Raw genomic sequence first — 115,343 nt, forward strand, 5'->3', positions numbered from 1 at the left:
ACTCCGCATTCGCGATCAGCGCACTCGATTCCTGCACTTGCTCCCCATGCGCGCGCAATTGCTGGGCAAGCTTCGCCACCATCCGGCGCAACTCGGCGCCGGTGAAATCGAGCGGCAGGATATGCGAGTAGTCGGTCGGGAAAACGCTGGTGTCGCGCTCACGCGGCGCCGCGCCCACCCAGATCACCGGCATGCCGCGATGCGCTTCCCAATCGCGCAATGCGAACGCGCCCGTGTCGATCACGCTCACGCTCACCACCGCGATTGCCTGGCGCTGGGCGTCCTGGACCGCGGCTATCGACATGCCGTCGGCGCGGATCACATCGACTTCGAAACCCGACATGCAGCGCACCACCTGCTCGACGATATCCGCCTTGCCTTCCCACACGTAAATATCGAGGTCATCGATTGTTGTCGCTGGTCTCATTCTCTCGATTCTCATGGCTTGCATCTTGTGGCTTCGCCGCCCGTTGCGGGTGTTCATCGCGTGGACGTTGGTTACTTTGTTAACGGCAACGCCGAGTTGCGGGTTCAATCATGCGTTCAATACTGAAGCTGCGACTGGCCGCACGTCAGCGACAGGTCATGCACGGTGCTCACGCCGATCTGTGCACCGAGGAGTTGCAGCACGGGCATAAGAACCGTGTCCAAGGCATTGAATACGGGCGTGAGCAGCGGCACGACAAAACCTGTCAGTATCTGGCCAACGGCTGAACCAAGCGGTAGCTTGATCCCGAGTACCGTCACGGTCAGTCCGTTCTGGGCGGACAACTGCGTGGCGAAACCCGTCGTCGCGTTGTACAGCACACCCCCCACCTGGTTCGAGTTCGTCGTCTGGTAATCGTCAGCATTGCCAACAATGCCATCGAATGTCATCGATGCAGCATTGGGTACGACAGCCGGAAGCGATGTGGCCATCTGAACGGTGATAAGACCGAGTACGTTGACAAGCGTGGCGGGCGCGCAACTGTAGGGCGCGGACGCGGAGAGGTTGGTGGGCGCATCACCTATGCACACGTTCGCAAGACCGGTCTGAACACCGACCACCGAGTTGCTTGATGCCTCGGTCGACAGGCACTGTGTGGAACTCAGCCACGCCGTCCCCGGCGATACGTACAGGTTGACCGGCAGCGTCACTATCGGGGCGCCAAGCCCCAACGGCAGTCCGGGCAACGCGCCAAGCGTCACCTTCAGAAACGCCCGCACCTGCGCCGTCGTGGCGATCGTGCGCCATGCGCCTGCCGGCGTCTTCCCGGCCTCGCCAACGGCCAGGACCGGCGGCTGGATCACTTGCACCTGCAATGTCGCCGTCGCCACCCCTAGGTTCAGAACCGTCGACACATTCACGGCGGACTTTCCAGCCTGTGCGATGTCGGCCGCGACAAACAATGCGTCCAGCGGGCTGATGGTTGCACTGAGCGCCGACTGCGTGTCGGCAAGGCCAACTTGCAGGAGACCCGTTCCTCCATTCACCGCACCGATAGCGAAGGTCTGCGAGCCAGGAATATTCGCGTTCGCGACGGCCTGCAACGCGCCAAGCGCGACCGATAAATTCGCGTTCGCAACCTGTGTGGTCTGCAACGCGGTAAGCATCAGATTGACGAATTGCCCGGCGGTAACGTTCGTCGCGAGCAACTGGTTCACGGTGCCCACCCCCGCTGCCGTGACGAGATCGCCTACCTGAATACGCGCTTGAGCAAGACCCGCGTAACCCGCCGCCGATATCTGCAACGCGTTGATATTCGTCCCGAGCATGGCGTTCAGCAGACCGGTAATGACGGTAGGATCGACGCTTGCCGTAGTCGTGCCGATAGTGAATGCCCCCACGTTGACCGCTTGTGCAAGCCCGGTCGCGCTGACTACGCGCCCTGCTCCCAGAAAGAAATAAGGCACTTGCTTGGACACCGTCACCTGCACCGCGTTACTCGGTGTAGCGTTCGCCGCGTAGTAGCTCGGCCCGGCATAGAGCGTCGGGTCCCAGCGCCCGCAGGTCGTGGTAATCGAGTTGCCTGACGCCGACGCGTTAAAGCCGTTCGCGCCCGCACTGCCGAGCGCGGTGGCCGGGGCGCGCGAGCAGGCGTTGTCGACGACCTGGGCGCCCGCATTCGCCGCCATGTCCGCCACGCTCTGCATGACACGTCGTTGATAAAATACGTTACCCACATCGATAGCAGCCAGCGCCGCGACCGCTACCAGTAGCCAGAACGCCGCCAACACGCTCGCCACGCCACGCTGGCGCTTGCGGCCACGCGGCGTGCGTCTGCCCGGCGATGTCGGCAGGTGATCCATGTCAGTTCGACGCTCCACCGCCTACCGCGCCCACCGATGAATCCAGATGTTCCGGGATCGGGTGATCGAAGGACTTCAGATAACGCGCGTACGCGGCACTCGCTTCCACACCCAGCATTGGCTGCGCCGGCGCCGCCAACTGGCCGCTTCGCTGCAACGCGAGCATGGAGTGGGCGGCGTCACCGATCTGCGTGACAGGCGCGTCCGTGTGCGACTGCGCTACCTGAACCGCCGGCGCTTCCGATGCTTGCTCCCGGGGCTGCTCTGTCAAACGCGTTTGCGTCTGCGCCATCGAGTGGGTGGCTATCGACATCAAGCCCAACGCGACCATCAATCCCGCAGCCTGACTCGCCGCTCTGGCCCGCCCTCGCCCCGTCCGATACTCATTCATGGTTCGTTCCTTCACCGTACGACCAGTTGCGGTTGATTGGCCGACATCGCGGCGGGTTGATCGTATGTCTGGGTCAGCGGCAATTGCGCGTTGAGCAGCGAATCGACCGTCCGCGGCGCGCGGACCATAGGAACACGCGCTTGCTCGGTTGTCGCCACCACAACCTCGGCCGCCCGTGCGTGCGTGGCCTGTGTCGAGGCCGCCGCAATGCGCTGCGCATCCGTGCGGATCGCATGCTGCACTTCCGGCGAAAATTTCTGCTGCGCGATCAGCCCTTGCGCCGCGGCGGGTTGCCCCTCGGCTAGCAGGAACAGTGCGACATTGCTCAGGATCTTCGGGTTGTCCTGCGCCAGCTCCGCGGCTTTCATCAGCGGTACGCGAGCGCCCGCCACATCGCCGAGACGCAAGCGCGCGTAACCCAGGTCCGATAGTGTGAGCGCGTCGGTTGGTTGCAGGCGCGTGGCGGCGTCAAACTCTTCGGATGCCTTACCAAATTCTCCTGCCGCGCCCGCCAGCAAACCGAGCCCGCGATACCCCCGCGCCGCCAGCGGCGTGTTCAGCAACTTCGTGTATGCGTCGGCGCTGCCCTGGGCCTGACCAGTCTGGCGCAGGGCGTCGGCACGCAGCAGAGTCGTGTCGGGCGTCGAGCCATACTGCTTCTCGTACGCGTCAATGTGCGCAAGCGACGCATAGAACAAACCCTGCGACTGCATCCGGTCGATCAGCGCGAGATACATGCCGGGTGTATCGGGCGCATCCTGTTTCTGTTGCGACTGCTGAAGCGCGGCCTCGCGCTCCGCCTGTATGCCGACCCCATAACCGCTGTCCATCTTCGACGCGCAGCCGCCCAGCCCCGCGAAAACGGTACAGGCAAGCATCAGGACAACCGCGAGCAGGCGGTTCTTGGTTGCGTCAATGGCGATCGATTTCATGGTGTCACTCTCTTCAACGTCTCTTCAACGTTTATTTATGTATCGTGGAAAGCGAATGGAACACGGCGATAAATCCCGGACCGGCTGTCATGATCAACAGGGCGGGCAGCAAGGTCACCACCATCACGCCGGTCATCTTCACGGTCAATGCGCCGATCCGTTCACGCAGCGTCGCGCGGCGCGACTCGCGCAACCGGTCGCCGAACTGGCGCAGCGGTTCCTGTACCGCGCCACCGTGCTTGTCGACCTGGACCACCAGCCGCATCACGGCATTCAGGTCGTCGTTCTCATAGCTCGTCGCGAGCCGGCTTAGCGACTGCTCACGCGTACGTCCAGTGGTGAACTGCCGGTGGGCCAGCGCGAGTTCCTGCGAGAGCACCGGCAGGACTGTTGCGAAGTCATTGATCATTACCTGCAGGCTCTGATCGAGCGACAAGCCGACGCCTTGGAGCAAACGCAGCAAGTCGACGAACATCGGCAACTCGCTTGCTACCGAGCGTTGACGCGCTTTCGCGCGGCGCCGCACGAACCACTTCGGCAACATGAACCCGAGACCGAGCGCGCCGATCATCCACATGGCGAGGCGGGGTTCCCCGTTGAACCAGACCAGCACAAGCATCGGCAGCAGCGCGGCGCTGCCAATCCGCGCTGCGAAGAAACGCGCGCGCGTGTTGGCACTGAGGAAACCGCATCGATCCAGCAACCGCCGGTCTTCAGGCGCCACCACAATGGCACCGAATGGCGTGTCCAGCCAGCTCATCGCCATACGGCTGAGCGTATGGCTGAGCGCATCGGCCAAGCGCGACAGGCGGCTGCCCTTGGGCCGCCCGCGCCCCGCCTCGCTCGTGTCCTTCGCGTCTGTCGTCTGCGGCGCCAGCTTGCCCGCTGCAATCGCGCGTGCCGCCGAGCTGGCCGCGCGTTGATCGAGCGCGTGGTCGAGCGTACGCGCGCCGCGCTGCATGCGCGCGAGGCCCGTGAATGCGAGCACGCCCAGCAAAGCGCATCCGAGCGCGGCGACGAGCAAGGCAAGAGCGAACACAGTGTGAGCGGTCATGTTCAATCCTTCAGGCGCGCCATCCGGTAAAGCAGGAAAGCGCCGAGCACTTGCAGCACCACCGCCACGTACACGAGGCGCTGGCCAAATGAATCGGACCACATCGCCTGGAAGTACGACGGGTTGGAGATCATCACGAAGCCGCCCAGCAGCGCCGGCAATAACCCGAGCACCCAGGCGGACAAACGCGTCTCGGTGGACAGCGCGATCAGTTCGCGCTCGGCCTGTTCGAGATCGCGCATCAGCGCCGCCATGCGATCGAGCATCACGTCGGAGCGCCCGCCGTATTTCACCGAGATGCGCAGCACCGAGCCGACCAGTTCCAGTTCGCGCACGCGATACACCGAGGCCACGTGCTTCAGCGCCACGTCTATTTCGACACCCGAGCGCAGCATCCGCGAGACCCGGTCGAGGCAATCGCGCAACGGCGCATCGGTGGTGGTCAATGCGGCCTGGAACGCGGCCGGCACGCTGTTGCCGATAGTGATGAGCCGCACGATGCCATCGAGGAATACAGGCAACTGGCGCGAGATCCGCTGATAACGTTTTTGTGCGCGCCATGAGAGGAATGCAAACGCGCAGAGCGCGCCGAAGACGACGAAACCCAGCGCAACCAGCCAATGCGTACGCAAACCAACCCAGCACGCGCCGGGCAGGATCACCGCGCCGGTGCTCAACAAAAAAGTGCGCGGACTGGCGATGCCCGCACGGCTCATCAGATTGCCGAAGCCATAAGCCATGCGCGCCTGCAGATGGCGCGCATGCTCGCGAACACCGTGCTGCATGGCGTTCGGCGGCAAAGCGGAAGGACCTGCAGAACGCATGCGCTGGCTGTTCCGGGCAGGCGTTGCGCGTGTTGTTGCGCCCGGCATTGCACCCTGTACCGACGCTACCCGCCGATCAACAAAACGGTCTGTCAACGCGCGTTCGCGGTTGTCCTGCGCGCGTTGCCACAGCAGCAGCCCGCCGGCCGCGCACAGCAGCGCCACGACCAGCACGAGGCCGATACCGCTAGACATTGAAGCCTCCTCCGGAGCGGCCGAAACCGCCGCCACCGCCTCCTCGCCCGAAGCCGTCGTTGAAGCTGTCCACGCCCCTGTCATTGCCGAGTGACTGGCGATACTTGGCAAGCTTGGGTGAGCTGGGATGAATGCCGAGCGAGACCCAGTTGTCCTGCTCCTCGCCGCCTTCCATGATCGGCTCGTAGCGGTACAACTCCTGCGTCGCGACAATGTTGTCCGAGAGCCCCGTCACTTCCGTCACCGACAAAATACGCCGCCGCCCATTGGACAAACGCCCGATCTGCACGATGAAGTCGATGGCATTCGCAATCTGCCGGCGCAAGCTCGACTCCGTGCCCTGGAAGCCCGCAAAACCCGCCAGCATCTCAAGCCGGTAAAGACATTCGCGTGCCGAACTCGCGTGGACGGTGCCCATCGAACCATCGTGACCGGTGTTCATGGCCTGCAGCATTTCCAGCACTTCGCCGCCGCGTACCTCGCCCACGATGATCCTGTCCGGCCGCATCCGCAGCGTGTTGCGCAAGAGGTCGCGAATGGACACCACGCCCGCGCCGTCGAACCCGCCCGGACGGCTTTCGAGCCGCACCACGTGCGGGTGATTGAGCGAAAGTTCAGCGGTGTCTTCTATCGTCACCACGCGCTCGTGCTTCGGAATAAAAAACGCGAGCGCGTTGAGCAGCGAGGTCTTGCCCGAACTCGTCCCGCCCGACACCAGCACGTTGCAGCGCGCAGCGACCGCCGCGTCGAGCAACCCGCAGATCTCCTGATCGAAGGTGCCGTTCGCGAGCAGGTCGTCGGGGCGCAGCGGGTCGCGCCGGAACTTTCGTATCGATACCACCGGCCCGTCGAGCGACAGCGGTTCGATCACCACGTTCACCCGGCCGCCGTCGGGCAGGCGCGCATCGACCATGGGATTGGATTCGTCCAGCCGCCGGCCGATAGGAGCGAGGATCCGCCGCACGATCCGCAGCAAATGCGCGTTGTCTGCGAAGCGCACCGGGATCTTCACAAGCATGCCGTGACGCGAGACGTAGACGTCGTCGAAGCCGTTGATGAGGATGTCCTCCACCGCAGGATCCGCGAGCAGATCCTCGATCGGCCCGAAGCCCGCCAACTCTTTCGTCAGGGCCTCCGCGATCAGCCGCACTTCGCTCTCGTTCAGCGGAATGCGCCGCATCCGGACGAAGCCGTCGATCTCCAGGTCAACGAACTGCTGGATCGCCTGGCGCGACCATCGTCCAAACTCGGCGCCAAGCTCCTCAATCCGCGTAAGCAGATGCTCGTGCGCCGCGTTCTTGATGTCCTGGAACTGCTGCGTGTGCGCGAACGAAGTGGCGTCGTCGGCGAACTCGATGTCTTTTGCCATCGTCTATGACCGCTTGGTGAAAGTGGGAAAGAGCCGCTTGAGGAACTGTTTTGAGCCGCTCGACGCGCCGGCGAAATCCACCGTATTCTGCTTCAGTGCATCGGCGTCCATGCCGTCTGGCAACGGCACGAATGTGGGCGTGATGCTGTCGGCTGCGGCCATCTTGTGACCGCCAAGCCGCGCGACCAGCGGGTCCAACGCGCGTACATAAGCATCGCGCTCAGCGATATCCGCCAGCAGGCGCCCCTGGTTCACCGCGCGTCCAAGCGCCTGCGAGCGGGCAGGCAATACCGCGAGCAACGGTAGCCCAAGCCGCTCCGCGATTTGCTCTGCGCCAAATTGCAGCGCCGCGTCGAACTTGTTCACGACCAGATGCAACTTCTGCGGCGCATCGGCGGCCTCGCGCTCCTTGGGCAAGCGTGCGTCGGCATCGTGGACACGCATGCCTTCCAGCAACTCCATGGCGGACACCACGGACGCCACGTTCGGATCGCAGACCAGCCACACATTGTCCGCGGCGCGCGCCATCTGCGCGACAAACTCGAGGTTCGTAAAACCACCAAGATCGACGATCTGGTGATCGAAGAAAGTCCGCAGCCGGTTCACCAGATTCACCGCCGACGCATACGACACCTCGCGCATCGCCCCTAGATCCGGCGGCAATGTGGTCACCGCGAGGCCGCTGGCGTGGCGTCCGAAGGCCGTATGAACGAAGGTCTGGTCGAAGCGGCGCAGGTTGCGCACGGCATCGACGAAATTGAATTCGCTTTGTGTGTCGAGCAGCACTGAACTGTCTGCGGCGGGGATGCCCAGGTCGAGCAGCGCGGAGGTCTTCGATGCCGCCGCGCCACGTTTTTGCAACCTCACCGCCAGGTTCGCCGCCAGCGTGCTCACGCCCATGCCGATGCGCGCACCAAGCAGCACCGTAACCTGGCCGTGCCGGTTGGAAATGTGTTCCGTCTTCGCGGACTGGCTGGCCTGCTCGATCAGTTGTTTCGCAATCCGAAGTGCTTCGTCGGGTTCGCCTTCGACATCGATAAAATCACGCACACCGGCGCGCAATGCAGCAATCGCGCTGGCTGACTGCTGCAGGGAACCGAGCGCAACAATGGCCAAGCCCGGGAATGCATCGTGCACCGCGGTTGCCATCGCCGTCGCGCTTGCGATGCTGGCTTCGGGTGCTTCAAGCGGGGCACGGGCGAAGTCGATGAACACCATCGTGGCGCCCAGCGTCGATATCTTCGGCATCAGCGCAATAGCGTCGAAAGGCACGTGCTCGAGCGCGCCCAACGTGCCCAGCGCGCGAGCGAGCCAGGCCCGGCGTCCCGCATCCGAGCAGACGCACAGGAACCGGATGCCCGGAGAGCGCGCTTCTACGTCAGTCAAAGATAGAACTCTTGCGTTCATCGCCGCTTTCTCCTGCCACATCGGCGCGGGCAACGCTGCCAGCACACCTCGCCGCCCTTATCGTGGCGGACGGACTTGCACGCGCCTTCACTACTTGCCTGCCACCCTCTCCACCAGCGCTTGCGTCCGTCATTTCGAGAACCCCGGCACCGCGTCGCCCGATGCAATCCCACCCACGAACGAGCGCCACACGGGGCCGTCGCGCTGCTCGGATTGCTCGCCGGGCGTCGCGGGAAGCACAGCACCCTTGGCTATCGGCGAGACTAGATGCGGTGTCACAATGATCACCAGTTCGCGATCATTCTGCGTGTACTGCAAGGTCTTGAAGAACGCGCCGATGATCGGCAAATCTCCGAGCACCGGCACCTTGTCGACGTTCGATGCCGTCTCGCGATCGATCAGGCCACCGATCACGAAGCTCTCGCCGTCGCCCAGTTCCACTGTGGTATCCGCGCGCCGTGTGGTGATGGCCGGCACCGAAATACCGTTGATGGTCAGCGCGTGCGTGAAGTCGAGCTGGCTCGCTTCTGGCGCGACTTTCAGCGCGATCCGCCGCGGCCCGAGTACGGTCGGCGTGACCGTCAGTCCGATGCCGTAGGGCTTATAGACAATGCTGATTGTTCCAAGCGACTGCGGCACCGGTATCGGGATCTCGCCGCCGGCGAGAAAGCTCGCGCTCTGCCCCGACAACGCGACAAGCGTCGGCTCAGCCAGCACGCGCGCCAGATTGTTCGATTCGAGCAGGCTGAGATTCGCGAAAATTCCGCGAGTACCGAGGTTCACCATCAAGTTGAACGCGCTGCTGATTGGCGACGTGGATGTGACCTGCAAATTCGGGGTCGCGCCGCCCGTATATGATGTCAGCGACGAAGGCGAGAAGGTGCCGAATGCAAACGCGTTGTTCTGTTTGAAGAGATTGAAACCCGCTTCCTTCAGCACGGCCTTGCTGAACTCGACCACCTTCACGTCGACCTGCACGACAGGACTTGTCGCTACGGTGGAGACATCGAGGACATCGCCGTCCTTCGTACTGGCTCCCCTGCCGTCCCCGGTTGCAGAGGAGTCCGGTGAATTCCCGCTTTGCCCTCCCGGACCCTTGCCGGATGCGCCCGATGACGATTCGGATGAACCTGCGGTTCTCGCAACCGACCTCGCTACAGTCAATGCGCGCTGATGCGATTCCATGCTCGCGGCAGACCCCGTGACCACCGCGGTGCTGCCAAGCACGTTCACCGCGGGTGTATCGCTGCCGAGCAACTCATGGGCGGCCAGTGTAGTGACGTTGATCGTGTAGGTCTGCGGCGCGCTCTGGCCGCGCTCCCAGATCATCATCTCGGTGCGTCCCGCGCTTTTTCCAACCAGCAATAAACCGCCGTTTGCGCCACCGCTGCTCTTGAGCCAAAGCACGTCCGCGACCGCGGGGTCTCCCACGGCTACGCGCTGCAACGTGCGTCCCATCGCGATCTGCTTCTGCGCGCCGACCACGACGTCGATAACCCGCGACGACGCGGAGTCGGTCGCGCCTGCTGCGGGCCCGACAGTTTTCGCGCCAGCGAGCGTCGCCGCCGCACACGTGCATAGCAGCGCGGCGAGCAATAACCGACGTGCGTCAGAGACGCTGCGTCCTCGATAGAAACCCTTGGCTTTCATGATTTTTTATATATCGACTGCGTACTGCGTTGTCGCCATACGGCGGCATGGCCCCGAACTTCCTTTATGCTGGCTGCTACTTGTCCTTCTGCACACCCTTCTATATTTGTTTACGGCACGGCGATCATTTTCAGTACGCCACTTTTTCCCTATGCGCGCCGCGAATCAACTCAAGATCATTCGACACCGCCTGGACACGCGGCGCACGCGCCGCAGGCATGGAGGGCATGGCAGGTAACGGGGCGATGACTGGCATGCGCGCCGACCGCTCACCATGCGTACCCGCCAGCGCCTGAAGCGACAGACCAGCGGCTGCCCGCGACGCACTATCATTCGATATCCTTATCGATGCAAGAAGTGGCGCCATGGCAATCGGTTCGGCTGTGTCTGTATCGACGGGATTGCGCAGCGCCAGTACCAGGCGCCCCGCGCCTTCAGCGAGCGTGAGTGCGTCGATATCCGCAGTGCGCACGGCCAGCACCGCCGTACGCGCCCCCGCACCGCGCGGGGCATTGGCCGCGTTAGCCGCGGTGTCGGCTGCGTCCGACGTGCCGGGAAGGGTCTCATCGCCGAAACTGAGCACACGGACCCTCGACAACAACAGCCGTGCTTGCGTTGCCTCCACTTCCGCATCCGTGCCCGGGCCGGCGGACATATCGCGCTTGAGCATGAAAAACACATCGACGAAATTGCCAGGCCGCACCCGGTTGCCCACCGCATTGCCCTCGTCGACCCGCACCGCGATGGCCCGTTCGCCGGGCGCGATGGCATCGGCGAGTCCGGTGGTGAGGTTGGCCTCGGAGAGCGGCGTATTGGCCGCAATCGCGACGAGCGGCACGCGCCCGACAAGACCGGTAGCATCGGCGAACTCGCCGGCTCCGCGCGACGGCGCCATCCGCAGCGTCAGGGCATCGGCGTCGATCGGCTTGCCGGCGGAGAGGTCGCGCGTGGCGACGACCACCGGGAAACTGGCCTGACCCTGCACGATTTGCGGTACCGGCGCCGGAGGACGACGAGAGAGCGACCACGCGAAAATGCCAAGCAACGCGGCGAGCACGATCAGGGAAACAGCAAGGATGCGGGTAATGTTAGCCATGATCGTCTTGGTCGTTTCAAACGTGAGCAACGCTTAAAACAGGTTCTCCGGGTTCAGTTGCACCATCGCACTTGCAGTGAGACTTGCTGGCACCGGCAGCCCGATCAAAGGCAGTGGAGGCACCAGCGGCCGGCTTGCGTAGTTGTAGTTGAGGGCGACGTTCACGCATTGCATCGTGGCGTCGAAGGTGCATCCTGCATACGTCGCGGTGCAGGGAGCGCTGCCCGCTAGCCAGTTCACCAGACCCGTCGCCGTGGCGCAAGCCGCGCTCGCGCGCAGCGCGAGCGCGCTGGCTGCGCTGGTTGCACCGGGCTGGTAACGCAGCGCCGCCCGTGCCCCCTCCGACGCAGCCAGCGTGAGCGACTGCTGCGCGACGAAGACCATGCTGTAGGTGACGATCGCGTAGAACACGAGGAAGAAAAGCGGAAACACGATGGCGAATTCCACCGCCATGGTTCCGCGCTGCGCGCGGCGTCGAGCGTCGAGCGGCTTGGCATGTGCGAGGGAATGTGCGTGATCACGCCGGCAGGCGGGCGAGACGGGCCGCGCGGAGTTGAGTAGGGTCATCGGGCAGCCTCAAAGACTTGCAGCGTCAGGCTTCCTATTGCGGACACGGCGAGCAACGCGGCGTACGGTGTTGCGCGGCGGCCTCCGACCATGAAGGTGTACGGGGATGATCGTTCAACGCCGGTGACATCGCGAGGGCGGCTCACGTAACCATCAGTATTTGGTGAGGACTCCAACGAACTTTCAGCGCTCTGGCGCCTCCCCTCGATCACCGCCGACGCAAGCAAATACAGCGCGTGAACACCAGCGGCAATACTGGCCACGATCCACAGCGCAGGTAACGCGTGAAAGCCGCACCATGCGCCGAGCGTGGCGAACACCTTGACGTCGGCGGCGCCCATCAGGCCAATCAGGTAGAACGGCAAGAGCGCAAGGAGCCCGGCCAGGAGACCTAGCGCAGCATCGGATACATCGATGTGAAAGGGTGAATGGCCGCTTGCGGCAAGCACACAAGCTACAGCCAGTCCCGCAATAACGAGCCAGTTGGGTATGCGGCGCAACCGGCAATCGAATAAAACGACCGCGAGCGCCCAGCTAATGAATAACGCGGCGTTAATCATGATGTGGACTCGCTTCGACCAGGCAAACTAATCCCGCCAGCCGCTATTTAAAGCAGCCGATTGGAAAAGCTCGACGTGACGCCTGCGCGCAGCAGATGCCCTGCGTGTGGGCGCATTAATGCAACTAATGCAACAACACGCAGTGATCCAGCCATACCGGCGAATAATCCGGCATAGACAGTTAATTGCTAGCGAGAAGAATGTGACGCCTGATGCCCGGCGGCGCGAAGCCCGTTCCGCTAAAGCGCGGTCACGATATTCGTGAACACGGTCTGCAGTTTAGTGACAACGTCACCTATCGACACCGCGAGTGCAGCCGCAATAAGCCCTGCAATAAGCGCGTATTCAATAGCGGTGACGCCGCGTTCGTCTTTGACGAAGTGCTTGATCAAATTAGACATGATGCTTTCCTCGGATATTTTTAATGGCCATGTGACAAATGATCCGGCATTTTTCTGGGTCGCCGCCCGCGGGTTCTCTCTTCCCCGCGGGCGTAGCTCCGCTTGCCTTGGATGCGCGTCGTTGCGCGCGATTTATTTGCCGCTTCTCTCAGGTTCCAGATTTGTAGTCGATGGTGCCTCCATCAGTCAGGATGTTAAATGATGCATCCTTGAAACGATTTATAGCCGAACGTTATCTCGAAATCAACGGGTGCCAAGCAATAATTTCATCGGTTGTTACCCTTGATCGGTAAGGTTTGTGCCGCGACAAGGCTTTGTAGTCAAACACTTACCGCTACCTGTCATTTTTTGTGTAATTAGCCAAACGATCCGACAGCTAACCCTCTAGTTAACGGAAGACCTCTCATTAACTTTATGTTTTTTTATCCAGCGTGTACTCTCTAGTTCAAACGCATTATTCGGTTGACTAAATGACGGCTCGGTGACGGCTCAGTGACGGCTCCATATTGGCAATCGTTCGCACTACCGCTAAATGACTGCCTGCCATTGCACGCGGGAGACAAGCCGTGTGATCGTGCATGACCACGTGCGCATTAAACGTCGAGTGTGTTGCAGAACGCGTAACGCGCGTTACGGCTTGAGACGTAACGACCTTCACCGCACGTTACGTTACGTGATGCCTCAGCGCGGCATCGCTTCATTTTCCCCAGAACTCCCGACTACCGGCAAAGCCATGCCAGGCCTTATACCGTCTGGTTAACCCGTTGTGCGCGCCAACCCTTTGTCCTCCTTGATACAAATGGCACGGGTCCTGCAATAAGACGATGGCAGTTCAAAAAGCAAAAAACTAAATACCATCCGAGGGCGTTATGAAGACCATCCAAATCCAAAGCGGCGCATTGCGCGTCACCCTCCTCACCGCAGCAGTCGCGACCATGCTGACCCTTGGCGCCTGCGGCGGTTCAGGTTCAACCAGCAAGCAATTAGGCAGCGCTGGAACCGGCGGCATACCGACAACCGGCGGCGGCGGTACGACTGGAGGTGGCGGAACGGGCTCGGGCGGCGGCGCCGGTTCAGGTGGAACAGGAACTGGAGACGGAACGGTCGCTGGCGGGGGCGCCAATGGCGGCGGGTCGGGCGCGGGTGGCGGAGGCGCCGGCACGGGCGGCGGCGGTACCGGATCGGGCGGTGGAACGGTCATCGGCGGCGGTGGAACGGGTGGAGGAACAGCCGGCGGTACGGGTGGAGGAACCGGTGGAGGAACCGGTGGAGGAACCGGTGGAGGAACAGGCGGCAGCACGCCGGTCACGACCCCGGTTGCAGCCTTAGCTGGCTCAGCGGGCAACGTTGTATCTGCAGTGGGCAATGCAGTGACGGGCGTAGGCACGGTCGTCGGCAACGCAAACATTCCTGGCGTCAGCCCCGCCACGACACAGGCGGCAGGCGGTGTCGTCTCGCATCTCGGCGATGCCGTCGATGCCCTGGGCAACGGCGTCTCGCAAGGCCTCGGCCAGATCGGTTCGAGTGCCAACCCGGTGGGCACGACGCTCGCCAGCACCGGTAACGTCGTTCAGCAGGCAGGTGCTGCTGTCAGCAGCGCTGGCGATCTCGTAACAAGCGTCGGCAGCGGCGCGCTCTCCCCGCTCGCACCCGTGACAACGCCGTTGGGCAACGTGGTAAGCACGCTCGGCGATGCAGTTACACAAACCGGCGGCGCGCTCGGCACGACGCTTTCGACTGGCGCAGTCAGCCAGATCACGCAGCAGGTCAGCACGGCAATCACACCGATCACGGCGTTGGCCGGCTCGCTGACACAGACCGTCGGCTCGGCCACCGGTCTCGGCGCGCCGATCAATAACCTGCTCGCGACGCTCGGCGGCGTACTGGACTCGGCGGGGCACACGGTGGCATCGACGGGTAACAACCCCATCTCGACCGGTCTGGGCGGCGTAGTGTCCGCGACAGGAACCACGCTTGCATCGGCCGGCGGCCTTGTGAACGGCACTCCGGGCACGAATCCGTTATCGCCGATCAGCGGCATTCTCTCCGGCCTGACAGGCGGTTTAGGCGGAGCGAGTGGCACAGGCGGCCCCCTCGCCCCGATCACGGGTCTCGTCAGCGGCTTGACGGGAGGATTGACGGGCATCGGCGGCGCGGGCGGCGCAGGCGGCCCCTTGGCTCCGGTCACGGGTCTGGTCGGCGGCTTGACCAGCACGGTCGCCAGCCTTGGCGCGGCGCCGGGCTCAGCCGGTCCGCTGGCGCCTGTTGCAGGCCTGGTCAGCAGCTTGACCGGCACGATTGGCGGCGCGGGCTCGACACCCGGCGCAGGCCCGCTCGCTCCGGTCGCAGGCTTGCTCGGCGGCTTGACGAACACGGTGGGCACGGTAGCCACCGGCGTAGTGACGCCCGTGGCTGGCGTGGTGGGCGGCCTCACGGGTGCGCTGACCAACGCGGCATCAGGTGGCTCGGCGGGATCGGCGGCCAATCCGCTGGCATCGGTCACCGGCCTTGTCGGCGGCTTGACGGGTGCCTTGACCGGCGCGGCATCGGGCACGGGCGCGGGTACGGGCGCAGCGAACCCGGTTGGCGGGCTGCTCGCGTCGATCACCGGAGCGGGCATAGGTGCAGGCGTAGGCGCGGGGACCACGACGACGAAATCGCCGTCGACCGGTGCAACGACGACCACTACCGGCGTAGGCGTTGGGGTAGGCCTCTCGAGCACCACAGGCAGTGGCGCTGGCAGCAGCTCGCCGGGCAACCCGCTGGGCAGCGTGACCTCGCTGCTGGGCGGCCTGCTCGGTGCGCATAACAAGTGATACAGACGCTGCCGCAACGCATGAGCCTCGAGGCTTTTCGCCTGGAGCGATAACTCGAGGCGACCGGGTCCGTGACCCGGACCGCCCCAGGTTCGGGTTCACGGTTTGAAACATCCTTTCGTTACGTCCTCGCGACGAGGAGGGTCGGGTACCGAACCCCTCAATGATCCCTTTCAGTGTCTGGTAAACCACGTGTTCCCCGGCGCCGCCCTCGGCGCCGGTTTCGCATCCGGCCGGATGTTTCTGCGCCTATACAACGACCCGAGACAAAATCCGGACAAGAAAATATCACAAGGACAACCGATGAAAATACCTACGACACATAGGCATGAACAAGAATAGATTGAGACAGGAATGAACAAGGCCAAAGGTTACGACCGCAAAGAGCCGTAATACAAAGATATGCAGTAGAAGCAACACCCAGCATCAAACGATGACGAACGCAGCAGGACCACGGGTCGTGTCGATCCGGCCTCCTCCGCAGTTCGCACGAAAAAAGCCAACGAGGGCCGTACCGTGAATATCAAGGAATGGAAATGGACGCTGCTGCTTGCGGCGGTGGCGGCGCATGCCGCCCAGGCGCAGACCAGCGGACAGGTTGCGCGGCCGGCGCTGGCGGGCAATCCACTGGACGCGTTGCCGCAAGTGAACGCGCCGCAAAAACCACCGGCCGTTACCGTCGATGTCCAGCCGCAAACCCCGCAGATCCAGGAACTGCTTGCGCGTCACCTGACGCCGAAAAAGATCGAGGTGGAAGGCGTAAAAGCCATTCCCTTCGATGAAGTCGCGCAACGCTTCAATCCACTGGTGGGCAAGGACGTCACCATCGGCGAACTGATGGAGACGGCGAACGGCGTGACCGCGCTTTACAAGGAACGGGGTTACGCGCTCTCCTTCGCCTTCGTGCCCGCGCAGACCTTCGAAAACGGCGTGGTGCGCATCACGGTGGTGGAAGGTTACGTAGCCGATATCAAGATCAAGGGCGACCCCGGCACCGCTGAAAAACGCATTCGCGCGATCGCTGACCGGATTCGCGCCGACCGGCCATTGCGGCAATCCACCTTCGAACGTTACGTCAATGTGCTTGGCCTCACCCCCGGCGTGAAGATCGCGGCAACTGTCGCGCCGCCGCAGACCACCGACGGCGCGACCACGCTCGATCTCGATGTCGAGCGCAAGCCGTTCACTATCGCGACCGGTATCGATATGAATCATCCTGGTGTGCAGGGCATTGTCACCGCGACGGAGAATGGCCTCCTTGGCCAAGGCGAGACGCTGGGAGTCTCCGCACTCCTGCCGAAGGGCCGCGACGATCAAACCTATTTCGACGTCAACGGCTCATTGCCGATAGGTACCGACGGCTTCACCCTCAAAGCCGATGCATCGCACTACTACGGACATCCCGTCGATAACCCTGGCCTGCCCTCCTACGTCGAGCGCACCGTCGTCAACGACAAAGCGGGCTTGTCAGCGTCGTATCCGTTCGTGCTGAGCAACACGCGCAGCCTGATCGGCACGGTGGGCGCATACGCGTCGCACGACGAGGACCGCTACAAGAACACCATCACGGGCGCACAACTTGGTCAGCGTTCGCAAGTGCGTGTGACTACATTGCAACTCGACTACACCGGCGTGGATACGGGAACCGTCAGGCGCGCAAGCCTCAACGTGGCGAAAGCATTCGATGTGCTTGGGGCGTCGAAGTCGGCGGACACCAACATTCCCGGGGTTATCACAACCAACCCCGCGTCACTTACGTTCGTGCGCACGGGTGCTACGGTTTCACAGACCAATGAATGGCCGTTCAAGATTGGCACCTCGATTGCAGCAACCGGGCAGTACAGCGCGGACTCCCTGCCGACCTCCGAGCAGATCGCGTTTGGCGGGCAGCGCTTCGCGCTTGGTTATGAGCCGGGAGAAGTATCGGGCGATTCGGGCTGGGCCGCATCGGCGGAAATCAACCGGCCCTTTGCGATCGGACTGGCGTTCATGAAGACCTTCACACCCTACGTTTCCGTCGATACCGCCCACACCTATCTCCACGCTGCCGGTTCGAAACCGAGCCACCTGGCATCGATAGGCATAGGCTTTCGGATCTCCGATGCCAAGTACTACAGCCTGGATTTATCGCTGGCGAAACCGGTGGGCGATGCCCCGGTGGAAGGCAACGGATCGCGGAGCCCGCGCGTAAACGCGACCTTTTCCTACCAATTCAATTGACAGGGGACAGACCGCAGCGAAGCAGCTGCCCGACTAGAGGGTTTGTACAAAACGCTCCCCATGCTTTGTCGTATTCTGTCCGGCACGCGGCGCCTGCGCAGCCGGCAATAATGACAACATGGTCAACAGATCAAGAGACGTTTTACCTCAAGGAGGAAGCATGACGAGACTTACCCAACGCGTGCATCGGCATGTCGGACGCATCCTGCTTGCCGGTGCACTACTCGCCGCGTCCGCAACAAGCATGGCGCAAACTGCGTCGCCTACGGGACTCTGGCAAACCATCGACGACAACACCGGTCAGCCCAAGGCGCTGGTGCAAATTATCCAGGACGGCGACGGTACATTCACCGGCAAGATCCTCACCGGGCTCGGCAGCAGCAACGATCCGACCCGCCGTTGCACGGCCTGCACCGATTCACGCAAGGACCAGTTGATGAAAGGCATGACTATCATCAATGGCATGAAACCCGATGGCGACACGTGGGACGGCGGCCAGATCCTCGATCCCGAGAACGGCAAGCTGTACAAATGCAAGATGCACCTGGACGATGGCGGACAGAAACTCGTGGTCCGCGGATATATTGGCGTGTCGCTGCTCGGACGTTCGCAAACCTGGATCCGACAGCAATAAAACCGCAGCATCCGAATGCGTTGCGTACAAAAAAACCCGTCTGGAGGCTCTAAGTCTCCAGACGGGTTTTTTATGCACGAGCGATCTTCACACGCGTATCAAGCCGTACATCAAGCCGCGTGACGCACACCGCCTCGTGGGTATTCAACCGCTTCGGCCGGGGTAAGCGGCACGAGCGGCATAAGCACTGGCCGTGCGTCGCCATGCATCTCGGCAGGCCGGGTGGTATCCGCCGCAACCGCATGGCCGCCCAACCTCTCTGGCAACTCGGTTGGCACTCGCATGCGCGAGGTCATCAACGAATACAAACCTTCACTCGCCACGCCGAACAACTGCTGCATCACCCGCCCAAGCACACCGGAGTCGTGCCACGCCTTGAAGCGGCGGTGACACGTCTGATACGACGGATATTTGCGCGGCAACGTTGACCACGAAGCACCGCTGTACATCACCCAGAGCACGCCGTTGAGCACGGCACGGGTGTTGGCGAGCGGTCGTCCGCGCAACTCGGAACGGGGTCGCAACTCTGGCAACAAAGGCGCGACCATTTGCCATTCTTCGTCGGACATATCGCGGTAAGGCTTCATGGTTCTCTCCAATCACAAGTAAGTGATTAGAAGATACCGATCTGCCGGAGACGCCGGAATAAGACATGTCCGAATCTTGAAATACCGTTCAGAGCCTTACAGCAGTAAGCTCTCGGCGAAATTATGAGTCTCGCATTGTCAATTCGCCCGTTTGGCCAACGCTGCGTCAGGTCAGCGACGTGTCCACCAGCCGACGCTCCGACTCCAGATATTCCTTCGACTGCATCTCGGTGATCCGCGACACCGTGCGCGTGAATTCGTTGGCCATCGGACCTTCCACGTACAGTTCTTCCGCAGGCACCGCCGCCGACATCAGCAATTTCACCTTGTGGTCATAGAACACGTCGATCAGCCACGTAAAACGCCGCGCCTCCGACGCATTGCGCGGCGACATCTTTGGAACGTCGGAGAGAATCACCGCATGGAAACGGCTCGCCAGTTCGAGGTAATCGTTCTGTGAACGCGGGCCGCCGCAGAGCGTGGCGAAGTCGAACCAGACCACGCCATCGGCTTTGCGCAGCGCCTTGAGTTCGCGTTTCTCGATCCGCAGGATCGGGCTTTCGTCCGGCACCGCGGCAAGCTTCGCGAAGTCGGCGCGCAGCGCTTTGTCGGCGGCGGCGCCTAGCGGCGTGTGATAAGCAGTCACTTGCGACAAAGTACGCTTACGATAATCCGTGCCGGCGTCGACATTGATCACGTCCAGCTTCGACTTGATCAGCTCAATAGCAGGCAGCAACCGGTCACGATGCAAACCATCGGGATACAACAAGTCAGGGTCGTAATTCGACGTCATCACGAACTGCACGCCGGCGCCGAACAAGCGGTCAAGCAGCCGGTAAAGAATCATGGCGTCGGCAATATCCGAGATATGAAACTCGTCGAAGCAAATCAGCCGGTAACGCTTCGCCACGCGTCGCGCGAGTTCATCGAGCGGATCGGACGTGCCCTTCAACTCTTCCAGCTCCCGATGCACCTCGCGCATGAATTCGTGGAAATGCAGGCGTGTCTTGCGCTGCACCGGCACGACCGCGAAGAAGCTGTCCATCAGGAAGCTCTTGCCGCGCCCCACGCCGCCCCACATGTAGACGCCACGCGGCAACTCCGGATGCGAGATCAGCTTCTTGAACGCGTTCGAGCGGCGCGCCTTGTACGCGACCCACTCGTCGTAGCAACGTTGCAAGCGTTCGACCGCCGCCAGTTGCGCCGCGTCCGACTGATAACCCCGCGTCTGCAGTTCGTGTTCGTAGTATTCGTTGACGTTCATGGTGCGAGGAAGTGGGTGCCTTGAATATGACCTGACAAGCCTGAAGGCCGTGGACAAAACAAAGGCGAGCGGGAAAACTCCCGCCCGCCTTCGTCCTGCTGCTCAACCGATGCCGCAATTACATATTGAGCGCGCGTTTGTCGACGGCGAGCGCGGCTTCGCGCATCACTTCGGACAACGACGGGTGCGGATGGCAGATCCGGCCAATATCTTCCGATGCCGCCTTGAACTCCATCGCCACCACGGCTTCAGCGATCAGGTCCGACGCGTTCGCTGCAATGATGTGGCAACCAAGCAGTTCGTCGGTCTTTGCATCGGCGATCATCTTCACGAACCCGTCAGCCTTGCCGATACCCAGCGCGCGGCCGTTCGCCATCATCGGGAACTGGCCGGTCTTGATCTCGCGGCCTTCGGCCTTGAGTTGCTGTTCCGTCTTGCCAACCCACGCAATTTCCGGTTCGGTGTAGATCACCCACGGAATGCAGTTGTAGTCGATATGCGGCTTCTGACCATCGATAATCTCGGCCACCAGCACGCCTTCGTCTTCCGCCTTGTGCGCGAGCATCGGGCCACGCACCACGTCGCCGATTGCGTACACGTTCGGCGCGCTGGTCGCGCAGTGGTCATCGACGGGAACAAAACCGCGTTCGTCCGTCTTCAGGCCGATCGCTTCCAGACCGAGGTTGTCCGTGTTCGGCACGCGGCCGATCGACACGATCAGGCGGTCAGCGTCCAGCGTCTGCGCGTTGCCGTCCTTGTCCGTGTAGGCCACTGAAACGCTCGAATCCGTCGTCTTCACTTCGCCGATCTTCACGCCGAGGTGAATGTCGAGACCTTGCTTCTTGAATTGCTTCGCGGCTTCCTTCGCCAACGAGTCATCGCACGCACCGAGGAACGCGGGCAACGCTTCGAGCACGGTTACGTCCGCACCCAAACGACGCCACACCGAACCCAGTTCCAGACCGATCACGCCAGCACCGATCACGGCGAGCTTCTTCGGCACGGCATCAAACGACAACGCGCCTTCGTTGTCCGCGACAATCTTGTTGTCGACCGTAATGCCCGGCAGATGACGCGCTTTCGATCCCGTCGCGATGATCACGTTCTTCGCCGTCACGGTTTCGGTTTCTGCTTCGCCGCTCACTTCGATCTGCACGCCGGCGTCCGTCTTGCCGGTGAACTTGCCATGACCCTTCAGCCACGTGATCTTGTTCTTGCGGAACAGGAACTCGATCCCCTTGGTCATCTTCTCGACAATGCCTTCCTTGCGGGCAAGCATCTTCGAGAGGTCGAGCTTCACGTCGCCCACATTGATACCGTGGTCGCCGAGGTGATGCAAAACGTTTTCAAATTCTTCCGACGAAGCCAGCAACGCCTTCGACGGAATGCAGCCCACGTTAAGACACGTGCCGCCGAGCTTCAGATTGCCGGCCGGGTTCTTCCAGCCTTCAATACACGCAACCGACTTGCCGAGTTGCGCCGCACGAATCGCCGCGATGTAACCGCCAGGGCCTGCACCAATCACGACGACGTCAAATTCTTTGGACATGACTATCCTTCTCTTGTTGGATACACGACGCGCCCGGGTCTACCGAACGCGCCATGAGTCCCAAATAAGGTTTTACTGCCTGATTTAAAGGGCTAACACAAGGGCTTACGCAAGGACTTACAGGTCCAGCAGCAAGCGAGCCGGATCTTCCAGCGCATCCTTCATCGCGACCAGCGACAACACGGCTTCGCGGCCGTCGATGATCCGGTGGTCGTAAGACAGCGCCAGGTAGTTCATCGGACGAATCACGATCTGGCCGTTCTCGACCACCGCGCGTTCCTTCGTTGCGTGCACGCCCAGGATGGCCGACTGCGGCGGGTTGATAATCGGCGTGGACAACATGGAACCGAACACACCACCGTTCGAGATCGAGAACGTACCACCGGTCATTTCTTCGATCGACAGCTTGCCGTCACGCGCTTTCACGCCGTATTCAGCAATCTTCTTCTCGATATCAGCCAGGCTCAATTGATCCGCATTGCGAACGATCGGCACCACGAGACCTCGCGGCGAACCAACAGCAATACCGATGTCGAAGTAACCGTGATAAACGATGTCGTTACCGTCGATCGACGCATTCACCAGCGGGTACTTCTTCAGTGCATGGACGGCAGCCTTCACGAAGAACGACATGAAGCCGAGCTTCACGCCATGTTCCTTTTCGAACTTGTCCTTGTACTTGTTGCGCAGGTCCATTACCGGCGCCATGTTCACTTCGTTGAACGTGGTCAGGATGGCGTTGGTCTGCTGCGACTCGAGCAGACGCTCGGCGATACGTGCGCGCAGACGGGACATCGGCACGCGTTGTTCCGGACGATCCTTCAGCCATTGATCCGCACCCGGCGCCTTTACATCCGGCAGGGACGGACGTGCGGCCTTGGCCGGCGCTGCCTTTGCAGCAGGCGCGGAAACCGAAGCGGACACCACCGGCGCGCCTTGCGTGGCAGCCAGTGCGTCACCCTTGGTAATACGGCCATCGCGGCCTGAACCCGAAACCTGGTCACTTGAGACATTCTTCTCAGCCAGGATCTTGGCGGCAGAGGGAGATGCGGAGGTGTTCGAAGCAGCAGCCGTTGCCGGTGCGGCTTCCTGTTGCGGCTGAGCGGCCGGTGCCGGCTGCACTTCAGCAGCGCCTGCTGCGGCGGCAACCGGTGCTGCGCCCGCTTTCGCTTCCGTATCGATCGTCGCGATCAATTCTTCGGCCGTCACGATATCGCCGTCATGCTTGATCACTTGCCCCAGCACGCCTGCAGCCGGTGCCGGCACTTCCAGCACGACCTTATCCGTTTCGACTTCGACGAGAATTTCGTCGATAGCAACTGCTTCGCCCGGCTTTTTCTTCCACGTCAGCAAAGTGCCTTCCGACACGGACTCAGAGAGCTGGGGAACCTTGACTTCTACGATAGACATTATGTTTTTTCCTGAATGTATCTGGGTACAACGTCAATTCTTGGAGAGTTCGACGCCGTCAATTCCTGGGTGACCAGAGCGTGTCAATGCAGCGCGCGTCTAACGGGTATGACCGGTCGCGAGCGCTGCGTCTGCATTCCACGTTCAAAATCGAAACTCGAATCACAGGACAGCGCATGAAAAACCGGGGAGCCGCCAAAAGCCGCGCTCCCCGGTCACAGCCGTTTATTTCGAGATCGTCTGCGCGCCCTTCAGCCGGCCAAACGCGCCTTCGATCAGCGCCTTCAGCTGCTCGTAGTGCTTCGCGTAGTAACCGACTGCCGGGGATGCCGATGCCGGACGGCCGCTGTAAGCCAGCTTCTGTCCATCACGCATGCCTTCACGCAGATGATGCTCGACGTAGAACCAGGCGCCCTGGTTCTGCGGCTCGTCCTGTGCCCAGACCACTTCGGTCGCGTGTTCGTATTTCTTGATTTCCGCGTCGAACTGCTTGTGGGCGAACGGATACAACTGCTCGATACGGATGATCGCGACGTCGTTCGCCTTCGCTTCGCGACGATGCGCCACCAGGTCGTAATACACGCGACCTGAGCACACGATCACACGCTTGACCTTCTTCGGCTCGATCGTGTCATCCACTTCGCCGATGATCGGCTGGAACGAGCCCTTCGCCAGTTCCGACAGATCCGACACCGCTTCCTTGTGACGGAGCAGCGACTTCGGCGTAGCGACGATCAGCGGCTTCCTGAACAAGCGGATCATCTGACGGCGCAACAGATGGAAAATCTGCGCCGGCGTGGTCGGCTGGACCACTTGCATGTTGTGATCCGCGCAAAGCTGCAGGAACCGTTCGATACGTGCCGACGAGTGCTCCGGACCCTGACCTTCATAACCGTGCGGCAGCAGCATGGTGAGACCTGAAACACGGCCCCACTTCACTTCGCCCGACGAGATGAACTGGTCGATCACGACTTGCGCGCCGTTCACGAAGTCACCGAATTGCGCTTCCCATGCGACGAGCGTGTTCGGTTCCGCGGTCGAATAACCGTACTCGAAACCGAGCACCGCTTCTTCGGACAACACCGAGTCGATCACGGTGAACTTCGCCTGACCTTCGGCAATGTTCTGCAACGGAATGTACGTACCGTCGTTCCAGCGTTCGCGGTTCTGATCGTGCAGCACAGCGTGACGGTGCGTGAACGTGCCACGGCCTGAGTCCTGGCCCGTCAGACGCACGGCGTAGCCCGATGCCACCAGCGACGCGTAAGCGAGATGCTCGCCCATGCCCCAGTCGAGCTTTGCATCGCCACGGCCCATCGCGCGACGGTCGTTGATCACGCGCTCGACCAGCGGATGCACCTTGAAGTTATCGGGCACCGTGGTGATACGGTCCGCGAGGCGCTTCAATTCTGCGAGCGGCACGGCCGTATCAGCCGCGTCGGTCCACTTGCGGTTCAGGAACGGCACCCAGTCCACCGCGTACTTGCTCTTGTAGTTCGAGAGCACCGGATCAACCGTGTGGTGACCGTCGTCCATTGCCTGGCGATACGCCTTCACGTAACCATCGGCGTCTTCAGCCGTGATCACGCCCTGCTGCACGAGCTTTTCAGCGTACAACGCACGCGTACCCGGGTGCTTCGCAATCGTCTTGTACATCAGCGGCTGCGTAACAGCCGGCGTGTCCTGCTCGTTGTGACCCAACTTGCGGAAACAGATGATGTCGACAACCACGTCCTTGTGGAACTGCATGCGGTAATCGATAGCCAGCTGCGTGCACAACACGACCGCTTCAGGATCGTCGCCGTTCACGTGCAGCACCGGCGCTTCGATCATCTTCGCCACGTCCGAGCAATACAGCGTCGAACGCGCATCGCGCGGGTCGGACGTCGTAAAGCCGATCTGGTTGTTGATGACGATATGCAGCGTGCCGTGCGTGCCGTAGCCGCGCGTTTGCGCGAGGTTCAGCGTCTCCATCACCACGCCCTGACCGGCAAACGCCGCGTCGCCGTGAATCTGGACCGGCAGCACTTGCAGGCCGTCGATGTCGCCGCGACGATCCATCCGTGCCTTCGCCGAGCCTTCGACCACCGGGTTCACGATTTCAAGGTGCGACGGGTTGAACGCGAGCGACAAGTGCACCGGGCCGCCATCGGTTGAAACGTCCGACGAGAAACCCTTGTGATACTTCACGTCACCGGCCGGCAGGTCATCGACGTGCTTGCCTTCGAATTCTGCGAACAGGTCAGCCGGCATCTTGCCCAGCGTGTTCACCAGCACGTTCAAACGTCCGCGGTGAGCCATGCCGATAATGATTTCCTGCACGCCGGCAGCGCCCGCGTGGCGGACGACTTCGTCCATCGACGCGATGAAACTTTCGCCGCCTTCCAGCGAGAAACGCTTCTGGCCGACGTACTTCGTGTGCAGAAAACGCTCAAGCCCTTCGGACGCCGTCAGGCGCTGAAGAATGTGCTTTTTCTTGTCCGGGGAGAAATTCGGGGTGGAACGGATCGATTCGAGCTTCTCTTTCCACCAGCGCTTCTGTTCCGGATCGCTGATGTACATGAACTCGGCGCCGATCGTGCCGCAGTACGTGTCACGCAATGCCTTCACGATCTCGCGCAGCGACGCCTGTTCAAAACCGAAATACAGGTTCTGCGCATGGAACATCTGATCCATGTCGGCTTCGGTGAAGTCGTAGAACGCGGGTTCGAGCTCAGGAATGGCCGGGCGCTCGCGGCGCTTCAGCGGATCGAGGTTGGCCCATTGGGAGCCGAGGAAACGGTAGGCGCCAATCAGCGACTGGACGTAGACCTGCTTGCGCGCGGTCGCCAGATCACCACTGCTTTCGCGCGGCACGAAGCCGTTCGATCTCGCGCGTTGCGCGAACGATTCGACGATAGGGCCGTGGGCCACGTCATTGTGATTCGTCCCATCCGATGCAGGCACGTTCTGCAACGCATCGAAATAGGTACGCCAGGTCTCGGGCACTGACGCGGGATTATCGAGATATGCCTCGTACTGTTCTTCGACGTACGGGGCATTACCGCCGAACAAATAGGAGTTCAGCTGGGAATTCTTCATCATTTTTACGCTCACCTTTCTTCGAGTTTCTCGAGAAATAGCGGGTTACTCAACCTTCCGCAACACGGCCTGACCGTTTAGCGGATTGCGCGAATCAAGTCTGCTTGGAAGGACCTAAAACTGGCAATACTTTCTCTAGCATAGCACAGATCAATACGTCGACGCGCCGATAGCCGCACCCGGAATGCTTATCCAGCGGGCTTTCGAGGACCTTTCGCGAATAAGGGACGCAGTAAACGCTAGGCATTTGTGTGACGCTGACGCAATAAAAAAGCCGCCCGAAGGCGGCTTTTCCCACACGCAAACTCGCGTGAATTTAGTCCACTGCGCCCTTACGGCTGGCGCTGCGACGTTCGTGTTCCTTCAGGTAACGCTTACGCAGACGAATGGATTGCGGCGTAACTTCGACCAGTTCGTCGTCGTCGATAAACTCAACCGCGTATTCCAGCGACATCTGGATGGGCGGCACGAGGCGCACCGCTTCGTCCGTTCCCGACGAACGCACGTTGGTCAACTGCTTGCCCTTGATCGGGTTCACGACCAGATCGTTGTCGCGGCTATGAATGCCGATAATCATGCCTTCGTACAATGCGTCACCCGGCGACACGAACATGCGGCCGCGATCCTGCAGCTTCCACAATGCGTACGCGACAGCCGCGCCATCATCCTGCGAAATCAGCACGCCGTTACGACGTTCGCCCACTCCGCCTTCCCTCACCGGCTGATACGAATCAAACGTGTGGCTCATCAGGCCCGTGCCGCGCGTGAGCGTCAGGAATTCCGACTGGAAGCCGATCAGGCCACGTGCCGAAATACGATACTCAAGACGCGTACGGCCGCGGCCGTCCGACGCCATGTCGAGCATTTCGCCCTTGCGGCGGCCCAGCTCTTCCATCACGCCGCCCTGGTTTGCATCTTCCATGTCGACAGTCAGGTTTTCGTACGGCTCGTGCTTCACGCCGTCGACTTCCGTCATCACCACGCGCGGACGCGACACGGCGAGTTCGTAGCCTTCACGACGCATGTTTTCTACAAGAATGGTCAGGTGCAGTTCGCCGCGGCCCATGACTTCGAACGTGGTTTCGTCGCCGGTTTCATTCACGCGCAACGCCACGTTGTGGTTCAGTTCCTTGAACAGGCGGTCGCGGATCTGGCGGCTTGTGACGAACTTGCCTTCACGGCCAGCCAGCGGCGACGAATTCACCAGGAAGTTCATGGTCAGCGTGGGTTCATCCACGGTGATCATGGGCAGCGCTTCCGGGGTGTCAACGGCGCAAATGGTCACGCCGATACCAATTTCCTCGATACCGTTGATCAGCACGATGTCGCCGGCTTCCGCCTCTTCGACCTGCACGCGCTCCAGGCCCTTGAACGACAGAACCTGATTGATCTTGCGGTTCAGGATCGCGCCGTCAGGACCCGAACGCACGGCGACGGCCATGCCCGGCTTGATGCGGCCGCGCGTGATCCGGCCAATGCCGATACGGCCGACGTACGACGAAAAGTCGAGCGACGTGATCTGGAGCTGCAACGGCGCTTCCGGATCAGCCGGGCGAACCGGAACGTGTTCCAGCACGGCGTCGAACAGCGGACGCATGTCGCCTTCGCGCACGTCCGGGTTCAGGCCGGCATAACCGTTCAGGCCCGACGCGTAGACGATCGGGAAATCGAGTTGTTCTTCGGTCGCACCCAGTTTGTCGAACAGGTCGAACGTCTGGTTGATCACCCAGTCGATCCGCGCACCCGGCCGGTCAACCTTGTTGATCACCACGATAGGCTTGAGTCCGAGCGCCAGCGCCTTCTTCGTCACGAAGCGCGTTTGCGGCATGGGGCCTTCAACGGCGTCCACCAGCAGCAACACGGAGTCAACCATGGACAGCACACGCTCCACTTCACCGCCGAAGTCGGCGTGTCCCGGGGTGTCGACGATGTTGATGTGCGTGCCTTCATACTCGACCGCGCAGTTCTTCGAAAGGATCGTGATGCCACGTTCCTTTTCGATGTCGTTCGAGTCCATCACGCGTTCGACGACTTGCTGGTTCTCTCGGAACGTGGCCGTCTGGCGGAGCAATTGGTCGACGAGCGTAGTCTTGCCGTGGTCGACGTGGGCGATGATGGCGATATTGCGGAGGGCGCGAGTCATAGGAGGCTGAGGAGCTTGTACATACAGTTGAGCGCCGTGGGTGGGTGCAAGCAGCAGGCCGCGGGGCCAACTCAAAAAGTCGACTTAAAAAGTCAACTCAGAAAGAAACCTCCACGCCCCCCGCACTCGGCGCGATGGGAACCCGAGAGTGTAACACGCCGGCGTGTCCTCTTCCTCCCCATCGTGCAATAGGACATAACCCGGAACCGGTTTCCTATTTCAAGACAACCGAAAACCGGCGTCAACGCCTACCGTCAGGCCTCAGCGGGCGTCGCGCGAATCTCAAAATAACAACACCCGTGGCAAGGGCATCAAATTAAGAAGATTCTTAACATGCATGCCGAGGTACTTGCCGGGTCAACTATCTGATTCTATAATCTTGCATAGTCAATTATTGCAAGCGCACGAGAATCCATGAGCGACACCCCCCAGCCGGTTCCCGAAATTGCGAATTATGAACTCAGCGAAAGCGTGGGTTATCTGCTTAGCCGCGTTCGCTCGACTTTGTGGAATAACGTCACGCAACACACCATGGCCGATCTCGGCATCACCAGCACGCAAGCCAGCATCATGTTCATGCTGGCAAGCGGCCGGAGCCTCGCGGCCGCCGATCTGGCGCGCGAATACGGGATCGACGCGAGCGCCGTGACCCGCCTGATCGACCGTCTGGAGAAGCGCGGACTCATTACACGCTTGCGCAGCGAGGAAGACCGGCGGGTCGTCCGGCTGGCGCTGACCGAAGAAGGGCGCGCGCTTGCCGGACAGATTCCGGCAATTTTTACGAACGTTCTCGACAAGCTGCTCTGCGGATTTACGCCAGAGGAAGTAGGCTTCCTGAAAAGCATGCTGCGTCGAATCCTGTTGAATTCGGGTGACCCCGTGTCTGCGGCGCTGCTCGGCATGCAAGAAAAATCCGCTACTAAATCCTCCTATTGATGATCCGTCGCGCGCCGCTGAATGATGCCCGCACAATGACGGCACTTTCCCGTCGCCGGCCGGTATCGTAATAAAAATGAAAGAAATTAGTTGCAGCGTCCATCTTTACACTCCCTATCAAAGAGCCGAGCGATGAAACTCTTTTATTCGTCCGCGTCCGCGCCCGTCGCTGCGCGCAGCGCACTGGCTGCCGCCGTGGCAGCGTTCGCCCTTGCAGGTTGTGCGAACTACGCCGGCATTAAAAGCGACAAACAAATCGCCCAGCCGCAAAGCGACGCGCTGCAAGCCGCGCAAAGCCTGCCGTCGCAAGGCGGTCAGTGGCCATCGCTCGACTGGGCGAAGCAGTTCGGCGATCCGCAATTGCCTCAATTGATCGATGAAGCGTTGGCCGGCAATCCGTCGATTGCGCAAGCACAAGCGCGCATTGCGAAAGCGTCGTCCTATATTGAGTCCTCGCGCTCCAGCCTTTATCCGAAGGTGAACGGCTCGTACTCCTGGTCGCGCGAGCTGTACTCCGGCAACGCGCTCTACCCGCCTCCGTACGGCGGCTCGTGGTATAGCGAAAACAATGCGCTCGTGAGCGCGTCGTGGGACCTTGACCTGTGGGGCAAGAATCGCGCACGGCTGGATCAGGCGGTTTCGCAGCAGAAGGCCGCCGAGGCCGACATGCAGCAGGCGCGCGTGACGCTGGCCGCCTCCGTTGCGCAGACCTATAACCAGCTCGCCCTGCTCTACGCGCTGCGCGAGGTTGCGCAGCGCGAGATCGCGAACCGGACGGACATCGGACGGATCACGAACGGCCGCGTGCTGGCGGGCCTAGATACAAACGTGGAAAGCCGCACCGCCGAAGGCAATATCGCAACGAGCCAGACGAACCTGTCCGAACTCGACGGCCAGATCACGACCACGCGCTATCAGTTGGGCGCATTGCTCGGCCAGGGTCCGGATCGTGGCTTGAAGATCGCCACGCCGGTGCTCAATACGAAGATCGAGGTCACGCTGCCGGACAACGTGCCCGCCGATCTGATTTCGCGCCGCCCGGATATTGTCGCGGCTCGCTGGCAGGTGGAAGCGGCAACGTCGGACATCAAGGAAGCGAAGGCCGAGTTTTTCCCTGACATCAATCTGTCAGCGGCGGCGGGTTTTGATGCGTTCGGGTGGGGCCGCTTTCTCAATTTCACCAGCCGCCAGTTCAACGCGGGGCCAGCCATACACCTGCCGATCTTCGATGCCGGCGCATTGCGCTCGCAGTTGAAAGGCCGTTACGCGGACTTTGACCTGGACGTAGCCAACTACAACCAGACCCTGATCAACGCGCTGAATGACGTCGCCACGCAGATCGCGTCGATCCGTTCGGTGGATCAGCAAGCAAGCGATGCCGCGCGCGCCCTCGATGCCTCGACGCACGCGTATCAGCTCGCCGTGATTCGCTACAAAGCGGGTTTATCGCAGCAATTGCAAGTGCTCACCGCCGATCAAAACCGGCTGGCAAACGAGCAGACCGTGACGAATCTGCGCATGAAGCGCCGTGACCTGCAACTTGGTCTCATCAAGGCGCTGGGCGGAGGTTTTGACGCCGCGGATACAAACCTGGCCATCGACGGGCAAACGTCGAAAAGCGCGGCGTCGCAGACCGCGTCGGCAGCGACCAAGACAGCCAACTGAATCGACTAGCAGCAACCCAAGACAGAGAATACGGAGCCATTCATGAGCGACCCTCAACAAAACGCCGCAGCAGCGCCGGCGCCCAAAACCAACAACACCAAGCGCCGGGTACTGATGAGCCTGATCGTGCTGGTCGTGATCATCGCGGCTATTGCTTACGGGCTGTACTACTTCCTGATCGCGCGTTTCCACGAAAGCACGGATGACGCCTACGTGAACGGCAATATCGTGCAGATCACGCCGCAAGTGGTCGGCACGGTGATCTCGGTGAACGCCGACGACACGCAAACCGTGAAGATGGGCGACCCGCTCGTCGTGCTCGATCCCGCCGACTCCAAGGTCGCGCTCGATTCCGCCGAAGCGAACCTCGCGCAGACGGTGCGCCAGGTGCGCACGCTGTTCGTCAACGACAACCAGTACGCGGCGCAAGTCGCGCTGCGTCAGTCGGATCTCTCGCGTGCACAGGACGACTTGCGCCGCCGCATGATGATTGCGCAGACGGGCGCCGTCTCGGGCGAAGAAATTTCGCACGCCAAAGATGCCGTGCGGGGTGCGCAAGCCTCGCTCAACGCCGCGCAGCAAGAGCTTCAGTCGAATCGTTCGCTCACCTCGAACACGACTATCGCCAGCCATCCGAACGTGCTCGCCGCTGCCGCGAAGGTCCGCGATTCGTACATCAACTATGCACGCAACACCATGCCGGCGCCGGTGACGGGTTATGTCGCGAAGCGTTCGGTGCAGGTCGGCCAGCGCGTCTCGCCGGGCAACCCGCTGATGGCGATCGTGCCGCTGAACGGCGTATGGGTCGATGCCAACTTCAAGGAAGTGCAGCTCACGCATATGCGCATTGGCCAGCCGGTTGAACTCACCGCCGACGTGTACGGCTCCGGCGTCGTGTTCCACGGCAAGGTGATCGGCTTCTCGGCAGGCACGGGCTCGGCGTTCTCGCTGCTGCCGGCGCAAAACGCGACCGGCAACTGGATCAAGGTCGTGCAGCGTCTGCCGGTGCGGATCGGACTCGACCCGCAGGAACTTGAGAAGCATCCGCTGCGCATCGGTTTGTCGATGAACGTGGACGTGACGATCAAGGACGAGAACGGCGGCCAGCTCGGCACCGCGCAGAACACCGTGTATCAGACCGACGTGTTCGCCAAGTACGGCGACCAGGCCGACGCCGAGATCGCCCGCATTATCGAGGCGAACGAAGGCGGTTCGGGCCCGGGGACGGGCGGCGCGCAAAAGACGTCGAAGGACAACGTGCAGCCGGCGACGAAGCAAGATCTCGCCAAGCTGATGTAAGCGCCAGCACAAGTTTTCCCGGAACCGTCCTATGTCTCAACCAAACGCCGTTCATCCGCCGCTAGAGGGCGCGAAACTCGTGATCGGCACGATCGCGGTGTCGCTCGCGGTGTTCATGAACGTGCTCGATACGTCGATTGCCAACGTGTCCATTCCGTCGATCTCCGGTGACCTCGGGGTATCGTCGGATCAGGGCACGTGGGTGATCACGTCGTTCGCGGTCGCCAATGCGATCTCAGTGCCGCTGACCGGCTGGCTCACGCAGCGCTTTGGACAGGTACGCCTGTTCATGACGTCCATCATTTTGTTCGTGCTTGCTTCGTGGCTGTGCGGCCTCGCGCCGACCCTGCCGTTCCTGCTCGCCGCGCGCGTGTTGCAAGGCGCGGTCGCCGGCCCGATGATCCCGCTCTCGCAGACCTTGCTGCTCGCGAGTTATCCCAGGGCAAAAGCGCCCATGGCGCTCTCCATGTGGTCGATGACCACGCTGATCGCGCCAGTCGCCGGGCCAATCCTCGGCGGCTGGATCTCGGACAACATCTCCTGGCCGTGGATTTTCTACGTCAACATTCCGGTGGGGTTCGTCGCGGCCATTGCTACGTTCGTGATCTTCCGCGATCGTGATTCGGTGATCCGCAAGGCGCCTATCGATACCGTGGGTCTCAGTCTGCTCGTGTTATGGGTCGGCTCGCTGCAGATCATGCTCGACAAGGGCAAGGATCTCGACTGGTTCAACTCGACCACTATTGTGGTGTTGACGCTGATCGCCGTGATCGCGCTGGCGTTTTTTATCGTGTGGGAGCTGACGGCGGAACATCCGGTCGTCGACCTGTCGCTCTTCAAGCTGCGCAACTTCACGGGCGGGACGATCGCGCTTGCGATCGGGTATGGCCTGTACTTCGGCAATCTCGTGCTGCTGCCGCTGTGGTTGCAGACCGACATTGGCTACACGGCGACCGATGCCGGCCTCGTGCTCGCGCCGGTCGGCCTGTTTGCCGTCGTGCTCTCGCCAGTGGTGGGCAAATTCCTGCCACGCATCGATCCTCGCAAGATCGCAACCGCCGCGTTCCTCGTGTTCGCGCTCGTGTTCTGGATGCGCTCGCGCTATACCACCGGCGTCGATACCTTCTCGCTGATGATGCCGACCTTGATCCAGGGTATCGGCATGGCTGGATTTTTCATCCCGCTCGTGTCGATCACGCTGTCCGGGCTGCCGGGAAGCCGGATTCCAGCGGCATCGGGGTTATCGAACTTCGTGCGGATCATGTGCGGCGGTATTGGCACATCGATTTTTTCGACTGCTTGGGACCATCGGTCGAATATTCATCACGCGCAACTCGTGGAGCAGGCCAATTTGTATAACCCGAACTTCACTGCTTCCATGCAGCAGTTCGGTGCGGCCGGCTTCAGCCAGTCGCAGGGTTATGGACTCTTCAACAGCATGGCCACGCAGCAGGCCGCGCAGTTGGGCGTGAACGACTTGTTCTATATATCGGCAGGGATTTTCGTCGCGCTGATCGCGTTGATCTGGATCACGAAACCGGAGAGATCCGGCGGCGGAGATTCGGCGGCCGCGGCTTCGGCGGCACATTGAAGCTTGTTTGATCCGCAATAAAAAACGCCACGAAATTTCGTGGCGTTTTTTTGTTCCTTCGGCCGATCTTCAAGCCGCCGATACCACCAGCCGCTCCGGCGCCAACACACCTTCACCCGCTCGCGCGACACCGAGCAGACGCTTGTCGTCGAGCGCGTAGACACGCACGCGGTCCGCCTCAGCGGGTGCATCCGCAATATCCGATAACTTCAGCCGCTGCCCCTGCACGAAACGACGCGTGGCGTCGGCGTCGAGATGAACGGCCGGGAACGTGGACAACAACGCATCCACCGGTTGCAGCCAGCTATCGCGCTCGGCGGGCGCAGCTTCTGCAAGCGTGTCGAGCGTGACCGCGTGTTCGAGCGTCAACGCTCCCACTCCGGTGCGGCGCAGCGCAACCAGATGCGCGCCACATCCCAGCGTCTCACCCATATCCTCGGCAAGCGTCCGCACGTAAGTGCCTTTGCTGCACGTCACGCGAAATGTCACATCCGGCAACGCGCACGCGATCAGATCAAGCGCGTGGATGGTCACGTTGCGCGCTTCGCGCTCGACCGTCTGCCCGGCGCGTGCGTACTCGTATAACGGCTTACCGTCGCGCTTAAGCGCTGAATACATCGGCGGAATTTGCGCGATTTCGCCGCGAAAGTGCGCCATGGCAGCGTGGATCGCGGCTTCGTCGCAGGTTACATCGCGTGTTTGCAGCGCTTCACCTTCGGCATCCCCGGTGGTTGTGCGCACGCCGAGACGCATGGTCGCTTCGTAGGTTTTATCGGCTTCGAGCAAATCCTGCGAAAACTTGGTCGCTTCGCCGAAACACAAGGGCAGCAAACCAGTCGCGAGCGGATCGAGCGTACCGGTATGCCCGGCCTTCTTCGCGAGATAGATTTTCTTGGCGCGAATCAGCGCGTCATTGCTCGACAGTCCGAGCGGCTTGTCGAGCAGCAACACGCCATCCAGCAGACGACGCGGGATCTTCGGGCGGGTAGAACCGTTCATCGATCAGGCGCCCTTCTCGTCGTCGGCTTTGTTTTCTTCTTCGGCGGCGTTGTCTACTTCGTCGTCCTTCGCGCGCGTGGAATTCGCTTCATCGATCAGTTTCGACATTTCCACCGCTCGCACGACGGTCTGGTCGTAGTGGAAATGCAGCGTCGGCACCGTGTGAATATGCAGGCGCTTGAACAGCAGATTGTGCAAATGCCCCGCCGCATGATTCAACCCGGCTTCCGTTTCCTTCGGATCGCCGGTCAGCGTCGTGAAATACACCTTCGCGTGCGCGTAATCAGGCGTCAGTTCGACGCTCTGAAACGTCACCATGCCGATGCGTGGATCTTTGACATCGCGCACCAATTCGGAGAGATCGCGCTGGATCTGATCCGCGATCTGCACATTGCGGTTGGGTGAAGTACGTTTCTTGGCCATGATGTTTCCATAAATTTGTATGCGCCGGACTCATGCGCGAGGACGCCCAGGCAAATAAAAAGGGCGGAGCGGGCGTGAAGCCCCCTCCGCCCTCGAGTCCAGCGGTGAATCTTTTATAGCGTACGCGCGACTTCGGTGACTTCGAAGATCTCGAACTGATCGCCTTCCAGCATGTCGTTGTAATTCTTCAGCGACATACCGCACTCGAAGCCCTGACGCACTTCCTTCGCGTCGTCCTTGAAGCGCTTGAGCGAATCGATCTCGCCGGTGTGAATGACCACGTTGTTGCGCAGTACACGCACCATCGAGTTCCGCTTGACCACACCGTCGGTGACCATACAACCCGCGATCGCACCGATCTTCGGCACACGGATGATCTGGCGCACTTCCACCATACCCGTGATCACTTCGCGCTTCTCCGGCGCCAGCATGCCCGACATGGCCGCCTTAACTTCATCTACAGCGTCATAGATGATGTTGTAGTAACGGATGTCGATACCGTTCGACTCCGCCACCTTGCGCGCCTGAGCATCGGCCCGCGTGTTGAAGCCGATGATGACCGCCTTCGATGCCGTTGCCAGGTTGACGTCCGACTCGCTGATCGCGCCGACCGCGCTGTGCACGATCTGCACGCGCACTTCGTTGGTCGAGAGCTTTTGCAGCGACTGCACCAGCGCTTCCTGCGAACCTTGCACGTCGGCCTTGACGATCAACGGCAGGTTCTGCACGTTGCCTTCCGTCATGGACTCGAGCATGTTTTCGAGCTTCGCTGCCTGCTGCTTCGCGAGCTTGACGTCGCGGAACTTGCCTTGACGGAACAGGGCGATTTCACGCGCCTTGCGTTCGTCCGGCAGAACCATGACTTCTTCACCGGCGCCCGGCACTTCCGACAAACCTTGAATCTCGACCGGAATCGACGGACCTGCCGACTTGATCGGCTTGCCGGTTTCGTCGAGCATGGCCCGGACGCGGCCAAAAGCCGAACCCGCCAGCACGATGTCACCGCGATTCAACGTGCCCGACGTCACCAGGATGGTCGCAACCGGACCCTTGCCCTTGTCGAGCTTCGCTTCGATCACGAGACCCTTGGCAGGTGCATCGATAGGCGCCTTCAGCTCCATCACTTCAGCTTGCAGCAAAAGGTTTTCCAGCAAGCTTTCGATGCCAACACCCGTCTTCGCCGACACTTCGATGAACGGCGAATCACCACCGTATTCTTCCGGCACGACGCCTTCGGCAACCAGTTCCTGCTTCACGCGCTCAGGAGCCGCACCCGGCTTGTCGATCTTGTTGATCGCCACGACGATAGGCACGCCACCCGCCTTCGCGTGAGCGATGGCTTCCTTCGTTTGCGGCATCACGCCGTCGTCGGCTGCGACCACCAGGATCACGATGTCCGTTGCCTTTGCACCGCGGGCACGCATGGCCGTGAAGGCCTCGTGACCCGGCGTGTCCAGGAACGTAATCACGCCGCGAGGCGTTTCCACGTGATAGGCGCCAATGTGCTGCGTAATCCCGCCCGCTTCGCCCGACGCGACCTTCGCGCGGCGAATGTAATCGAGCAGCGAGGTCTTGCCGTGGTCGACGTGACCCATGACCGTGACGACCGGAGGACGCGGCAGGCGTTCGCCCACTTCTTCCTGCGTTTCGCCTTCGGAGAGCAGCGCTTCCGGATCGTCCAGCTTGGCCGCAACCGCGCTGTGACCCAGTTCTTCGACGACAATCATCGCCGTTTCCTGGTCCAGCACCTGGTTGATCGTGACCATCTGGCCCAGCTTCATCATCACCTTGATGACTTCCGACGCCTTCACCGACATCTTGTGCGCCAGATCCGCCACCGACACGGTTTCCGGCACGTGCACTTCCCGCACCACCGGTTCCGTCGGCGCCTGGAAGTTGGTCTGATCCTGATGCTTGCCACGACCCTTCGGGCCGCCGCGCCAGCCGCGATCCACACCGCCGCTGGTGTCGCCACGCGTCTTGATACCGCGGCGCTTGGCTGCATCGTCCTGCCAGCTGCTCTTGCCACCGGCCTTCTTCTTGTCCGGTCCCAACGACGGCGTGGTGGCCGCCGGTGCACCTGCAGCCGGCTTCTTCGCGACTGCAGGACGTGCCGGCGCCGAACCTTCCGGCCGTGCTGGCTTGTGCAGCGTACCCTTGGCTTCCGCAGCCTTCGCGCCTTCCGCCACCTTGGCGGCGGCCGCAGCTGCTGCCGCGGCGGCAGCCACGACGGCGGGCGACGGCTCAGGCGGTTTCGCCTGTTGAGCCTTACGCGGCGTATTCATCATTTCGCGGATAGCACGCGCTTCGGCTTCTGCCGCTGCACGGCGTTTTGCGATCTGGTCGTGCTCGGCACGCGCCTTTTCGGTCGCGGCGCGCGCGCCGTCTTCCGCCTTCTTCGCGGCTTCGCGTTGAGCGGCACGCTCGGCGGCGGCCTTCTCGTCGACCTGAGGCGCCACGACTTCAGCCTTCACCGGTTCGTCAGCGACCTGTTCCGTCTTCGACTCCGTGCGGGATTCCTTACGCGCTGTAGACGCAGCACGCGAGATTTCCGCGGCTTCCGCCTGAGCGGCAGCACGCTTCGCCTCTTCTTCCTCGGCACGGCGGCGCTCGGCTTCAGCAGCCGCTTCACGCGCGACCCGCTCAGCCTCTTCGCGCTCAAAGCGTTCCTGGCGTTCCTTCAACTCCAGCGCTTCTTTCTCGAGCAATTCGGCCGCGTGACGCGCCTCTTCGTCGCGACGCTGCAATTCGGCTTCGTCCACTTCGTCTTCTTCGACGTGGTTCGCACCTTCAACGACCTGTTCAACACCGCTCTGATCGCGCTGCACGAACACGCGCTTCTTGCGGACCTCGACCTGAATGGTGCGAGCTTTACCCGTAGAGTCGGACTGTTTGATTTCCGACGTATGCCGGCGGGTCAAAGTGATCTTGCGTTTGTCGGCATCGGCGGAACCGTGGGACTTCCGCAAGTGTTCGAGCAGGCGCGACTTGTCCGTCTCGGACAAATCGTCATCCTCGCTCGCTTTCGTGACGCCAGCCGCCTGCAACTGCTCGAGCAGGACGCCCGCAGGCATTTTGAGTTCCGCGGCAAATTGGGCTACGTTGTTACTCGCCATTCATTCCTCTTGATGCAAGGACAAATTCCCTGCTGTTTGATCGGGGTCATGCGGCCTAACGGCCGCGATATGTCAGTGCGCCATGGTCATTTCTCACTGGAACCAGTGTTCACGTGCTTTCATGATCAACGCCTTAGCGGCATCCTCTTCAATACTGGTCATCTCGACCAGTTCATCCACAGCCAGCTCCGCGAGGTCGTCGCGTGTCCGGATTTGATGTTCTTCGAGCTTCGCGTACAACTCGTCGGTCATACCTTCGAGGCTCTTCAGGTCGAGCGCCACACCCTCGACCTTCTCTTCATTCGCGATCGCCAACGTCAGAAGCGCATCACGGGAGCGGTTACGCAACTCGTGAACAGTGTCTTCGTCGAAGGCTTCGATTTCGAGCATTTCGTTGAGCGGCACATACGCGATCTCTTCGAGGCTGGTAAAGCCTTCGTCGATGAGAATGTCGGCCACTTCTTCATCAACGTCGAGCCGCGCCATGAACAGGCCGCGCAATGTGCCACGCTCTTCGTTCTGCTTCAGCGCGGACTCGTCCGGCGTCATGATGTTGATCTGCCAGCCGGTCAATTCGCTGGCAAGACGCACGTTCTGGCCGCTGCGGCCAATGGCAACCGCAAGTTCGTTCTCGTCAACGACGACGTCCATGGAGTGTTTCTCTTCATCCACGACGATCGACTGTACGGCGGCCGGCGCGAGCGCGCCGATCACGAACTGAGCGGGGTCCTCTGACCATAGCACGATGTCGACGTTCTCGCCACCGAGCTCATTTCTCACCGCCTGGACCCGCGAACCGCGAATCCCGACGCAGGTACCAATAGGGTCGATGCGCTTGTCGTAAGCAATCACCCCGATTTTCGCACGCACGCCAGGATCGCGCGCGGCCGCCTTGATTTCGAGCAGGCCCTGCTCGATTTCCGGCACTTCCATTTCAAACAGCTTCATCAGGAACTCGGGCGCCGTGCGCGAGAGTTCGATCTGCGGACCCCGTGCCGTACGGTCAACCTTCGCAATGTAGGCGCGAACCCGGTCGCCGACCCGCAGGTTTTCCTTCGGAATCAACTGGTCGCGGCGCAACAGCGCTTCCACACGACCCGATTCGACGATGAAATTACCCTTGTCCAGGCGCTTCACCGCGCCGGTCATGATCTTTTCGCCGCGTTCGAGGAAGTCGTTCAGGATCTGCTCGCGCTCAGCGTCGCGAACTTTCTGAAGAATGACTTGCTTGGCAGCCTGCGCACCAATCCGGCCGAACTCGATGGACGGAATGGGTTGCTCGATGTATTCATCGATTTGCGCGTCTGGCTTCTCTTCCTTCGCTTCGAACAGCAGGATTTCCTGGTCAGGTTCCTGCAGGCCGGCTTCGTCCGGCACCACTTTCCAGCGACGGAAGGTTTCGTGCTCGCCGCTTTCACGGTCGATTGCCACGCGGATGTCCACGTCTTCCTCGAACAGCTTCTTCGTTGCCGAAGCAAGCGCTGCTTCGAGCGCTGCGTACACCACGTCCTTGTTGACGTTCTTCTCGCGCGCCAGCGCATCCGCCAGCATCAAAACTTCGCGACTCATTGTTTGCGGCTCCTAAAGTCAACTTTGGGGACGAGACGTGCTTTATCGAGGTCTGCGAGCGTGAAATCGAGCATCGCAGCGCCGCCGTCCTTCCCTTCGAATTCCAAACCGATCGACTCGCCGTCCGGGGCATGCAGGATGCCACGGTACGACTTGCGCCCGTCCAGCGGCTTCTTCAATGTGATAGTGACTTCGCTGCCCGCGAAGCGTTCGAAATCCGCCAATTTCTTGAGCGGACGATCGAGACCCGGCGACCCGACTTCAAGCCGTGAGTAATCGATATTCTCCACTTCGAACAGATACTGAAGCTGACGTGTGACTTTCTCACAGTCTTCAATCGCGATGCCGGCGGGCTGGTCGATGGAGATACGCAGCAAACCGCCCCCCGCGCGCTCGATATCGACAAGTTCGTAGCCCAGGCCCGAGACCGTGGTTTCGATGATTTCCGTCAGTTGCACAGTGAAAGACTCCAAGATGTTCGCGCGCTCCACGCCGAACACCTGCGGACCGCGCCTTGAGCTGGCGCACTTTCGTTGCCCCAAGATGCTGAACCGAACGGCCAAAAAAAAATGGGCGCAACGCCCATCCTTCTGTACCGAGATCACATCCGGGCGGCGAAACAAACACCATGCCCAGCGACTTCGTGATTTTAGCCATTTTTCGGGATAAACGCAACCAATGCGCCCTGTATATAGCCATATGACGGCCATTTACAAGGCAAATCGAAAGCATTCGTCACGCTTTGCCGGTCTTTCCCCGAGGCTAAAGTCATCGTGCTGAATTTAATGGACCAGTGGGCCAAGCGAGCGATCCGATTGTCCGCAGGCCCCACCCCGTCCGTACGACTCACGTACCGCGCTTTCGAACACACCACACACTAGTGCTCGAAAACGCGGCACCTGAACTTAGCGTCCGCGCGTCCGGTTGCGCGGTGCCGGGCGAGCGCCGCCACGGGCGGCTCCTCCCGCGTTACCGCCACTACCTTGTGCGCCGCCGGCACCGGCCGGGCCTTGGCGGCCTCCCGGGCCGGGGCGCTTGCCGCCGCCGTTTGCCGAGCGTGCGCCTGCACCATTGCCACTACCCATGGCAGGTGAACCGGGCGGACGGCTGCCGCGCGGACCGCCAGCGGAGCCGCCTGGACGCGGGATCGCACGGTTGCCATTCGCTTCGCCGCCCGCACGATTGCCGTTTGCTTCCCGGCCGCCATTGCTGCCGCGCGCGCCGTAACCACCGCCGCTGCCGTTGCCTGCGTAACCACCGCCAGAACCGGAACCGCCACCGAAACCGCCGGGGGCGCCGCGCCGGCCGCCCGCGCCGCCAGGGCCGCCGCGTGTAGGCGTCGTCTGGGCGAAACGGCCGTGCGAACTGAGCACCGGTTCACGCGTGATAATGCCCATCGACGTTTGCAGCGGATCGGGCTGAATGCGCGGTGCGGCGCTACGCGCGCCCCGCTCTTCCACCGGCGCCTTGAGTCCGACCGACGCCAGGAGATCACGCACTTCGCTGTCTTCGAGTTCTTCCCAACGGCCACGCTTGAGCCCCTTGGGCAACGCGATCGGGCCGTGCCGCGTACGAATCAGCCGGCTCACCATGAGGCCGGCCGCTTCGAACATGCGGCGCACTTCGCGGTTGCGGCCTTCAGCCAGTGCCACGTGATACCAATGATTCGTGCCTTCACCGCCGCCATCGCGGATACGCAGGAAGTTCGCCGGACCGTCTTCCAGCTCCACGCCGTGCAGCAACTTCTGACGCATGCCTTCCGACAATTCGCCCACCACCCGCACCGCGTATTCACGCTCGACGCTGTAACGCGGATGCATGAACCGGTTGGCCAGGTCGCCCGACGTAGTCAGCAGCAACAACCCTTCGGTGTTGAAGTCGAGCCGTCCGACCGCAAGCCATTTGGCCGTTTTCATCGGCGGGAGGTTGTCGAAGACAGAAGGACGGCCTTCCGGATCGGCGTGACTGACAATTTCGCCTGTCGGTTTGTGGTACAGCAGGATGCGCGGCGGCTTGCTCGCGAGCTTGCGCTTGACCGGCTTGCCGTTGATACGGACCTGGTCCGTCGGCATGATGCGCTGGCCGATATGCGCCGGCTCACCATTCACCGACACCCGGCCGGCCACGATCAACTCTTCCATGTCGCGACGCGAGCCCATGCCTGCCTCGGCGAGCACCTTGTGCAGCTTCGGCGTATCGTCGTCCGCTTCGAGCACGCGTTTTTGCGGGGCGGGGCGGCCACGACGCAACATGGGAGCGCGCAGGTCGCCCGAGGTGTTGTCGGCGTCGAATGCCGGCGATGTCACGTATGCGAAAACGTCGTCCTCGGTACCGGCCGCGGCGGTTGCTGCAGCGGGCATTGCTGGTGTTGCTTGGTCATCGCGGCGACCGCGCTTTTGAGCTTGTCCGGGTTGTTGAGCCTGCCGCGCCGGGCGACGGCCGCCTTCACGTGGCTCGCGTGCCTCACGCGGCTCACGCGGCGCCTGGCCCTCGCGAGCACCTTCAGCCGAACCTTCACGCGGAACGCGGGGCTTGGCCGCCGACCCGGCCCGTGCGCCGTCTCCACCACCCGCGCCGTTGCGCGGCCCACGTGAGCCTGCATCCTTGCGCGGCATGCGCACTTGCGCCGCGACCACGCCATCCGGGGGTGTCTCAGCGATCACGCCAGCCGGCGCCGCGGACGACGCACCGTCGGCGCCCTTCGTCTTGGCGACGGCGCGACGGCGGGCGATCAGGCTGCGAGGCCCGCGCCGCAAGCCGCGACGCGGACGGTCTTCGCCCTCGGCGGGTTCGTCGTTGCGTGTGCGTTCGCCTGCATCGGCCTGGCCATGTGCTTCATCGGCACGAACGGGGCGCTCGGATTCGGGCGAATCGCTGTCGTGGGAATGTGTCAAAACAACCTCAATTATGTCGGGTCGCGCGCCCGTCGCAGGCGCGTCAAAAAATCCGGCCGATGGTGGATTAGCAGCCGAATGAAGGTTCGGGCAAACAGGCCTCAGGCGCGGCGCGCAGTCTGGTCGTCCGGTGCGTTGAATTCGTCGGTTTCGTTTGATTCGTCCGGCGCATTCGATGCGTCGAATAGCTTCGATGCATCCGGTGTATTCGCGTTGTCAGCGCTATCGGATTCATCTGCGGCGCGCGGTAAGGCGTGTCGCGCAGCGTCGCTTGTCAATGCGCCGGCATCCGGCGCCGCCTCGCGACGGTTGACCGCGTCGCCGGGCGTTGCTTGTAATGGGTCCCGGCTAATATCTGCAACCGCTTCGAGCGGTTCCGAGCTGGTCAGGGACACCGCTTGTGACGGTTCGAATTGCACCGGTGCGTTCGTTCGCGCATCGGCGTTCTTCTCGTTCACAGGCTCGTCAGCGCCGGCTTGTGAATGCAAAAATGGTTCATCTTCCGGATGGACTGCTTCGGCCGCCACGGGTTCCTGCGAATACAGCGACTGAGTCTCCTCATGCGTGGTCGCGCCCGGGAATGCGTCCGACGTGTTCGACGTGTTCGACGTGTCAGGCCCGGAAACGTGAGTAACCGCTCCCTGCTCGCCGTCCGGCTCTTCTTTGGCGATACCCGTCGTGGCTTTGGCCTCGTCAACGTCGGACAAAAGCGCCGATGACGGCGATGCGTCCGCGCTCGAAGCGTCCGGCAGCAAAGCGGGTCCACCCTTCGATTCCAGCCCTTGCACCAACGCGGCACCGATTGCGGCGGCATCGTCGCCGGGGAAATCGATTGCATGCTGCGCGAGCAACGAAGCTTCCAGTTGCGCCGACGGGTTGTCGAGTGCGGGCAGTTCATCCAGCGCGCTCAAGCCCAGGTCATCCAGGAACTGCTTGGTCGTTGCGTAGAGCGCTGGCCGGCCCGGCACGTCGCGATGACCGATCACCTCGATCCAGCCGCGGTCTTCCAGTTGCTTCACGACCTGCGTGTTCACCGTGACACCGCGAATTTCTTCGATGTCGCCACGCGTCACAGGCTGCCGGTAGCCAATGATCGCGAGCGTTTCGAGTACGGCTCGCGAATATTTGGGCGGCTTTTCCGGGTGTAGCCGATCGAGATAGGCCCGCATTGCAGGTTTGCTCTGAAACCGCCATCCGGACGCAAGCGACACAAGTTCCACGCCACGTCCCGACCAATCCTGCTTCAGGGCGTCGAGCAAGGTGCGAACCGTGTCGGCCGAGATATCGTCGGCGAAAAGCTTGCGCAACTCGGCGAGTTTCAGCGGCTCCTGCGCGCAGATCAAGGCAGTCTCGAGGACGATCTTCGCCTCTTGGGTATTCATGCAGCTAGATAGGACCCTGTATGGTCTATGAACCGGTCAAGTCAGACCGAATCGAATGACGCCGACTACTCGAACCATTCGCAACGCTCAGACTGGAAAACCGTGGACGAGGATACTGACGACGCGCTCGCCCGATTTCTGATCGGTCATATTGATTGGGAGCACGCACCGGGGGGAGGCCAAACACGGGATCAGATACTGATCGCCGAGCTTTTCCCAGCCGGACGAAGCAGCGCTTTCCAAGGCGGAAGCGCGTGACTGGACGCATATTACGCAAAAACAAACGGTGCGTAAAGGTGAAACATTGGGTCGCCCCCAGACTCACGTCTAGTGGCCTTCCGAAACCGAAACCCTGCCCCCCGTCCTTGTCCTGTCCCTGTATTACCCCGCCCCTTGCTCTCCGCCAACCTCCAGCCCCCTAGCCGCGTACCCGCTCACCCGGCCGGGTGCGCTTCCATGAACGCTCGCAGACGCGCGACCCCGGCGTCCAGGCGGACGGTGTCGCATGCGTAGCACCAGCGCACGAACCCCTCTCCTTCTGGACCGAACGCGCTGCCGGGCGCAAGTCCGAGCGCGCTCTCGCGCACGAGCGCCTTGCACAGCTCCAGGCTGCGGTTCGCACCCGGCAGCCTGAAAAACAAGTACATGGAACCAGCTGGCGCCCGCACATCGATACCCGGAATCCGCTGCAATGCCGTCACAAGGTAATCGCGGCTGGCGCGCAGGTCGGCGACCAGCGCTTGCGTAAATTGCTCGCCGTCCCGCACCGCAGCGATCCCGGCCATCTGGACGAACGAAGGCGCACAAGAGGTGTTGTACTCGACCAGCTTGCCGAGATCCTCCATCAGGCGCTCGGGCGCGACGATCCAGCCGAGCCGCCAGCCCGTCATCAGCCAGGCCTTCGAGAACGAATTCACTGCTATTACCCGTTCGTCACGGCTTGCCAGATCGAGGAACGAAGGAGCGACCGCGGCGTCATCGCCGTAATAGAGGCGCTCGTAGACTTCGTCGGCGACCAGCCAGATGCCAAGCTGCCGGCACCGGTCAAGCACTGCCTGCTGCTGCTCGCGTGTCATGACCCAGCCGGTGGGATTATTCGGCGAGTTGATCATCAACATGCGCGTGCCGGGCGTGAGAGCAGCCAGCAGCCGGTCGAGATCGAGCGTCCAGCCGTTGGCGCCATAGGTCAACGCGACCGTTTCCACTGTAGCGCCGAGAATCTTGGGAATTTCCACGAGATTCGGCCACAGCGGGGTGACCGCCACCACACGGTCGCCTGCGCCCGCGACCAGCTGCGTCGCCAGCATCAGCGCGTTGACGCCAGCGCTGGTCACGGCAATTTCAGCTGGCCGAGTGGCGCCATGCAGCTTGCCGACGTAGCCGGCAAGCGCTTCGCGCAGCGGCGCGACGCCCAGATTGTGCGTATAGAAGGTTGCACCGTCGGCAAGCGCGCGGCTGGCGGCGTCGCGGATGAACAGCGGCGTGACCTGATCTGATTCGCCGAACCAGAAAGGCAGCACGTCCGGGACACCGAAACCTGCATTGGCGACCTCACGAATCTGCGACGGGCGCAACGCACGGACGGCGTCACGTGCATTCGGCACACGCTCGCCTTCTGCCTGTGCGCTTGTATGTGCGCTTGTATGTGCATTTGCCAGCGCACCCAGTTCCGAGATAACCGCCCCTTCAGACTCGCTCATTGCCGCCTCCGCCGATGTAAAGCGAAAGTCTAACGCGACGCCCTCCGAAAAGCGCTGTACGGAGCGCGCGTTAGCCATCAGGCCAGTTCTTGCACCCTTTCGCGGGCTTGGGTTGATCTGCAATAGCGCAAACCGCTGATATAGCGCGGGAATGGCCCACTCACTTGGGGACCAACCCGATCGAGCGATCGGCTAAGCCAGTTCTTCAACGCGTTTCGGCAATCCGGCGACCAGCCCCCACACCGACTCGGCGGCAGGCGACAACGACCGGTCGCGCCGCCGCACCAGCTCGACGGTTCGCTCGACCCGCGGCACCAACGGTAACGCGACCAGTGACGAGTTCGCCGGCAACGGCAGGGCCAGCCACGGCAGCACGCTAATGCCGACACCCGCCTCCACCAGCCCGAACACCGTAGCGGAATGACCCAGCTCCTGCACCACGTCGGCGATGACATGATGCTCACGCAGCACGGCATCGATAATCGGACGGCTTCCGGAAGCATGGTCCAGCATGACCAGACGTTCGCCGGACAATGCGGCCCACGGTACCTCCTGCGCCGCGGCAAGAGGATGATCCCGTCTCGCAACCGCGCAAAACGAGTCGGTCATCACGACTTCCCCATACAGGTCGTCATTGGCGTAGGGGCCGATCGCCACACCGAAATCGACCTCGCCCGATTTGACCTTGCGAATCACGTCGCTCTGGAGGTCGTCTCGCAAACCCAGTGAAATCAACGGAAATTCCCGGACACAGGCCGAAATGACGAACGGCATCAGCCGGCACGCCACGGTCGGACTGGCCGCGACAATGACCCGTCCGCGCCGTTGCTGGCCGAGATCGCGGATTTCGCGGAGTGCGTCATCGAGGTCCGAGAGCAGCCGCGACACGCTGCCCACGAGATTCGTGCCAACGTCGGTGAGTTGCACCTCGCGGGTGGTCCGGTCGACCAGCTTCAGCCCGATTTCCCCCTCGAGCTCACGCACGCACCGGCTCACCGCCGACTGCGTCAGGCCGATTTCATCGCCGGCGCGGCTAAAGCTTTGCAGCCTGGCGACTTCAATAAACACGCGTAGCTGACGCAACGTCACATTGAGCGCTCGGCTCATACCCTTCCCTCATCAATCCATCTCATAGATGCAAATTGTAGATCAAGGTCGGTCAAGAAAACGGTTTCATCAAGGGGCGCGCTGCGGTGCAGCAGAAATGCATTCGCGCACGCAGGATGGGCTTATTGCACTTGATTGGTGATTGTCCCGATTTCATTAACTGCACTTATAGCGTCTCATACGGCCCATGCTGGCACCGCGCCAGCCTACTGCCGCGAGGCTTTCCGGCCGATCGATACACGCATGGCACGGTTCTCGCATTTACTTGCGCAGAGGTCGGCGCCATTGCAGTTTTAAACGCAAATCGTCCGTCGCAATGTCTGCTCCGACCTTACCTGGGTTCGATCTTCGAATTCCGACCAGAGTGCGCGGCGCGGGGCAGCGCACCGGGGTTAGCTTCGCTGAGGTGAAACATGATGTTCGACGATCTAAGAGATAACGAGTGGGCGCTGGTAGAGGCCTTGTTTTGCGCAGAACCGGCACGCAGCGAACGGCGCGGCCGTCCGCGTGTGGAAGCACGCGCTGTTGTCAATGCCGTGTTGTGGGTCCTGTCCACGGGCGAAGGCTGGTCGAAGTTGCCGGGCCGCTACCCGTCGCCGCCGACCTGCCGTCGACGGTTCGACGAATGGCAAGCGGATGGTACGCTCGCCGAAATCGTGAAGCGGCTGGGCAGCAATGGTCGTGAGGTGTCGTTGCGGGGCCGGATCGGTTCCACCGCCGCGAAACCGCCCGCACCGCCGAGCCGCGACCGTCTGCGTGGCGCATTCTGGACGAATCCGGAATCGTGGCGCGCGCCGGTCAAGATGGCCTGACAGCCGGCCCAATGCGGTAAGCGGCATGGTCGGTCGCTGTACGGCCAGGCTGTGCGGCTAAATTTACGCGAAGCACCCGCGCGCAGGTTTCCTGCGTTTTATCCCGGCTCCCACCGATGTCTCTCCTCGAGTGATGAGCCACCGGTCTGCACTCGTAGACCGTTTAGTCAGTCAAAAATCTGCCGGCAGGCGCTCGCCTTTCGTTCATCGAAAGGGAGCGCATGGCGTGCACTACCTCCACGCACATTGACATTGCGGCCGCTCAAACATGCGCCCCGCGACGATTTGTTGCGCCCAGTCAGGAAACCCGGGAAACAACTCTTTACCAATATTTACAGCATGCTTTCGTGCGCTGGCATAGCTTGTGAAGTTGGCTAGCGGACCAATACCGGTCCGAAGGGGAGTTTTCATCATGAAACCAATGTCACTGGTGGTATGCGGCATTGTGCTTTCATCGCTGGGGGCGGCAATTACGGTGCACGCGGAATCGGCAGCGGGCAACTTCGCGCTGCGCGCGGATACGCAAGCCAGTCCGCAAGCCTGGAGGAAGGAGCCAGTGCGTGGCAGCGATATGACCGAAACCGCGCCGCGCGGGGATTTGCGAGGCGATATCGCGAGTAATGCGCGAGCACGGCCGGAACCGGATCGCGGAGGCCGCCCGCGTAAGCACTGAGGAGCGGTCGAAACGCACAAGTCACCGGACAAGCGTGCAAAACCACCGGCATATCGTGCATTGAAACCATATTCGGTCGATGGAGTGCCCTTCCGGGAACCCTTCCTCATCGCGCCAGTCCGACCTTATGCCATGAGCACAGCGTGGCAGCAGTAGATCCGGTACGCCCGTATCCTCGTGATACGGGCTTTTTTTGTCGGAATTTTGCCGCTGTCATGAGCGTGCCGCTTTCACAGCCTGACCCATTCGACGCAGAAGTGGCGCTACCGCGGCCGCAACCGTTTGCCAGGCACTGGAGCGCTCGAAGCGCGAGACTGCTTCAGCGCGAAGGTTGGAAGCGCTTTAAGCGCGTGCTTCGGCCAGGGGTTCCTGAATGACGGCCGGCGAATAAGGCGCTGCGCGGTGCAGGTCCCAGTCCATCGAACGCTCGTCTCGCGCGAGCCGGGAGAATTCGAATTTGCCCCGCTCGGTTACTACCGCAATGTCCACGGGAGCGTGAAAACCGGGAGCGGGTGCAACGGTGCGTTGCCGGACCAGTTCCAGCAGACCCAGGTCGCGTAGATGGCTGAAAACGTTAGGGCGTCTTGCCCACGGAACTTGACGATACTGAGCTCGCCGGAGCGCTTCGAGTACGGCTTCGTTTGAATACGTGGTCATCTCGTTATATCTTCCAGTGCAGCCGTGACGGCGCCACATGGCAGTAACTGACTGCCAGCGGCACCGACTAAACGCGGCACGCCCCGAAACCAGTCAAAATGCCGACTTCGCGGCCCCTGACCGGAACTCGCAGCCGCCGCTTGCGCTAGGTGCTGCTTATTTCTGCTTACCGCTACTTATAATTCCGAGCGCCCGTTAAACGCGCACTACACAACGCGTTCCGCAGTTCCGGCGATGCATTCTCACGAATGCGATGACCACGAAGCGGATTATCTCGAAAACCTATACGTTACCTCAAACCAAATTGGTTCTTATAACTTTATTGCTGCTTTTCTTTGCACTGTTCGCAGTTTGGCGACAACGCCGGCGCGCGGTCGCGCTTGTTTGCGTCGTGCTGTTCTGGGCGCTGGGCGCGAGTTGGCTCGCGGCGCCGCTGCTTCACCTTGCGCAGCGCGGGTTCGAAGAGAAGTCGACGCCGCAGGACGTGCATTTCGCATCGCGAACGACTTTTATCCTGCTGGGCGGCGGCACGCGTTACGACGACGACAAACGCCTGGTACCAAAACGTGATGCGTTCACGCGTATTGTTGTCACAGCCGAGCTGTATCGTGAGTGCCGGCGCGCGGGCGGCGCTTGCCGTGTGATCGTAAGCGGCGGCAATCCGCAGCATCATGAACAGGCCGAAGCCGATAATTATGCGCCCTTCCTGCTCGCTCGCGGCGTGAGCGCCAGCGATCTCGTGCTCGAAAACGAAAGCCTCAATACGTACCAGAACGCTCGCAATGTCGCGAGCATCGTGCAGCCGGAACGCGACGAAACCCTGGTGCTGATTACGTCCGCTTATCACATGCAACGGTCATTGCTTGCCTTCAGCGCTTTTGGCCTCGACACGCAAGCGTTCACCAGCAATGTGCGGCAATCCGAAGCGACATTCTTTCCCCGCCGGCGCGGTTTCATCGATACTGAAACTGCCCTGCATGAACTGGTCGGCGTCGCACGCTTTCGGGTGTACCGGAGATTGGGGCTATATTGAATCGAAGCTTGAATCGAAGCAAAGCGACCTGGTGTTATCAGTGATGTGTCAAGGTCGTTACCCATCTCGAAATTCAGTACTAGAAAGCAATGCGCTTCGCCGGTATTATCGCCGGTTCAGTCAATCGACTGGCCGGGCTGATGCTCTGTTAGAGTCGAACCGCAGTGTCATTGCTGAAATGTAACGGCACTGTAACTACATGTAACGATTCGCGGGCAGGATCGGTATTTGCTACGCAGCGTGTAATGTCTCGCCAATCGGGACAGGCCAACCCGGGTTCAACGAGTCTATGGAGGTAACAATGAAGAAAATGTCCCTGGCAGTCTTGTTTTCCCTGAGCGCAATGACCAGCGCGGCGTTTGCGCAATCCGATCAGGGCGTCATGATGAGTACGGATCCGGCCAAAATCTCGGATATCGAGCAGCGCGCGCAGGACCTGCAGGCACGCCAGTCGAACATGCAGACCGAAATGCCGATGCACAAGGGCGCCACGCATCACAAGAAGTCGGGCATGAAGCATTCGAAAGGCACGGCCGAATAAGCGATCGGGTTTATACGTCGCAACGGCACGCAAACGTTAGCCGTTGGACGAAAAAAGCCGGATACGACGCACGACGCGTTGTATCCGGCTTTTGTTCGTTATCGACGACTTCAGGCGACTATGCGTTCACCGCCACGGCGTATGCTACATTCCGCGTCGATAAATTGAATCGCACCCGTGTGCGGAGGATCGTATGAGCAACATCCAGCTGGATATTGAATGGACCGAAGCAGCATCACGCAAGATTGAAAAGTTGATGCCGCGTAACGCAAAGGACAAGGACGCATATCTCGCGCTGCCGCCCGTGGAGTGCCTGCCCATGGAAGGCGACGTGCTGTTTCTTGGCCCGGACGGCAAACAACAGCCGTTTATCGTGGCCGAACGTCAGTACCATCATGACGGCGACGCCGACTGGACCATCATCCTGATCCTCGACGTGCCGCACGAGACTCATTAAGGGCTGGCGAGGTAAAGGCTGTGGTGTTGTCAGGGCCGCGGGATAGGGCCACCAAGGACGGAGACATTGCCGCGCGGACGCACCAATGACCGCGTGCCCGATTCAGCCGCTCAGAGCTTTGCCACTACGTTAATTTCACCGTGCTCGATCAGGTCCGGCAGTGTTTTGCCGAGCGCCTGGATGTGCGGCGTTTGATTGTGTTCGGCCAGAGCCGCCTCGCTCAGCCAGCGCTCGAAGAATACGAACCGACGTGGTTCCTTGATGTCGCGATGCAGGTCATATTGCACCGCGCCTGGTTCCTTGAGGGTCGGCGCCACGATGCCCTGTAGCGCTTCCTTCAGTTTGTCTTCGTTGCCCGGTTTGGCGACGAATGTTGCGACCACGGCGATTTCCGTCATGACTTGACTCCAGATTAAAGGATCAAGCATAGCGTCGACGCCACACGCTCGCTGAAACGGCTTTTGAATGGACCAGAAAAAAGCCCGCGTTCCCTTTGGGGAGCGCGGGCAAAAGCCGTCGCCCTACGAGGATAGGCGACGGGGCCATCGAGATCCGCTTGGCCAGCGGACCGCAATTCGTGAAAGAAAATTGGTGACATATGGCGGCGTGAAGCACGTACGCCGCTTCGCGCAGGCACCATGCAGATTACATGCCACAGATGCAATGTAATCCCTATGCGGTTGATTCCTATAAGCTTTCCCGCACATAAAAAAGTAGAAACAGCGCCCGACCGAACAATGTAACTACTGCTGTAACGTGACACCGGCATCATGAAAGATCCGCTTCCTTCCCTCAGAGGTCCTTCGCCCGAAGCGTAACGCGGCGACCATGTTCACTCGCGCGCGTTACCGCGCATTTGAACGCGAAAGGCATTTTCATCAAGTGCTTCAACTAATTTCGGACGTAAAAAAACCCGCCTGAACTTCAGGCGGGTTAGTCGCGGGTCAAGCATTACGCGCGGTCTTTCCGTGACATTCAGCTTACTGATTCAACCTGCTGACTCAGCCTCCTGAACCAGTCCGCAGAAACTCTGCGATGCGCTTCAATGCAACTGGTCGTCGAGCAAGCCCATGATCTGGCGCGCTTGCGGCGAGGAATCGACGTTACCCTTGCTGTCGATGATCGACACACGCGTCTGTGTCTCTGTCAGCGCGCGCACGTTGATCTCGTAGTTCTTGGGTAGCTTCTCTTTCTTACCGTGGAACACCTGGTTCCAGAAGCCCTGCTCCGCCGACGTCATGTCCTTCGGGTCGACATACCGGACGAAATAAATGCCGCGGCCACGATCACGGTCATCGACGGTGAAGTTCGTACGGTCGAGCGCCAGACCCACACGCAGCCAGGCACGATCGTAGGGCTCCGGCACGTTGATCTCAACCGAGCTTGCTTCGGGCACCACGTCTTCCTGGATCGGCGTCTGCGCGGCAAGGGCGACGTTCTGTGCCGCCCTCTGCGCTGCAGTAGTGGACGCGGGTGAGCTCGCTGCCGCGGCCGCAGCCATGGCAGCGTCGGTCGCGCCGGTCTGGCCGCTAGCCTGACGCGCGTCGGCCAGTGCAAGGTTAGCCATCAAGCGCTTGAGGTATTCGCCTTCCAGGGCGGGATCGTTAGGCTTGGCCTGCCACTGGCTTTGATCGTTATTGGTTCCCGTCAGCGCCTCGCGCATGCCCTTCTGACTGATGAACACATACGTTCCGCCGTTCGGCGCTGCCTCGAGCCGGGTGCGGTATTTGTTGCGTTCCGCGGCAACGTATGAGTTGCCTGTTGCCATTGAAAGCGTATTGCGAATCAGCCCGTCCGAGATCTGCGGATGGGTTTCGTTCCAGTCGGTTTCCATGACGCCCTTGTCACGCGCGTCCACGACAAGCAGGAAGCCCTGCTCCTGCCAGAAACGACGAATCTGCGGCCAGACCTGATCTGGCGCCCTGGTGTCGATGACCAGCCAGCGCTCCGTGCCATCACGCTGAATATGCATGCCTGACACCGGCGGGATGACCGTAGGCGCGTTCGGCGCGACCTTCTGCACTTGCTGGAGGTCCGATAGCGACGCCTGCCCGCCCTGCGGCGGCAAAGAGCGCTGATCCCCCGTTTCGTCGAGCAGATTGGGCGGAACAGCTAGGGAAGCCTGTTTTGCCCGGGCATCGCTCTTGTAATTGATTGCATCGGGAGACGACGTACCGCATCCGGCAACAAGGCCTCCCACCATCAAGAGGGCTGCGACCTTCAAAGCGGGCTTGTTCACACGAAAATCTGTCATGTTTGGGAAATCCTTCCGCTACGCCACGGCGTTTTCCGTGGATCAACCAAGCATTTTACCGGTCCGACGCGCCGTCGTGCAAAAACAGTGTCCCTGACGTTGTACGGCCCGGATGACACGGCACCCGCGAGGTCGCCCGGGCATGAATTCCATGCCGGGAAATTTGAACGGGCATCGCGCATCCGGACAGGCGAATCAGGCCACTCCTGCACGCTTCCGAACATGCGTTCCGACGTGCTGCCCGGCTTCCTTTTTTCGTCCGCCGAAGTCCACCTTCAATCTCATAAATCGCTCTCGCGATGACCATCAAGACAATTTGTGACAATTGCTCTTGCTTTGTCCTAGCCTAATTTTCGCAACCAACGCATTGTTTAATAAGCACTTTTAACTAATTTTTGAGACGTTTTTAAAGACCACACAAGACAATTCCTATCCATGTTTTTTGAGGCACTCATATCCTAAAATTAATTCTAGATAACAAGAACGGCCACGAGAACGGAGTAACACCATGCCTCACATCAAGTCCCTCACCCCTCTTCGGGCAACTGCTGCCGCGCTGGTGATTGCGGCAAGCGGACCGGCACACGCACAACTTGGCGCCACCGTCGCGATCGTTGCAACGGGCACATCGAGTTCGTCAAACACAGCGGATGCCGCTCCTCCGGTATTGCATCAAGCCGCGAACAGCGCGGCGCGCTGGCAGGAATCGACCGATGCCAATCAGATTCGTGTGCGCCAGTACGTGTCTTCCTCGGGACAGGTCTATGCCGTCAGTTGGGACGGCCCGGCCATGCCCGATATCGCGGTACTGCTCGGCACCTGGTTCGGCCGGTATACGCAAGAAGCGAGCGCGGCGCTACCCAATGCGAGCGGGCTGCACTCATCAAGGGTGAGCAGCAGTGATCTCATGGTGGAAACGGCAGTGCGCTTGCGCGACTTCAGCGGCCGTGCCTGGCTCCCCAGCGCGTTGCCGGCCGGCGTCACGGCAGCAGACATTGACTAGAGGTAACCATGCGAAACCTGACCTGCGTACTTATCACGGCGATCGTTGCCGTTAGCGTCACGATGTCCGGCTGCGGTGGCGGCGGCGGTGGCAGTAATGATTCAACCAGCGCCGCGGCAGCCGGGGCAAGTTCCCCGACCGCCGCAAGTGCTCCGCTGGCATCGAGCGGAGCATCCGCTGCCAGCACGCCTACTGCCGCGACACCCGCCCAACCTGCTACACCTGCGAGCGCACCAGCCAACACGGTCGCTCAGTCGACCACGCCTAACGTGCTGCCTATTACCGTTGCACAGATCGCGACCGGTACTCGCAACATGTTGCAAACCAGCGTGACGATCTGCGTTCCGGGAACAAGCACGTGCCAGACGATCGACAATATCCAGGTGGATACGGGATCGCAGGGATTACGCATCCTTGCCTCCGCGCTCGCGCCAACCGTGGTGCTGCCCTCCGTTGCGGCCAGCTCGGGTTCGACCGCGGCAAGCTGTACCGTATTCGGCTCGGGATACACATGGGGTTCGGTGCGGACTGCCGACGTGCATCTGGCCGGCGAGGTGGCAGCGGCGACATCGATCCAGGTCATCGCGGACCCGGCTATTCCGGCCGTGCCCACGGACTGCAGTAACTCGGGCCTGCCGATGCTGACCGCTACGGCGCTGCGAAGCAACGGTATTCTCGGCGTAGGGCCGTTCACCGCCGACTGCGGCAGCGGCTGCGCCACGACCGCCTTGCCACGCTGGTACTACGGCTGCTCGTCGGGCGCGTGCGTAGCAGCTACGTTGCCGGTTGCACAGCAGGTGACCAATCCAATAAGCCGATTCGCCACCGACAACAACGGCCTTGTCATCGACCTTCCCGCGGTCGCCGCCACCGGCGCAGCGAGTGTCACCGGCACCATGACGTTCGGAATCGGCTCACAGTCGAACAATCTGCTTGGCAGCGCTCAGGTCCTCCCGAGCAACTCGATAACAGGGTTTGTTTCGACCGCCTTTCAGGGGCAAACCTACAGCACGAGTTACATCGACAGCGGATCGAATGGCCTGTTCTTCGCGCTGAGCTCCGTGCCGGCGTGCGGCTTCTGGTTCTGTCCAACCGCCGTGCAAAGCCTGACTGCGACCGTTGCCGGCATCAATGGGGCAACGAGCAACGTGACGTTCACAATGGGCAACGCAACGTCGCTATTCGCAACCGGCAACAGCGCGCTCAGCAATCTGGCGGGACCCGCAAGCAACTACTTCGACTGGGGCCTGCCCTTCTTCTTCGGGAGACGCGTCTTTACCGCGATCGAAGCGAGTGCGACACCAGCGGGCAATGGTCCTTACTATGCGTTCTAGGCCCTGAGCATGTGCTGCGGCGGCTCCTGATAGCCGAGCCGCCGCTGCATACGTCGAAGGCTTCGCCGCGATTAGCATGCGCTCGCGTTCTCACGATTCCGCGTGCTCGCGAGCATGCATATGTGCGACCACCAATAGCGCCGCTTGCCCGTCCTGCACAGCACGTCCACGTCCTCCAAAAATACGTTTAAAACTAACCGTCCCGGAGACATGCGCGTGGATGAGTGAATCCGTGCGCTTCACGTCCCCCCTTCACGTCCCCTGATCTTCCTTGTGTAAAAAGCGCAACTCGACACGCCGGTCGTTTGCCAGACAAGTCACCAGCGCACGTCGGTCGCGCATCCGGCAATCCGTTCCCGGCGATGCCCGGCCGTAACCTCGTGCCTGCACCACAGTCGTCACGCCGCCTGATATCAGATAACGCCGGACAGTCTCGGCACGCTGATGCGAGAGCCGCCGGTTGTAGACCCCGCTGCCTAGGCGGTCAGTGAAACCCGACACGGTAATCGACGACACGGCGCCGTCTCCCTTCACGTCCGCGATCAAACCATCGAGCCTCTCCCGGCCTTCCGATGTGATGGATTCAACGCTGCTGCCGTTGAACGCGAACAACGCGTCGACAGGTAACGCAACAAGCTTGGGCAATGGGTCGGACGAACTCACGTCCTCCCGCGGAATCACGCAGCCGTCAAGACTCTGCCGCGCTTCACCCAGTGTGGACTCGACCATGTCGACCTTGATTTTTGCCTTGTCGAACTGGCGGGTCCACGCATCATGGCCCGCGTGCATCAACTTGACTTCGGCGCATGCTGTCTGCTTTTGCGCCTGCGGGCAATAGATAAACCGCGGATCGGCAATGATCGCCTGCAGACTCGTCGTCAGGTCCGGACGCAGCACTGCGACCGTCCGCAGCGATGGGTTTTCGGGCGACAACGGCTGTGTACCTTCAAGTCCGGCGGTCAGGTGCGCAGCCTCGCCGATAGACTCTTCTACAAAGCCCCAACGATCTCCAGCATCGATCTCGCTTTTTGCCACGTCGATCCAGCATTGGTCTTTGTAGCCAAAATAATTGGCCTTGCGTTCATCCAGTTGGTCGAGTCGTGCTTGCAGTAGTACAAGCACCTCACGAGGTTTCTCAATTTGCCCGTAGACGCTCGCCCAGGGCTCAACAGCCGCACCCGCTTGCGTGCTTTGCTGCGTGCCGAACCCCGTTTGCAGAACGGTTGGATCCTGGATGCCCAGGCTGTCACGCAATTCCGTGTTGGCGCAGCCCGCCAGCGCATAGATGCAGGCTGCGGCGAGGATAATGTTTTTCATGGTTCGACCCGGTGACATCCACGGCGCATTGAGCTCCGTGGACTTGCTGTGCGTACCGCCCGTGACGGCGGCAATGTTCAATTCGCTACGCTGGTCAGCTGCCGAACACGTAACCCACGCCCGCACGCACAATGGTGCTGTTGCCACCCGACGACGACACTCCGCCATTGAAGTTGATGTTGCCCTTGTCATTCCAGCGCGAAACGCCAATACCCATTGCCGCCTGCCCGCGATAAGCGGCGACACCCGCATTCAGCGTCGTTCGTCCCGGCAGGTACGGCGTCACGACGTTGAGCGCCGACGCGGCCGCAATCCCCTTGCGCGTGTTGCGGTCGAGGTCGCGAATTTGCTGGTCGGTATTATTGAAGCGCTGATCGGTATAGCTGTTGGCCTGATTGAGCGTGGAACTGGCTGACTGGTTTAATTGGCTCAGGTTGACGGCGTCCGTTGCTGACGTACCGGCCGCTACGTTGGTGATCTGCCGCTCGCTGCCCACCGCTCCCACCGATACCGACGACGCGCGATCCGCCAGCGAGCCCGCCCCCAGCGCCACCGAATTAGCGGCGCTGGCCGTGGCGTTCGCGCCCATCGCGACGGCATGCGTGCCGCTCGCCGTCGCCGCTTCGGTTGATGTATCGCCGGCCGCGCTATAAAGCGCGCTGCTTGATGTCACGAAGTTGCTGACATGGCTAACGATATCGTTCAACTGACCCAGGTTCACGGCGTCTGTGGCAAGCGTGCCGGCGGCTACGTTATGGATTGCTGTGCCGCCGGCAATGCCCTGTCCGAGCGTGACGTTGCCGAAATCCGTCGCACCGCTTGCGTTCTTGTCGTAAGCCAACGCGGTGACTGCCTTGCCGGTCTGATCGACCAGACCGGCACTCTTCAGTTGCCCAACGTTGACCGCATCCGTGTCGGCAGTGCCTGCCTGGACATTGGTGATCTGCCGCTCATTGCCCGCCGCGCCCACCGACACGCTATTCAACCGGTCCGCCACCGAGTTCGCGCCGAGGGCAACCGTGTTGCCGGCAATGGCTTGCGCATTACCGCCGATCGCAGTGGCGTTGAGGCCACTTGCGGATGCTGCGGCAAGCGTTGTGTTCGATACAAAGTATTTGAGCGCGGCGCCGTTCTGCAAGCCGTCGACAAGTTGCGCCGTCTGGAACAACTGGTCACCGTTAACCGCGTCCGTGCTGCCCGCTTTTACGGCTCCGGCCGCGACGTTGTGCAATGCGACGGGCGAAACGGCGTCCGAACCACCCAGCGTCACGCTGCTTCGATTGACCGAGCCATCCGCTTTTGAGTCGTAGGTAATGGCAGCAACCGTATTACCCGTTGGGTCGATCAGACCTGCGCTTTTCAGTTGCGCCACGTTCACGGCGTCCTGATCCGCGACGCCCGCCTTCACGTTCGACAAGATCGTGCCGCCGGTTCCACCCAGCACGACGTTCGATTTGCTGTCGTCCGTGTACGACAGTTTCAACGGTTCCGCACGCGTCAGCGTGGCGAGCGAGGCAGCAACGTCTTGTACGTTCGTATTGGTCGCGTTCAGTTGGGCGCCGTTGACGGCGTCGCTGCTTTGTACGCTCAACGCGCCCGCCTTCAGGTTGGTGAGCGCTACCGCAGGTGCGCCCGGTTGGCCCCCGAGCGTCACCATGCTCTTGTCCGCAGTGTCATACGCGACAAATCCATTGGCCCTCTCGCCCAGCGCGTTGAACTGGCTCATGTTGACTGCGTCCGTGGCACTGATCCCAGGCGCCACATGCACGATTCGCCGCTCCGACCCGACGTCACCCACGGATACCACGTTGTCCAGCGAACCGTCGCTGTTCGCGCCAAGCACGATGCTGTTCTGTCCTCTCGCGGTTACGTTGCTGCCCAGGACGAACGAATCCGCGCCTGATGCTACGTTACTGTTTCCAATCACGTAGGTCCCCGCGCCATTCACGGAGTTATCCTTGCCAATCGCTCCGGCAGCCGCCGAATAAACCTGCGCACCCGAGCCAATTGCAAGGGAATCCGTGGCGTCTGCATTGACGGACGTGCGCCAGCCCATGGCAAGTCCATGGTCCGAATAAACACTGGTGCGAACGCCGAGTGCAGTGGATTCACTGCCCGATGCCGACACCCCTGCTCCGAGCGCCACCGAGCCTGTCGCCGCGCTCGCATATGAGCCGGCAGCAACGGAATAGTCCCCGTTCGCGTGCGCGTTCACGCCGATTGCAACCGCGTTCGTACCGGTCGCTACGGTAGGCGTTGAGCCGTCGATTGGCCCGGATACGATCAGCTGATCCGGTGTAAGGCTGGACGCGGATAAGGCAACCGCCGCAACCCGGCCGGCACCTTCACTGCCCGACCCGGAAGCACGTGGCGCAACAGCGCTCAATGCCTCGCGCACTTGTGATGAATAGACCTGAGCGCGTTCGCTTGAACCCTTCGCCAGGTTGTCGACAAGCACAGCGCTCGATACTTGCGGCACCGCCATCAAGGAGAATGGAGCGAGCGCCAGGAATATCGCAGTGCCCTTTTTCGTTCGCCGACTGGAGCACGCAATCTTCGAAAGACCGTGCGAGCCAGCCTCACGCAGGCCAGTGGACACTTCATTTTGCTTCTTCAATACCACGCGCTGCGTCTTGTTCATTTCTTTTGCTCACTCAGGTCTTGGACGCGCGGACGCGCCCTCGGAATCATTTGGCATCGGGTCCCGGGTGGTCGATCGATCAGGACCAGCGACTTGAGCGTGCGCAGGAACGCACATGGCCGCCGATTTGCCTCGGCAGCCAGCAGACACGGATCAATGTGGTTCCCGTCAGGCAGAAAGCCGGTAGCACGCTCGTGTGCCACTGTGACAGGTCAAGATAAATTTCCCCTATCAGTAAACTCTTAAAACGACGGAAGATAGGCCATTCGATAGAGGATTCGAGCGTTTTATCCGGACTATTCGTGTTTATTTGGCACCAGTGACCAGGATGAGATATCCCGGGACGCGCCTTGCGAGTATCCTGAATGAGCTAAAACGTCGAGCGCGTGTTCAGACACGCAAGGTCAGAAAAACCAAAACCCGCTACCCCAAATGCAAAGACGGCGGCGTGGTTCACCACGTCGCCGTCCTGATCAAACAAAATGCAAACAACATCCAACCAACCGCCACACATCCAGCACGGCACCTTGTCAGGCCATGCTCATCTCCACCCTGCTTCTGAATCTCGTTTGACTGCCAGGACGACTGCTACGCCGCGCGATCGTCCTCATCGAAGATCTTTTGTGCCAGATGGAATGCCGAATTTGCTGCCGGTACCCCACAGTAAATAGCGGTCTGCAGCAGCACTTCCTTGATTTCCTCACGCGTGACGCCATTGTTTTTTGCTGCCCGCAAATGCAGCGCCAGTTCTTCGCTGCGGTTGAGCGCGACCATCATCGAAATGGTCAGAAGGCTGCGGGTATGGCGCGGCAAGCCGGGGCGGGTCCAGATGTCGCCCCATGCGTAACGCGTGATCAGGTTCTGGAATTCGGTCGTGAGATCCGTGCGGTTCTCAAGCGAACGCGTGACGTGCGCATCGCCAAGCACCGCGCGGCGCACGCTCAATCCGGCTTCATAACGTTCGTCTTCGGTCATGTCAGGCTCCCAGGAAATCGAGCAACGTTTTCGTGTAGACGTCCGCTTGCTCGATATTCGACAAGTGCGCGGCATCGAGTTCGACATAACGCGCGCCCGCAATGTACCCGGCCAGTTCGCGCCCTTGCGCAGCGGTCGTGGACTGGTCATGCGTGCCCGAAATAACCAACACCGGCGCCTTGATGGTCTTCGCTTCTTCACGTGCATCGGCGTCGCGGATCGCCTCGCAATTCGATGCATAACCTTCGCCGGAAGTGTGGCGGAACACGTCGCGAATACCTGACAGCAAAAGCGGGTGCGCCGCCATGAAGCCAGCCGTGAACCAGCGCGGCAGGACGGCATCGGCCAATGCAGGCATGCCGCCCTCCTCGCGGGCCTTCGCCGCCCGGGGCGTCCATACCGCGTCCGAGCCAATCAGCGCCGCCGTATTCGACAGCACCACGCGCGCGAAGCGCTCCGGGTGGCGTGCGGCGAGCGCGATGCCGGTCAGCCCGCCCATCGAAAGGCCGCAATAGTGCGCGCGCTCGATGCCGAGCGTGTCGAGCAAACCGATCACGTCTCCCACGAGCTGCGCGAGTGTGTACGGACCCTTGGGCGCATCCGAACGGCCATGACCACGCGTGTCGTAACGCAACACGCGATATTTCGCGGCGAGCGTTTCGACTTGCGGTGTCCACATCGAGATGTCGGCGCCGAGCGAATTCGACAACACGAGCCAGGGTGCATCGCTCCCGGCGGTGGCGTCGATGCGATAGAAGAGTTGAATACCGTTGACGGCGGCAAAAGGCATTACGGAAGACTCCTGGATGAAGGGAGCCGATGCACGCGCAGCGCGGCATCGACAAAAGCATGCGCCTGACCCACGTAGTTCGCCGGATCGAGCAGGGCTTGCAGTTGGACAAGAGAGAGATGTTGCGCGACACGCGCGTCGTTCGCGAGCACGTCGTAAAGGGTCGCGCCGGTTGCCACGGCTTGCTTCGATGCATGTTCCACGAGCGTGTGCGCGTCGAGTCGGCCAATTCGGTCGCCGAGCGCGAGCATCACCGCTTCGCCGAGAATCAATCCATGCGTGAGATCCAGATTGGCTGCGAGCCGCTCGGCGTTCACTTCGATATCCAGGACAATCGCCGTGATCTGCGCGAGTGCGCCGCCCGTGAGGCGGGCAAGATCGGGCAATGCTTCCCATTCGGCCTGCCAGCCGCCGAGCGCCCGTTCATGTTCCTGAACCATGCCGCTGAACACGGTCGCAACCAGATTTGGCGCGCGCATGGCGGCCGTTAAAACAGCAGCGCAGCCCACGGGGTTGCGCTTGTGCGGCATCGTCGATGAACCGCCCTTGCCCGTCGCGGCCGGCTCGGCCAGTTCGCCGACTTCCGTCTGCATGTGCAGCGAGATATCGCGGGCGATTTTTCCGAGCGTACCGGTCAGCATGCCGAAACAGGCCGCCGCTTCGGCTATGCGGTCGCGTTGGGTATGCCATGGCAACGAAGGACGTTGCAGGCCGAGGTCATCGGCGAGCGATTGGGCGACCAACGGCGCCTTGTCCCTCAGGCTCGCCAACGTGCCGGCCGCGCCGCCGAATTGCAGCGCAAGCACGCGCGACCGGCACTGCGCAAGACGCTCGCGATGCCGCGTCAGCGCATCGAGCCATTGAGCAAATTTAAGCCCGAGCGTGATCGGCAACGCCTGCTGAAGCCAGGTCCTGCCGATTGCCGGCGTTGTCCGATATGCCTCCGCCTGACTGGCAAGCGCGTCGCAAGCCTCGTTCAAACCCGCTTCCAATAAGTCGAACGTGGAACGCAACTGTAAAACCGTGCCGGTATCGATGATGTCCTGGCTCGTCGCGCCCCAATGCACGTACTTGGCGGCGTCGGCATCTTTACGCTTGACCGCCGCGGTCAGCAACTTCACCAGCGGAATCGCGAGATTGCCGCCGGATGCGGCGCCGGCCATCAACGCGTCAGGATCAATCAGATCAGCGTTGCAAGCGGCCACGATCGCCACCACTGCACTAGAAGGAATCACGCCATGCTCAGCCGATGCCCGCGCGAGCGCCGCCTCCACATCCAGCATCGACTGGACGGTCTGGCGCGCGGACCACACGGCGTTCATCTCGCGCGTGCCGCAGATCAGGTCCGTCAGCCGTCCCGCCGCCGAAAATGTCGGCTCAGACATCACACGCGCTCGATGGCGATCGCAATGCCTTGACCCACGCCGATACACATCGTGCACAGCGCAAAGCGTCCGCCGGTCCGATGCAACTGATACGTCGCGGTCGTCACCAGGCGCGCGCCGCTCATGCCGAGCGGATGGCCGAGCGCGATTGCGCCGCCGTTCGGATTGACGCGGGGATCTTCATCAGCAATGCCGAGCAGGCGCAGCACAGCCAAACCTTGCGATGCAAACGCCTCGTTCAGCTCGATCACATCGAATTGATCGATGGTCATGCCCAGGCGCTTCATCAGCTTTTGCGACGCCGGCGCCGGACCAATGCCCATCACGCGCGGCGGCACGCCGGCGGTTGCAATGCCCAACACGCGCGCACGCGGCACGAGGCCGAAACGCTTGGCGCTGTCTTCATCGGCGATCAGCAAAGCCGCCGCGCCATCGTTCACGCCCGACGCGTTGCCCGCCGTCACCGTGCCATCCGGACGCACGACGCCCTTCAATCTCGCGAGCGCTTCCATGCTCGTTTCACGCGGATGTTCGTCCTGCGAGACCAGCACCGGATCGCCCTTTTTTTGCGCGATGGAAACCGGCACGATCTCTTGCGCGAGCGAGCCATCCTTCTGAGCGCGCGACGCTTTCTGCTGGCTGCGCACTGCAAACGCGTCCTGATCTTCGCGGCTAACCTTATAGTCGGTCGCGACGTTTTCGGCCGTTTCCGGCATCGAATCCACGCCGTACATCTTCTTCATCAGCGGATTGATGAAACGCCAGCCGATGGTCGTATCGAAGATCTCTGCCTGGCGCGAAAACGCCGTGGTCGCCTTGCCCTGCACGAACGGCGCACGGCTCATGCTTTCCACGCCGCCCGCAATCATCAGCGCCGCTTCGCCCGACTTGATTGCCCGCGCGGCCACGCCGATTGCGTCCATGCCCGATCCGCACAAGCGGTTGATCGTCGAGCCGGACACGCCGTCGGGCAAACCGGCCAACAGGGCAGACATGCGCGCGACGTTGCGGTTGTCCTCGCCCGCCTGGTTCGCGCAACCGAAGATCAGGTCGTCGACGGCGTTCCAGTCCACGTCCTTATTGCGCTCCATCAATGCGCGCAACGGCACGGCGCCGAGGTCGTCGGCACGAACTGAGGACAACGCGCCGCCGTAACGGCCGACCGGCGTGCGAATCGCGTCGCAAATAAAAGCTTCTTTCATGCCCATCTCCTTGACTACTCCGATTACGCGTCGAGCGTGGTAGCCGCTTCGAGCGGTTCAAACGTCAGCGGCACCTGCGCCAGTTTCTGCAATTCGTCGAACGACAGCCCTTCGATAATTTCCCGCACCACGAAGCCATTCGGCGTCACGTCGAATACACCGTGATCCGTATACACGCGGTTCACGCAATTCACGCCCGTCACCGGATAGGAACATTCGGGCACCAGCTTGCTTTCGCCCTGCTTGGTGAGCAGTTCCATCATCACGTAGACCTTCTTCGCGCCGATCGCCAGATCCATCGCGCCGCCGACAGCAGGAATGGCGTCGGGCGCGCCGGTATGCCAGTTCGCGAGATCGCCTTTGGCCGACACCTGGAACGCGCCGAGCACGCAGATATCGAGGTGGCCGCCGCGCATCATCGCGAACGAATCGGCGTGGTGGAAATATGCGCCGCCGGTGAGCAGCGTCACGTGTTGTTTGCCGGCGTTGATCAGTTCGTCATCTTCCGCGCCCTTCTCCGGCGCCGGGCCCATTCCGAGCAGACCGTTTTCGCTATGCAGGAAGATTTCGCGATCCGCCGCGAGATGGTTGGCGACGAGCGTCGGCACGCCAATGCCGAGATTCACATACGCGCCTTCCTGAATGTCACGGGCGACGCGTTGCGCCATTTCGTCACGAGTCAGTTTTTTCATGTCGATGTCCTTGCTTGATGCATTCGTTGTTGCGGCTGGGCTAAAAGGCTTGCAGCTAAGCGGCACTCGCTCAAGCCGCTTTCGCCGCTGCCGTCTCTGCCGCCAGCTCTGCCGCGTGCACCGCTTGCGGCACTTCAATCACGCGCTGCACGAAGATGCCCGGCGTCACGATATCTTCCGGGTCCAACCCGCCGAGCGGCACCACTTGCGATACCTGCACGACGGCCGTTTTTGCTGCCATCGCCATGATTGGGCCGAAGTTGCGTGCCGTTTTCCGATACACCAGATTGCCCCACCGATCGCCCTTGAATGCCTTGATCAGCGCGAAATCGGCGTGCAGCGGCGCTTCGAGCACGTAATGCCGGCCATCGATAAAACGCGTCTCCTTGCCTTCCGCCAGCTTCGTGCCGTAGGCCGTCGGCGTAAAAAATCCACCAATGCCCGCGCCCGCCGCGCGAATGCGCTCAGCGAGGTTGCCTTGCGGCACGAGTTCGAGTTCAAGTTCGCCCGCGCGATACAAGCCGTCGAACACTTGCGAATCGCTCTGACGCGGAAACGAGCAGATGATCTTGCGCACGCGTTTCGCTTTTAACAGCGCCGCGAGACCCGTCTCGCCATTGCCTGCATTGTTGTTCACGATGGTCAGTTCGCGTGCGCCCTGTTCGATCAGCGCATCGATCAGTTCCGACGGCATGCCCGCCGTGCCGAACCCGCCGATCATCACGGTCGCGCCGTCCTGAACGTCCTTCACCGCTGAACTCAGCGAATCGAAAATCTTGTTGATCATGCCGTCTCTTCCTTTGACGAATGCCGAATGCATCGAAGCCGCATTGCAACTGAATCAAAGCGCGCCGGGTGACTTGATCTTGCCCGGCGTCGCTTGCATTTTTAAGTTCGCTGTGCGAACATCGATTCGTTTAGCGAACAAACGTCATGGTATTCCCGCATTCGTTGCGCTGTCAATGATCCTCGGGTTTGTACCGATGCACTCGCAATGTGCTCGATTCATAGGACCCAATAGCGATGACCACGTCCCCTGCCGAAGCCGATTCTCCCTCGCGGCCCGGCGATGCTTACGTGCAGTCGTTTGCGCGTGGTTTGTCGGTCATCCGCTCCTTCGATGCCACGCGTCCGGCGCAGACCTTGTCCGAGGTCGCCGCCGCGTCGGGGCTGACCCGCGCGGGCGCGCGCCGCATTCTGCTTACCCTTCAGGCGCTCGGTTACGTCGACGCCGACGGGCGTTATTTCACGCTGACCGCGAAAATCCTCGACCTTGGTTTTGCCTACCTGACATCGATGCCGTTCTGGAACCTGGCCGAACCGGTGATGGAAGAGTTGGTCGGCCAGGTGCACGAGAGTTGTTCGGCCGCCGTGTTGAACGGCACGGAGATCGTGTACGTGCTGCGCGTGCCCACGCATAAGATCATTACGATCAACCTGTCTATCGGCAGCCGTTTGCCCGCGTTTTGCACGTCGCTCGGACGCGTCCTGCTGGCCTCGCTCGACGAAGACAAACTCGACGCCGTGCTCGATGCCAGTCCGCTGGAAGCCCGCACGCCCCGCACGCTGACCGATAAAATCGCGCTGAAAGCCGCGCTGACCGTGGTGCGCAAGCAAGGCTGGGCGATCGTCGATCAGGAACTGGAAGAAGGTCTGATTTCGATGTCAGCGCCCATCCGCGACCGCCAGGGACGCGTGATCGCGGCGTTGAATATCAGCGGCAATGCGCAGCGCAAAAACGCGAAGCAGATGGTGAAGGCATTTCTCGACCCGCTGCTGGACGCGGCCCAACGCGTTTCCGAGATGGTCGCGAGACGAGGCTAGACGGAGGCCGATGAACGCGGCATGAAGACAAACGCCGCTAGACTGAGCACTTTGTTTCCTGCCAGGAAAGTGTCATGGATGCCGAGTCATGGATGCATTAACCAGCCTGCGAGTATTCCGCGATGTCGTCGAAGCCGGCAGCTTTGTCAAAGCCGCCGAGCGGCTGGATATTTCCACCGCGATGACCAGCAAGCACGTCGCCAATCTCGAACGGCAACTGGGTGTTCGCTTGCTGAACAGGACCACGCGTCATCTGAGCCTGACGGAAGCCGGCAGTGTTTATTACGAGCAGTGCCGGGAAGCGCTGGATATTTTGCAGGCCGCCGAAGCCGCGGTCGGGTCGCAAACCGATCAACCGCGAGGCGTGCTGAAGATCACGGCGCCGGGCTGGTTCGCGACCGCGAAGTTCGCCGATATCCTGGTCGCCTATCGGGCGCGTTATCCGGACGTACTGATCGATCTGCGGCTGGAAAACCGCTTCGTCGATCTGGTGGAAGAAGGTTATGACATGGCATTGCGGGCAACGTCAGAACCTTCTCCCACGATGATCGTGCGACCGCTTTGCAAAGTGCCGTTCGTGCTCGTGGGCTCGCCGGATTATCTGAAGCGGCGGGGTTATCCGCGGCATCCCAGCGAACTCAGCGAACGTTATGAAATCGTTCTGCCGACGTACACCAGCGTGGACACCGTTGAGTTCTCCGGTCCCGACGGCGTTTTCACGGTGAAAAACAGCGCCGTACTCAAGACCAACGACAGCTCCATGATGCTGCAACTCGTGCGCGCTGGAATTGGCCTCGCCTACTTCCCCGAATGGATCGTGGCACAGGAACTGGCGTCAGGCGTTCTGACGCGCCTTTTCCCCGACTACACCACGTTCGCACCGCGCGTATACGCCGTCTACACGAGCCGCAAATACATGACGACCAAGGTGCGTACTTTCATCGATTTCGTCTCGGCAGCACTCGCCGCCGATGATTCCGTCGACCGTTCCATGCCGCATCAGGTTGCCCCCGCCCGGTCGCGTGGATCTTCGCCGACGCCTCGAAAACTAGGATAAATCGTATTCAAATCACGCTACCGCTCATGTGAAGATCGCGCCACTTCGCTCGTTGGGCTCTCCGGAACCGACGATCGATGGCTCTTTCCTTCTAACAAGACCACCGAGCGGACGTGTGATGAATTTCCCCTGGTTTCCGTTGATCCTCAATTTCGCGTTGTTGGGGGCGTTTGTGTTTGTCTGCAACACGTTGAATGCCGGCCGCCGCGCGCCGGTGTTCAACGGCGCGCTCATTTTCATTGGCTTCTGCGGTCTGGCGATGCTGCTGGATTTCACGCTGACTTTCGTTTTTGCTTCAGCTACCACGACCGATCGTGAGCGATACATCGATCTATCGTCGTTGTCCGCTTGTGGCGAACGCGCAGTGGCTTACGCAATTCCTTGCGTCGTTGCCGCTGTGATGGCTTTGAGGTTTCGCGCGAGGAGAGGCCCCGTCGAGCCATCAGTGACCATCCATACGTCCGAGTACACACAGTCCGAGTTGCGGTATTGAGTTTGCTTGAGTTTGCAGGCCATAAGGCTATAGGCCCTGGCAGCACCGCCCCGAACCGCGAAGTCGTTTTCCGGCATCCGGCACGGTGGCGGAATGAACGCCATTTGCTCGCTGGAAGAGTGAAACTGACGGGCTTTGCTTCGAAGATGAGTCTGCAGGTTCTAAAATCCAAGAGTCTCTGATATACTTTTGATCTTTCGGGGCGTAGCGCAGCCTGGTAGCGTACCTGCATGGGGTGCAGGGGGTCGCAAGTTCAAATCTTGTCGCCCCGACCAAGATAGTTGTAGGAAAATCAAGGACTTAGCCTTAACGGGCTAAGTCCTTTTTTCTTTGCTCACGCACTCCTCCACTCCGAGTGCATTCGCGTGAACCGTTTGAGTCAGAGCCGAAGTCAGAGCCGATCAGGTCAGTTCGTAGACAGCAGCGGTCCCGGCTCAGGTCGCAATCAAAGCATCAACTCGTAAATCCTGGGAGAGCTCAACGGTTGGCGCTACGCTGCTGATCAAGTTGAGCAGAGCGGCTAGCCATACTTTGTCTTGAGCCCGGAGTCCCGGGCGCGCCAGAAGGCACTCTATGTGCGTAGACCAGTAGATGCCACGAATCAAACGTGGCCGCCGAACGAGTTCATGCAGCGTCTTTTCCACCATGTCGATTTCTGCGCTTACCGACTTCATTGCGGTCTCCGGTGTAATAGGTAGCGCTCTGTATGACGACAAGAATTGGGAAAACTTTAGCCACAGTGCGGCTGACCTGGCGCCAGGTTCCGCCCCGACAACGCGTGGAACAAAGGCGCTTTGCCCCGCGATCTGCGGTGCTCCACCCTTCCGCCGACGATCGCGGTAGCCCCGTCCGGGACACAACAGCCGTGCTGCCGGGGACGCACCGCATCGACCGCCGCCAGTCGCAGAGCAGACATTTTAAAGGTGTAAGAAGCACCACGCGGGCTTACAGTCAGATCAGGCCCGCACCCGGACGTGATTGACGACGCCCTCGCTGCCTGTTCCGCCAGCGGTCTCATCGGTCAGAGCATACGTGCTTAAAAGCGACCGCATCGCGCTCACCGACCCAGCCCGGGACCTGACGCAGGACAGCCGGGGCCGCGCCGCGTATCCTGACGGGAGCGCAGCGGCTATAGAGTGATCCATGAACGGGGGTCGGAAGTCCACGACTCAAGGAGGACGAGCCATGGGAAACAGATATGAACGCTCGCGCATGTCGCGTTCGTTCACATACAAAGGTATCCAATACCATCCAGGAGTACTGGTGGTTCTTGCCGTGCAGTTGCTCTGTCTGAGCGTGTTCGCGTTTTCACCGGACAGTTTTAATCACAACAAGTGGTTGTCCGCGGCAATCGCATTCAGCCTGCTCTTCGGGCTGATTCTGTCGCTCGGTTTTATCGGAACGTGGAATCAGTTCAGAGACGATATCGGCCCGTGGACGTTCTTCAACACGAACCCGGTCGAATCTGCCGTTGCGATAGCCACGGCTGGTGAGGCCCTTGCGATTTTGTTGAAACCGCTAGGCTAAGAGATGAAAACTGGGGTTTGAGCCGCACCGGGCACGCCCTGCGTTCACGAAGCGCACGTTCGCGAGCCAGTTACAAAAAAGCCCGGGTATCGAATCCGATAACCGGGCAGATCGCTACATCAAACTATCAACGCAAAGCCGAATAAGCCGTCGGCGACAGAAAGTGATTTTCAATCCGCTCGACGATAGGCGCCTTCGCCTCGGTTTCGGCACGCTTGGCGATCCACTCGGCGTCGGCCTGGAACGCGTTCCACTTGATTTCGCGCTCGGCCAGGCTTTCCCATTTCAGCAAGTACGTCAGCGCGTGGTTGCTTGGACCGGCCAGCGTGGTCCAGAACCCGATCGGTTCGATTCCGTATTTCTTGAAAAAGCCGAGCGTAATGTTCGCGAACCGGTCGTTCAATGCGGGCAGACGACCCGGCGCGCAGTGATAAATACGCATTTCAACGATCATTTTGTTCCTCATGGACATGGAGTAATGCAGCGATCAAACCCGCTGCGGTTGGAATTCGCCATGAGGGATCGTACCGGCGTTTGGCGCAGTCCGCACGCGACGAAGCAAACATTCGCCTACCCCGCGCCGCCATCAAGCGTGTTTGACGGTGACGGAAGCCGTATCGAAATCCTCGGCATCGACGTCATAGCCCGACGGTTCCCACCGAATTGCCAGCAGCGCGATCAAACCGGCAAGCGGCGCGATCGCGATAATCCAGAACACCTTGGTGCCGAGCGCCGCCGAAAGCACGGGGAACAGGAACAGCGAAACGGTTGAGCTCGCGCGCATCAGCGTCTGATTGAAACCCACGCCCACACCACGCAACGACGTCGGATAACTAAGCGATGCAAACGTCATGCTGTGCGAACCGGGACCGAAGCCTTGCCCAAGCAGGAAAACCGCGAGAAACCCGATTGCAAGCGCGACCTGCGCGACGCCCGCAGGACGGCCGACCACCGCCAGCCCGATCAACGCCGCCAGTTGGAACGCGTAACCCAGCACGGTCAGCTTCCACGCGCCGACCTTCGGCACCGTCCGCACGGCAATCAATCCCCCCACGAAAGCAAAACACAGATTCAACGCGAGCGCGGCGAGAATGGTAGTGAGCATCGACTGCGCGAGGAAGCTGGAAATGATGACCGGCAATCCGAACGCGACCGCGTTGTACGCAAACGACGAAGCCACCGCGATGACAGTTGCAAGCACCGTACGTCGCAGGTACACGCCGCGCAGCAACGCGCCGTAATTGCTCCATGTCGCTTTATGCACGGTTTTTTTGGCGCTTTGCAGCGCGGCCGGATCGACCTCGACATCAAGGCCGTACGAGCGCTTCAAGATCTGCGCCGCGCCACGCAAGTCGCCCTGATTCGCGGCCCAGACCGGTGACTCGCTGATATATCGGCTACGAATCGCAATGATCACGAGCGCCGGCAGCGCGCCGAAACCCAGCGTCAGCCGCCACAGCCAGCCGGAATGGCTGGCAGGCAATACGGCGTATAACGCGAGCACGAGCAAATAGGACACGCTGATGGCGGCGTACCAGGTCGGGCACCACATCGCGATGCGCGCCGCCTTGTTGCCGCGCCCGTTCAGCCGCGAAAACTCCGCCAGGAAAGCCATCGCGACCGGTAAATCGATGCCCACGCCCAATCCCATGACAAAACGTGCGCCACCGAGCACCCAGGCATTGGGCGCGAGTCCACACGCAATCGCGGCGACCACGAAGAAGAACATGTCGGCCATGAAAACGCGATACCGGCCGATCTTGTCGGTCAGATACCCGCCCAGGAACGCGCCGATGATCGCGCCGAACGTAATCGCTGAAGCGACAAAACCGGTCGCGGCCGGCGTGAGCGAAAACTCGCGGGCAATGTCCTTCACCCCGAACGCGAGCGCGCCGAGATCATAGGCGTCGAGGAACACGCCACCGAGCGCAATGGCAATAACGATGCGCGCGTCGCTGCCGACCGCGGCGCCACGATTGACGAGCTGTGAGACATCGGCCGCACTGCGGATAACGGGACGCGCGGCGGCTGACGCGGATCCGGATGCGGACGCGACGGCGGGCTCGGGTGCAAAGGAAATCGACATGGGACGGGATGCAATAGCGGAGGCTGCGGAACGCGCGATCCTACCGGCGTACGCGCGTCATCCCAAATTCATTTTTGTTATTTGTCGAATGACGGCTAACAGAACGCTCATGACGCCCCGCTTGGTCCGCAGTCACTCGCCCCGATAAACCCGCTCGAGCCCCGCGATATCAAGCTTGACCATGCCCATCATTGCGCGCATGACGCGCGACGATTTCTCCGCGTCCGGGTCCTGAAGCATTTTTCCAAGCGCCACAGGCACGATCTGCCACGACACACCGAACTTGTCTTTAATCCAGCCGCACTGCTGCGGTTCGCCGCCATCGCCGAGCCGGGCCCACAAATTATCGACTTCCTCCTGAGTCTCGCAGTCGACGAAAAGCGAGATAGCAGGCGTAAAGGTGAACACCGGGCCGCCGTTCAGCGCTTTGAACTCCCGGCCTTCCAGTTCGAATGCAATGCCCATGACCGCGCCCTTCGGCCCCGGGCCTGCGTCGCCGAAGCGCATCACCGACAGGATTCGCGAGTGATTGAAGATGCTCGTGTAGAACTGAGCGGCCTCCTCAGCGTTGTTGTTGAACCATAGAAAAGGAGAGATCTTCTGCATGGAAACTCCTGAGGTTTGTGGGTTAAGGGAACACGCTTAACCCACAAAAGTGCTGGCCGGTATGACGCCGCGGACTGACGCTTCAGACGCGGCGTCGTGCAGCCTATCGCAGCTGAACTCGCCCGAAATTACGTCGGCATGCCCTTAGGCATGCCTTCGCGGATCTCATCGGCGGTGAGATCGCGGGTATGAGTTGCGAGCGACCAGTGATGACCGAACGGATCTTCGATCTGGCCATAGCGGTCTCCCCAGAACATATCGGCGACGGGCATGGTGACTTTTGCACCGGCGGCGACGGCTTGCGCGAAGGCGGCATCGACGTCTTTCACATACAAATGCAGCGTGACCGGCGAGCCTTTCAGCGTCAGCGGTCCGCTACGACAATTCGGGAATTCCTCGGCCAGCATCAGTGTTGAATCGCCGATGCTCAGCATGGCGTGCATCACCGTGCCGTCGGGAGTCGGCAGACGCATTTGCTCGACCGCGTTGAATGCTTTCTTGTAGAACTCGATGGCGTCCGATGCGCCCTTGCAAACCAGGTGAAGCGTGATCGTATGCATCCCTTCCGGGATCGGTTTGACAGCTGAAGTCGACATTGCTTTGCTCCTGGATGTAACGGGTTGACCAACTAACTGGAGAGACGGCGCCGAACAGCGCCCTCTTTCGATACGACGTGCGATCAGCCCGCAAATCGACACGTCGGGGCAGACTTTTTTGTTTAAACCGATGTTTGGTCGCCAAGGCAGACGGGATTGTTGGCGCACGACGTCGGGACGCCGATGCAAGGGGCCAACAGTGTCTCTAACGAACCGGTTCGTGCGCCCATTGTCGTACAACGAACCGGTCATTTCTTTGATATCGCGGTGTGAGCAAGCCGCTTAAAACAACTTCGTCAGCAGGTTCATTCGAGCTTCCCTGCCATGCCGATAAACCTGCGCGTATTTCCTGCAAACACGCCGTTACTCAATCCGCACCCAGCCATTCGCCTTCGACGACGCCAGCACAGCATCCACAATGCACGCCGAGCGCCAGCCGTCCTCGAATGTCGGCAAACCTTCGCGCGTTTCGCCGCGAATCACCGCGTAGGTGTCCGCCACGAACGCCTCGAAACATTGCGCATAACCCTGCGCGTGACCTGCCGGCAAGGTGGCGAGGCGACGCTGTTCAGCGCTTCCGCGCGACGGATCGCGCACCAGCAGTCGTGTGGAATCGCGCTCGCCGACCCACAGCTGCTCCGGATTTTCCTGATCGAACACCAGGCTCGTCTTTGCGCCATCGATCTCGAACCACAGCCGGTTCTTCCGCCCCGCCGACACCTGGCTAACCGTCAGCGTCGTGAGCACGCCGTTCCTGGTGCGCAGCAAAACGCCGGCGACATCTTCCGTACCCACCGTCTGGGTCGGACCGCCTTTCGCTGCCGCGGTAAACGATTGCACCGAGCCGGCCGGACGTTCGGCGATCGTTGTCTGCAAGCTCGCCACGACGGCATCGAAGCGCTCGCCGCTGATCCATTCCACCAGATCGCACCAGTGCGAGCCGATGTCCGCAAACGCCCGCGATGGCCCACCCAGCGCGGCATCCACGCGCCAGTTGGTGTCGTCGACGCCTAGCAGCCAGTCCTGGAGATAACTGCCGTGGATCAGTTGCAGCGCCCCCACGCTGCCGTCCTGCACGAGCGCACGCGCTTCCCGAACCATAGGGTGATATCGATAAACAAACGGAACCGTCGCAATACGACCCGACTTGCGCGCAGCGAGCGCCAGCGCTTCGGCATCGCTCGCGCAGGTTGCCAGCGGCTTCTCGCAAATGACATGCTTACCGGCGTTGAGCACGGCCATCGCGAGGGGAAAATGGCTGGCGTTCGGTGTGCACACGTGAATAACCGATACCGACGGATCCGCAATTGCCTCTTCCGCCGAGGCGTAACCCCGTTCGATCCCCAACCGGGCAGCCGCCTGCGCCGCGCGGCTTGCACTCGATGACGCAATGCCGCGCACCGTTGCGCCGGCGAGCCGTGCTGCTCGCGTGTGAACCTGGCCCATCATGCCCGCGCCGATAATTGCAACGCCCAATGTCTCCGCCATGCTGCGCTCCCTTCTCGTTTTCTTGAAGCACGATACCTGCCGATCGCGGATTGGAGCAATCAGGGGATTCGTGCTGTTACGGGTTATGTCCCCGTTTTGTGCTCTTCCGCCCCTGTTTTGCTTGTGTACACTCATGTTCCGGCGACTTCCGGCGCGCAAATATTTTCGCCAGATTCACCCTAAAGTTTTTCCACCCGTTGCCGAAAGCCCATCTATGGACCACGAAATCAACCCACCTGCCGACTCGAACGATCCCACCTTCCAGAGGGCGCGGGCGTTGAGTCTGAGCGTCGGCGCAATCCGGAAGGCGCAGGGGAAAAAATGCCCTGGCGATTTTCCGGTTGGCACGATTGAATGGCACGCGGTGGTTGAGGAATTTGCGAATGACGTACTGAAGGCGATGCTGTCAGAACCGGATTTGCCGATCCTGGAATTCAAACGCGACAACGCGCGAAAATAACGGCTTTGGACGAAGCTTAAAGCCCGTAAAACCGAGCGTATGCTCTCGCTCCGATCAAAATCAAAAAAGGCGTCGCTGATTAATCACGACGCCTTTTTGCTTGAGTTTCTGTTTCTGCTTGATGCCAGCGGGTGATTCCCGCAAGTCGTCATCCGCCCAGTAAATCGATCACTTGCAGAATGTCCTTACGCAATTGATCGACATCGACCCCGGCATTCACTTGGGGAATCGCACCGCTTTCCTGCGTGTCCTCGATATCGCCAGCCGAACCGTTCGGACGACCATGTGAATCGAGCCGATTACGCGCGCCATTGATCGTGAAACCCTGCTCATAAAGCAATTCACGAATGCGGCGGATCAGCAGTACTTCGTGATGCTGATAATAGCGGCGATTGCCACGCCGCTTTACCGGCCGCAGCTGCGTGAATTCCTGTTCCCAGTAGCGCAGCACGTGCGGCTTGACGCCGCATAGCTCGCTGACCTCACCGATGGTGAAGTAGCGCTTGGCCGGGATTGGAGGCAGGACGACTTTTTCCATCGTCAATCAACCATCGTGGTGAATGTCGCGAATGGGGCGAATGCCGCTAATAAGCGCTCGGGCAGCAAATGGCAAATGCCCGTCACTTCAGCGGCCGAAACTGTTTTCAGCACCGGCTTCGACCAGCGCTTTCAACTTCTGACTCGCATGAAACGTGACAACACGACGCGCCGCGATGGGAATGGCTTCCCCCGTTTTTGGATTACGTCCGGGACGCTGCGGTTTGTCGCGTAGCTGAAAGTTGCCAAAGCCGGATAGCTTGACACTGTCGCCGCTTTCAAGCGCGTCGCGAATGACCTCGAAAAATGCTTCCACCATGTCTTTGGCTTCGCGCTTATTCAACCCGACATGGTCAAATAGCATTTCGGCCAATTCGGCTTTTGTCAGCGTAGGCGTTTCTGCCGTTGCCGCACCGTTCGAAGTGGGAACATCTCGGATCATGGCGCTGCGTTGCGCCGAAAGAAGGGCTTCGAAATCACTCGAGTTCATTTGGTTCATATCGAAAAAATGGCGTGCCGATGAAGACGGAGGGGGCCAACTGCAGGCTATCCGCGCAATCGCGCGCCATGTACTCGAGCCAAGCGTTCCACCAATGTTTTGATGGCCGTTTCGACCGTTTCGTCCTGAAGCGTCCCGCCAGTATCTTGCAACGTTACACGGAAGGCAAGGCTTTTCTCATGTGCGTCCAACCCACCGGAAGTGCTTGATTTTGGACGAAATTCGTCAAATAAAGCAACCCTGGTGACATGCTTGCAGGCGGGCTCGGAACGGGCACTTTCCAGCTCGTCGATGAGCGCCTGCACTTCAACCTTCTGGTCCACGACAATCGCAATATCGCGGCGAACCGGCGGGAATTTCGACACGTCGGACGGTACGGGCAATGCGCGTTGAATCAAAGCGTCAGCTTCGATTTCGAACAAAACCGGCGCGTGCGGCAAATCGTATTTCTGCATCCAGCGCGGGTGCAGGTCACCGATCCAGCCCACGGCCCGGCCGTCGATTTCGATCCGTGCGCTGCGCCCCGGATGCAGCGCCGGGTGTTCCGCTTTCACGAAACGCGGCACGACCGGCGCGAACAGCGCTTCCACGTCGCCTTTTACGTCGAAGAAATCGACGCTGCGGGACGGTTTCGCGCCCCACTGCTCTTCGAACGCCGGACCATAAGCCAAACCGCCGATCATTTTCGGCTGGTCGAAACCTTCAATAGCCAGTTCGCCCGCTTTGATCGCCGGATCGTGCAGGAACACGCGGCCCGCTTCGAACACGCGAATCCGGTCCGCGCGCCGGTTGAGATTGTGACGGAGCACGCTGATCAGGCTGCCGAACAACGTGGTACGCATGACCGAAAGCTGGCTCGCGATCGGATTCAGCAGCTTCACAGGATTCGTATTGCCGGCAAAATCCGCTTCCCATTCGGCATCGACGAAACTGAAGTTCACCGTCTCCGCATAATCCCGTGCGGCCACGGCGTGGCGTAACACGTGAATCGAACGCTTCGTTTCATTGGTCGGACGCATTTCGCTGGTCGCCACCGGCGGACGCGCCGGAATCTTCTCGAAGCCATAAATGCGCGCAACTTCCTCGATCAGATCTTCTTCAATCTCGATATCGAAGCGATACGGCGGCGGCGTGACCGCGAACGTGTCGCCATCGTGCGTGAACGTCAGGCCAAGTCGCGTGAAAATCTGCGCAATTTCCTCGGCGCCAATTGCCACGCCGATAATCCGGTTCGCCCGCGATACGCGCATGCTCACCGGCTCGCGCGTCGGCACGTTGAGCGTCTGGTCGTCTACAGGACCGGCGTTACCGCCGCAAATATCGAGGATTAGTTTCGAAATGCGCTCGATATGTTCGACGGTCGTCGAATAATCCACGCCGCGCTCGAAGCGATGGGCGGCATCGGTGGAAAAGTTGTACTTGCGTGCGCGACCACGGATGCTGTCCGGCCACCAGAACGCGGCTTCCAGGTAAATGTTGGTCGTGTCGAGCGACACGGCGGTGCTGTCACCGCCCATGATCCCGGCGAGGCTTTCGACGTGGCGATCATCGGCGATCACACCGACGGTTTCATCCAGTTCCACCGTGTTGCCGTTCAGCAGCTTGAGCGTTTCGCCCTTTTTTCCCCAGCGCACTTCAATACCGCCGTGGATCTTGTCGAGATCAAACACGTGCGTCGGCCGGCCGAGTTCAAGCATCACGTAATTCGAGATATCGACGAGCGCGGAGATGCTGCGCTGTCCCGAACGCTCGAGACGCTCGACCATCCAGTGCGGCGTCTTCGCGTGCGCGTTCACGCCGCGGATCACTCGACCCGAAAAGCGTCCGCACAAATCCGGCGCCAATACGTTGACCGGCAATATTTCATCGATAGTGACAGCAACCGGCGGCATCTCGAGCGCATGCAACGCCGCGCCCGTGATAGCGGCGGTTTCCCGCGCGACGCCGAATACCGACAAACAATCGGCTTTGTTCGGCGTGAGCTTGATCTCGAAAACGGTGTCGTCGAGGTTGAGCGTCTGGCGAATGTCCTGGCCAATCGGGGTATCGGCGGGCAGGATCAGCAAGCCGCTGTGATCTTCCGACAGCTTCAGTTCGCGTGCCGAGCACAACATCCCCTGACTTTCAACGCCACGCAGCTTGGACAATTTGATCGCGAACGGCGCACCACCCGCTTCGGCCGGCGGCAATTCAGCGCCGACCAGTGCAACCGGCACCTTGATTCCCGGCGACACGTTCGGCGCACCGCACACAATGGTCAGCGTCTCGCCGGTGCCGGCGTCGACCTGACAAACGTTAAGCTTGTCGGCATTCGGATGCTTCGCCACTTCCAGCACCTGCCCGACGACGATCTTCGTGGTCGGCGGCGCGACGGGCGCGAGGCTTTCCACTTCGAGACCCGCCATGGTCAGCGCGTGCGAGAGTTCATCGGTCGAGAGCTTGGGATCGACGAAAGTTCTAAGCCAGGATTCCGGGAATTGCATGTGTGTCTAGGTTCGAAATGAGGTTCGACATAAGTCGTGTCTGCGTCTGGACGTAACCATCCAGACAACGGCTCGCAGCAACGTGCATTCAGGCAAATTGCTCGAGGAAACGCAGATCGTTTTCGAAGAACAGGCGCAGGTCCTGCACGCCATAGCGCAGCATTGTCAGGCGTTCGAGCCCGCTGCCGAATGCAAAGCCGATATACCGTTCCGGGTCGAGTCCCATGTTGCGGATCACGTTCGGATGAACTTGCCCCGAACCCGAGATTTCGAGCCATTTGCCGGCGTTCTTGCCCTGCTCGAACATCATGTCGATTTCGGCGGACGGCTCGGTAAACGGAAAATACGATGGCCGGAAGCGCACGAGAATGTCGTCGCGCTCGAAGAATTTCTTCAGGAAATCAGAGTACACGCCCTTCAGGTCGGCAAAGCTGATGTTCTCGTCGATCCACAAACCTTCGACTTGATTGAACATTGGCGAATGCGTGGCGTCGCTATCCACCCGATACGTCCGGCCCGGCACGATCACCTTGATCGGCGGCTTGTTCATGCGCGCGTAACGCACCTGCATCGGGCTGGTATGCGTGCGCAGCAGCAGTTGCCGCCCGTCCGCATCTTTCCCGTCGATATAAAACGTGTCCTGCATCGAACGCGCCGGATGATTTTCCGGACTGTTCAGCGCAGTGAAGTTGTACCAGTCGGTTTCGATTTCGGGGCCGTCGGCCACATCGAAACCAATCGTGCTGAAAATCTGTTCCACGCGTTCCCACGTACGCATCACCGGATGCAGGCTGCCGGCGCCAAGACCGCGGCCAGGCAACGTGACATCGATCGATTCGGAAGCAAGCCGCTGATTCAGCAACACGTCCGCCAGCGCCTGACGGCGCGCGTTCAGTGCCGCTTCCACTTGCTGCTTGACCGCGTTGATGCGTGCACCTTCGGTCTTGCGGGCGTCAGGATCGAGTTTGCCCAAGCCTTTCAGCAGATCCGTGAGCACCCCGGACTTACCAAGAAAGCGGGCCTTTTCATTTTCGAGCGTGGCCGCATCGGCGGCGTTTTCGAAGGCATTTCGCGCGTCGGCGACAATCTGGTCCAGATCCATTGATCCCATCATTTCAGCGTCAAAGTTCTTCTGATCGTTCCCGGGCCGATGTGTGCGCGACCTAGGTATCTTCGCGCTCCAACCCATCTTCACCGGCTTCACCAACAAAAACGGGGCTCGACAAGAGCCCCGTTTTTTTGTCGTTGCGCTGTCCGTTTAGAGACAGCGCTACAACGAACTACGCAGTACCAATCTTGCTAACAAGCTCGATCAGGCTGCAACGGCGGCTTTTACCTGCTTGACGATCGCAGCAAAAGCAGCCTTGTCGAACACAGCCATGTCGGCCAGCACCTTGCGGTCGAGTTCGATCGAAGCCTTCTTCAGGCCGTTGATGAACACGCTGTACGTCATGTCGTGCTGACGCACCGCCGCGTTGATACGCGTGATCCACAAAGCACGGAACACACGCTTCTTGTTGCGGCGATCGCGATAGGCATATTGCCCGGCGCGCATGACCGCTTGCTTGGCGATGCGATAGACGTTATTGCGACGGCCGCGGTAACCCTTGGCCAGCTTGATGATCTTCTTGTGACGGGCCCGTGCGGTAACCCCACGTTTGACTCTAGGCATAGTGCGCTCCTGTGAGTGTCAGTTAAGGGTTAAGCGAACGGCAACATTGCGCGCACGGAATTCATATCTGCATGATGAACTTCCGTGGAACCGCGCAAATGGCGTTTTACCTTGGTGGTCTTCTTGGTAAGAATGTGACGCTTGAAGGCTTGACCACGCTTGATGGTACCGCCCGGACGCACCACGAAGCGCTTTGCAGCACTCTTCTTGGTCTTCATCTTCGGCATGAAACTACTCCAGTTTATTAGATGGATATGGGTGTGCGGTCGATCCACTCGATCCTGACCCGCCCTTCGAAACCCACATGCCACTTATGAGCGGCAGACTTTTGACAGCCACCGCTTTTTCATGAACGCCGCCTATTATCCGGCAGCGCCCCGAAACCTGCACAAACGATGCCGCGCAGACCTTCGAATATTTCCCGGCCGCGCGATCCATCGATCGATTCTTTCGACTATTTCTTTTTCTTCGGGGCCATGACCATGATCATCTGGCGCCCTTCCATCTTCGGCATTTGCTCGACCTGACCGTGCTCTTCGAGATCGGTCTTCAACCGCTCGAGCACGCGCATGCCGATTTCCTGGTGAGCCATTTCCCGACCGCGAAAACGCAACGTGATTTTCGTCTTGTCGCCATCTTCGAGGAAGCGCGTGAGGTTGCGCAGTTTCACGTTGTAATCACCGTCATCGGTGCCAGGCCGGAATTTGACTTCCTTGACCTGAACGATCTTCTGCTTGAGTTTCGCCTCGTGCTGCTTCTTGGCTTCCGAGTACTTGAACTTGCCGTAATCCATCAACCGGGCGACGGGCGGAACAGCCTGAGGCGCGATTTCGACGAGATCCACGTCTTGCTGTTCCGACATGCGGAAAGCATCGGCAAGCTTCACGATTCCTAGCGGCTCGTTGTCCACTCCGACCAGGCGCAATTCAGGTGCCGTGATTTCCCCGTTGATGCGATGTGCAGACTTATCAGTAGCGATGTTACGTTTCCTCTAAAAATCTAAAAAAACTAGCCGGGCTGCGGGTGGGCTTACTTGTACGCCTGCACGTCCTGCTGCAGACGCTCAAGGAATGCATCGACGCGCATCACGCCAGCGTCAATACCGCCACGAGCACGCACGGCTACGGTTTGTGCCTCACGCTCCTTGTCCCCGACGACCAGCAAATAGGGAACCTTCTGCAACGTGTGCTCTCGTATTTTATAGCTAATCTTCTCGTTGCGCAAATCGCTCTCTACTCTAAGCCCTTGTTTTTGCAACGATTGGGTCAGTTGCAGTGCATATTCAGCCTGACTTTCAGCGATATTCAACACCACAGCCTGCACCGGCGCGAGCCAGGAGGGCATTGCACCAGCATGGTGCTCGATCAGAATACCGAGAAAACGCTCCATGGAACCGACGATTGCACGGTGCAACATCACCGGACGCTTGCGGCTGTTATCTTCCGCCACGTATTCGGCGCCCAGGCGCTCCGGCAGCACCATGTCGAGCTGGAGCGTGCCGCATTGCCATGACCGGCCGAGCGCGTCCTTGATGTGGTACTCGATCTTCGGACCGTAAAACGCACCCTCGCCCGGCAGTTCTTCCCACGTGAGACCGCACGCGGTCAGCGCGTCGCGCAGGCCCTGTTCCGAGCGATCCCAGGTTTCGTCGGTACCGGCACGGGAATCGGGACGCAGCGACAGCTTGATGTCGATGTGATCGAAGCCGAAATCCTTGTAGATGCTCATCGCGAGCGTATTGAACGCAATGGACTCTTCGATGAACTGGTCTTCCGTGCAGAAAATGTGGGCGTCGTCCTGGACAAAACCCCGCACGCGCATCAGGCCATGCAACGCGCCCGACGCTTCATTCCGATGACACGAGCCAAATTCCGCGTAACGCAGCGGCAGATCGCGATATGAACGCAAGCCATGGTTGAACACCTGCACGTGGCCAGGACAATTCATCGGCTTGATGGCGTAATCGCGCTTCTCCGACTCCGTCGTGAACATGTTTTCACGATAGTTCTGCCAGTGACCCGACGCTTCCCACAGCGAGCGATCCATGATCATCGGCGTCTTGATTTCGAGATAGCCGACTTCGTTCAGGCGATGGCGGATATATTGCTCGACCTGTTGCCAGATCGCCCAGCCCTTGGGGTGCCAGAACACCATGCCCGGCGCCTCTTCCTGCAGATGGAACAGATCGAGTTGCTTGGCGAGCTTGCGGTGATCGCGCTTCTCGGCTTCCTCGAGCATGTGCAGATACGCTTCCTGGTCTTCCTTCTTCGTCCAGGCCGTACCGTAGATACGCTGCAACTGTTCATTCTTCGAGTCGCCGCGCCAGTAAGCGCCCGCGACCTTCATCAGCTTGAAGACCTTCAGCTTGCCGGTAGACGGCACGTGCGGGCCGCGGCAAAGATCCGTGAAACTGCCGTGCGAATACAGTTTGATGTCGTCGGTGGACGGGATCGATTCAATGATCTCCGCCTTGTACTTTTCGCCGATGCTCTTGAAGTAATCGACCGCTTCGCCGCGCGTTACCACCCGGCGCGACACCGGCTCGTCCTTCTTCGCGATTTCGGCCATGCGCTTTTCGATCTTCTCGAGATCTTCCGGCGTGAAGGGACGGCTATACGCGAAGTCGTAGTAGAAACCGTTCTCGATCACCGGGCCGATGGTCACTTGCGCGTCCGGATACAAATCCTTGACTGCATACGCGAGCAAATGCGCGGTGGAGTGGCGAATGATATCGAGACCGTCAGCGTCCTTTTCCGTGACGATGGCGAGCGACGCGTCGTGATCGATCAGCGTGGACGTATCGACGAGTTCGCCGTCGAGCTTGCCGCCCAACGCGGCTTTCGCGAGACCTGCACCAATCGACGCGGCGACTTCCGCAACCGTCACAGGGTGGTCGTACTGTCTAACTGACCCGTCGGGCAAACGTATCGAAACCATTTCGTTCTCCAAGACGCCGGCAGCCGACGCCCAAGTTCATTCAACAATGCCTTGCAAACGCCAAGGCGAACGCGCGAAGGCAAAAAAAATGCGGCCCCACATTTTGAGGGGCCGCATTCACTTTTCCTACAACTGCAAAGGCGAAAGTGGTCCTCGACTAGCGTCGCTCCGAAGTTGTTTCGGTCAACGTTCGCGGTGCCATCTTGTTCATTTGCCTTTCGCGCCAAGACGCTTGCTGCAGTTTTGAAAATCCAGCCTGAACCGGATTTCCACTTTCGTTGGTAGGCTCGATTGGACTCGAACCAACGACCCCCACCATGTCAAGGTGGTGCTCTAACCAGCTGAGCTACGAGCCTGAAGAAGCGAAATTATATGGAGCGTTTTGAATCTTGGCAAGTGCTTTCATGCGATGACATTGCAGATGTTCGTCGATACGTTTAAGAAGCACTAACAATGCGCTTCAAATTCAACGCCTTATCAAACTATTAAGTGCAGGAGCGGGCATGCATTTTTCTTTCGTGCGCGCGGCTTCAGGCCCGTCGCGACGCGCGCACCACGCCCTGCACTTCGCCCAACAACAAGCACGCGCGCTGAATTTGCGCGGCGCTCGACACCTCGACCGTAAATTGCATGTACGCGACGTTGCGCCGGCTCTGCGTCTTCACCCCGGTCACGTTCATTTTCTCGCGCGCGAAGACTTCGGAGATATCGCGCAGCAAGCCTTGCCGATCGTTCGATTCCACGGCGAGATCGACTGGGTACACCGACGATCCGCGTCCGCTCATTACGTCGGCGGACCACGCGGTCTCAAGCACACGTTCAGGTGAACGCTCAGCCATGCGCCGGAAGGTCGCGCAGTCGCTGCGGTGGATCGACATACCCTTGCCACGCGTGACGAAGCCCGCGATGCGGTCCGGCGGAGCCGGGCGGCAACACCGTGCCAGTTGCGTCAACAACGCGTCCACACCGACGACCAGCACGCCGGTAGACGCACCCTGCGCCACGCTTTGCCCGCTGCTGCGCTTCTCGAATTGCGCCGGCGCTTCGGGCGCGGGTTCCGGCGGCGGCGTGTCGTGCAGCGCCTGCTCGATGTTGCGCAGGCTGAACTCTTCCTTGGCGACGACCGCGTACAGATCTTCAGGCGTCTTGAAACCGAGCTTCGATGCCAGCTGATCGAGGTTGACGGACGTCTTGCCCTCACGCTGCAGCGTCTTTTCAACAAGCGTGCGCCCGTTCGCTATGTTCTCCTCGGAATCGACCGCGTTGAACCACGCGCGCACCTTTTGCCGAGCCCGCGGGCTGTGCAAATAACCGAGCAACGGATTGAGCCAGTCGCGCGACGGCCCGCCCTCCTTCACCGCCACGATCTCGACCGTCTGGCCGTTCTGCAGCGGCGTGTTGAGCGGCACCATGGCACCGTCGACACGAGCGCCACGGCAACGATGCCCAAGCTCGCTATGCAGGTGATACGCGAAGTCCACGGCGGTCGAGCCTTGCGGCATGGCGATCACGCGTGCCTGCGGCGTGAGCACGTAGATGTGGTCGTCGTCGAGTGTGGCTTCGCGCAAATGCTGCCAGGGCTGCGCGCCCGGCTGATCGCCCTCGGAGACGTCTTCTTTCCACGCCAGCAGTTGGCGCAACCACGCGATCTTTTCGTCGTATTTGTCGCTGGCCGTCACCTGGCCGCCGTACGCGCGCGTGCCCGCTTCCTTGTAGCGCCAGTGGGCAGCTACGCCGTATTCGGCGAAACCGTGCATTTCCTGTGTGCGGATCTGGACTTCAAACGCTCGCCCGTCGTCGCCCACCACGACGGTATGCAGTGACCGGTACCCGTTCGCTTTCGGCCGTGAAATGTAGTCGTCGAATTCCCGTGGCACCGGCTGCCACAAGTTATGGACGATACCGAGCACGGTGTAGCAATCCTTGATGTCGTCGACGATCACGCGAAACGCGCGCACGTCATTCAGCTCGGAAAAATCCAGTTCCTTGCCGCGCATCTTTTTCCAGATGCTGTAGATGTGCTTCGGCCGGCCGCTCACTTCCGCGCGGATATTCGCGGCGGCCAGTTCTTTCTGCAAGCGTGCGATAGCGTCGGTCACATACGCTTCGCGCTCGACACGCTTTTCGTCGAGCAACTTGGCGATGCGCTTGTAGGTGGGCGGTTCCTCGAAGCGAAACGCGAGGTCCTCCAGTTCCCACTTCAATTGCCAGATACCCAACCGGTTCGCGAGCGGCGCGTAGATCTCGAGTGTTTCACGCGGCACGTCGGGCGAAGGCTCGAGCTTGTTCGCCGCGTAGTAGCGCAATGACTGCAGCCGCGACGCCAGCCGGATCAACACCACGCGGATATCCTGCGCGAACGCGAGCAGCATCTTGCGCAACGCTTCGACCTGGGCACGGCGCGCCGCTTGCGCTTCACGACCCGTTTCCGGCAACGTTGCCTGGGTCGCCCGCGAACTGACTGAACCCAGCCGCCACAGCTTGCGGACGTCCGCGACGAGGCCTTGCACTTCCGCGCCGAAACGCTCACTGATCACACGCTCGGGGTCGTCGATATGCGGCGCAATGGCGAACAACGCCGCCGCCACGATGGCCGCGGGATCGACGTTCAACGTTTGCATGATCCGCGCCGTGCCGGCAGCGTGCTCGACCAGCGATTCCCCGCTGGTCAACCGCGCATCTCCCGCGTGTTCGCGCACGAACGCGAGCGCGTCGTCGAAGGACGGCTCGGGTACCAGTGCAGGAGAAACGGCGGTATCAGGCATACGGATTAAACTAGTGCTCGAAATGTTCCCGGCTTAGCTACGCACAGCAGCCACGACCACCACTTCCACGAGGCATGCCGGATTGGCAAGCTTCGATTCCACGGTAGCGCGCGGCGGCGCATTGCCTTCCGGAACCCACATGTCCCACGCCGCATTCATGGCGGCGAAATGGGTCATGTCGGAGAGATAGATCTGGACCGACAAAAGCTGTGTCTTGTCGCTGCCGGCTTCCTCAAGCAAACGGTCGATATGGCCGAGCACTTCGCGTGTCTGGCCCGTGATGTCCTGGTCGGTGTCTTCGGCAATCTGACCGGCAAGATAAATGGTGCCGTTGTGGATCGCGATTTCGGAAAGACGCGCGCCAACATGGTGACGAATGACTGCCATGAGTGTTCCTGAGAGTGAATAGTCAAAAAAACCGCACGAAGCCCAATATTATGCCTCGGACGTGTCGGTATCGAAGAAGAACCGGTACGCAATCGCAATCTGATCAGGTGCCAGAAACGCCGGCGCATGCCCCACGCCAGCGATTTCCCTGGCCGTCACGGCCTGCCCGTTCGCGACCATTTTTTCTACCGTCTCGCGCGATAGCAAGTCCGAATGTTCACCCCGAACGACCAGCACCGGATGCTGGATCGCCGCCAGCGAATGCCACAGGATCGCCTCGCCCAGCGAGGCTGCATTTGCGTCCGCCACGGCAAATGGAACCGCGATCTTCGGGTCGTACCGATACCCCCAGCGGCCCTCGTGCTCACGCATCAACGGCGTGTTGATCGCGCGCCATTCATCGGCGGTCAGCGGCCCGAACGACGCAGCGAGCTGCGCCGCGTTATCGATGCCTTCTTGCAGCGTGGCGAAGGTCTCGCCGCGGCCAAGATAAGTACCGATACGCTCGAGCGCCACCGGTTCAATATGCGGCCCGACGTCGTTGAGCAGCATTTTCCGGATGGGCGAATTCGGCAGTCCGGCGAGCCCCAGGCCGATCAACCCGCCCATGGACGTCCCGAACCAATCCACCGTTTCCACGTTCAGCCGAGCAATGAGCGCGACCATGTCACCTACGTACTGCGGCACCGCGTAATGCCTGGGATCGACCAGCCAGTCCGATAAACCTCTCCCGACCACGTCCGGACACACCACCCGATACTCGCTGGCAAACGCCTTCGCCACCTCGTCGAAATCCCGGCCGGAGCGCGTCAGCCCATGCACGCACACGAGCACGCGCGGGTTCGCCGGGTCCCCCCATTCGGTATAAGCCATGCGATGCAGGCCCGACGGGCTGATGCACTGCACGTGGCGTTGGCGTGGCGTGGGAACAAACGAAGGCGCAGCTTCGACGATAGACGCGGACATAAGATTTTCCTCGGTGCGATGACGCTGCGGCAGACAGGCAACTCAACTGAAATCGATTGTAAACGCTTTGCCGGATGCGCTTCGGCGCGATGCCGTAGCGTTAGCCGAACGGTCTGAACAAAGGCACGATATGCGGCTCCAAAACGCGAACCGCAAGATCCGTTACAGCACGCCCGGCCTCTCGCAAACGCCGCAAACCAAAATAAAAAACCGTTCCAACTCACGTCGGAACGGTCCGTTTCGGCCTGAAAAACAAACCGGCGCCACTGCAGAAAAACCTTACTTGACGCTGCTCACGTCCAGCGGTGCGCCGGTTTTCTGCTGGATCTCTTCCACACTGACGCCAGGCGCCAGCTCAACGAGCTTCAGTCCTGCGTCGGTGACATCGATCACGCCGAGATCCGTAATGATCCGGTCAACCACGCCCACACCCGTCAGCGGCAACGTGCAAGCATCGAGAATCTTGTGCTGGTCGCCCTTCGCCACGTGCTCCATCAACACGATCACGCGCTTTACGCCCGCGACCAGGTCCATCGCGCCGCCCATGCCCTTGATCATCTTCCCGGGGATCATCCAGTTGGCCAGGTCACCCGTCTTGCTGATCTGCATGGCGCCAAGGATGGCCAGGTTCACGTGGCCGCCACGAATCATCGCGAACGAATCCGCCGACGAAAAAATCGACGATCCCGGCAGCGTGGTCACCGTTTGTTTGCCGGCGTTGATCAGGTCAGCATCGACTTCTTCTTCCGTCGGCGAGGGCCCGATGCCAAGCAAGCCATTCTCCGATTGCAGCCACACCTCCATGCCCTCCGGCACGAAGTTCGCGACCAGCGTGGGCAAGCCAATGCCCAGATTCACGTAAAAGCCGTCCTGCAATTCCTTGCCCGCCCGCGCGGCCATCTGGTTCCGGTCCCATGCCATGATCAGTCTCCTTTTGCGCGCACGACGCGTTGTTCAATGCGTTTTTCCGGATGTGCGTTCAGCACGATGCGCTGCACGAAGATGCCCGGCGTGTGAATGGCGTCGGGATCGAGTGCGCCCGTTTCCACGATTTCCTCCACTTCGACCACCGTGATCTTGCCGGCCATGGCGCACATCGGGTTGAAGTTACGGGCCGTGCGGCGATAAATCAAATTGCCTGATTTGTCGGCTTTCCACGCCTTCACGAGCGCCACGTCAGCGGTGAGCGAATGTTCGAGCACGTAGTGGTCGTCGCCGAATTGACGCGTTTCCTTGCCGTCCGCGATCACCGTGCCGTAACCCGTGTTGGTGAAGAACGCCGGAATGCCCGCGCCGCCCGCGCGCAGCTTTTCGGCCAGCGTGCCTTGCGGCGTGAATTCAAGCTCGAGTTCGCCGGCCAGATACTGGCGTTCGAATTCCTTGTTTTCGCCGACATACGACGAGATCATCTTCTTGACCTGACGGGTTTCGAGCAGCAGGCCAAGCCCGAAGCCGTCGACGCCCGCGTTGTTGCTGATGCACGTGATGCCCTGGACGCCCGTGTCGCGCAATGCCGCGATCAGCGCCTCGGGAATGCCACACAGGCCGAAACCGCCGACGGCAAACGTCTGCCCGTCCTTCACGATGCCATCGAGCGCCTCTTTCGCGCTGGGATAGACCTTGTTCATCTGTTTGTCCCTTCCTGATCTGGATGAAATCCGTTTATTTGAGTCGTCTCGCGCGCGAAACGACTGCGCTAGACAATTTCTGACGTGGCAAAAGAGTACGACGCCGGATCGATCCGGCACAATACGCAAAAATACATAAGTAATTGCCGTAGTGCACGGCGATGAAATAGTTAAACGCGGGTTAAACCCGACACGTGCGAGCCAAATGCGTCAACTGGATTACCAAACAGCGTTTCATCTTGCGCCAGTCGGACTGGTGTTGTCACGGGAACGGATCATCGAAGACTGCAATGCGCAGCTCTGCGCGATTTTCGGCGTCGCGCCGGAGGCCTTGCTGGGCCAGTCGTTTCAAGTGCTGTATCCCTCGCCGGTGGAGTTCGAGCGGATCGGCCAGCGCATCGCCGCGTTGATGCAGCGCCAGGGCAGTTACGCCGACGACCGCATCATGAAACGCGCAAATGGGGAATTGTTCTGGTGCCACGTGACCGGGCGCTCGCTCGATCTGAGCGCGCCGCACGCCGCCGGTGTCTGGACTTTCGAGGATCTGAGCGCGACGCGGCGGGTTGCCATCGAATTGACGCCGCGTGAACGTGAAATCGCGGCGCAGCTCGTCACCGGCAAGACCAGCAAGCAGATCGGCCGCGCGCTGGATATCAGCTCGCGGACCGTGGATATCTACCGTTCAAAACTCATGCGCAAATACGACACGGGCAACGCGACCGAGCTGCTGCAACGGCTGCTGGGAGATTAGGCGCCTATTTTGATACCCACTGCAGCCGTTTCAATGGCATGGCGCAGCAGGTCAGGAATCTGCACCGATTTCGCCGCCGCGTAGTCGATCCACACGCATTTCGCCGTGCCGCGGGCGTAGAGCGTGGTCGGATCGTCGGCGCGAAACAGCTCGAAGCGCGTGTCGAAACTGCTGCGGCCCGGCGGCCCCACGAACATGCTGCCGATGACATCGCCGGGATAGTGGAGCTGCCTCAGGAATTCCATCGATGCATTCACGATCACCGGCCCCTGCCCTTCAACGTTGGCGCCGGCCAAGGCCAATTGCCGGAACCACGAGATCCGCGTTTCCTCCATGAACCGGAAATACACCGTGTTGTTCACGTGGCCGAATGCGTCCATGTCGCCCCATCGCAGCGGCATGGACAGATCGATTACACGATGAAAACCGTTCGGCGCCGGCGTTGTTACGCTCGCTTGGTCGAGAACCTGGCTCATAGGCCAAACCCGTCATCGGCAGCGATCACCGAGCCGTTGATGAACTGCGATTCGTCGGCAGCAAGCAGCAACAGCAAGCCATCCAGGTCTTCAGGCGTACCCACCCGGCGACGCGGCAGCATGGCCAGCAGTTTTTGGCCTGCCTCGCTTTTCCAGTGATGGTGATTGAGTTCGGTATCGATATAACCTGGGCAGATCGCGTTCACATTGATGCCGTGACGGCCCCATTCCTGCGCCATCGCCTTCGTCATATGAATGACAGCGGCCTTGCTCATGGAGTAAATGCCGATCTGCGGCAAGGTCTTGAGCCCCGCCATGGACGCGATGTTGATGATCCGGTAACCCGGCTTGACCGTGCCGTTGCCGCGCATGATCATCCGTTTCGCCACTTCCTGCGCGACAAAAAACGCGCCGCGCGTGTTGGTATCGAACACGAAATCGAAGTCCGACGGCGTCACGTCCGTCAGCTTTTGCTGGGTGGACACACCCGAATTGTTCACGAGGATATCGATCGTGCCGGCCTCCGTCTCCGCGTGTGCGACGGCCGCCTTGATGCTTTGATAATCAGTGACGTCGAGCGACACAACGTGCGCCGCGCCGCCGGATGCCTCGATCTCGGCGCGCAGTTCCTTCAGGCGCTCGGTGCGCCGGCTCGCCAGCACGACCCGCGCGCCCGCCTGCGACAACACTTGCGCAAAACGCTTGCCAAGTCCGCTGGAGGCGCCAGTGATCAGCGCGCATTTGCCTTCCAGGTTGATCGAACGGCCCATTGTTTTTCCTTGGTTGAAAGCGATTGAGATGCCCGGGATCGAACCGAGTTGATGCCGTTCGCTCCGAATCAGCGTCGAATCCGGACAGCCGATATGCTATCGTTAAATAATACGGTCGTGCTAATTACAGGAACGAACGTCGGTTGCACCCTGCGAAGGGTTCCCTGACAATACGCGATCCCCAAAAAAAGCATTCTAACGTTAGACAGGAGCATTGGATGACCCCGGCGAGTCTCATCGAGCAGTACGGTCCCCGTGAATCCATGGAGTACGACGTCGTGATCGTGGGCGGCGGTCCTGCGGGGCTATCGGCGGCTATCCGGCTGAAGCAGCTTGCGCAGGAAAAAGACGTGGAACTGGGCGTCTGCGTGCTGGAGAAAGGCTCCGAGATCGGTGCGCACATCCTCTCGGGCGCCGTGATGGACCCACGCGGGTTGAGCGAATTGCTCCCCGACTGGAAGACCCAGGGCGCGCCGCTCGATGTGGAAGTCACCGAGGACCGGTTCCTGTTTTTGTCGAAGGACGGTGCAAAGCAAGTGCCCAACTGGCTGCTTCCCGACAACTTCAAGAACCACGGCAACTATGTCGTGAGTCTCGCGAACGTCACGCGCTGGCTGGGGCAACAGGCCGAAGCGCTGGGCGTTGAAATATTCCCGGGCTTTCCTGCGGCCGAAGTGCTCTACACCGAAGACGGCGCCGTGCGCGGCGTGGCAACGGGCAACATGGGCGTGGGCAAGGACGGCGAGCCGACCGGCAACTTCCAGCTCGGCATGGAATTGCACGCGAAATACACGCTGTTCTGCGAAGGCGCACGCGGCAATCTGGGCCGTCAGCTCACCGATAAATTCAAGCTCGGGCGCGACGCCGATCCGCAAGTCTATGGCCTCGGCATCAAGGAACTGTGGCAGATCGATCCCGCGAAACACAAACCGGGCTTGGTGATTCACACGGCTGGCTGGCCGCTGGAAAACGATACCTACGGCGGCTCGTTCCTCTATCACATGGACGATAACCAGGTGATGGTCGGCTTTGTCGTCGGGCTGGGGTATTCGAATCCGTATCTATCGCCGTTTGAGGAATTCCAGCGCTACAAGACGCATCCGGCTATCCGCACGTTCCTCGACGGCGGCAAGCGGGTGTCGTACGGCGCGCGGGCGATCACGGCCGGTGGTTTGATGTCCTTGCCGAAGCTGGTGTTCCCGGGCGGAGCGCTGGCGGGCGATGATGCCGGGTTCCTGAATGCATCGCGGATCAAGGGCAGTCACGCCGCGATCAAGTCCGGCAAAATGGCCGCCGAAGCCGCGTTCGACGCCGTGCAAGCCGGTCGTCAAGCCGACGAACTGAGCGCCTACCCCGAAGCGTTCGATCGCTCATGGCTCAAGACCGAGCTATACCGAGCGCGCAATTTCAAGCAGTGGATGAGCAAGGGTTTGTATCTCGGCACATTGATGGTCGGGTTTGAGCAGAAGGTGTTAGGCGGCAATGTGCCCTGGACGCTGCATCATCAGCACGCGGATAACGAAACGCTTAAACCCGCGTCGCAATGCAAGCCGATCGTGTATCCGAAGCCGGATGGGAAGCTGACGTTCGACCGCTTGGCGTCGGTGTTTATATCGAATACGAATCACGAGGAAAACCAGCCGCCGCATTTGACGCTGAAGGACGCATCGGTGCCGGTGGATGTGAATTTAAGGACCTATGCGGGACCGGAAGGACGGTATTGCCCGGCACAAGTTTACGAGTTTGTGAAGAACGATGACGGCAGCGAGCGCTTGCAGATCAACGCGCAGAACTGCGTGCACTGCAAGACGTGCGATATCAAAGACCCGACTCAGAATATTGTGTGGGTCCCGCCAGAAGGTGGCGGTGGGCCGAATTATCCGAATATGTGAGCGTTCGGATTTGAGGCTTTAAAAAATAACGCCGGTTCTTTAAGTTCAGAACCGGCGTTATTTTATTTGGCGATATGCGCGGCGATATGAGGTGTTGTCGTCACCACGTCGCCGTTCTGCGCACGATGCCGCAACGCATGATCGATCAGCACGAGCGCGAGCAGCGCTTCGGCGATCGGCGTCGCGCGGATGCCAACGCACGGATCGTGGCGCCCGAAGGTTTCCACCGTCGCGGAATGACCGGTTTTATCGATGGACTCGCGCGGCGTGCGAATGCTCGACGTCGGTTTGATCGCGATCGATACCGTGATGTCCTGGCCGCTCGAAATGCCGCCCAACACGCCACCGGCATTGTTCGCCGCAAACCCCTCCGGTGTCATTTCGTCGCCATGAACCGAGCCGCGTTGCGCGACGCTCGCGAAACCCGCGCCAATTTCAACGCCTTTCACCGCATTGATGCCCATCATCGCTTTCGCGATATCGGCATCCAGACGGTCATAAAGCGGCTCGCCCAGCCCGGCCGGCACGCCCGTCGCCATCACGCCGATACGCGCGCCGATCGAATCACCCTCCTTGCGAAGCGCGTCCATGTACTCCTCGAGGCGCGGCACGATGTCCGCATTCGGCGCAAAAAACGGGTTTTCGCGCACGTGTTCCCACGCAACGAACGGAATCGGAATCTCGCCGAGCGCGCTCATGAACCCGCGTGTTTCGATACCCATGCGCTCGCGCAGCCATTTCTTCGCTACAGCGCCGGCCGCGACGGTCGGCGCCGTCAGCCGTGCCGATGACCGTCCGCCCCCGCGATAATCGCGGATGCCGTACTTCTGCCAATAGGTGTAATCGGCGTGCCCGGGACGAAACGTCTCGACAATATTGCCGTAATCCTTGCTACGTTGATCTGTATTCCGGATCAACAACGCGATGGGCGTGCCGGTCGTTTTACCTTCGAACACGCCCGACAGAATCTCGACCTGATCGGCTTCCTGACGCTGCGTCACATGCCGCGACGTACCCGGTTTGCGCCGATCCAGTTCGATCTGGATATCCGCCTCGGAGAGTTCCATGCCCGGCGGGCAGCCGTCGATCACGCAGCCGATCGCGGGACCGTGCGACTCGCCAAAGTTCGTGACGGTGAAAAGCGTGCCGAGTGTGTTGCCGGACATGAGCGTCGTCCTGAAAAAAGCGAAAGAGCCAATATTATGCCAGCCGACAGATGATGCGCCCACGCTCGAAACCGGTTGTGCGAAGGCCTTTCGTTAGTTTCCGTTAGTGTGAGGATGGCTCTTCGCTGCGTGGGTCCCTTCTCGCGCCTTATTTGCGCGCGCCTCGCAACGTCGCGACTACCTCTTGCAAGTGTTCCGGCGTGGCATCGGCGGGATCGATCGGCTCACCGACCGCCAGCGTCAGGCGGCTCATCACCCCGCGTTGAACCGGACGTGGCCAGCGGTTGTCGTCGTGGCGCGAAAAAACGCTGCCCCACAAGCCGCGTAAAGCGATGGGCACAACAGGGGCGGAATGGCGCTTGAGAATTTCGCTGATGCCGTGGCGGAACGGGTTGATATCGCCGGTTCGGGTGAGCTTGCCTTCCGGGAAGATGCACACCAGATCGCCGTCCGCGAGCGCGCGGCCGCAGGCGTCGTAGGCTTTTTCCAGCAGTTTTGCGTCCTCGTGAGCGGGCGCGATCGGAATGGCCTTGACATGACGGAACAGCCAGCCGACCAGCGGCGAGCGGAAAATCCGGTGATCCATCACGAAGCGGATCGGCCGCGGACTTTCCGACATGATCACGATGGCATCGACGAAACTCACGTGATTGCACACCAGCACGGCGGCCCCGTGCTCGGGAATGCGCTCGGCGTTCACGAGTCTGATCCGGTAGAACGTATGCACGAGAACCCAGGCGAGAAAGCGCAACAGAAACTCGGGTACGAGCGAATAGATATAAGCAGCCACCACGATATTCAGCAACGCCGTGGTGAGAAACAGCCCGGGAATGCCGACGCCCGCCGACGTCAGGCCGACCGCCATCAACGCCGACACGATCATGAAAAACGAGTTGAGGATATTGTTCGCAGCGATGATGCGCGCGCGATGCGTGGGTTGGCTGCGCGACTGGATCAGCGCGTAAAGCGGCACGCTGTAGAAACCGCCGAACATCGCGAGCAGGAACAGGTCGGCCAGGATGCGCCAGTGCACGCCCATCTGAAGAAATTCGCTGACGCCCATCAGATGCCCGGCGGGCGCGATGCCGTGGCTGGCAAAAAACAGATCGATGGCGAAAACGCTGATGCCGATCGATCCGAGCGGAACCAGTCCGATCTCGACACGGCGTTTTGAAAGCTTTTCACACATCAGCGAACCGATGCCGATACCGATCGAAAATGTGCCGAGCAGCACGGTCACGACGTCGGGGTTAGCCGACAGGACGTCCTTCCCGAAGTTAAAAAACGACGTGAGAAACGTCGCGCCGACGAACCAAAGCCACGAGATCCCGAGCAGACTCAGGAACACAGTGCGGTCCCGGCGCGCGAGCGCGAGATTGCGCCACGTCTCGCTGAACGGATTCCAGTTGATCTTCAGATCGGGCTGCAGAGCCGCTGTTTTCGGTACGAAACCCGACGCCACGCGCCCGATCAACGCAACCGTCACGCAACACGCGGCAAGCAACATGGCGCCGTGCTCGGTCAGCCCGGCCGTCGTCCCGCCGATGATTGTCCCGATCAAAATGGCCACGAACGTCCCCATTTCAACGAGCCCGTTGCCGCCAACCAGTTCCGATGGCTGGAGATGCTGTGGCAGATAGGCATATTTCACCGGTCCGAACACGGTCGAATGCACACCCATGAGGAAAGTGCAGACGTAAAGCAGCGGTGCGCTGTGCAACATGAAACCCGCGCCGCCGATCAGCATCACCACGATTTCGAACGTCTTCACGAAGCGTGTAAGCGTGGCCTTGTCGTATTTATCGGCGACCTGGCCTGATGTCGCGGAAAAAAGCACGAAAGGGATGATGAAGACGGCAGAGATCAGGAAAGCGGCGGTTTTTGGATCGACACCTGAAAAACGAGCAGCCTGGAACGTGACCAGCGACGTAAAGCCGACCTTGAAGACGTTGTCGTTGAGTGCGCCGAGGAACTGCGTCCAGAAGAACGGCGCGAAACGACGTTCACGCAACAGGCGGAACTGACCGTCGCCATGTTGGGCGCCGGCCTTTTTCTCGCGGGGCGATGCGGATGTTTCGCTCATGGATTATTGGAGTTGGTAGCTGAGAGAGTGTTGATCCGTTGATCCTGGCGGTTACAGGCGAAACCGTGATGACCGGACCTTGACGGAGCGGAAAGGTCCCGAAGGGGCGAAAAAAATGCGCGCCGCTCGGGCGCGCATTTTGTGCGTGACGTGGTGATGCGCTTCGGCCGGGTTTGTGCGAATCGCGCTACTTGCGCGACGCCCCGATCAACGCGCTTCTTCTTGCTGCTCCGGCCAGTCGCGGATATAGGCCTTGAGCATCTTGTTCTCAAAACCCTGCTCTTCCACCACGGCCTTGGCCACGTCGTAAAAAGAAATCACGCCCATCAGCACGTTCTTTTCCATGACCGGCAGGTAACGAACGTGATGCTCGAGCATCATCCGGCGCACCTCGTTCACGTCCGTTTCCGGCGTACACGTGATGGGATGGTCGTCCATGACCTTACGGATAGTGGAGGTTCCCACGCTGCCGCCGTTTTCGCTCAGCGTGAGAATGATCTCGCGGAACGTCAGCATGCCGGCGAGATCGCCGTATTCGATCACCACGAGTGAACCAATGTCGTGTGAAGCCATGGTGTTGATCGCTTCGTGCAGCGGCGTGTCCGGTGTTACCGTGAAGAGCGCGTTGCCCTTGACGTTCAAAATGTCGCTGACTCGCATGATTGTCTCCTCGCGAAAAGCCTGAATATCTATCGATCCTAGCGGAAAGACAGTTAAAAAGAAAGCGCGCAAGAACCCCGTGTTTTGTCTGCAAAAGCCAAGCGGGGCGGGCTTTTGCACCGGGTCGGCGCACGCCGGGCCAAGGCTGCCCTTGCGTGGCATGGCGCCACATGGTGCAAACGCCAACGCTGGCGTCTACCCCAAGTTTATCGGGCCACACCCGATGTTACGATAAATGACTCTTTTCCTCTGGTAGCCCGCCCACGATGCCCGCCAACCGCTTCGACACGCTCGTGCTGCACGCCGGCGCAGCGCCCGACCCTACCACCGGCGCTCGCGCCACGCCGATCTACCAGACTACATCGTTCTCGTTTCGAGACACCGACCACGCTGCTTCGCTCTTCAATATGGAGCGCTCAGGACACGTCTATTCGCGCATTTCGAACCCGACCGTCGCCGTATTCGAGGAGCGCGTAGCCGCGCTGGAGGGCGGCGTGGGCGCGATCGGCACCGCCAGCGGACAGGCCGCGCTGCATCTTGCGATCGCTACGCTGATGGGCGCAGGCTCGCACGTGGTTGCGTCGAGCGCGCTGTACGGCGGTTCGCACAACCTCCTGCATTACACGATGCGGCGCTTCGGCATAGACACCACTTTCGTCCCGCCGCACGATGCCCACGCCTGGCGCGCAGCCATCCGGCCCAACACGCGTCTGCTGTTCGGCGAAACGCTGGGGAACCCGGGTCTCGATGTGCTCGACATCGAGACAATCGCGGACATCGCACATTCGAACCACGTACCGCTACTGGTGGATTCGACCTTCACCACCCCCTATTTGCTGCGTCCCTTTGATCATGGCGCCGACTTCGTCTACCACTCGGCGACCAAATTCCTGGGCGGCCACGGCACGACGATTGGCGGCGTGCTGGTGGACGGCGGCACGTTCGACTTCACAGCTACCGATCTCTTCCCCGAATTCACCGAACCCTACGACGGTTTTCACGGCATGGTCTTCGCCGAAGAAAGCACCGTTGCACCGTTCCTGCTGCGCGCTCGTCGCGAGGGCTTGCGCGACTTCGGAGCGTGCCTGCATCCGCAAGCTGCGTGGCAACTCTTGCAGGGCATCGAAACCTTGCCGTTGCGGATGGACCGGCACGTCGCCAACACCCGCAAGGTCGTCGAATTCCTGCTCGCTCATCCCGCGGTGGAAGGCGTGGCCTATCCCGAGCTCGACACTCACCGCGACTACGCGCTCGCCAAACGCCTGCTGCCGCGCGGCGCGGGCGCCGTGTTCAGCTTCGACCTGCGTGGCGACGTAGCGGCAGCGCGGCGCTTCATTGAAGCGTTGACGCTGTTCTCGCATCTTGCGAACGTTGGCGATGCGCGCTCGCTCGTCATCCACCCCGCTTCGACCACGCATTTCCGCATGGACGCCGCCGCCCTCGCCGCAGCGGGCATTGCACCGGGACGTATCCGGCTGTCGATTGGGCTGGAAGACCCCGACGATCTCATCGATGATCTCAAACGCGGCCTCAAGGCATCGCAGAAGGCTTCGTCCAGCGCCGCTCCGAGCAGCGACGGGAGCCGCACATGATGCTCGAAGTCGACGGCGCTTCGGCCTACGCCTACACCGGCGGCCACGCGTTCGAGCAGGATCGCCCCGTGGCCGTGTTCGTGCACGGCGCACAGCACGATCACAGCGTCTGGGCACTGCAGACACGCTACTTCGCCCATCACGGCCTGAACGTGCTCGCCGTCGATCTTCCCGGTCACGGCCGCAGCGCGGGCCCGGCACGGCGAAGCATCGCAGCGCTCGCGGACTGGCTTGTCGCAGTAGTAGACGCGGCCAAGGTCAAAGAGGCAATGCTGATTGGCCACAGCATGGGCTCGCTGATTGCGCTCGATTGCGCAGCGCGCTATCCGTCGCGCGTCACCCGCCTTGCCCTGCTCGCCACCGCGTATCCGATGACCGTGTCCGACTCGCTTCTCGATGCCGCACGCGATCGCGAACCGGACGCCATCGACATGGTCAACCAGTGGTCGCACTCGTCGATCGCCGCAAAACCGTCGTGCCCCGCGCCGGGCTTCTGGCTGCATGGCGCCAACCAGCGTCTGATGGAACGAGTGGCCGCACTGGGTGAGCCCCATCTCTTCCATACCGATTTCAACGCCTGCAACGCCTATGCGGACGGACTTGAACGAGCAACGGCGCTACGTTGCCCGGTACAGATCATTGCCGGCCGTCTCGATGCCATGACGCCACCCCGCGCCAGCCGGGCGCTGACGGACGCGATGAAACAAGCGGATGTCGCTGTCGAAACTGTCATGCTGGACGCCGGACACGCACTGATGAGCGAACAACCCGATGCGACCCTCGCCGCATTGTTCAGGTTTGCGACGCGACCGGTTTAGGTGACGGATCATTCCACGGCTCATGAACCCAGCTTAACTGCGCGCGCTCCACTGCGCCATCAGCCGAATGGGAGGGGGTCTCCAACTGTTTGCAGATTGCTACGAATCGCAGTTGCACAGTGGGCTTAATCGCTGGAGAATGAATCTTGCTGAGCCAATGCTGCAACCTGCTCGAAGGAGACTGTCATGGCCCAAACCGCGCATTCCGATCACTTCGCGAGCTTCGCCGAGTTCTATCCGTACTATCTCGAAGAGCACCGTAACGTGGTGTCGCGCCGGCTGCACTTCATCGGTTCACTGGGCGTGATTGGCTGCCTTGCAATGGCTATTGCCACCGGCGACTGGCTCTGGCTCCCCGCTGCCGTGATTTGCGGCTACGGCTTTGCCTGGGTCGGCCATTTCTTCTTTGAGAAAAACCGTCCGGCCACGTTTCGCCATCCGCTCTACAGCCTGATGGGCGACTGGGTTATGTTCAAGGACATCTGCATCGGCAGGATTTCGCTTTAGCGCACTTCGGAAGTGCGAGGCGCTTTAGGCCGTTTGATGCGGCATGGACGTTACCCCCTGTGCCTCGCGATCGCCTTCTTGACGAGACGCGGCGCGCGCCGCCAGCAGCGTGGCCAATGTAACCTCAAGTTTCTCGTTGCTGAGCGCGTTCATCAATGCGGCACGGTCAATGTGCGAGGAATCGAGGCGCAACTGATAGTCCAGTTCTTCGCGCTCGATCACGAACAAATCGAACAAGCTCGCCACCGTGATCTGCTGCGGATTGGCGATCAGCACATAGCGCGGCACTCGAAGGTTCTCCAGCCTCGCAATCCATTCCAGAGAGTCAAGCTTGCGAACCAGGCGCATGGAGGTATCCATGTCACAGCGAAGCATTCGTGCAAGCTCGAGGCCGGTGTAACCCGGCAGGCCGGCTTCCCGTGCCTCCGCCAGGCGAGCGAGCAATTCGAGGGCATCGAGCAGGTCGCTCCCGGGAAAATCATTTCGATGAAACTGGCCGATCCGGATTGCCGGCAACGCGGACGTAAGCATCGCGCCGATCAGCGTGATCATCCAGCACAAATAGACCCATAACAGGAATACAGGCAACGCCGCGAACGCGCCATACACGGCGGTATAAGTTGGAATGCGGCGCACGTAATAGCCGAAACCGCGCTTCGCCAATTCAAACGCGATAGCCGCGACAAGCCCGCCAACCAGCGCGTCGCGCCACTCCACTTTGCAATTCGGCAGGAACACGTAGAGCATGGAAAACGCCAGCATCGTGAACGGCAGCGTCGCGCTGGCCAGCGCCCACTCGACCACCGGTGGCAGGAGGTTATGCGAGCCGGCAAATGCGATGGATTGCGCGAACAGGTAGGACGACATGGACAGACTCACGCCGAACAGGATGGGACCGAGCGTGATGATGGCCCAGTACACCAGGACGCGTTGAGCGAACGGCCGAGATTTGCGCACGCGCCAGATCACGTTGAACGCAGACTCGACGGTCATCATGGTCATCACCGAGGTGACGAACAAGATGATCATGCCGACCGTGGTAAGCCCCTTGGCCTTCGATGCAAACTGGTTCAGGTACTTGAAGATCTGACTGTTAATTTGCGACGGCATCAGGTGCACCGCCAGAAAATCCTGCAGCGACATCTGAAACGAAGCAAAGATGGGAAACGCGGTGAATAACGCGAACGCGACCGTCGCAAGCGGCACGAGCGACAACACGGTGGTAAATGTCAGGCTACCGGCCACCTGCGGCACGCGATCCTCACCCGTACGACGGGCAACGAATGCGGCAAGCCGCTTCGTTGTATCGAGATCGATGGGAAACTTCAGCAAGAATCTCTCTCCTTGAAACACTACAACAGATCCGCGACGCGGCTTGAATGGCGAGCGGCACCACGCCAAAACGCATGCCAAAACGCCCCGTCCACGCACCCGATCCTTATAATACCCGTTCACCGAAAAGGCTCATGAACGACATTCTCGTGCTCTATTACAGCCGCAACGGCGCCACCCGCGCGCTCGCCCAGGCGATCGCTCAAGGCGTCGACAGCGTGCCCGGCATGCAGGCGCGCGTGCGTACCGTGCCCCCTGTCTCCACCGTTTGCGAAGCCACGCAGCCGGATATTCCCGCCGACGGCCCGCCCTACGCCGAAGTGCGCGACCTGGAAGAATGCGCCGGAGTCGCGCTCGGGTCGCCCACGCGGTTCGGCAACATGGCGGCTCCGCTGAAATATTTCCTCGATGGCACCTCGCCTCAATGGCTGTCCGGCGCGCTGGCCGGCAAACCCGCCAGCGTCTTCACCTCCACAGGCAGTTTGCATGGCGGGCAGGAAACCACCCTGCTTTCCATGATGCTGCCCTTGCTTCACCACGGCATGTTGATCGTGGGCATTCCGTACACCGAGCCGAAGCTGACCACCACGCAAACCGGGGGCACGCCTTATGGCGCGTCCCATTTCGCCCGTGCAGAAACGGCCGACAGCGGCATCTCCGCGGACGAGAAAGCATTGGCCATGGCGCTCGGCGCACGCCTCGCCACTACGGCGCTCACGCTTCAACGCGGTGCCTACGCGGCGCCTGATTGATGACCACTACGCCCGTCATGGACGCTGCCAGCACCCGACCCGGCTTTGCACGCGGCGCGCTGTACAGCCTGATTGCGCTGATTGCGTTGTCGATCGCGTGGGAGCTTTGGCTCGCACCGCTGCGCCCGGGCGGCTCCGCTCTGGCGCTCAAGGCAATCCCGCTGCTGTTCGCGCTGCGCGGCACGTTCCGGCGCAACGTGTACACGCTGCAATGGGCGTCGATGCTCGTTCTGCTCTACTTCGCTGAAGGCATTGTGCGCGGCATGACCGACGGCGGATTATCAGCGCGCCTTGGCTGGTTCGAAGCGCTTCTTGCTCTTGCGTTCTTCGTCTGCGCGCTTGGCTTTGTCGCGCCGTTCAAACGCGCTGCACGCGCCGCGAAGCGAGCAAAGGCCGCCACAGCCGTAACAACCTCAACATCAGATTCAACGCCCGACGGCAATCATTTGTAGCACGGAATAGTTTGCGTAGACGAGACCTATGCCATCAGGCCAGGGTTCGCCCGGCCCGACGTTACGCGATACTGTGTCACCCGTCGTCCACGCCACCGCTTTTCGAAACTCATGACCGCATCCGACCGTTCACGTTACTTTGTTGAAGCCTGCATCGAAGCGATTGGCGCAGCCCATGTGCTGACCGGCACACACGATACCGCGCCGTTTCTCACTGACTGGCGCAAGCGTTATCACGGTCAGACGTGCGCCGTGGTGCTTCCCGGCACCACCGAACAGGTCGCTAAAGTTGTACAGCTCGCGCGGGAATACCGTGTCCCTATCGTGCCGCAAGGCGGCAACACCGGACACTCCGGCGGGGCAACGCCAGACGCCAGCGGCAAACAGGTGGTTATCAGCTTGCGCAGGTTGAACCGGATTCGCGACGTCGATCCTCTCAACAACACCGTCACGGTGGAAGCCGGCGTGATCCTTGCCGATATCCAGGCGCGCGCCGGGCAGGAACAGCGACTCTTTGCCCTGAGCCTCGCCGCCGAAGGCAGTTGCACGATCGGTGGCAATCTTTCAACGAATGCCGGGGGCACCGCCGTTCTGCGCTATGGCAACACCCGCGAGTTGTGTCTCGGGTTGGAAGTGGTGACGCCGCAGGGTGAAATTTGGGACGGTTTGCGCGGGCTACGCAAGGACAACACCGGCTACGATCTGCGCGACCTGTACATTGGTGCGGAAGGGACACTCGGCATCATTACTGCCGCCGTCATGAAACTGCATCCGGCACCTGTCGCTCGCGTAACCGCGCTCGCGGCGCTCGCCTCGCCACAGGCCGCGCTCAATTTCCTCGCTACCGCACAGCGTTATGCTGGGCCATTGCTGACCGGCTTCGAACTGATGTCGGATTTTTCGCTTCATCTCGTAACCACGCACTTCCCGCAGATGCGTTATCCGTTCAGCCAGAAACACGGCCAGACCGTGTTACTCGAATTGTCCGATAGCGAGAGCGAGCAGCACGGCCGCGCGCTGTTCGAACGGCTGATGGAACATGCGATGGAGCAAGGCCTGGTCGAGGACGCAGTCGTTGCGGAGAATTTGTCGCAGTCGCGGGCGTTCTGGAACTTGCGCGAACATATCCCGCTCGCGCAGGCGGCGGAAGGACTCAACATCAAGCACGATATCGCGGTGCCCATTTCCCGCATCGGGCATTTCATCGAGGCAACCGACGCGCTCATCGCCCAGGCCATTCCGGGCGTGCGTATGGTGACGTTCGGCCATCTTGGTGACGGTAATCTGCACTACAACGTACAGGCGCCGGAAGGGGGCGATCCCGAGAGCTTTCTCGCCGAATTCCAGGCACCGGTCAATGCGCTCGTGTATGAAAGCGTGCACGCGCATCGCGGCAGCATCAGCGCAGAGCACGGATTGGGACAATTGAAGGTAGCCGAAGCAATGCACTACAAATCCCCGGTGGAAGTGCGGCTCATGCGCGCGCTCAAGACAGCGCTCGACCCCGAGAACCTGATGAATCCGGCCAAGGTGTTGCCGGACGTGCGGGCGCCGGGTGCCGCGGGCTCGGCATAACAAGTATTGAGGAGATAAGCGCCGTGAAGATTCGCGTTCTGTCCGACCTGCATCTCGAGCACGATGAACCGCTCGCCATCCCGTACGCCGAGGCCGATCTCGTCGTACTGGCCGGTGACATCCACAATCACGCGGAAGGTCTGCGCTGGGCGGCGGAAAATTTCGGTTCGGACGTACCGGTTGTTTATGTGCCGGGCAACCATGAGTATTACGACGGTGAGTTTGGTGCACTTGAAACCGCGATGCAGGACGCCGCGCGCAGCTTGCCCAACGTCCATTTCCTGAATAACACCGCCCTCACCGACCGATACGGCAAATGGCGCGTGCTCGGCACCACGTTGTGGACTGATTTCGCGTTGTTCGGCGCGAGCGACGAGGCGTTGCGCGAGTCCATCGCAGCGGCCGAGCGGGTGATGGTCGACTTCCGGGGCGTGATCCAGGTCGCGTGGCCCGAGCCCGAAGATGAGCCACGCTCGTTTAGTCCCGGCGACTCGCTGGCACTCCACGGGCAAGCGCGGGCATGGCTGGAAGATGAGCTGGCAAAGCCTTTCGATGGCAAGACGATTGTCGTCACGCATCACGCGCCGCTGAAACAAAGCCTGGCCGAAAAGTTCGCGACGGACCGGGCATCGGCGGGTTTTGTGAGCGATCTACCCTTGCTCGTGCGCGCGCCGGTTGCGCTGTGGATTCACGGGCACACGCATACCGCGTTCGATTATTTCGCAGAAGGAACGCGCGTGATCTGTAATCCGCGCGGCTATCGCGACCGGCGCACGGGTGCGCCTGAAAATCCGTTGTTCAAATGGGACAGGGTGGTCGAGATCTGAGCGACCAGTGGCAATGAATTGCCAAGAATCGCGTTTTCGGTGCAGATACGCTGCAGGTGCGTGGGGCCGGTAAAAACCTAACCGATCATGACGCGGACGCCTAACCCTTCAGCGTTATAGGTAAAAACACCCGTTCCAGGGCTAGAGCTCTCTGGCACCAGATACGGTTTATCCGGCGCAGGCTGAAAAGTCACTGCACCGGCTGCAAAAACAAAAAGACCGATAGATCGGTCTTTTTTTCTCAACGATCCGACGAATCGCGCGATTGACGGTTCTTACGTTCGTCGATACGGATCGGGATCAGGCGCGCGCGTTTCGCATTTTCGCGAGCCGTACGCAGCAATTCGCGGGTAGCGGGCACGGCGATCAGAGCCAGCAGTGCGTAGATGGCGATCATCAGCGGCGTATTCATAACTTCCTCGGATGTTGTCGAATCGATAAATCGGTAAAAGTGAATCGGTGAAGCTAAAACACAAACCACAAGCTATCAACATGCGGCCGAAATAGACGTAAGCAAGTGTTGCGGCGCGGCAAATGAAAAACACTGATGAAAGCATGTCGGCCAGCTTACCCCCATTCTCCTGCTCATAAGCTTACGACGCCACAAATTCCTGCAGCGATTTTTCATCGATGGCGAGTGCGGCAGGCAACTCAGCGCGCAAATACTCCACCCAGGTCCGGATTTTCGCATCCAGGTACTGACGCGACGGATACAGCGCAAACAGGTTGAGCATCTGCATGGTGTATTGCGGTAAAACACGCACCAAGGTCCCTGCACGCAATGCAGGCAACGCTGACGACGTCGGCAATATCCCCACGCCCATGCCCTCGCTGATTGCCACGGCCATGGCTTCAGCCACGTTGACCGTGAAGGTCGCGGGTCCGAGCGTGATGGTTTCCTGCCCGTTCGGGCCGTCAAAAGTCCATTTGTTCGGCGGGAACGCGGGCGTAATGAGTTGCAAGCACGTATGCCGCACCAGATCAGACAAAACGTGGGGCACGCCGTGTTCCTGAATATAGCCCGGCGACGCGCAGGCAATGCTGAACGCACTTCCCAGTCGTTGGGAAACCAGTCCTGAATCAGGCAGTTCAGTGCCGAGGACGATCGACACGTCAAAGCCCTCGTCCAGCAGGTCCGGCACGCGCTGCGCGAGCGTCAGGTCGATCTGCACCGATGGATGCAACTTCTGGTAGCGCGAAATCATTGGCACGATGTAATGCTGGCCGATCCCAGCCATGGTGTGCATCTTGAGCTTGCCGGCCGGGCGCGCGTGCGCGTCGCCGGCTTCAGCTTCGGCCTGATCGACATAAGCCAGGATTTGCTCGCACCGCTGCAAATAACGCTCGCCTGCTTCGGTCAGCGCGATCCGGCGCGTGGTCCGGTTGAGCAAGCGCGTGCGCAAATGCGCTTCGAGATCGGAGACAGCGCGCGATGCATAGGCCGTCGTCGTGTTCAGCTGATGAGCCGCGGCGGTAAAGCTGCCGGCTTCAACAACCCGCGAAAACACGCGCATGTTTTGAAGCGTATCCATGAGCCTTGAGTCTCGTCCAAGTGGTGCCGCATTGTTACCGCATTGTTACGTTATGGGCAACGGCGATTACCTCATAACCCGTAACAATGCTTTGCATTTTTACCAGTTACTCGCCAATCGGGGCAAAAATATAATTCTGGCCTGTGTCTCAATCCGTTTTGAGAAATAATTTTGCTAGTCAGCACGATCAGAAAGACCATCGTTCCGATGGTTCTTACATTTATTTTAACAATAGCAGGCTGCGCGAGCACTAAAAACGTCGGTCCCGAAGACACGCTCAAGGACACGTCTACGCTCGATGCCGGCGCGACGCTGCGCGCGGCTAACGCCGACGCGGCGTGGCCCGCGTCGACATGGTGGCGCGCTTATAACGACCCGCAGCTCGATGCGTGGATTGCGCGTGCGCAGGCTGGAAATCCGACTCTGGCGCTGGCTGCCGCGCGCGTACGCGAAGCCCGTTCGATGGCGGGCGTGGCGCAAGCCGCCCTCGCGCCTCAAGTCGATGGATCCCTGGCGATCAATCGCCAGCAGTGGCCGGAAAACGGCTATTACGGCCCCGGCACTTACAACAACGTCAACACGTGGGACAACACGGCGGCGCTGCAACTCTCGTACAACCTCGATCTCTGGGGTCGCGACGGTAACGCAGCGGAACGCGCGCTGGACGCCACCCACGCTCGCGCCGCCGACGCACGCGCCGCGCAACTCGAACTCGAAGCGAACGTGGTACGCGCATACATTGGCTTATCGCAGGGATTTGCGTTGCGCGACATCGCTCAGTCCACGCTCGACCAGCAGCAGAAAATCGCGGCGCGTGCGCGTCGGCGGCTGCAGGGCGGGATTGGCACGCAGCTTGAAGTCGCGCAGGCGGAAGCGTCGTTGCCGGACTACGAGCGTCAGGTAGAGACCTACGACGAAGCCATCGCGCTCGCCCGTAACCAGCTTGCGGCGCTCGCCGGCGCGGGACCGGGTGCCGGCGATTCGATCACGCGTCCCGTGCTGTCGCTGGCAACGCCGCTCGGCTTGCCGTCGGCTTTGCCCGCCGAGCTGATCGGACGTCGTCCGGATGTGGTGGCGGCGCGCTGGACGGTTGCCGCTCAGGCGCGCGGTATCGATGTCGCGAAGGCGCAGTTCTATCCGAACATCAACCTGATGGCGTCGCTGACGCAAATGTCCGCAGGCGGTGCGCTGCTGACGTTCCTCACCGGCAACGGCGGCGGCTGGACCGCGGGACCTGCAGTGACGCTGCCTATTTTCGAGGGTGGCCGGCTGCGCTCGCAACTTGGGGCGGCATCGGCGCAATACGACCAGGCCGTCGATCACTACAACACCACGCTGGTTGCGGCGTTGCGCGATGTCGCCGATCAGGTCGTGCGGATCAAGTCGCTCGATCGCCAGCTCGACGCGTCAGGCCGCTCGGTTGCGGCTGCGCAGAAGAGTTATCGGCTGGCTGACGAGGGGTATAGGCGCGGCTTGACCGATTACCTGAATGTGCTCGTCGCACAGACGCAATTGCTGCGCGCACAGGACGGCGAGGCGCGAGTGCGCGCTGAACGGCTCGCGGTGTATGCGACGTTCTCGGCGGCGCTGGGTGGCGGCATCGATAGTTCCGCCGACAGCCCCGCCGACACGCAGATGAAACCCGCGAAACATATCGGGCCGTTCGCCGAGCACAAGGACGCGTCGGCCGGCGAGCGGAGTGAATGAGCATGTCGACTCCCTTCTCCACGCCGAACCGTCCCCATCCGCTGCTCGTGGACTGGGCGCTCACCGACGGCCTCGCGTGGATTCACATCTTCAAGGCGGCGCTGGCGGCGTTCCTGGCGCTGTGGATCGCCATGCGTCTCGACCTGCCGCAACCTCGTACCGCGATGACGACTGTATTTGTCGTGATGCAGCCGCAAAGCGGCATGGTGCTGGCGAAGAGCTTTTACCGTTTCTGCGGAACGCTCGTCGGCCTCGTGGTGATGCTCGCGCTGATCAGCCTGTTCTCGCAGCAACCGGTTTTGTTTCTGTCAGCGACGGCGCTCTGGGTCGGCATCTGCACAGCGGGCGCAGCGCGTAACCGCAACTTCCGTTCGTACGGGTTTGTGTTATCGGGCTATACGGCCGCGCTCATTGGCATACCGGCCGCGCAACATGCTGATGCCGCCTTCCTGACAGCAATGACGCGTGTAGCCGAGGTATCGTTAGGTATCCTGTGTTCGGGTGCAGTCAGCGCGCTCGTCTTTCCGCGGCATGCAGGCGAGCAAGTCCGGGCGACCGTTCGGCGGCGTTTCACCGCGTTCGTGGATTACGTGTCGAAGGCGTTGGGCGGGGGTATCGAACGCTCGCAGATCGAGCGCATCAACGCGGCGTTCGTCGCAGATATAGTCGGGCTCGAGGCTGCGCGCAGCGTGGCCGTGTTCGAAGATCCCGACACCCGCATGCGCAGCGGCCGGGTCGCCCGGCTGAACGGCGAATTCATGAGCGTATCCACACGCTTTCACGCACTGCATCAGTTGATGAACCGGCTGCGGGTCAACGGCGCAGCGGCGACGGTCGACGCTTTGGAACCCTATTTCCGCGAAGTCGCGCCCTTGCTGAGCGCGGCGGGCGCGCCGGTGGAGAAAGCCGCCGATGCGGCCCACGCAGCCGCGCAACTCGACACGTTCAAAGCCGCGCTGCCCAGGCGCATCCGGGCGACGCGGCGCTCGCTCGATCCGGCAACCGACCTGCTCGAATTCGATACCGCCGCCGAGCTGCTGTATCGGTTCGTCGATGATCTGCATGCCTACACGCTGACCTACGCGTCGCTCGCGGTGCCCACGCACGAACGCGAGCACCGGATCACGCGTTATGTGCCGAAGACCAGCCTGCTCGCGGCGGGCGTTTCCGGGCTGCGCGCGTTCATCGTGGTCCTGGTCCTGAGCGGCTTCTGGATCATGTCGGCGTGGCCGAGCGGCGGCACGGCCGTGCTCGACGCGGCAGCGGTGATCGCACTCGCCTCGTCGTCACCGCGGCCCACGCAAATGGCCTTCCAGATGGCAGGCGGCACCGCACTTGCGGCCGTGGCAGGAATGATCGTGGTGTTTGCGCTGTATCCGCGAGCCGACGGCTTTCTGCTGCTGTCGGCCGTGCTCCTGCCGTTCCTGATGCTCGGCGCTTTCATCAGCACGCGGCCCGGCATGATGGGCGTTGGCGTTGGTTATTGCATCTTCTTCTGCTTTCTCGCCGGTCCCGACAACGTCATTCAGTACGATCCGTCAGGCTTTATCAACGACGCCATCGCGCTGGTCGCTTCCATGCTCGTTTGCTCAATGGCCTTTGCCGTGCTGCTGCCCACCGACGCGCCGTGGCTGCGCCGACTGCTGATGCGTGAACTGCGGCGGCAAGTGGTGACGGCGAGCAAGGGCGGCCTGATCCGGCTCGCGATGCGTTTTGAGAGCGGCGCGCGCGATCTGCTTTCGCAGATCGATGCGCTCGCGGCAGGTCGTGAGGATCTGCAGCGCGAGGCATTGCGCTGGCTGTTCGCGGTGCTTGAAGTGGGGCATGCGGTGATTGATCTGCGTACCGAGCTGAGCCGCTCGGATACTGGCACAGGTACGCCGGCGCGCGCCGCCAGGGCGTCGATCGCGCAGGCGCTACACCGGGTGGCGCATCTCTTCGATCATCCTACCCCTCGACGTTTCGATGCCGCGTTGTCAGCGACCACGCTGGCCATCGACGATCTGCGCGCGTTGCTCGACACCGTGCACGAGCCTCGGGAGGAGCGCCATCGGCTGCAACGGATGTCGAGTCATCTGCATTTCATTCGTACGGCCCTGCTGGATCGGCAATCGCCGTTAGGCCATCTCAGCCAGCGCGAACTCCCGCACGAAGGAGCGTCACATGCCGCGTGATATCGCCATTCTCGATGCCTACGTACCGACAATCCTGCTGCTGTTTATCGCGGGCGGCTTGCTGACCTGGTTCATCGACCGGCTGCTCGCGCTCACCGGCTTGTATCGCATGGTGTGGCATCCGTCGCTCTTTCGCGCGTGTCTGCTCGTATGTACATGCGGCCTGCTTGGACTCGCGGTTTATCGCTGAATTATTGTTGAAGGACTAAAACCGCATCATGATCATCAGGAAAATTTTCGGCATCTTCATGACCGCGCTCATTTTCTGCGCAGCCATCTTGATCGGGCGCGTGCTGTGGGTGCATTACATGGACGAGCCGTGGACCCGCGACGGCCGCGTGCGCGCCGACGTCATCAACGTCGCGCCCGACGTCTCCGGCGCGGTCGTGACCATGCCGGTCGCCGATAACCAGTTCGTGCACAAGGGCGATCTGCTGATGGAGATCGACCCGTCGCATTACAAGATCGCGGTAGAGCAGGCGCAGGCTACCGTTGCCGCCCGTCAGGCGGATTTACGCATGCGTCGCGACGACGCCGCGCGGCGGGCGGATCTGGACAACGAAGTGGTGTCGAAGGAATCGCGCGATAACGCAAGCCAGGCCGCCTCCGGCGCCGCGGCGAACTTGCAGCAGGCGCAGGCAGCGCTCGACGCCGCCGAACTCAATCTCGCGCGAACCAAGGTGTTTGCGCCGGTGGACGGCTACGTGACGAACCTGAACGTGCATCGCGGTGACTACGCGACGACGGGCGCAGCCAAGCTCGCTATCGTCGATAGCCATTCGTTCTGGGTCTATGGGTATTTCGAGGAAACGAAGCTGCCGCGTGTGCGGATAGGCGATAAAGCCGAGATGCGGTTGATGAGCGGCGGCGTGTTGAAGGGCCACGTGCAGAGCATTTCACGCGGCATCTATGACCGCGATAACCCGCAAAGCCGCGAACTGCTCGCCGATGTGAACCCCACGTTCAACTGGGTGCGGCTCGCGCAGCGCGTGCCGGTGCGGATTCATATCGACGAGGTTCCAGAAGATGTCGTGCTGGCTGCGGGGACGACATGTACCGTGGTGGTCGATCCTACCGGCAAGCCGGGAAAATCATAGCGAGTCGAACGTTTCCTCAGTCGTATCGATGACCATGAGCCCCGCTCTCAATCCCGGCTTCACCGTCGGATTCGGAAACACGATGCGCTCCTCGTCGCGCAGCACTTCATACGTGTAATCGCCATCCTCGGCCAGCACCGTGCCGCGCGCGAACGGCGTGAAGTTCGCGACATCGCCGGCTACATGGAGCTTGAACGCCTCGCTCTGTTTATCGATTTGTCCGACGACGGTGAATACCTTCAACGTTGGGTTGGATCGCGCTATTGGCGCAAGTCCCGCGATCAGCCGCCGCAATGAGGCGTCCGATGCCGCGAAGCGCGACAGATCGTTATGCCCGAATGCCCGCACCTTGCCAAGCTCAAGCGTGCACGCGAGCGCGCCCGCTTGCTCCGCCGTGAAATGCGTGAACGTGTTCGACTTCTCCTTGTGCAGCAATACGGCCGACAACCCCGCGTCCTGCAACCAGTCGAACATCACACGCGACAGCGGCTCGCCCGTGTATGGCAGCAACGCAAACTGCTCGAACACCGAGGGGCGGATCGCCGTGTGCATGTCAATGTGCCACTTAGCGTGCGTTGAAGCGGCATCGGCATCGGTATCGACTTCGACTTCGGCAAAAAATGCGCGCGTCACGTTCTCAAGTTCCGCTGCACGCGGCGCTTCATGACTTGCTGCAAGCTCAAGATAGCGGCCGTTGAACAGCCGGTTAAGGTCGTCGTCGCGATAACGGCAGGACGCACGCATCGCGTCGATGTTGCCGAAGATGACCAGCACGCGGCTCTTCAACGCCGCCTTGCCGCTTGCAATATCCGCAACAAGCATCGACAGGATTTCGATTGGTGCGGTTTCATCGCCATGAATCCCCGCCGATGCCACCACGCTTTGCAGCACCGCGGCCTCGGGTTCAAAGCGAACGATGCCATCGCCGAGCCACGTCCACTTCACGCCACTCGGCAACCGGCCTTCCGTCAGCGCGGGCTTTTTTCCATCGAGCACAAAGTCGAGAAAGTTCGCGAACATGGCCGGCTCAACGCTGGAAGTCATAGATAGCACCCAGCTTGAGAATCCCGGTCAGCGCATCAAGCGCCGCGCGCGATTCATCGAGGAGTTTCAGATCGGCGAGATCGGCGGGCGCAATGCGGTCGCGATAATGCGTGTCGATCCAGGCATCGAGTTGCGCGAACAACGTGTCATTCATCCAAACGCCTGGATTCACGGCGACACGCTCTGCATCGTTGAGCACCACGCGCAGCCGCAGGCAAGCAGGACCACCGCCGTTCTTCATGCTTTCACGAAGATCGAAGACGAGGACATCGTCGATGGACGTTGACCGCGCGGGCAACGAATCGAGGTACTTGGCAACCCGCGCGTTTTCCCGGCACTCCTGCGGCACGACCAGCACCTGCCGGCCATCCGGCCGTGTCAGCAACTGGCTGTTGAACAGATACGACGAGACGGCATCGGCCACGCTGACTTCGTCTTCCGGCACTTCGATAGCGGTAAACGCGCCGCCATGTGTTTCAAGTTTCGCGCGAAGCTGGTCGTACACGCTGCCCTGATCCAGGAACGCACGTTGATGGCAAAACAGCGTGTTGCGATTGCCCACGGCGATCACGTCGTTATGAAACACGCCCGCATCGATCACGTCAGGAAGCTGTTGCGCGAACACGGTAGCGTCGTCCGACAGTCCGTGAAGGCGCGCGACCGCGCGGCTTGCCTCAAGCGTTTGGCGCGCGGGAAAACGCTTCGGTTCTGCCGAACCTTGAGCATATTCGCTGCGTCCGTACACGAAAAACTCCACGCCCTTCTCGCCGTACTCGTTGCAAAAACGCGTGTGGTTGGCCGCGCCTTCATCGCCTAAAGCGGGCGTGCCGGGCAACGCGTGATGAATCCTGAAATGCTTTTCATCGGAGAAAATGGCCGAGAGCGAACGGCGTGTTTCTTCATGCTCGATCGCACGATGCAACTTCGTGCTCAGGTTAGCCGGCGTGAAATGCACACGGCCATCGTTCGTATCCGCCGATGGGCTAACCGTCGCCGCGTTCGCGGTCCACATCGCAGAAGCGGAACTCGCAGCGGCGAGCAATTCCGGCGCTTCTCGCGCAGCACGTTCGACTACCGTAGCGTCGTCGCCGGTGAAACCAAGGCTACGCAACAGCTTGAGCGACGGCCGTTCAAGCGGCGGCAGCACACCCTGGTGAAATCCAAGGTCGGCCAGCTGCTTCATCTTGCGCAGACCCTGCTTCGCCGCGGCCTTCGGATTGGCGGCCGATTTTTCGTTGTTGCGCGACGCGACATTGCCGAACGACAGCCCCGCGTAGTTGTGCGTCGGGCCGACCAGCCCGTCGAAGTTCGCTTCGAATGCTTGCATCGTGGTTCCTCAGAACTGAAGGCCGGGCGAGACGCTCGCGGGCATTTGCAACTGCGTGCTTTCGACGGACGCCATAGGGTACGAGCAGTAGTCCGCTGCGTAAAATGCGCTCGGGCGCTGGTTGCCGGAGCGCCCGATACCGCCGAACGGCGCCGCTGATGACGCGCCGTTCGTCGGCCGGTTCCAGTTCACAATCCCAGCGCGAATGGTGCGCTGAAAGTGTGTCCACACGGTTTCATCGTCGGCTAACAGGCCCGCGGATAAACCGAACGCGGTGTCGTTGGCGCGCTCTATTGCCTGATCGAAGCTGCTGTAGCGCGTCAGTTGCAGCATCGGTCCAAAGTGTTCTTCGTCGGGGACGTTACGCGCATTCGTCACGTCGATGATGGCAGGCGTGACAAAACCGAGCTGCACAGACCGTTGCGTCATTTCGAGCAAGGGCTTGCCGCCCGCTTCGATCAATTGCGTCTGCGCCTGCACGAGCTTCGCGGCTGCGCGCGCCGAGATCACCGCGCCCATGAACGGTTGCGGGTCGGCATCGAAGGCGCCTGTTTTGATCTTCGATGTCACGTCGATCAGGCGCTCGGTGAACCGCTCGCCGAATGCGTTATCCGGAACGAACAACCGGCGCGCGCACGTGCAGCGCTGCCCTGCCGATAAATAGGCTGACTGGATCGTGTGATGCACGGCAGCATCAATGTCTTCGACCTCCGCCACGACGAGCGGATTGTTGCCGCCCATTTCCAGCGCGAGCACGATCTCCGGACGGCCACCGAATTGCCGATGCAATAATGTTCCGGTATCCGAACTACCTGTAAAGAACAAGCCGTCGATCTGCCGATGATTCGCCAGCGCGATGCCGGTGTCCTTCTCGCCTTGCACAAGATTCAGCACGCCGGCAGGCAAGCCGGCTTGCGCCCACAAATCCACCGTCAGCGCAGCCACTCCGGGCGCGAATTCCGATGGTTTGAACACAACCGTATTCCCCGCAATCAGCGCCGGGACAATATGCCCGTTCGGCAAATGCCCGGGGAAGTTGTAAGGCCCAAACACGGCCACGACGCCATGCGGACGATGCCGCAAAACCGCGATGCCATCGGCCATTTCCTGGCGCTTTTCGCCGGTACGCTCGTGGTATGACTTAACGGAGATATCGACTTTAGCCACCATTGTCGCGACTTCGGTCCGCGCTTCCCACAAGGGCTTGCCAGTTTCGCGGCCGATGGTGTGAGCCAGCGCTTCCTTGTGCTCGGTCAAGAGCGCCGCGAACCGCCGCGTGACTGCAATGCGTTCATCCAGCGTCAACGCGGACCACGAAGCGAACGCGCGCCGTGCTGAAAGCACGGCGCGTTCAACGTCCTGAGCCGCTGCGCTCGCGCCTTCCCAAACCACGTCGCCATTGCCCGGATTACGCGATGAAAACGGTGCGCCCGTGCCCTCGCTCCACGTACCGTCGATAAACAATTGAGTCGAAATCTTCGTCATGATCCTTGTCCTTAACCTACGTTCTTTGCGCGTGGTTGCGATGCCAGTACACGCACCGTATCGCCGGCTTGCACGCGCAGCGCGGCGGCTTCTTCCGGCGTCAGCAAAAAGGTGCCGTCTTCTGGCACACCGAACGTCGCGCCGCATCGGAAGTCGTCGAGCGACGTATTCGATACCAGGCTGCGGGCCTCGCCGTTCTCTGCACGCTCACCCATGCGCACCGTCACCAGCACGCTCTCGCGCACCGTGCGCAAATCGGCTACGTGGCATTCGAGGACCGGGCCGGCATCGAAGATATCGACGTGATTTTCATAGCGCAGCCCTTCCGTTTCGAGCATCTTGCGCGCTGGCATGGTGTCGCGGTGCGTCAATCCGACCGCCGCTTGCGCGTCTTCCGGCAGCATCGCGAGATAGACCGGATACCGGG

102 protein-coding genes and 2 tRNA genes (2 of these 104 cut by a window edge) are annotated in these 115,343 nt (G+C 60.8%); 33 read left to right on the forward strand and 71 right to left on the reverse strand.

All coding sequences use genetic code 11. The features are described from left to right. The 13 genes from HB376_RS01425 to HB376_RS01485 form a co-directional block, all read right to left on the reverse strand. Positions 1–427, reverse strand: the 5' portion of a protein-coding gene (locus HB376_RS01425) for a sigma-54 dependent transcriptional regulator (protein ID WP_213761640.1). It extends 965 nt beyond the left edge of the window; the window shows 427 of its 1,392 coding nt (coding positions 1–427); the start codon lies at positions 425–427; its stop codon lies beyond the left edge, outside the window. A gap of 116 nt (positions 428–543) precedes the next feature. Next, positions 544–2,289, reverse strand: coding sequence for a TadG family pilus assembly protein (locus tag HB376_RS01430; RefSeq protein ID WP_213761641.1), 1,746 nt, complete (start codon positions 2,287–2,289; stop codon positions 544–546). Between the two features lies 1 nt (position 2,290). Further along, on the reverse strand, positions 2,291–2,680 hold the full coding sequence (locus HB376_RS01435) for a DUF3613 domain-containing protein (RefSeq protein ID WP_255631098.1): 390 nt from the start codon (positions 2,678–2,680) through the stop codon (positions 2,291–2,293). A gap of 11 nt (positions 2,681–2,691) precedes the next feature. Continuing rightward, on the reverse strand, positions 2,692–3,558 hold the full coding sequence (locus HB376_RS01440) for a pilus assembly protein (protein ID WP_213761891.1): 867 nt from the start codon (positions 3,556–3,558) through the stop codon (positions 2,692–2,694). Positions 3,559–3,643: 85 nt separating this feature from the next. Beyond that, the gene (locus HB376_RS01445; RefSeq protein ID WP_213761642.1) at positions 3,644–4,666 is read right to left on the reverse strand and encodes a type II secretion system F family protein; all 1,023 of its coding nucleotides are present in this window, start codon (positions 4,664–4,666) and stop codon (positions 3,644–3,646) included. A gap of 2 nt (positions 4,667–4,668) precedes the next feature. Then, positions 4,669–5,685 carry a type II secretion system F family protein gene (locus HB376_RS01450; RefSeq protein ID WP_213761643.1) on the reverse strand — a complete coding sequence of 339 codons (1,017 nt, stop codon included), beginning with the start codon at positions 5,683–5,685 and terminating at the stop codon, positions 4,669–4,671. Next, positions 5,678–7,054: a CpaF family protein gene (locus HB376_RS01455; protein WP_213761644.1), complete on the reverse strand. Its 1,377-nt coding sequence runs from the start codon at positions 7,052–7,054 to the stop codon at positions 5,678–5,680. Before HB376_RS01455 ends, HB376_RS01450 begins: the two co-directional genes overlap by 8 nt. A gap of 3 nt (positions 7,055–7,057) precedes the next feature. Then, complete coding sequence (locus tag HB376_RS01460; RefSeq protein ID WP_213761645.1) at positions 7,058–8,461, reverse strand: fimbrial protein; 1,404 nt, start codon at positions 8,459–8,461, stop codon at positions 7,058–7,060. 129 nt (positions 8,462–8,590) lie between these two features. Next, entirely contained in the window at positions 8,591–10,111 is a 1,521-nt protein-coding gene (locus HB376_RS01465) for a type II and III secretion system protein family protein (RefSeq protein ID WP_213761646.1), read from the reverse strand. Positions 10,112–10,241: 130 nt separating this feature from the next. Beyond that, positions 10,242–11,207, reverse strand: coding sequence for a Flp pilus assembly protein CpaB (cpaB, locus tag HB376_RS01470; protein WP_213761647.1), 966 nt, complete (start codon positions 11,205–11,207; stop codon positions 10,242–10,244). 33 nt (positions 11,208–11,240) lie between these two features. After that, entirely contained in the window at positions 11,241–11,660 is a 420-nt protein-coding gene (locus HB376_RS01475) for a TadE family protein (RefSeq protein WP_255631128.1), read from the reverse strand. 110 nt (positions 11,661–11,770) lie between these two features. Further along, entirely contained in the window at positions 11,771–12,334 is a 564-nt protein-coding gene (locus HB376_RS01480) for a prepilin peptidase (RefSeq protein ID WP_213761649.1), read from the reverse strand. A gap of 239 nt (positions 12,335–12,573) precedes the next feature. Then, positions 12,574–12,735, reverse strand: coding sequence for a Flp family type IVb pilin (locus HB376_RS01485; protein WP_213761650.1), 162 nt, complete (start codon positions 12,733–12,735; stop codon positions 12,574–12,576). Between the two features lie 869 nt (positions 12,736–13,604). Here HB376_RS01485 and HB376_RS01490 point away from each other — a divergent pair. The 3 genes from HB376_RS01490 to HB376_RS01500 all read left to right on the forward strand — a co-directional run bounded on the left by HB376_RS01490 (position 13,605) and on the right by HB376_RS01500 (position 18,405). Next, positions 13,605–15,551 carry a collagen-like triple helix repeat-containing protein gene (locus HB376_RS01490; RefSeq protein WP_213761651.1) on the forward strand — a complete coding sequence of 649 codons (1,947 nt, stop codon included), beginning with the start codon at positions 13,605–13,607 and terminating at the stop codon, positions 15,549–15,551. A 516-nt stretch (positions 15,552–16,067) separates the two neighbouring features. Further along, on the forward strand, positions 16,068–17,771 hold the full coding sequence (locus HB376_RS01495; RefSeq protein ID WP_213761652.1) for a POTRA domain-containing protein: 1,704 nt from the start codon (positions 16,068–16,070) through the stop codon (positions 17,769–17,771). A 160-nt stretch (positions 17,772–17,931) separates the two neighbouring features. Continuing rightward, entirely contained in the window at positions 17,932–18,405 is a 474-nt protein-coding gene (locus HB376_RS01500; RefSeq protein WP_213761653.1) for a DUF2147 domain-containing protein, read from the forward strand. Between the two features lie 110 nt (positions 18,406–18,515). On the opposite strand, the gene HB376_RS01505 is transcribed toward HB376_RS01500, so the two are convergent. The 6 genes from HB376_RS01505 to typA form a co-directional block, all read right to left on the reverse strand. Next, on the reverse strand, positions 18,516–18,992 hold the full coding sequence (locus HB376_RS01505) for a transposase (protein WP_213761654.1): 477 nt from the start codon (positions 18,990–18,992) through the stop codon (positions 18,516–18,518). A 166-nt stretch (positions 18,993–19,158) separates the two neighbouring features. Continuing rightward, positions 19,159–20,256: a cell division protein ZapE gene (gene zapE, locus HB376_RS01510; RefSeq protein WP_213761655.1), complete on the reverse strand. Its 1,098-nt coding sequence runs from the start codon at positions 20,254–20,256 to the stop codon at positions 19,159–19,161. Between the two features lie 118 nt (positions 20,257–20,374). Next, positions 20,375–21,805 (reverse strand): dihydrolipoyl dehydrogenase, encoded by a 1,431-nt coding sequence (gene lpdA / locus HB376_RS01515; RefSeq protein ID WP_213761656.1) that lies wholly within the window; start codon positions 21,803–21,805, stop codon positions 20,375–20,377. A 117-nt stretch (positions 21,806–21,922) separates the two neighbouring features. Continuing rightward, positions 21,923–23,215, reverse strand: a complete 1,293-nt coding sequence (gene odhB / locus HB376_RS01520) for a 2-oxoglutarate dehydrogenase complex dihydrolipoyllysine-residue succinyltransferase (protein ID WP_213761657.1) — start codon at positions 23,213–23,215, stop codon at positions 21,923–21,925. A 225-nt stretch (positions 23,216–23,440) separates the two neighbouring features. Continuing rightward, positions 23,441–26,299: a 2-oxoglutarate dehydrogenase E1 component gene (locus tag HB376_RS01525; protein WP_213761658.1), complete on the reverse strand. Its 2,859-nt coding sequence runs from the start codon at positions 26,297–26,299 to the stop codon at positions 23,441–23,443. 313 nt (positions 26,300–26,612) lie between these two features. Next, the gene (gene typA / locus HB376_RS01530; protein WP_213761659.1) at positions 26,613–28,439 is read right to left on the reverse strand and encodes a translational GTPase TypA; all 1,827 of its coding nucleotides are present in this window, start codon (positions 28,437–28,439) and stop codon (positions 26,613–26,615) included. A 414-nt stretch (positions 28,440–28,853) separates the two neighbouring features. Here typA and HB376_RS01535 point away from each other — a divergent pair, with 414 nt between their 5' ends. The 4 genes from HB376_RS01535 to HB376_RS01550 all read left to right on the forward strand — a co-directional run bounded on the left by HB376_RS01535 (position 28,854) and on the right by HB376_RS01550 (position 33,930). Beyond that, the gene (locus HB376_RS01535; protein ID WP_213761660.1) at positions 28,854–29,375 is read left to right on the forward strand and encodes a MarR family transcriptional regulator; all 522 of its coding nucleotides are present in this window, start codon (positions 28,854–28,856) and stop codon (positions 29,373–29,375) included. A 132-nt stretch (positions 29,376–29,507) separates the two neighbouring features. Continuing rightward, positions 29,508–31,040, forward strand: a complete 1,533-nt coding sequence (locus HB376_RS01540; RefSeq protein ID WP_213761661.1) for an efflux transporter outer membrane subunit — start codon at positions 29,508–29,510, stop codon at positions 31,038–31,040. A 42-nt stretch (positions 31,041–31,082) separates the two neighbouring features. Next, the gene (locus HB376_RS01545) at positions 31,083–32,339 is read left to right on the forward strand and encodes an efflux RND transporter periplasmic adaptor subunit (RefSeq protein ID WP_213761662.1); all 1,257 of its coding nucleotides are present in this window, start codon (positions 31,083–31,085) and stop codon (positions 32,337–32,339) included. Between the two features lie 31 nt (positions 32,340–32,370). After that, positions 32,371–33,930 carry a DHA2 family efflux MFS transporter permease subunit gene (locus HB376_RS01550; RefSeq protein WP_213761663.1) on the forward strand — a complete coding sequence of 520 codons (1,560 nt, stop codon included), beginning with the start codon at positions 32,371–32,373 and terminating at the stop codon, positions 33,928–33,930. A 69-nt stretch (positions 33,931–33,999) separates the two neighbouring features. On the opposite strand, the gene truB is transcribed toward HB376_RS01550, so the two are convergent. The 9 genes from truB to HB376_RS01595 all read right to left on the reverse strand — a co-directional run bounded on the left by truB (position 34,000) and on the right by HB376_RS01595 (position 47,120). After that, complete coding sequence (gene truB / locus HB376_RS01555) at positions 34,000–34,929, reverse strand: tRNA pseudouridine(55) synthase TruB (protein ID WP_213761664.1); 930 nt, start codon at positions 34,927–34,929, stop codon at positions 34,000–34,002. Between the two features lie 3 nt (positions 34,930–34,932). Continuing rightward, positions 34,933–35,352, reverse strand: a complete 420-nt coding sequence (gene rbfA / locus HB376_RS01560; protein WP_213761665.1) for a 30S ribosome-binding factor RbfA — start codon at positions 35,350–35,352, stop codon at positions 34,933–34,935. Between the two features lie 113 nt (positions 35,353–35,465). After that, positions 35,466–38,468, reverse strand: coding sequence for a translation initiation factor IF-2 (gene infB / locus HB376_RS01565; RefSeq protein ID WP_213761666.1), 3,003 nt, complete (start codon positions 38,466–38,468; stop codon positions 35,466–35,468). A gap of 93 nt (positions 38,469–38,561) precedes the next feature. Continuing rightward, positions 38,562–40,037, reverse strand: coding sequence for a transcription termination factor NusA (gene nusA, locus HB376_RS01570; RefSeq protein ID WP_213761667.1), 1,476 nt, complete (start codon positions 40,035–40,037; stop codon positions 38,562–38,564). After that, positions 40,034–40,495 (reverse strand): ribosome maturation factor RimP, encoded by a 462-nt coding sequence (rimP, locus tag HB376_RS01575; protein ID WP_047898052.1) that lies wholly within the window; start codon positions 40,493–40,495, stop codon positions 40,034–40,036. The genes nusA and rimP overlap by 4 nt, the downstream gene beginning before the upstream one ends. A 447-nt stretch (positions 40,496–40,942) precedes the next feature. Beyond that, positions 40,943–42,931 (reverse strand): 23S rRNA pseudouridine(2605) synthase RluB, encoded by a 1,989-nt coding sequence (gene rluB / locus HB376_RS01580; RefSeq protein WP_213761668.1) that lies wholly within the window; start codon positions 42,929–42,931, stop codon positions 40,943–40,945. A gap of 101 nt (positions 42,932–43,032) precedes the next feature. Next, complete coding sequence (scpB, locus tag HB376_RS40710) at positions 43,033–44,313, reverse strand: SMC-Scp complex subunit ScpB (RefSeq protein ID WP_255631099.1); 1,281 nt, start codon at positions 44,311–44,313, stop codon at positions 43,033–43,035. A 434-nt stretch (positions 44,314–44,747) separates the two neighbouring features. Continuing rightward, a complete protein-coding gene (locus HB376_RS01590; protein ID WP_213761669.1) occupies positions 44,748–46,013 on the reverse strand; it encodes a pyridoxal phosphate-dependent aminotransferase in 1,266 nt (421 codons plus the stop codon). 192 nt (positions 46,014–46,205) lie between these two features. Continuing rightward, positions 46,206–47,120: a LysR family transcriptional regulator gene (locus HB376_RS01595; RefSeq protein ID WP_213761670.1), complete on the reverse strand. Its 915-nt coding sequence runs from the start codon at positions 47,118–47,120 to the stop codon at positions 46,206–46,208. A 413-nt stretch (positions 47,121–47,533) separates the two neighbouring features. Here HB376_RS01595 and HB376_RS01600 point away from each other — a divergent pair, with 413 nt between their 5' ends. Both HB376_RS01600 and HB376_RS01605 read left to right on the forward strand, forming a co-directional pair. Then, positions 47,534–47,932 (forward strand): transposase, encoded by a 399-nt coding sequence (locus HB376_RS01600; protein WP_213761671.1) that lies wholly within the window; start codon positions 47,534–47,536, stop codon positions 47,930–47,932. A 412-nt stretch (positions 47,933–48,344) separates the two neighbouring features. Further along, complete coding sequence (locus HB376_RS01605) at positions 48,345–48,605, forward strand: hypothetical protein (protein ID WP_213761672.1); 261 nt, start codon at positions 48,345–48,347, stop codon at positions 48,603–48,605. Positions 48,606–48,947: 342 nt separating this feature from the next. On the opposite strand, the gene HB376_RS01610 is transcribed toward HB376_RS01605, so the two are convergent. Further along, entirely contained in the window at positions 48,948–49,262 is a 315-nt protein-coding gene (locus tag HB376_RS01610) for a hypothetical protein (protein WP_213761673.1), read from the reverse strand. Between the two features lie 304 nt (positions 49,263–49,566). Between HB376_RS01610 and HB376_RS01615 the strand changes: the two genes are divergently transcribed. From HB376_RS01615 to HB376_RS01625, 3 genes are all read left to right on the forward strand, one after another. Continuing rightward, positions 49,567–50,295, forward strand: coding sequence for a YdcF family protein (locus HB376_RS01615; protein ID WP_255631100.1), 729 nt, complete (start codon positions 49,567–49,569; stop codon positions 50,293–50,295). 301 nt (positions 50,296–50,596) lie between these two features. Then, positions 50,597–50,836 (forward strand): hypothetical protein, encoded by a 240-nt coding sequence (locus HB376_RS01620; RefSeq protein ID WP_213761675.1) that lies wholly within the window; start codon positions 50,597–50,599, stop codon positions 50,834–50,836. 193 nt (positions 50,837–51,029) lie between these two features. Next, positions 51,030–51,293, forward strand: coding sequence for a hypothetical protein (locus HB376_RS01625; protein WP_031358965.1), 264 nt, complete (start codon positions 51,030–51,032; stop codon positions 51,291–51,293). Between the two features lie 110 nt (positions 51,294–51,403). On the opposite strand, the gene HB376_RS01630 is transcribed toward HB376_RS01625, so the two are convergent. Next, on the reverse strand, positions 51,404–51,691 hold the full coding sequence (locus HB376_RS01630) for a putative quinol monooxygenase (RefSeq protein ID WP_213761676.1): 288 nt from the start codon (positions 51,689–51,691) through the stop codon (positions 51,404–51,406). A gap of 644 nt (positions 51,692–52,335) precedes the next feature. Next, entirely contained in the window at positions 52,336–53,547 is a 1,212-nt protein-coding gene (gene bamC / locus HB376_RS01635; protein ID WP_213761677.1) for an outer membrane protein assembly factor BamC, read from the reverse strand. A 508-nt stretch (positions 53,548–54,055) separates the two neighbouring features. Between bamC and HB376_RS01640 the strand changes: the two genes are divergently transcribed. Continuing rightward, positions 54,056–54,550: a DUF2844 domain-containing protein gene (locus tag HB376_RS01640; protein WP_213761678.1), complete on the forward strand. Its 495-nt coding sequence runs from the start codon at positions 54,056–54,058 to the stop codon at positions 54,548–54,550. Positions 54,551–54,558: 8 nt separating this feature from the next. Beyond that, positions 54,559–55,884 carry a DUF3443 domain-containing protein gene (locus HB376_RS01645; protein WP_213761679.1) on the forward strand — a complete coding sequence of 442 codons (1,326 nt, stop codon included), beginning with the start codon at positions 54,559–54,561 and terminating at the stop codon, positions 55,882–55,884. Positions 55,885–56,136: 252 nt separating this feature from the next. Here HB376_RS01645 and HB376_RS01650 read toward each other — a convergent pair whose 3' ends face one another. The 8 genes from HB376_RS01650 to HB376_RS01685 all read right to left on the reverse strand — a co-directional run bounded on the left by HB376_RS01650 (position 56,137) and on the right by HB376_RS01685 (position 65,673). Next, complete coding sequence (locus tag HB376_RS01650) at positions 56,137–57,201, reverse strand: OmpA family protein (protein ID WP_213761680.1); 1,065 nt, start codon at positions 57,199–57,201, stop codon at positions 56,137–56,139. A gap of 94 nt (positions 57,202–57,295) precedes the next feature. Continuing rightward, the gene (locus HB376_RS01655) at positions 57,296–59,842 is read right to left on the reverse strand and encodes a YadA family autotransporter adhesin (RefSeq protein ID WP_255631101.1); all 2,547 of its coding nucleotides are present in this window, start codon (positions 59,840–59,842) and stop codon (positions 57,296–57,298) included. Between the two features lie 588 nt (positions 59,843–60,430). Beyond that, positions 60,431–60,817, reverse strand: a complete 387-nt coding sequence (gene pcaC / locus HB376_RS01660) for a 4-carboxymuconolactone decarboxylase (RefSeq protein WP_165091834.1) — start codon at positions 60,815–60,817, stop codon at positions 60,431–60,433. Between the two features lies 1 nt (position 60,818). After that, positions 60,819–61,607, reverse strand: a complete 789-nt coding sequence (pcaD, locus tag HB376_RS01665; RefSeq protein WP_213761681.1) for a 3-oxoadipate enol-lactonase — start codon at positions 61,605–61,607, stop codon at positions 60,819–60,821. Beyond that, positions 61,607–62,992: a 3-carboxy-cis,cis-muconate cycloisomerase gene (locus tag HB376_RS01670; RefSeq protein ID WP_213761682.1), complete on the reverse strand. Its 1,386-nt coding sequence runs from the start codon at positions 62,990–62,992 to the stop codon at positions 61,607–61,609. The genes pcaD and HB376_RS01670 overlap by 1 nt, the downstream gene beginning before the upstream one ends. Further along, the gene (gene pcaF / locus HB376_RS01675; RefSeq protein WP_213761683.1) at positions 62,992–64,194 is read right to left on the reverse strand and encodes a 3-oxoadipyl-CoA thiolase; all 1,203 of its coding nucleotides are present in this window, start codon (positions 64,192–64,194) and stop codon (positions 62,992–62,994) included. The genes HB376_RS01670 and pcaF overlap by 1 nt, the downstream gene beginning before the upstream one ends. 23 nt (positions 64,195–64,217) lie before the next feature. Then, positions 64,218–64,886, reverse strand: a complete 669-nt coding sequence (locus HB376_RS01680; protein ID WP_213761684.1) for a 3-oxoacid CoA-transferase subunit B — start codon at positions 64,884–64,886, stop codon at positions 64,218–64,220. A 70-nt stretch (positions 64,887–64,956) separates the two neighbouring features. Continuing rightward, complete coding sequence (locus tag HB376_RS01685) at positions 64,957–65,673, reverse strand: 3-oxoacid CoA-transferase subunit A (protein WP_213761685.1); 717 nt, start codon at positions 65,671–65,673, stop codon at positions 64,957–64,959. A 236-nt stretch (positions 65,674–65,909) separates the two neighbouring features. On the opposite strand from HB376_RS01685, the gene HB376_RS01690 reads away from it, so the two are divergent. From HB376_RS01690 to HB376_RS01705, 4 genes are all read left to right on the forward strand, one after another. Further along, positions 65,910–66,710, forward strand: coding sequence for an IclR family transcriptional regulator (locus tag HB376_RS01690; protein WP_213761686.1), 801 nt, complete (start codon positions 65,910–65,912; stop codon positions 66,708–66,710). An 88-nt stretch (positions 66,711–66,798) separates the two neighbouring features. Beyond that, positions 66,799–67,767 carry a LysR family transcriptional regulator gene (locus HB376_RS01695; protein WP_213761687.1) on the forward strand — a complete coding sequence of 323 codons (969 nt, stop codon included), beginning with the start codon at positions 66,799–66,801 and terminating at the stop codon, positions 67,765–67,767. A gap of 118 nt (positions 67,768–67,885) precedes the next feature. Further along, positions 67,886–68,260 (forward strand): hypothetical protein, encoded by a 375-nt coding sequence (locus HB376_RS01700; protein ID WP_213761688.1) that lies wholly within the window; start codon positions 67,886–67,888, stop codon positions 68,258–68,260. 198 nt (positions 68,261–68,458) lie between these two features. After that, positions 68,459–68,535 (forward strand) — tRNA-Pro (locus HB376_RS01705). 159 nt (positions 68,536–68,694) lie between these two features. Here the strand turns inward: HB376_RS01705 and HB376_RS01710 are convergent. Continuing rightward, the gene (locus HB376_RS01710; protein WP_213761689.1) at positions 68,695–68,934 is read right to left on the reverse strand and encodes a hypothetical protein; all 240 of its coding nucleotides are present in this window, start codon (positions 68,932–68,934) and stop codon (positions 68,695–68,697) included. A 511-nt stretch (positions 68,935–69,445) separates the two neighbouring features. Here HB376_RS01710 and HB376_RS01715 point away from each other — a divergent pair. Continuing rightward, positions 69,446–69,787 (forward strand): hypothetical protein, encoded by a 342-nt coding sequence (locus HB376_RS01715; protein ID WP_255631102.1) that lies wholly within the window; start codon positions 69,446–69,448, stop codon positions 69,785–69,787. 127 nt (positions 69,788–69,914) lie between these two features. Here the strand turns inward: HB376_RS01715 and HB376_RS01720 are convergent, their stop codons facing one another. The 5 genes from HB376_RS01720 to HB376_RS01740 all read right to left on the reverse strand — a co-directional run bounded on the left by HB376_RS01720 (position 69,915) and on the right by HB376_RS01740 (position 74,563). Next, entirely contained in the window at positions 69,915–70,241 is a 327-nt protein-coding gene (locus tag HB376_RS01720; protein ID WP_213761690.1) for an NIPSNAP family protein, read from the reverse strand. A 132-nt stretch (positions 70,242–70,373) separates the two neighbouring features. Beyond that, positions 70,374–71,873, reverse strand: coding sequence for an MFS transporter (locus tag HB376_RS01725; protein ID WP_213761691.1), 1,500 nt, complete (start codon positions 71,871–71,873; stop codon positions 70,374–70,376). Between the two features lie 132 nt (positions 71,874–72,005). Continuing rightward, positions 72,006–72,479, reverse strand: a complete 474-nt coding sequence (locus HB376_RS01730; RefSeq protein ID WP_213761692.1) for a VOC family protein — start codon at positions 72,477–72,479, stop codon at positions 72,006–72,008. A 128-nt stretch (positions 72,480–72,607) separates the two neighbouring features. Beyond that, entirely contained in the window at positions 72,608–73,075 is a 468-nt protein-coding gene (locus HB376_RS01735; RefSeq protein WP_213761693.1) for a VOC family protein, read from the reverse strand. Positions 73,076–73,438: 363 nt separating this feature from the next. Then, positions 73,439–74,563, reverse strand: coding sequence for a Gfo/Idh/MocA family oxidoreductase (locus HB376_RS01740; RefSeq protein WP_213761694.1), 1,125 nt, complete (start codon positions 74,561–74,563; stop codon positions 73,439–73,441). A gap of 214 nt (positions 74,564–74,777) precedes the next feature. On the opposite strand from HB376_RS01740, the gene HB376_RS01745 reads away from it, so the two are divergent. Then, a complete protein-coding gene (locus HB376_RS01745; RefSeq protein WP_213761695.1) occupies positions 74,778–75,023 on the forward strand; it encodes a hypothetical protein in 246 nt (81 codons plus the stop codon). 148 nt (positions 75,024–75,171) lie between these two features. On the opposite strand, the gene HB376_RS01750 is transcribed toward HB376_RS01745, so the two are convergent. From HB376_RS01750 to HB376_RS01815, 14 genes are all read right to left on the reverse strand, one after another. Continuing rightward, complete coding sequence (locus HB376_RS01750; protein WP_213761696.1) at positions 75,172–75,561, reverse strand: MerR family transcriptional regulator; 390 nt, start codon at positions 75,559–75,561, stop codon at positions 75,172–75,174. Positions 75,562–75,648: 87 nt separating this feature from the next. Continuing rightward, positions 75,649–76,059: an integration host factor subunit alpha gene (locus tag HB376_RS01755; protein WP_031359001.1), complete on the reverse strand. Its 411-nt coding sequence runs from the start codon at positions 76,057–76,059 to the stop codon at positions 75,649–75,651. 47 nt (positions 76,060–76,106) lie between these two features. Beyond that, on the reverse strand, positions 76,107–78,542 hold the full coding sequence (gene pheT / locus HB376_RS01760) for a phenylalanine--tRNA ligase subunit beta (RefSeq protein ID WP_213761697.1): 2,436 nt from the start codon (positions 78,540–78,542) through the stop codon (positions 76,107–76,109). 88 nt (positions 78,543–78,630) lie between these two features. Further along, positions 78,631–79,644, reverse strand: coding sequence for a phenylalanine--tRNA ligase subunit alpha (gene pheS, locus HB376_RS01765; RefSeq protein WP_213761894.1), 1,014 nt, complete (start codon positions 79,642–79,644; stop codon positions 78,631–78,633). Positions 79,645–79,854: 210 nt separating this feature from the next. Continuing rightward, entirely contained in the window at positions 79,855–80,214 is a 360-nt protein-coding gene (gene rplT / locus HB376_RS01770) for a 50S ribosomal protein L20 (protein ID WP_007585475.1), read from the reverse strand. 29 nt (positions 80,215–80,243) lie between these two features. Further along, a complete protein-coding gene (gene rpmI, locus HB376_RS01775; protein WP_089160899.1) occupies positions 80,244–80,441 on the reverse strand; it encodes a 50S ribosomal protein L35 in 198 nt (65 codons plus the stop codon). Positions 80,442–80,668: 227 nt separating this feature from the next. Further along, a complete protein-coding gene (infC, locus tag HB376_RS01780) occupies positions 80,669–81,193 on the reverse strand; it encodes a translation initiation factor IF-3 (RefSeq protein WP_075583340.1) in 525 nt (174 codons plus the stop codon). A 50-nt stretch (positions 81,194–81,243) separates the two neighbouring features. Beyond that, entirely contained in the window at positions 81,244–83,151 is a 1,908-nt protein-coding gene (thrS, locus tag HB376_RS01785) for a threonine--tRNA ligase (protein ID WP_213761698.1), read from the reverse strand. Positions 83,152–83,430: 279 nt separating this feature from the next. Beyond that, positions 83,431–83,507 (reverse strand) — tRNA-Val (locus HB376_RS01790). 174 nt (positions 83,508–83,681) lie between these two features. Further along, positions 83,682–85,916 (reverse strand): bifunctional (p)ppGpp synthetase/guanosine-3',5'-bis(diphosphate) 3'-pyrophosphohydrolase, encoded by a 2,235-nt coding sequence (locus HB376_RS01795; protein ID WP_213761699.1) that lies wholly within the window; start codon positions 85,914–85,916, stop codon positions 83,682–83,684. Between the two features lie 33 nt (positions 85,917–85,949). Continuing rightward, entirely contained in the window at positions 85,950–86,303 is a 354-nt protein-coding gene (locus HB376_RS01800; protein ID WP_213761700.1) for a RidA family protein, read from the reverse strand. A gap of 48 nt (positions 86,304–86,351) precedes the next feature. Continuing rightward, entirely contained in the window at positions 86,352–87,269 is a 918-nt protein-coding gene (locus HB376_RS01805; protein ID WP_213761701.1) for an alpha/beta hydrolase, read from the reverse strand. A gap of 279 nt (positions 87,270–87,548) precedes the next feature. Continuing rightward, a complete protein-coding gene (locus HB376_RS01810; protein WP_097263984.1) occupies positions 87,549–88,190 on the reverse strand; it encodes a CoA transferase subunit B in 642 nt (213 codons plus the stop codon). 2 nt (positions 88,191–88,192) lie between these two features. Further along, the gene (locus HB376_RS01815) at positions 88,193–88,897 is read right to left on the reverse strand and encodes a CoA transferase subunit A (RefSeq protein WP_213761702.1); all 705 of its coding nucleotides are present in this window, start codon (positions 88,895–88,897) and stop codon (positions 88,193–88,195) included. 205 nt (positions 88,898–89,102) lie between these two features. Here HB376_RS01815 and HB376_RS01820 point away from each other — a divergent pair, with 205 nt between their 5' ends. Beyond that, positions 89,103–89,648: a LuxR C-terminal-related transcriptional regulator gene (locus HB376_RS01820; RefSeq protein ID WP_213761703.1), complete on the forward strand. Its 546-nt coding sequence runs from the start codon at positions 89,103–89,105 to the stop codon at positions 89,646–89,648. Here the strand turns inward: HB376_RS01820 and HB376_RS01825 are convergent. After that, positions 89,645–90,124, reverse strand: coding sequence for an acyl-CoA thioesterase (locus HB376_RS01825; RefSeq protein WP_255631103.1), 480 nt, complete (start codon positions 90,122–90,124; stop codon positions 89,645–89,647). The genes HB376_RS01820 and HB376_RS01825 overlap by 4 nt on opposite strands. Continuing rightward, entirely contained in the window at positions 90,121–90,894 is a 774-nt protein-coding gene (locus HB376_RS01830; RefSeq protein WP_089160973.1) for an SDR family oxidoreductase, read from the reverse strand. The genes HB376_RS01825 and HB376_RS01830 overlap by 4 nt, the downstream gene beginning before the upstream one ends. A 218-nt stretch (positions 90,895–91,112) precedes the next feature. Between HB376_RS01830 and HB376_RS01835 the strand changes: the two genes are divergently transcribed. Further along, a complete protein-coding gene (locus HB376_RS01835; RefSeq protein ID WP_213761704.1) occupies positions 91,113–92,786 on the forward strand; it encodes an electron transfer flavoprotein-ubiquinone oxidoreductase in 1,674 nt (557 codons plus the stop codon). 62 nt (positions 92,787–92,848) lie between these two features. Here the strand turns inward: HB376_RS01835 and aroC are convergent, their stop codons facing one another. From aroC to HB376_RS01850, 3 genes are all read right to left on the reverse strand, one after another. After that, positions 92,849–93,952, reverse strand: a complete 1,104-nt coding sequence (gene aroC, locus HB376_RS01840) for a chorismate synthase (protein ID WP_213761705.1) — start codon at positions 93,950–93,952, stop codon at positions 92,849–92,851. Positions 93,953–94,100: 148 nt separating this feature from the next. Further along, positions 94,101–96,035 carry an MFS transporter gene (locus tag HB376_RS01845; protein ID WP_213761706.1) on the reverse strand — a complete coding sequence of 645 codons (1,935 nt, stop codon included), beginning with the start codon at positions 96,033–96,035 and terminating at the stop codon, positions 94,101–94,103. A gap of 207 nt (positions 96,036–96,242) precedes the next feature. Further along, positions 96,243–96,695, reverse strand: coding sequence for a CBS domain-containing protein (locus HB376_RS01850; RefSeq protein WP_031359018.1), 453 nt, complete (start codon positions 96,693–96,695; stop codon positions 96,243–96,245). Between the two features lie 266 nt (positions 96,696–96,961). Here HB376_RS01850 and HB376_RS01855 point away from each other — a divergent pair, with 266 nt between their 5' ends. From HB376_RS01855 to HB376_RS01865, 3 genes are all read left to right on the forward strand, one after another. Next, a complete protein-coding gene (locus HB376_RS01855; RefSeq protein ID WP_213761707.1) occupies positions 96,962–98,287 on the forward strand; it encodes an O-acetylhomoserine aminocarboxypropyltransferase in 1,326 nt (441 codons plus the stop codon). Continuing rightward, on the forward strand, positions 98,284–99,105 hold the full coding sequence (locus tag HB376_RS01860; protein WP_213761708.1) for an alpha/beta hydrolase: 822 nt from the start codon (positions 98,284–98,286) through the stop codon (positions 99,103–99,105). Before HB376_RS01855 ends, HB376_RS01860 begins: the two co-directional genes overlap by 4 nt. A gap of 186 nt (positions 99,106–99,291) precedes the next feature. Further along, entirely contained in the window at positions 99,292–99,612 is a 321-nt protein-coding gene (locus HB376_RS01865) for an Mpo1-like protein (RefSeq protein ID WP_060819075.1), read from the forward strand. 24 nt (positions 99,613–99,636) lie between these two features. On the opposite strand, the gene HB376_RS01870 is transcribed toward HB376_RS01865, so the two are convergent. After that, positions 99,637–100,944: a YihY family inner membrane protein gene (locus tag HB376_RS01870; RefSeq protein ID WP_213761709.1), complete on the reverse strand. Its 1,308-nt coding sequence runs from the start codon at positions 100,942–100,944 to the stop codon at positions 99,637–99,639. A gap of 134 nt (positions 100,945–101,078) precedes the next feature. On the opposite strand from HB376_RS01870, the gene wrbA reads away from it, so the two are divergent. The 4 genes from wrbA (at position 101,079) to HB376_RS01890 (ending at position 104,550) form a co-directional block, all read left to right on the forward strand. Next, positions 101,079–101,696 carry an NAD(P)H:quinone oxidoreductase gene (gene wrbA / locus HB376_RS01875; RefSeq protein WP_213761710.1) on the forward strand — a complete coding sequence of 206 codons (618 nt, stop codon included), beginning with the start codon at positions 101,079–101,081 and terminating at the stop codon, positions 101,694–101,696. Positions 101,697–101,713: 17 nt separating this feature from the next. Next, positions 101,714–102,148: a DUF2069 domain-containing protein gene (locus HB376_RS01880; protein WP_213761896.1), complete on the forward strand. Its 435-nt coding sequence runs from the start codon at positions 101,714–101,716 to the stop codon at positions 102,146–102,148. 111 nt (positions 102,149–102,259) lie between these two features. Continuing rightward, positions 102,260–103,723 carry an FAD-binding oxidoreductase gene (locus HB376_RS01885; protein WP_213761711.1) on the forward strand — a complete coding sequence of 488 codons (1,464 nt, stop codon included), beginning with the start codon at positions 102,260–102,262 and terminating at the stop codon, positions 103,721–103,723. Between the two features lie 23 nt (positions 103,724–103,746). Then, the gene (locus tag HB376_RS01890; protein ID WP_213761712.1) at positions 103,747–104,550 is read left to right on the forward strand and encodes a metallophosphoesterase; all 804 of its coding nucleotides are present in this window, start codon (positions 103,747–103,749) and stop codon (positions 104,548–104,550) included. 241 nt (positions 104,551–104,791) lie between these two features. Here HB376_RS01890 and HB376_RS01895 read toward each other — a convergent pair whose 3' ends face one another. Together HB376_RS01895 and HB376_RS01900 are read right to left on the reverse strand one after the other, a co-directional pair. Continuing rightward, positions 104,792–104,962 (reverse strand): hypothetical protein, encoded by a 171-nt coding sequence (locus HB376_RS01895; RefSeq protein ID WP_158934310.1) that lies wholly within the window; start codon positions 104,960–104,962, stop codon positions 104,792–104,794. A gap of 181 nt (positions 104,963–105,143) precedes the next feature. Then, positions 105,144–106,082: a LysR family transcriptional regulator gene (locus HB376_RS01900; RefSeq protein ID WP_213761713.1), complete on the reverse strand. Its 939-nt coding sequence runs from the start codon at positions 106,080–106,082 to the stop codon at positions 105,144–105,146. 207 nt (positions 106,083–106,289) lie between these two features. Between HB376_RS01900 and HB376_RS01905 the strand changes: the two genes are divergently transcribed. The 4 genes from HB376_RS01905 to HB376_RS01920 are packed head-to-tail and all read left to right on the forward strand — an operon-like array spanning position 106,290 to position 111,060. Beyond that, positions 106,290–107,789 carry an efflux transporter outer membrane subunit gene (locus HB376_RS01905; protein WP_213761714.1) on the forward strand — a complete coding sequence of 500 codons (1,500 nt, stop codon included), beginning with the start codon at positions 106,290–106,292 and terminating at the stop codon, positions 107,787–107,789. A gap of 2 nt (positions 107,790–107,791) precedes the next feature. Further along, on the forward strand, positions 107,792–109,963 hold the full coding sequence (locus HB376_RS01910; protein WP_213761715.1) for an FUSC family protein: 2,172 nt from the start codon (positions 107,792–107,794) through the stop codon (positions 109,961–109,963). After that, positions 109,953–110,153: a DUF1656 domain-containing protein gene (locus tag HB376_RS01915; RefSeq protein WP_213761716.1), complete on the forward strand. Its 201-nt coding sequence runs from the start codon at positions 109,953–109,955 to the stop codon at positions 110,151–110,153. The genes HB376_RS01910 and HB376_RS01915 overlap by 11 nt, the downstream gene beginning before the upstream one ends. A gap of 28 nt (positions 110,154–110,181) precedes the next feature. After that, complete coding sequence (locus tag HB376_RS01920) at positions 110,182–111,060, forward strand: HlyD family secretion protein (protein ID WP_213761717.1); 879 nt, start codon at positions 110,182–110,184, stop codon at positions 111,058–111,060. Here the strand turns inward: HB376_RS01920 and astE are convergent. The 4 genes in view from astE to astA are tightly spaced (at most 11 nt apart) and all read right to left on the reverse strand, a layout consistent with a single transcriptional unit that may run on beyond the window. Further along, positions 111,055–112,104 (reverse strand): succinylglutamate desuccinylase, encoded by a 1,050-nt coding sequence (gene astE / locus HB376_RS01925; RefSeq protein WP_213761718.1) that lies wholly within the window; start codon positions 112,102–112,104, stop codon positions 111,055–111,057. The genes HB376_RS01920 and astE overlap by 6 nt on opposite strands. After that, positions 112,088–113,431 (reverse strand): N-succinylarginine dihydrolase, encoded by a 1,344-nt coding sequence (gene astB / locus HB376_RS01930; RefSeq protein ID WP_213761719.1) that lies wholly within the window; start codon positions 113,429–113,431, stop codon positions 112,088–112,090. The genes astE and astB overlap by 17 nt, the downstream gene beginning before the upstream one ends. 9 nt (positions 113,432–113,440) lie before the next feature. Next, positions 113,441–114,916, reverse strand: a complete 1,476-nt coding sequence (gene astD, locus HB376_RS01935) for a succinylglutamate-semialdehyde dehydrogenase (RefSeq protein WP_213761720.1) — start codon at positions 114,914–114,916, stop codon at positions 113,441–113,443. 11 nt (positions 114,917–114,927) lie between these two features. Continuing rightward, positions 114,928–115,343: the 3' end of an arginine N-succinyltransferase gene (gene astA, locus HB376_RS01940; RefSeq protein ID WP_213761721.1), read on the reverse strand. 622 nt of this gene lie beyond the right edge of the window; only the last 416 of its 1,038 coding nucleotides appear in the window; its start codon lies off the right edge, out of view; its stop codon occupies positions 114,928–114,930.

Origin of the sequence: Caballeronia sp. dw_19 (assembly GCF_018449515.1) — a bacterium.
Classification (GTDB): domain Bacteria; phylum Pseudomonadota; class Gammaproteobacteria; order Burkholderiales; family Burkholderiaceae; genus Caballeronia.

What these genes read in the sequence shown, in the direction of transcription:
- HB376_RS01650 (WP_213761680.1), bottom strand. Translation starts at nt 57,201, where the DNA reads ATGAAAAACATTATCCTCGCCGCAGCCTGCATCTATGCGCTGGCGGGC.
- HB376_RS01885 (WP_213761711.1), top strand. Translation starts at nt 102,260, where the DNA reads ATGACCGCATCCGACCGTTCACGTTACTTTGTTGAAGCCTGCATCGAA.
- HB376_RS01845 (WP_213761706.1), bottom strand. Translation starts at nt 96,035, where the DNA reads ATGAGCGAAACATCCGCATCGCCCCGCGAGAAAAAGGCCGGCGCCCAA.
- rbfA (WP_213761665.1), bottom strand. Translation starts at nt 35,352, where the DNA reads ATGGCCAAGAAACGTACTTCACCCAACCGCAATGTGCAGATCGCGGAT.
- HB376_RS01540 (WP_213761661.1), top strand. Translation starts at nt 29,508, where the DNA reads ATGAAACTCTTTTATTCGTCCGCGTCCGCGCCCGTCGCTGCGCGCAGC.
- HB376_RS01590 (WP_213761669.1), bottom strand. Translation starts at nt 46,013, where the DNA reads ATGAGCGAGTCTGAAGGGGCGGTTATCTCGGAACTGGGTGCGCTGGCA.
- HB376_RS01600 (WP_213761671.1), top strand. Translation starts at nt 47,534, where the DNA reads ATGATGTTCGACGATCTAAGAGATAACGAGTGGGCGCTGGTAGAGGCC.
- HB376_RS01465 (WP_213761646.1), bottom strand. Translation starts at nt 10,111, where the DNA reads ATGAAAGCCAAGGGTTTCTATCGAGGACGCAGCGTCTCTGACGCACGT.
- HB376_RS01750 (WP_213761696.1), bottom strand. Translation starts at nt 75,561, where the DNA reads ATGGAAAAAGTCGTCCTGCCTCCAATCCCGGCCAAGCGCTACTTCACC.
- HB376_RS01825 (WP_255631103.1), bottom strand. Translation starts at nt 90,124, where the DNA reads ATGAGCCAGGTTCTCGACCAAGCGAGCGTAACAACGCCGGCGCCGAAC.
- HB376_RS01850 (WP_031359018.1), bottom strand. Translation starts at nt 96,695, where the DNA reads ATGCGAGTCAGCGACATTTTGAACGTCAAGGGCAACGCGCTCTTCACG.
- HB376_RS01440 (WP_213761891.1), bottom strand. Translation starts at nt 3,558, where the DNA reads ATGCTTGCCTGTACCGTTTTCGCGGGGCTGGGCGGCTGCGCGTCGAAG.
- HB376_RS01865 (WP_060819075.1), top strand. Translation starts at nt 99,292, where the DNA reads ATGGCCCAAACCGCGCATTCCGATCACTTCGCGAGCTTCGCCGAGTTC.
- HB376_RS01745 (WP_213761695.1), top strand. Translation starts at nt 74,778, where the DNA reads ATGGACCACGAAATCAACCCACCTGCCGACTCGAACGATCCCACCTTC.
- HB376_RS01910 (WP_213761715.1), top strand. Translation starts at nt 107,792, where the DNA reads ATGTCGACTCCCTTCTCCACGCCGAACCGTCCCCATCCGCTGCTCGTG.
- astB (WP_213761719.1), bottom strand. Translation starts at nt 113,431, where the DNA reads ATGCAAGCATTCGAAGCGAACTTCGACGGGCTGGTCGGCCCGACGCAC.
- HB376_RS01450 (WP_213761643.1), bottom strand. Translation starts at nt 5,685, where the DNA reads ATGTCTAGCGGTATCGGCCTCGTGCTGGTCGTGGCGCTGCTGTGCGCG.
- HB376_RS01725 (WP_213761691.1), bottom strand. Translation starts at nt 71,873, where the DNA reads ATGTCGATTTCCTTTGCACCCGAGCCCGCCGTCGCGTCCGCATCCGGA.
- pcaC (WP_165091834.1), bottom strand. Translation starts at nt 60,817, where the DNA reads ATGACCGAAGACGAACGTTATGAAGCCGGATTGAGCGTGCGCCGCGCG.
- HB376_RS01610 (WP_213761673.1), bottom strand. Translation starts at nt 49,262, where the DNA reads ATGACCACGTATTCAAACGAAGCCGTACTCGAAGCGCTCCGGCGAGCT.
- HB376_RS01435 (WP_255631098.1), bottom strand. Translation starts at nt 2,680, where the DNA reads ATGAATGAGTATCGGACGGGGCGAGGGCGGGCCAGAGCGGCGAGTCAG.
- HB376_RS01485 (WP_213761650.1), bottom strand. Translation starts at nt 12,735, where the DNA reads ATGTCTAATTTGATCAAGCACTTCGTCAAAGACGAACGCGGCGTCACC.
- HB376_RS01620 (WP_213761675.1), top strand. Translation starts at nt 50,597, where the DNA reads ATGAAGAAAATGTCCCTGGCAGTCTTGTTTTCCCTGAGCGCAATGACC.
- HB376_RS01525 (WP_213761658.1), bottom strand. Translation starts at nt 26,299, where the DNA reads ATGATGAAGAATTCCCAGCTGAACTCCTATTTGTTCGGCGGTAATGCC.
- HB376_RS01880 (WP_213761896.1), top strand. Translation starts at nt 101,714, where the DNA reads ATGGACGCTGCCAGCACCCGACCCGGCTTTGCACGCGGCGCGCTGTAC.
- HB376_RS01630 (WP_213761676.1), bottom strand. Translation starts at nt 51,691, where the DNA reads ATGACGGAAATCGCCGTGGTCGCAACATTCGTCGCCAAACCGGGCAAC.
- rplT (WP_007585475.1), bottom strand. Translation starts at nt 80,214, where the DNA reads ATGCCTAGAGTCAAACGTGGGGTTACCGCACGGGCCCGTCACAAGAAG.
- HB376_RS01680 (WP_213761684.1), bottom strand. Translation starts at nt 64,886, where the DNA reads ATGAAAAAACTGACTCGTGACGAAATGGCGCAACGCGTCGCCCGTGAC.
- aroC (WP_213761705.1), bottom strand. Translation starts at nt 93,952, where the DNA reads ATGTCCGGCAACACACTCGGCACGCTTTTCACCGTCACGAACTTTGGC.
- HB376_RS01740 (WP_213761694.1), bottom strand. Translation starts at nt 74,563, where the DNA reads ATGGCGGAGACATTGGGCGTTGCAATTATCGGCGCGGGCATGATGGGC.
- HB376_RS01605 (WP_213761672.1), top strand. Translation starts at nt 48,345, where the DNA reads ATGAAACCAATGTCACTGGTGGTATGCGGCATTGTGCTTTCATCGCTG.
- HB376_RS01670 (WP_213761682.1), bottom strand. Translation starts at nt 62,992, where the DNA reads ATGTCTGAGCCGACATTTTCGGCGGCGGGACGGCTGACGGACCTGATC.
- HB376_RS01445 (WP_213761642.1), bottom strand. Translation starts at nt 4,666, where the DNA reads ATGACCGCTCACACTGTGTTCGCTCTTGCCTTGCTCGTCGCCGCGCTC.
- HB376_RS01430 (WP_213761641.1), bottom strand. Translation starts at nt 2,289, where the DNA reads ATGGATCACCTGCCGACATCGCCGGGCAGACGCACGCCGCGTGGCCGC.
- HB376_RS01730 (WP_213761692.1), bottom strand. Translation starts at nt 72,479, where the DNA reads ATGCAGAAGATCTCTCCTTTTCTATGGTTCAACAACAACGCTGAGGAG.
- HB376_RS01820 (WP_213761703.1), top strand. Translation starts at nt 89,103, where the DNA reads ATGCGTCAACTGGATTACCAAACAGCGTTTCATCTTGCGCCAGTCGGA.
- HB376_RS01895 (WP_158934310.1), bottom strand. Translation starts at nt 104,962, where the DNA reads ATGAATACGCCGCTGATGATCGCCATCTACGCACTGCTGGCTCTGATC.
- zapE (WP_213761655.1), bottom strand. Translation starts at nt 20,256, where the DNA reads ATGAACGTCAACGAATACTACGAACACGAACTGCAGACGCGGGGTTAT.
- HB376_RS01535 (WP_213761660.1), top strand. Translation starts at nt 28,854, where the DNA reads ATGAGCGACACCCCCCAGCCGGTTCCCGAAATTGCGAATTATGAACTC.
- HB376_RS01715 (WP_255631102.1), top strand. Translation starts at nt 69,446, where the DNA reads ATGGGAAACAGATATGAACGCTCGCGCATGTCGCGTTCGTTCACATAC.
- HB376_RS01800 (WP_213761700.1), bottom strand. Translation starts at nt 86,303, where the DNA reads ATGGCAGTCATTCGTCACCATGTTGGCGCGCGTCTTTCCGAAATCGCG.
- HB376_RS01920 (WP_213761717.1), top strand. Translation starts at nt 110,182, where the DNA reads ATGATCATCAGGAAAATTTTCGGCATCTTCATGACCGCGCTCATTTTC.
- HB376_RS01695 (WP_213761687.1), top strand. Translation starts at nt 66,799, where the DNA reads ATGGATGCATTAACCAGCCTGCGAGTATTCCGCGATGTCGTCGAAGCC.
- astD (WP_213761720.1), bottom strand. Translation starts at nt 114,916, where the DNA reads ATGACGAAGATTTCGACTCAATTGTTTATCGACGGTACGTGGAGCGAG.
- cpaB (WP_213761647.1), bottom strand. Translation starts at nt 11,207, where the DNA reads ATGGCTAACATTACCCGCATCCTTGCTGTTTCCCTGATCGTGCTCGCC.
- HB376_RS01480 (WP_213761649.1), bottom strand. Translation starts at nt 12,334, where the DNA reads ATGATTAACGCCGCGTTATTCATTAGCTGGGCGCTCGCGGTCGTTTTA.
- thrS (WP_213761698.1), bottom strand. Translation starts at nt 83,151, where the DNA reads ATGGTTTCGATACGTTTGCCCGACGGGTCAGTTAGACAGTACGACCAC.
- HB376_RS01545 (WP_213761662.1), top strand. Translation starts at nt 31,083, where the DNA reads ATGAGCGACCCTCAACAAAACGCCGCAGCAGCGCCGGCGCCCAAAACC.
- HB376_RS01855 (WP_213761707.1), top strand. Translation starts at nt 96,962, where the DNA reads ATGCCCGCCAACCGCTTCGACACGCTCGTGCTGCACGCCGGCGCAGCG.
- astE (WP_213761718.1), bottom strand. Translation starts at nt 112,104, where the DNA reads ATGACTTCCAGCGTTGAGCCGGCCATGTTCGCGAACTTTCTCGACTTT.
- pheT (WP_213761697.1), bottom strand. Translation starts at nt 78,542, where the DNA reads ATGCAATTCCCGGAATCCTGGCTTAGAACTTTCGTCGATCCCAAGCTC.
- HB376_RS01735 (WP_213761693.1), bottom strand. Translation starts at nt 73,075, where the DNA reads ATGTCGACTTCAGCTGTCAAACCGATCCCGGAAGGGATGCATACGATC.
- HB376_RS01550 (WP_213761663.1), top strand. Translation starts at nt 32,371, where the DNA reads ATGTCTCAACCAAACGCCGTTCATCCGCCGCTAGAGGGCGCGAAACTC.
- HB376_RS01500 (WP_213761653.1), top strand. Translation starts at nt 17,932, where the DNA reads ATGACGAGACTTACCCAACGCGTGCATCGGCATGTCGGACGCATCCTG.
- pcaF (WP_213761683.1), bottom strand. Translation starts at nt 64,194, where the DNA reads ATGAAAGAAGCTTTTATTTGCGACGCGATTCGCACGCCGGTCGGCCGT.
- HB376_RS01685 (WP_213761685.1), bottom strand. Translation starts at nt 65,673, where the DNA reads ATGATCAACAAGATTTTCGATTCGCTGAGTTCAGCGGTGAAGGACGTT.
- HB376_RS01805 (WP_213761701.1), bottom strand. Translation starts at nt 87,269, where the DNA reads ATGTCCGCGTCTATCGTCGAAGCTGCGCCTTCGTTTGTTCCCACGCCA.
- HB376_RS01755 (WP_031359001.1), bottom strand. Translation starts at nt 76,059, where the DNA reads ATGAACCAAATGAACTCGAGTGATTTCGAAGCCCTTCTTTCGGCGCAA.
- HB376_RS01655 (WP_255631101.1), bottom strand. Translation starts at nt 59,842, where the DNA reads ATGAACAAGACGCAGCGCGTGGTATTGAAGAAGCAAAATGAAGTGTCC.
- HB376_RS01700 (WP_213761688.1), top strand. Translation starts at nt 67,886, where the DNA reads ATGAATTTCCCCTGGTTTCCGTTGATCCTCAATTTCGCGTTGTTGGGG.
- HB376_RS01720 (WP_213761690.1), bottom strand. Translation starts at nt 70,241, where the DNA reads ATGATCGTTGAAATGCGTATTTATCACTGCGCGCCGGGTCGTCTGCCC.
- HB376_RS01860 (WP_213761708.1), top strand. Translation starts at nt 98,284, where the DNA reads ATGATGCTCGAAGTCGACGGCGCTTCGGCCTACGCCTACACCGGCGGC.
- HB376_RS01625 (WP_031358965.1), top strand. Translation starts at nt 51,030, where the DNA reads ATGAGCAACATCCAGCTGGATATTGAATGGACCGAAGCAGCATCACGC.
- HB376_RS01640 (WP_213761678.1), top strand. Translation starts at nt 54,056, where the DNA reads ATGCCTCACATCAAGTCCCTCACCCCTCTTCGGGCAACTGCTGCCGCG.
- HB376_RS01455 (WP_213761644.1), bottom strand. Translation starts at nt 7,054, where the DNA reads ATGGCAAAAGACATCGAGTTCGCCGACGACGCCACTTCGTTCGCGCAC.
- HB376_RS01815 (WP_213761702.1), bottom strand. Translation starts at nt 88,897, where the DNA reads ATGAACAAGGTCTATCCCAGCGCGAAAGAGGCGCTCGATGGCATCGTG.
- wrbA (WP_213761710.1), top strand. Translation starts at nt 101,079, where the DNA reads ATGAACGACATTCTCGTGCTCTATTACAGCCGCAACGGCGCCACCCGC.
- pheS (WP_213761894.1), bottom strand. Translation starts at nt 79,644, where the DNA reads ATGGATCTGGACCAGATTGTCGCCGACGCGCGAAATGCCTTCGAAAAC.
- HB376_RS01490 (WP_213761651.1), top strand. Translation starts at nt 13,605, where the DNA reads ATGAAGACCATCCAAATCCAAAGCGGCGCATTGCGCGTCACCCTCCTC.
- HB376_RS01810 (WP_097263984.1), bottom strand. Translation starts at nt 88,190, where the DNA reads ATGGCATGGGACCGGAACCAGATGGCCGCGCGGGCGGGCAAGGAATTG.
- HB376_RS01460 (WP_213761645.1), bottom strand. Translation starts at nt 8,461, where the DNA reads ATGAACGCAAGAGTTCTATCTTTGACTGACGTAGAAGCGCGCTCTCCG.
- lpdA (WP_213761656.1), bottom strand. Translation starts at nt 21,805, where the DNA reads ATGTCCAAAGAATTTGACGTCGTCGTGATTGGTGCAGGCCCTGGCGGT.
- HB376_RS01645 (WP_213761679.1), top strand. Translation starts at nt 54,559, where the DNA reads ATGCGAAACCTGACCTGCGTACTTATCACGGCGATCGTTGCCGTTAGC.
- HB376_RS01830 (WP_089160973.1), bottom strand. Translation starts at nt 90,894, where the DNA reads ATGGGCCGTTCGATCAACCTGGAAGGCAAATGCGCGCTGATCACTGGC.
- typA (WP_213761659.1), bottom strand. Translation starts at nt 28,439, where the DNA reads ATGACTCGCGCCCTCCGCAATATCGCCATCATCGCCCACGTCGACCAC.
- HB376_RS01475 (WP_255631128.1), bottom strand. Translation starts at nt 11,660, where the DNA reads ATGGCGGTGGAATTCGCCATCGTGTTTCCGCTTTTCTTCCTCGTGTTC.
- HB376_RS01915 (WP_213761716.1), top strand. Translation starts at nt 109,953, where the DNA reads ATGCCGCGTGATATCGCCATTCTCGATGCCTACGTACCGACAATCCTG.
- HB376_RS01505 (WP_213761654.1), bottom strand. Translation starts at nt 18,992, where the DNA reads ATGAAGCCTTACCGCGATATGTCCGACGAAGAATGGCAAATGGTCGCG.
- HB376_RS01690 (WP_213761686.1), top strand. Translation starts at nt 65,910, where the DNA reads ATGACCACGTCCCCTGCCGAAGCCGATTCTCCCTCGCGGCCCGGCGAT.
- HB376_RS01835 (WP_213761704.1), top strand. Translation starts at nt 91,113, where the DNA reads ATGACCCCGGCGAGTCTCATCGAGCAGTACGGTCCCCGTGAATCCATG.
- bamC (WP_213761677.1), bottom strand. Translation starts at nt 53,547, where the DNA reads ATGACAGATTTTCGTGTGAACAAGCCCGCTTTGAAGGTCGCAGCCCTC.
- scpB (WP_255631099.1), bottom strand. Translation starts at nt 44,313, where the DNA reads ATGAATACCCAAGAGGCGAAGATCGTCCTCGAGACTGCCTTGATCTGC.
- HB376_RS01710 (WP_213761689.1), bottom strand. Translation starts at nt 68,934, where the DNA reads ATGAAGTCGGTAAGCGCAGAAATCGACATGGTGGAAAAGACGCTGCAT.
- nusA (WP_213761667.1), bottom strand. Translation starts at nt 40,037, where the DNA reads ATGAGTCGCGAAGTTTTGATGCTGGCGGATGCGCTGGCGCGCGAGAAG.
- odhB (WP_213761657.1), bottom strand. Translation starts at nt 23,215, where the DNA reads ATGTCTATCGTAGAAGTCAAGGTTCCCCAGCTCTCTGAGTCCGTGTCG.
- HB376_RS01795 (WP_213761699.1), bottom strand. Translation starts at nt 85,916, where the DNA reads ATGCCTGATACCGCCGTTTCTCCTGCACTGGTACCCGAGCCGTCCTTC.
- HB376_RS01900 (WP_213761713.1), bottom strand. Translation starts at nt 106,082, where the DNA reads ATGGATACGCTTCAAAACATGCGCGTGTTTTCGCGGGTTGTTGAAGCC.
- pcaD (WP_213761681.1), bottom strand. Translation starts at nt 61,607, where the DNA reads ATGCCTTTTGCCGCCGTCAACGGTATTCAACTCTTCTATCGCATCGAC.
- rpmI (WP_089160899.1), bottom strand. Translation starts at nt 80,441, where the DNA reads ATGCCGAAGATGAAGACCAAGAAGAGTGCTGCAAAGCGCTTCGTGGTG.
- infB (WP_213761666.1), bottom strand. Translation starts at nt 38,468, where the DNA reads ATGGCGAGTAACAACGTAGCCCAATTTGCCGCGGAACTCAAAATGCCT.
- HB376_RS01595 (WP_213761670.1), bottom strand. Translation starts at nt 47,120, where the DNA reads ATGAGCCGAGCGCTCAATGTGACGTTGCGTCAGCTACGCGTGTTTATT.
- HB376_RS01905 (WP_213761714.1), top strand. Translation starts at nt 106,290, where the DNA reads ATGGTTCTTACATTTATTTTAACAATAGCAGGCTGCGCGAGCACTAAA.
- truB (WP_213761664.1), bottom strand. Translation starts at nt 34,929, where the DNA reads ATGAACGGTTCTACCCGCCCGAAGATCCCGCGTCGTCTGCTGGATGGC.